Annotated in this window: 109 protein-coding genes, 3 tRNA genes, 1 other RNA gene, 1 pseudogene and 1 riboswitch (1 of these 115 only partly in view); of the genes and pseudogenes, 62 read left to right on the top strand and 52 right to left on the bottom strand. The window is 58.7% G+C overall.

Going from position 1 to position 113,808, the window contains the following annotated elements; all coding sequences use genetic code 11:
* The first annotated feature begins 361 nt into the window (after positions 1 to 361).
* Positions 362 to 541 (top strand): hypothetical protein, encoded by a 180-nt coding sequence (locus B2M20_RS12775; RefSeq protein ID WP_244553508.1) that lies wholly within the window; start codon positions 362 to 364, stop codon positions 539 to 541.
* 22 nt (positions 542 to 563) lie between these two features.
* On the opposite strand, the gene purU is transcribed toward B2M20_RS12775, so the two are convergent.
* On the bottom strand, positions 564 to 1,421 hold the full coding sequence (gene purU, locus B2M20_RS12780; RefSeq protein WP_079447435.1) for a formyltetrahydrofolate deformylase: 858 nt from the start codon (positions 1,419 to 1,421) through the stop codon (positions 564 to 566).
* 131 nt (positions 1,422 to 1,552) lie between these two features.
* On the opposite strand from purU, the gene B2M20_RS12785 reads away from it, so the two are divergent.
* Complete coding sequence (locus B2M20_RS12785; RefSeq protein WP_079447665.1) at positions 1,553 to 2,380, top strand: uroporphyrinogen-III synthase; 828 nt, start codon at positions 1,553 to 1,555, stop codon at positions 2,378 to 2,380.
* A 210-nt stretch (positions 2,381 to 2,590) separates the two neighbouring features.
* Positions 2,591 to 4,387, top strand: coding sequence for an acyltransferase family protein (locus B2M20_RS12790; protein ID WP_079447436.1), 1,797 nt, complete (start codon positions 2,591 to 2,593; stop codon positions 4,385 to 4,387).
* A 59-nt stretch (positions 4,388 to 4,446) separates the two neighbouring features.
* On the opposite strand, the gene B2M20_RS12795 is transcribed toward B2M20_RS12790, so the two are convergent.
* Complete coding sequence (locus tag B2M20_RS12795) at positions 4,447 to 5,799, bottom strand: O-antigen ligase family protein (protein ID WP_079447437.1); 1,353 nt, start codon at positions 5,797 to 5,799, stop codon at positions 4,447 to 4,449.
* 535 nt (positions 5,800 to 6,334) lie between these two features.
* On the opposite strand from B2M20_RS12795, the gene B2M20_RS12800 reads away from it, so the two are divergent.
* The gene (locus B2M20_RS12800) at positions 6,335 to 7,087 is read left to right on the top strand and encodes a glycosyltransferase (RefSeq protein WP_244553509.1); all 753 of its coding nucleotides are present in this window, start codon (positions 6,335 to 6,337) and stop codon (positions 7,085 to 7,087) included.
* Positions 7,088 to 7,186: 99 nt separating this feature from the next.
* Here the strand turns inward: B2M20_RS12800 and B2M20_RS12805 are convergent, their stop codons facing one another.
* Genes B2M20_RS12805 through B2M20_RS12830 form a run of 6 tightly spaced genes read right to left on the bottom strand, consistent with a single transcriptional unit; the run spans position 7,187 to position 12,506 of the window.
* Positions 7,187 to 7,933, bottom strand: a complete 747-nt coding sequence (locus B2M20_RS12805; protein WP_079447439.1) for a sugar transferase — start codon at positions 7,931 to 7,933, stop codon at positions 7,187 to 7,189.
* Positions 7,934 to 7,957: 24 nt separating this feature from the next.
* On the bottom strand, positions 7,958 to 8,875 hold the full coding sequence (locus B2M20_RS12810) for a transketolase family protein (RefSeq protein WP_079447440.1): 918 nt from the start codon (positions 8,873 to 8,875) through the stop codon (positions 7,958 to 7,960).
* Entirely contained in the window at positions 8,872 to 9,729 is an 858-nt protein-coding gene (locus B2M20_RS12815; protein WP_079447441.1) for a transketolase, read from the bottom strand. Before B2M20_RS12815 ends, B2M20_RS12810 begins: the two co-directional genes overlap by 4 nt.
* Positions 9,730 to 9,783: 54 nt before the next feature.
* Positions 9,784 to 10,545, bottom strand: a complete 762-nt coding sequence (locus B2M20_RS12820) for a TylF/MycF/NovP-related O-methyltransferase (protein WP_079447442.1) — start codon at positions 10,543 to 10,545, stop codon at positions 9,784 to 9,786.
* A 31-nt stretch (positions 10,546 to 10,576) separates the two neighbouring features.
* Positions 10,577 to 11,692 (bottom strand): DegT/DnrJ/EryC1/StrS family aminotransferase, encoded by a 1,116-nt coding sequence (locus B2M20_RS12825; RefSeq protein WP_079447443.1) that lies wholly within the window; start codon positions 11,690 to 11,692, stop codon positions 10,577 to 10,579.
* A gap of 34 nt (positions 11,693 to 11,726) precedes the next feature.
* Positions 11,727 to 12,506, bottom strand: coding sequence for a class I SAM-dependent methyltransferase (locus B2M20_RS12830; protein WP_079447444.1), 780 nt, complete (start codon positions 12,504 to 12,506; stop codon positions 11,727 to 11,729).
* A gap of 226 nt (positions 12,507 to 12,732) precedes the next feature.
* Between B2M20_RS12830 and B2M20_RS12835 the strand changes: the two genes are divergently transcribed.
* Entirely contained in the window at positions 12,733 to 13,878 is a 1,146-nt protein-coding gene (locus tag B2M20_RS12835; RefSeq protein WP_079447445.1) for a hypothetical protein, read from the top strand.
* A 314-nt stretch (positions 13,879 to 14,192) separates the two neighbouring features.
* A complete protein-coding gene (locus tag B2M20_RS12840; protein ID WP_079447446.1) occupies positions 14,193 to 15,638 on the top strand; it encodes an O-antigen ligase family protein in 1,446 nt (481 codons plus the stop codon).
* A 33-nt stretch (positions 15,639 to 15,671) separates the two neighbouring features.
* On the opposite strand, the gene B2M20_RS12845 is transcribed toward B2M20_RS12840, so the two are convergent.
* Positions 15,672 to 16,997 (bottom strand): nucleotide sugar dehydrogenase, encoded by a 1,326-nt coding sequence (locus B2M20_RS12845; protein ID WP_087881193.1) that lies wholly within the window; start codon positions 16,995 to 16,997, stop codon positions 15,672 to 15,674.
* A gap of 78 nt (positions 16,998 to 17,075) precedes the next feature.
* Positions 17,076 to 18,299: a glycosyltransferase gene (locus B2M20_RS12850; RefSeq protein ID WP_158081539.1), complete on the bottom strand. Its 1,224-nt coding sequence runs from the start codon at positions 18,297 to 18,299 to the stop codon at positions 17,076 to 17,078.
* A gap of 335 nt (positions 18,300 to 18,634) precedes the next feature.
* Here B2M20_RS12850 and B2M20_RS12855 point away from each other — a divergent pair, with 335 nt between their 5' ends.
* Positions 18,635 to 20,509 (top strand): hypothetical protein, encoded by a 1,875-nt coding sequence (locus tag B2M20_RS12855; protein ID WP_079447449.1) that lies wholly within the window; start codon positions 18,635 to 18,637, stop codon positions 20,507 to 20,509.
* A gap of 9 nt (positions 20,510 to 20,518) precedes the next feature.
* Here the strand turns inward: B2M20_RS12855 and B2M20_RS12860 are convergent, their stop codons facing one another.
* The 9 genes from B2M20_RS12860 to B2M20_RS12900 form a co-directional block, all read right to left on the bottom strand.
* Positions 20,519 to 22,462 (bottom strand): hypothetical protein, encoded by a 1,944-nt coding sequence (locus B2M20_RS12860; RefSeq protein ID WP_079447450.1) that lies wholly within the window; start codon positions 22,460 to 22,462, stop codon positions 20,519 to 20,521.
* Positions 22,463 to 22,616: 154 nt separating this feature from the next.
* The gene (locus B2M20_RS12865) at positions 22,617 to 23,612 is read right to left on the bottom strand and encodes a Gfo/Idh/MocA family protein (protein ID WP_079447451.1); all 996 of its coding nucleotides are present in this window, start codon (positions 23,610 to 23,612) and stop codon (positions 22,617 to 22,619) included.
* 23 nt (positions 23,613 to 23,635) lie between these two features.
* The gene (locus B2M20_RS12870; RefSeq protein WP_158081540.1) at positions 23,636 to 24,367 is read right to left on the bottom strand and encodes a class I SAM-dependent methyltransferase; all 732 of its coding nucleotides are present in this window, start codon (positions 24,365 to 24,367) and stop codon (positions 23,636 to 23,638) included.
* Entirely contained in the window at positions 24,367 to 24,855 is a 489-nt protein-coding gene (locus B2M20_RS12875; RefSeq protein ID WP_079447453.1) for a GtrA family protein, read from the bottom strand. Before B2M20_RS12875 ends, B2M20_RS12870 begins: the two co-directional genes overlap by 1 nt.
* A gap of 2 nt (positions 24,856 to 24,857) precedes the next feature.
* Positions 24,858 to 25,631, bottom strand: a complete 774-nt coding sequence (gene rfbF / locus B2M20_RS12880) for a glucose-1-phosphate cytidylyltransferase (protein ID WP_079447666.1) — start codon at positions 25,629 to 25,631, stop codon at positions 24,858 to 24,860.
* A 155-nt stretch (positions 25,632 to 25,786) separates the two neighbouring features.
* Entirely contained in the window at positions 25,787 to 26,866 is a 1,080-nt protein-coding gene (rfbG, locus tag B2M20_RS12885) for a CDP-glucose 4,6-dehydratase (protein ID WP_244553510.1), read from the bottom strand.
* Positions 26,845 to 27,891 (bottom strand): glycosyltransferase family 2 protein, encoded by a 1,047-nt coding sequence (locus B2M20_RS12890; protein ID WP_201789025.1) that lies wholly within the window; start codon positions 27,889 to 27,891, stop codon positions 26,845 to 26,847. Before B2M20_RS12890 ends, rfbG begins: the two co-directional genes overlap by 22 nt.
* A 26-nt stretch (positions 27,892 to 27,917) precedes the next feature.
* Positions 27,918 to 29,147, bottom strand: coding sequence for a class I SAM-dependent methyltransferase (locus B2M20_RS12895; protein ID WP_244553511.1), 1,230 nt, complete (start codon positions 29,145 to 29,147; stop codon positions 27,918 to 27,920).
* Positions 29,148 to 30,330: 1,183 nt separating this feature from the next.
* A complete protein-coding gene (locus B2M20_RS12900) occupies positions 30,331 to 30,570 on the bottom strand; it encodes a helix-turn-helix transcriptional regulator (protein WP_079447456.1) in 240 nt (79 codons plus the stop codon).
* Between the two features lie 94 nt (positions 30,571 to 30,664).
* On the opposite strand from B2M20_RS12900, the gene B2M20_RS12905 reads away from it, so the two are divergent.
* From B2M20_RS12905 to B2M20_RS12975, 13 genes are all read left to right on the top strand, one after another.
* Positions 30,665 to 31,498: a YqaJ viral recombinase family protein gene (locus B2M20_RS12905; protein ID WP_079447457.1), complete on the top strand. Its 834-nt coding sequence runs from the start codon at positions 30,665 to 30,667 to the stop codon at positions 31,496 to 31,498.
* Positions 31,482 to 32,687 carry an ERF family protein gene (locus B2M20_RS12910; protein ID WP_079447458.1) on the top strand — a complete coding sequence of 402 codons (1,206 nt, stop codon included), beginning with the start codon at positions 31,482 to 31,484 and terminating at the stop codon, positions 32,685 to 32,687. Before B2M20_RS12905 ends, B2M20_RS12910 begins: the two co-directional genes overlap by 17 nt.
* 224 nt (positions 32,688 to 32,911) lie before the next feature.
* On the top strand, positions 32,912 to 34,177 hold the full coding sequence (locus B2M20_RS12915; protein ID WP_079447668.1) for an MFS transporter: 1,266 nt from the start codon (positions 32,912 to 32,914) through the stop codon (positions 34,175 to 34,177).
* A 104-nt stretch (positions 34,178 to 34,281) separates the two neighbouring features.
* Positions 34,282 to 35,196, top strand: coding sequence for a formylglycine-generating enzyme family protein (locus B2M20_RS12920; protein ID WP_244553512.1), 915 nt, complete (start codon positions 34,282 to 34,284; stop codon positions 35,194 to 35,196).
* A gap of 303 nt (positions 35,197 to 35,499) precedes the next feature.
* Positions 35,500 to 36,198 carry a septum site-determining protein MinC gene (gene minC, locus B2M20_RS12930; protein WP_079447460.1) on the top strand — a complete coding sequence of 233 codons (699 nt, stop codon included), beginning with the start codon at positions 35,500 to 35,502 and terminating at the stop codon, positions 36,196 to 36,198.
* Between the two features lie 18 nt (positions 36,199 to 36,216).
* Positions 36,217 to 37,035 carry a septum site-determining protein MinD gene (minD, locus tag B2M20_RS12935; protein WP_079447670.1) on the top strand — a complete coding sequence of 273 codons (819 nt, stop codon included), beginning with the start codon at positions 36,217 to 36,219 and terminating at the stop codon, positions 37,033 to 37,035.
* Positions 37,032 to 37,313, top strand: coding sequence for a cell division topological specificity factor MinE (minE, locus tag B2M20_RS12940; protein WP_079447461.1), 282 nt, complete (start codon positions 37,032 to 37,034; stop codon positions 37,311 to 37,313). The genes minD and minE overlap by 4 nt, the downstream gene beginning before the upstream one ends.
* Before the next feature lie 751 nt (positions 37,314 to 38,064).
* Positions 38,065 to 38,220, top strand: a complete 156-nt coding sequence (locus B2M20_RS20305) for a hypothetical protein (RefSeq protein ID WP_244553513.1) — start codon at positions 38,065 to 38,067, stop codon at positions 38,218 to 38,220.
* Positions 38,221 to 39,024: 804 nt separating this feature from the next.
* The gene (locus B2M20_RS12955) at positions 39,025 to 39,225 is read left to right on the top strand and encodes a hypothetical protein (protein ID WP_139372911.1); all 201 of its coding nucleotides are present in this window, start codon (positions 39,025 to 39,027) and stop codon (positions 39,223 to 39,225) included.
* 141 nt (positions 39,226 to 39,366) lie between these two features.
* A complete protein-coding gene (locus B2M20_RS20680) occupies positions 39,367 to 39,690 on the top strand; it encodes a DUF2934 domain-containing protein (protein WP_338013169.1) in 324 nt (107 codons plus the stop codon).
* Positions 39,691 to 40,028: 338 nt separating this feature from the next.
* Positions 40,029 to 41,213 carry a 6-phosphofructokinase gene (locus B2M20_RS12965; protein ID WP_079447463.1) on the top strand — a complete coding sequence of 395 codons (1,185 nt, stop codon included), beginning with the start codon at positions 40,029 to 40,031 and terminating at the stop codon, positions 41,211 to 41,213.
* A 304-nt stretch (positions 41,214 to 41,517) separates the two neighbouring features.
* Positions 41,518 to 42,138 (top strand): hypothetical protein, encoded by a 621-nt coding sequence (locus B2M20_RS12970; RefSeq protein ID WP_079447464.1) that lies wholly within the window; start codon positions 41,518 to 41,520, stop codon positions 42,136 to 42,138.
* A 6-nt stretch (positions 42,139 to 42,144) separates the two neighbouring features.
* Positions 42,145 to 42,540 carry a hypothetical protein gene (locus B2M20_RS12975; protein ID WP_079447465.1) on the top strand — a complete coding sequence of 132 codons (396 nt, stop codon included), beginning with the start codon at positions 42,145 to 42,147 and terminating at the stop codon, positions 42,538 to 42,540.
* Between the two features lie 320 nt (positions 42,541 to 42,860).
* Here B2M20_RS12975 and B2M20_RS12980 read toward each other — a convergent pair whose 3' ends face one another.
* Positions 42,861 to 44,060, bottom strand: a complete 1,200-nt coding sequence (locus B2M20_RS12980) for a pyridoxal-phosphate-dependent aminotransferase family protein (RefSeq protein WP_079447466.1) — start codon at positions 44,058 to 44,060, stop codon at positions 42,861 to 42,863.
* A 319-nt stretch (positions 44,061 to 44,379) separates the two neighbouring features.
* On the opposite strand from B2M20_RS12980, the gene B2M20_RS12985 reads away from it, so the two are divergent.
* From B2M20_RS12985 to B2M20_RS13000, 4 genes are all read left to right on the top strand, one after another.
* Positions 44,380 to 44,652: a hypothetical protein gene (locus B2M20_RS12985; protein ID WP_079447467.1), complete on the top strand. Its 273-nt coding sequence runs from the start codon at positions 44,380 to 44,382 to the stop codon at positions 44,650 to 44,652.
* A gap of 100 nt (positions 44,653 to 44,752) precedes the next feature.
* Positions 44,753 to 44,944: a hypothetical protein gene (locus B2M20_RS12990; protein ID WP_079447468.1), complete on the top strand. Its 192-nt coding sequence runs from the start codon at positions 44,753 to 44,755 to the stop codon at positions 44,942 to 44,944.
* Between the two features lie 94 nt (positions 44,945 to 45,038).
* Positions 45,039 to 45,473 carry an HIT family protein gene (locus B2M20_RS12995; RefSeq protein ID WP_079447469.1) on the top strand — a complete coding sequence of 145 codons (435 nt, stop codon included), beginning with the start codon at positions 45,039 to 45,041 and terminating at the stop codon, positions 45,471 to 45,473.
* 340 nt (positions 45,474 to 45,813) lie between these two features.
* Positions 45,814 to 46,290 carry a hypothetical protein gene (locus B2M20_RS13000; RefSeq protein ID WP_079447470.1) on the top strand — a complete coding sequence of 159 codons (477 nt, stop codon included), beginning with the start codon at positions 45,814 to 45,816 and terminating at the stop codon, positions 46,288 to 46,290.
* Positions 46,291 to 46,456: 166 nt separating this feature from the next.
* Here the strand turns inward: B2M20_RS13000 and B2M20_RS13005 are convergent, their stop codons facing one another.
* The 4 genes from B2M20_RS13005 to B2M20_RS13020 are packed head-to-tail and all read right to left on the bottom strand — an operon-like array spanning position 46,457 to position 49,824.
* Positions 46,457 to 47,716: an adenosylmethionine--8-amino-7-oxononanoate transaminase gene (locus B2M20_RS13005; protein ID WP_079447471.1), complete on the bottom strand. Its 1,260-nt coding sequence runs from the start codon at positions 47,714 to 47,716 to the stop codon at positions 46,457 to 46,459.
* Positions 47,713 to 48,354, bottom strand: coding sequence for a dethiobiotin synthase (gene bioD, locus B2M20_RS13010; protein WP_079447472.1), 642 nt, complete (start codon positions 48,352 to 48,354; stop codon positions 47,713 to 47,715). The genes B2M20_RS13005 and bioD overlap by 4 nt, the downstream gene beginning before the upstream one ends.
* Positions 48,351 to 49,487, bottom strand: coding sequence for an 8-amino-7-oxononanoate synthase (locus tag B2M20_RS13015; RefSeq protein ID WP_173815998.1), 1,137 nt, complete (start codon positions 49,485 to 49,487; stop codon positions 48,351 to 48,353). The genes bioD and B2M20_RS13015 overlap by 4 nt, the downstream gene beginning before the upstream one ends.
* Before the next feature lie 43 nt (positions 49,488 to 49,530).
* The gene (locus B2M20_RS13020) at positions 49,531 to 49,824 is read right to left on the bottom strand and encodes a Dabb family protein (protein WP_079447473.1); all 294 of its coding nucleotides are present in this window, start codon (positions 49,822 to 49,824) and stop codon (positions 49,531 to 49,533) included.
* Positions 49,825 to 50,058: 234 nt separating this feature from the next.
* Between B2M20_RS13020 and B2M20_RS13025 the strand changes: the two genes are divergently transcribed.
* Genes B2M20_RS13025 through nadC form a run of 4 tightly spaced genes read left to right on the top strand, consistent with a single transcriptional unit; the run spans position 50,059 to position 54,483 of the window.
* Positions 50,059 to 51,036, top strand: coding sequence for an NUDIX hydrolase (locus tag B2M20_RS13025; RefSeq protein WP_079447474.1), 978 nt, complete (start codon positions 50,059 to 50,061; stop codon positions 51,034 to 51,036).
* A gap of 51 nt (positions 51,037 to 51,087) precedes the next feature.
* A complete protein-coding gene (gene nadA / locus B2M20_RS13030; RefSeq protein WP_079447475.1) occupies positions 51,088 to 52,071 on the top strand; it encodes a quinolinate synthase NadA in 984 nt (327 codons plus the stop codon).
* A complete protein-coding gene (locus B2M20_RS13035) occupies positions 52,068 to 53,597 on the top strand; it encodes an L-aspartate oxidase (RefSeq protein WP_079447476.1) in 1,530 nt (509 codons plus the stop codon). The genes nadA and B2M20_RS13035 overlap by 4 nt, the downstream gene beginning before the upstream one ends.
* Before the next feature lie 22 nt (positions 53,598 to 53,619).
* A complete protein-coding gene (gene nadC, locus B2M20_RS13040; protein WP_079447477.1) occupies positions 53,620 to 54,483 on the top strand; it encodes a carboxylating nicotinate-nucleotide diphosphorylase in 864 nt (287 codons plus the stop codon).
* Positions 54,484 to 54,610: 127 nt separating this feature from the next.
* Here nadC and B2M20_RS13045 read toward each other — a convergent pair whose 3' ends face one another.
* A complete protein-coding gene (locus tag B2M20_RS13045; RefSeq protein WP_079447478.1) occupies positions 54,611 to 54,871 on the bottom strand; it encodes a hypothetical protein in 261 nt (86 codons plus the stop codon).
* Positions 54,872 to 55,946: 1,075 nt separating this feature from the next.
* Here B2M20_RS13045 and B2M20_RS13050 point away from each other — a divergent pair.
* Complete coding sequence (locus B2M20_RS13050; protein WP_079447479.1) at positions 55,947 to 57,167, top strand: GGDEF domain-containing protein; 1,221 nt, start codon at positions 55,947 to 55,949, stop codon at positions 57,165 to 57,167.
* Positions 57,168 to 57,282: 115 nt separating this feature from the next.
* Here the strand turns inward: B2M20_RS13050 and rpoH are convergent, their stop codons facing one another.
* Positions 57,283 to 58,182: an RNA polymerase sigma factor RpoH gene (rpoH, locus tag B2M20_RS13055; RefSeq protein WP_079447673.1), complete on the bottom strand. Its 900-nt coding sequence runs from the start codon at positions 58,180 to 58,182 to the stop codon at positions 57,283 to 57,285.
* A 216-nt stretch (positions 58,183 to 58,398) separates the two neighbouring features.
* Complete coding sequence (locus B2M20_RS13060) at positions 58,399 to 59,460, bottom strand: RluA family pseudouridine synthase (RefSeq protein WP_087881182.1); 1,062 nt, start codon at positions 59,458 to 59,460, stop codon at positions 58,399 to 58,401.
* On the opposite strand from B2M20_RS13060, the gene B2M20_RS20315 reads away from it, so the two are divergent.
* From B2M20_RS20315 to B2M20_RS13090, 6 genes and pseudogenes are all read left to right on the top strand, one after another.
* Positions 59,459 to 59,791 (top strand): hypothetical protein, encoded by a 333-nt coding sequence (locus B2M20_RS20315; RefSeq protein WP_087881183.1) that lies wholly within the window; start codon positions 59,459 to 59,461, stop codon positions 59,789 to 59,791. The genes B2M20_RS13060 and B2M20_RS20315 overlap by 2 nt on opposite strands.
* A 52-nt stretch (positions 59,792 to 59,843) precedes the next feature.
* A tRNA-Glu gene (locus B2M20_RS13070) sits at positions 59,844 to 59,918 on the top strand.
* Positions 59,919 to 59,932: 14 nt separating this feature from the next.
* Positions 59,933 to 60,210, top strand: a pseudogene (locus B2M20_RS13075) (potassium-transporting ATPase subunit KdpA); the annotation flags it as partial.
* A gap of 105 nt (positions 60,211 to 60,315) precedes the next feature.
* Positions 60,316 to 60,624, top strand: a complete 309-nt coding sequence (locus B2M20_RS19145) for a hypothetical protein (protein ID WP_139372912.1) — start codon at positions 60,316 to 60,318, stop codon at positions 60,622 to 60,624.
* Between the two features lie 95 nt (positions 60,625 to 60,719).
* Entirely contained in the window at positions 60,720 to 61,121 is a 402-nt protein-coding gene (locus tag B2M20_RS19150) for a transporter (protein WP_338013170.1), read from the top strand.
* 405 nt (positions 61,122 to 61,526) lie between these two features.
* Entirely contained in the window at positions 61,527 to 62,468 is a 942-nt protein-coding gene (locus tag B2M20_RS13090; protein WP_079447483.1) for an OmpA family protein, read from the top strand.
* Between the two features lie 94 nt (positions 62,469 to 62,562).
* Here the strand turns inward: B2M20_RS13090 and B2M20_RS13095 are convergent, their stop codons facing one another.
* Together B2M20_RS13095 and B2M20_RS13100 are read right to left on the bottom strand one after the other, a co-directional pair.
* A complete protein-coding gene (locus tag B2M20_RS13095; RefSeq protein WP_079447484.1) occupies positions 62,563 to 63,381 on the bottom strand; it encodes a lytic murein transglycosylase in 819 nt (272 codons plus the stop codon).
* Between the two features lie 275 nt (positions 63,382 to 63,656).
* Complete coding sequence (locus B2M20_RS13100; RefSeq protein ID WP_079447485.1) at positions 63,657 to 63,878, bottom strand: hypothetical protein; 222 nt, start codon at positions 63,876 to 63,878, stop codon at positions 63,657 to 63,659.
* 198 nt (positions 63,879 to 64,076) lie between these two features.
* Here B2M20_RS13100 and B2M20_RS13105 point away from each other — a divergent pair, with 198 nt between their 5' ends.
* The 5 genes from B2M20_RS13105 (at position 64,077) to B2M20_RS13125 (ending at position 69,772) form a co-directional block, all read left to right on the top strand.
* The gene (locus B2M20_RS13105) at positions 64,077 to 65,018 is read left to right on the top strand and encodes an IS1595 family transposase (protein WP_079447486.1); all 942 of its coding nucleotides are present in this window, start codon (positions 64,077 to 64,079) and stop codon (positions 65,016 to 65,018) included.
* A gap of 585 nt (positions 65,019 to 65,603) precedes the next feature.
* Positions 65,604 to 66,173, top strand: a complete 570-nt coding sequence (locus B2M20_RS13110) for a hypothetical protein (protein ID WP_210189128.1) — start codon at positions 65,604 to 65,606, stop codon at positions 66,171 to 66,173.
* A 280-nt stretch (positions 66,174 to 66,453) separates the two neighbouring features.
* Positions 66,454 to 67,962 (top strand): AIPR family protein, encoded by a 1,509-nt coding sequence (locus tag B2M20_RS13115; protein ID WP_201789026.1) that lies wholly within the window; start codon positions 66,454 to 66,456, stop codon positions 67,960 to 67,962.
* A gap of 443 nt (positions 67,963 to 68,405) precedes the next feature.
* Positions 68,406 to 69,023, top strand: coding sequence for a hypothetical protein (locus B2M20_RS13120; RefSeq protein WP_201789027.1), 618 nt, complete (start codon positions 68,406 to 68,408; stop codon positions 69,021 to 69,023).
* A 137-nt stretch (positions 69,024 to 69,160) separates the two neighbouring features.
* Entirely contained in the window at positions 69,161 to 69,772 is a 612-nt protein-coding gene (locus tag B2M20_RS13125) for a hypothetical protein (protein WP_244553514.1), read from the top strand.
* A 53-nt stretch (positions 69,773 to 69,825) separates the two neighbouring features.
* Here B2M20_RS13125 and rpoD read toward each other — a convergent pair whose 3' ends face one another.
* Positions 69,826 to 71,982 carry an RNA polymerase sigma factor RpoD gene (gene rpoD / locus B2M20_RS13130; protein WP_079447488.1) on the bottom strand — a complete coding sequence of 719 codons (2,157 nt, stop codon included), beginning with the start codon at positions 71,980 to 71,982 and terminating at the stop codon, positions 69,826 to 69,828.
* 670 nt (positions 71,983 to 72,652) lie between these two features.
* Positions 72,653 to 74,557, bottom strand: coding sequence for a DNA primase (gene dnaG / locus B2M20_RS13135; protein ID WP_079447489.1), 1,905 nt, complete (start codon positions 74,555 to 74,557; stop codon positions 72,653 to 72,655).
* 144 nt (positions 74,558 to 74,701) lie between these two features.
* Here dnaG and B2M20_RS13140 point away from each other — a divergent pair, with 144 nt between their 5' ends.
* Positions 74,702 to 75,250, top strand: coding sequence for a chlorite dismutase family protein (locus tag B2M20_RS13140; protein WP_079447490.1), 549 nt, complete (start codon positions 74,702 to 74,704; stop codon positions 75,248 to 75,250).
* A gap of 220 nt (positions 75,251 to 75,470) precedes the next feature.
* Here the strand turns inward: B2M20_RS13140 and B2M20_RS13145 are convergent, their stop codons facing one another.
* Complete coding sequence (locus B2M20_RS13145; protein ID WP_009798696.1) at positions 75,471 to 75,635, bottom strand: DUF3309 family protein; 165 nt, start codon at positions 75,633 to 75,635, stop codon at positions 75,471 to 75,473.
* Between the two features lie 318 nt (positions 75,636 to 75,953).
* On the bottom strand, positions 75,954 to 76,406 hold the full coding sequence (locus B2M20_RS13150) for a GatB/YqeY domain-containing protein (protein ID WP_079447491.1): 453 nt from the start codon (positions 76,404 to 76,406) through the stop codon (positions 75,954 to 75,956).
* Between the two features lie 183 nt (positions 76,407 to 76,589).
* Here B2M20_RS13150 and carA point away from each other — a divergent pair, with 183 nt between their 5' ends.
* On the top strand, positions 76,590 to 77,780 hold the full coding sequence (gene carA / locus B2M20_RS13155; protein ID WP_079447492.1) for a glutamine-hydrolyzing carbamoyl-phosphate synthase small subunit: 1,191 nt from the start codon (positions 76,590 to 76,592) through the stop codon (positions 77,778 to 77,780).
* Positions 77,781 to 77,824: 44 nt separating this feature from the next.
* On the opposite strand, the gene B2M20_RS13160 is transcribed toward carA, so the two are convergent.
* Positions 77,825 to 78,361, bottom strand: a complete 537-nt coding sequence (locus B2M20_RS13160) for a Dps family protein (protein ID WP_079447493.1) — start codon at positions 78,359 to 78,361, stop codon at positions 77,825 to 77,827.
* A gap of 224 nt (positions 78,362 to 78,585) precedes the next feature.
* Between B2M20_RS13160 and B2M20_RS13165 the strand changes: the two genes are divergently transcribed.
* Positions 78,586 to 78,660: transfer RNA gene (locus tag B2M20_RS13165), tRNA-OTHER, on the top strand.
* Between the two features lie 293 nt (positions 78,661 to 78,953).
* Here B2M20_RS13165 and B2M20_RS13170 read toward each other — a convergent pair.
* Positions 78,954 to 79,023: transfer RNA gene (locus B2M20_RS13170), tRNA-OTHER, on the bottom strand.
* A 153-nt stretch (positions 79,024 to 79,176) separates the two neighbouring features.
* Positions 79,177 to 79,608, bottom strand: coding sequence for a DUF302 domain-containing protein (locus B2M20_RS13175; protein WP_079447494.1), 432 nt, complete (start codon positions 79,606 to 79,608; stop codon positions 79,177 to 79,179).
* A gap of 284 nt (positions 79,609 to 79,892) precedes the next feature.
* Between B2M20_RS13175 and carB the strand changes: the two genes are divergently transcribed.
* From carB to B2M20_RS13195, 3 genes are all read left to right on the top strand, one after another.
* On the top strand, positions 79,893 to 83,357 hold the full coding sequence (carB, locus tag B2M20_RS13180; protein WP_079447495.1) for a carbamoyl-phosphate synthase large subunit: 3,465 nt from the start codon (positions 79,893 to 79,895) through the stop codon (positions 83,355 to 83,357).
* Positions 83,358 to 83,705: 348 nt separating this feature from the next.
* Positions 83,706 to 84,182: a transcription elongation factor GreA gene (gene greA, locus B2M20_RS13185; protein ID WP_079447496.1), complete on the top strand. Its 477-nt coding sequence runs from the start codon at positions 83,706 to 83,708 to the stop codon at positions 84,180 to 84,182.
* 515 nt (positions 84,183 to 84,697) lie between these two features.
* Positions 84,698 to 85,096 (top strand): DoxX family protein, encoded by a 399-nt coding sequence (locus B2M20_RS13195; RefSeq protein ID WP_079447497.1) that lies wholly within the window; start codon positions 84,698 to 84,700, stop codon positions 85,094 to 85,096.
* A gap of 31 nt (positions 85,097 to 85,127) precedes the next feature.
* On the opposite strand, the gene B2M20_RS13200 is transcribed toward B2M20_RS13195, so the two are convergent.
* Positions 85,128 to 85,607 (bottom strand): Lrp/AsnC family transcriptional regulator, encoded by a 480-nt coding sequence (locus B2M20_RS13200; protein WP_173816000.1) that lies wholly within the window; start codon positions 85,605 to 85,607, stop codon positions 85,128 to 85,130.
* Between the two features lie 263 nt (positions 85,608 to 85,870).
* Here B2M20_RS13200 and trxB point away from each other — a divergent pair, with 263 nt between their 5' ends.
* A complete protein-coding gene (trxB, locus tag B2M20_RS13205) occupies positions 85,871 to 86,836 on the top strand; it encodes a thioredoxin-disulfide reductase (protein WP_079447499.1) in 966 nt (321 codons plus the stop codon).
* 17 nt (positions 86,837 to 86,853) lie between these two features.
* Positions 86,854 to 87,747 (top strand): LysR family transcriptional regulator, encoded by an 894-nt coding sequence (locus B2M20_RS13210; protein ID WP_079447500.1) that lies wholly within the window; start codon positions 86,854 to 86,856, stop codon positions 87,745 to 87,747.
* Positions 87,748 to 87,907: 160 nt separating this feature from the next.
* Here the strand turns inward: B2M20_RS13210 and B2M20_RS13215 are convergent, their stop codons facing one another.
* From B2M20_RS13215 to B2M20_RS19790, 3 genes are all read right to left on the bottom strand, one after another.
* Complete coding sequence (locus B2M20_RS13215; protein WP_079447676.1) at positions 87,908 to 88,588, bottom strand: ParA family protein; 681 nt, start codon at positions 88,586 to 88,588, stop codon at positions 87,908 to 87,910.
* Between the two features lie 191 nt (positions 88,589 to 88,779).
* A complete protein-coding gene (locus B2M20_RS13220) occupies positions 88,780 to 89,196 on the bottom strand; it encodes a hypothetical protein (protein ID WP_139372914.1) in 417 nt (138 codons plus the stop codon).
* A gap of 2 nt (positions 89,197 to 89,198) precedes the next feature.
* Positions 89,199 to 89,351 carry a hypothetical protein gene (locus B2M20_RS19790; RefSeq protein WP_173816001.1) on the bottom strand — a complete coding sequence of 51 codons (153 nt, stop codon included), beginning with the start codon at positions 89,349 to 89,351 and terminating at the stop codon, positions 89,199 to 89,201.
* A 128-nt stretch (positions 89,352 to 89,479) separates the two neighbouring features.
* Between B2M20_RS19790 and rnpB the strand changes: the two genes are divergently transcribed.
* An RNA gene (gene rnpB / locus B2M20_RS13225) (RNase P RNA component class A) lies at positions 89,480 to 89,931 on the top strand.
* Positions 89,932 to 90,115: 184 nt separating this feature from the next.
* On the opposite strand, the gene B2M20_RS13230 is transcribed toward rnpB, so the two are convergent.
* The gene (locus B2M20_RS13230; RefSeq protein WP_079447502.1) at positions 90,116 to 91,324 is read right to left on the bottom strand and encodes an extensin-like domain-containing protein; all 1,209 of its coding nucleotides are present in this window, start codon (positions 91,322 to 91,324) and stop codon (positions 90,116 to 90,118) included.
* 23 nt (positions 91,325 to 91,347) lie between these two features.
* A complete protein-coding gene (locus B2M20_RS19155; protein ID WP_139372915.1) occupies positions 91,348 to 91,578 on the bottom strand; it encodes a hypothetical protein in 231 nt (76 codons plus the stop codon).
* Positions 91,579 to 91,617: 39 nt separating this feature from the next.
* Here B2M20_RS19155 and B2M20_RS13235 point away from each other — a divergent pair, with 39 nt between their 5' ends.
* Positions 91,618 to 93,174 (top strand): DUF4403 family protein, encoded by a 1,557-nt coding sequence (locus tag B2M20_RS13235; protein WP_079447503.1) that lies wholly within the window; start codon positions 91,618 to 91,620, stop codon positions 93,172 to 93,174.
* 128 nt (positions 93,175 to 93,302) lie between these two features.
* Here B2M20_RS13235 and B2M20_RS13240 read toward each other — a convergent pair whose 3' ends face one another.
* Positions 93,303 to 93,812 carry a PRC-barrel domain-containing protein gene (locus B2M20_RS13240; protein ID WP_079447504.1) on the bottom strand — a complete coding sequence of 170 codons (510 nt, stop codon included), beginning with the start codon at positions 93,810 to 93,812 and terminating at the stop codon, positions 93,303 to 93,305.
* A 404-nt stretch (positions 93,813 to 94,216) separates the two neighbouring features.
* Complete coding sequence (locus B2M20_RS20580) at positions 94,217 to 94,348, bottom strand: hypothetical protein (RefSeq protein WP_274533966.1); 132 nt, start codon at positions 94,346 to 94,348, stop codon at positions 94,217 to 94,219.
* A 260-nt stretch (positions 94,349 to 94,608) separates the two neighbouring features.
* Here B2M20_RS20580 and B2M20_RS13250 point away from each other — a divergent pair, with 260 nt between their 5' ends.
* The 8 genes from B2M20_RS13250 (at position 94,609) to B2M20_RS13285 (ending at position 101,692) form a co-directional block, all read left to right on the top strand.
* A complete protein-coding gene (locus tag B2M20_RS13250; RefSeq protein ID WP_173816014.1) occupies positions 94,609 to 95,040 on the top strand; it encodes a transglycosylase SLT domain-containing protein in 432 nt (143 codons plus the stop codon).
* Positions 95,041 to 95,254: 214 nt separating this feature from the next.
* Positions 95,255 to 95,390, top strand: a riboswitch (TPP riboswitch).
* Positions 95,379 to 96,395: an FAD-dependent oxidoreductase gene (locus B2M20_RS13255; protein ID WP_079447506.1), complete on the top strand. Its 1,017-nt coding sequence runs from the start codon at positions 95,379 to 95,381 to the stop codon at positions 96,393 to 96,395. Its footprint overlaps the riboswitch before it by 12 nt.
* Positions 96,386 to 96,583, top strand: coding sequence for a sulfur carrier protein ThiS (gene thiS / locus B2M20_RS13260; RefSeq protein WP_079447507.1), 198 nt, complete (start codon positions 96,386 to 96,388; stop codon positions 96,581 to 96,583). Before B2M20_RS13255 ends, thiS begins: the two co-directional genes overlap by 10 nt.
* 160 nt (positions 96,584 to 96,743) lie before the next feature.
* Positions 96,744 to 97,532 carry a thiazole synthase gene (locus B2M20_RS13265; protein ID WP_079447508.1) on the top strand — a complete coding sequence of 263 codons (789 nt, stop codon included), beginning with the start codon at positions 96,744 to 96,746 and terminating at the stop codon, positions 97,530 to 97,532.
* A complete protein-coding gene (locus B2M20_RS13270) occupies positions 97,519 to 98,181 on the top strand; it encodes a thiamine phosphate synthase (protein ID WP_079447509.1) in 663 nt (220 codons plus the stop codon). Before B2M20_RS13265 ends, B2M20_RS13270 begins: the two co-directional genes overlap by 14 nt.
* A gap of 70 nt (positions 98,182 to 98,251) precedes the next feature.
* The gene (thiC, locus tag B2M20_RS13275; protein ID WP_079447510.1) at positions 98,252 to 100,147 is read left to right on the top strand and encodes a phosphomethylpyrimidine synthase ThiC; all 1,896 of its coding nucleotides are present in this window, start codon (positions 98,252 to 98,254) and stop codon (positions 100,145 to 100,147) included.
* Positions 100,148 to 100,163: 16 nt separating this feature from the next.
* Positions 100,164 to 100,685: a mismatch-specific DNA-glycosylase gene (locus B2M20_RS13280; RefSeq protein ID WP_079447511.1), complete on the top strand. Its 522-nt coding sequence runs from the start codon at positions 100,164 to 100,166 to the stop codon at positions 100,683 to 100,685.
* A 59-nt stretch (positions 100,686 to 100,744) separates the two neighbouring features.
* Complete coding sequence (locus tag B2M20_RS13285) at positions 100,745 to 101,692, top strand: YiiG family protein (protein ID WP_079447678.1); 948 nt, start codon at positions 100,745 to 100,747, stop codon at positions 101,690 to 101,692.
* Between the two features lie 26 nt (positions 101,693 to 101,718).
* Here B2M20_RS13285 and B2M20_RS13290 read toward each other — a convergent pair whose 3' ends face one another.
* On the bottom strand, positions 101,719 to 102,153 hold the full coding sequence (locus B2M20_RS13290; protein ID WP_079447512.1) for a hypothetical protein: 435 nt from the start codon (positions 102,151 to 102,153) through the stop codon (positions 101,719 to 101,721).
* Between the two features lie 399 nt (positions 102,154 to 102,552).
* Between B2M20_RS13290 and B2M20_RS13295 the strand changes: the two genes are divergently transcribed.
* Together B2M20_RS13295 and B2M20_RS13300 are read left to right on the top strand one after the other, a co-directional pair.
* Positions 102,553 to 102,807, top strand: coding sequence for a helix-turn-helix domain-containing protein (locus tag B2M20_RS13295; RefSeq protein WP_079447513.1), 255 nt, complete (start codon positions 102,553 to 102,555; stop codon positions 102,805 to 102,807).
* A gap of 160 nt (positions 102,808 to 102,967) precedes the next feature.
* Positions 102,968 to 105,061, top strand: a complete 2,094-nt coding sequence (locus B2M20_RS13300; protein ID WP_079447514.1) for a S9 family peptidase — start codon at positions 102,968 to 102,970, stop codon at positions 105,059 to 105,061.
* 167 nt (positions 105,062 to 105,228) lie between these two features.
* On the opposite strand, the gene bfr is transcribed toward B2M20_RS13300, so the two are convergent.
* Positions 105,229 to 105,711, bottom strand: a complete 483-nt coding sequence (gene bfr, locus B2M20_RS13305) for a bacterioferritin (RefSeq protein WP_079447515.1) — start codon at positions 105,709 to 105,711, stop codon at positions 105,229 to 105,231.
* Between the two features lie 146 nt (positions 105,712 to 105,857).
* On the bottom strand, positions 105,858 to 106,115 hold the full coding sequence (locus B2M20_RS13310) for a (2Fe-2S)-binding protein (protein WP_079447516.1): 258 nt from the start codon (positions 106,113 to 106,115) through the stop codon (positions 105,858 to 105,860).
* A gap of 288 nt (positions 106,116 to 106,403) precedes the next feature.
* On the opposite strand from B2M20_RS13310, the gene B2M20_RS13315 reads away from it, so the two are divergent.
* Entirely contained in the window at positions 106,404 to 106,718 is a 315-nt protein-coding gene (locus B2M20_RS13315; RefSeq protein WP_079447517.1) for a hypothetical protein, read from the top strand.
* Between the two features lie 200 nt (positions 106,719 to 106,918).
* A complete protein-coding gene (locus tag B2M20_RS13320; protein WP_079447518.1) occupies positions 106,919 to 107,221 on the top strand; it encodes a hypothetical protein in 303 nt (100 codons plus the stop codon).
* Positions 107,222 to 107,293: 72 nt separating this feature from the next.
* Here the strand turns inward: B2M20_RS13320 and B2M20_RS13325 are convergent, their stop codons facing one another.
* The 5 genes from B2M20_RS13325 to ettA all read right to left on the bottom strand — a co-directional run.
* On the bottom strand, positions 107,294 to 108,553 hold the full coding sequence (locus tag B2M20_RS13325) for a lytic murein transglycosylase (protein WP_079447519.1): 1,260 nt from the start codon (positions 108,551 to 108,553) through the stop codon (positions 107,294 to 107,296).
* A gap of 1 nt (position 108,554) precedes the next feature.
* Positions 108,555 to 109,142 (bottom strand): TIGR00645 family protein, encoded by a 588-nt coding sequence (locus B2M20_RS13330; protein WP_079447520.1) that lies wholly within the window; start codon positions 109,140 to 109,142, stop codon positions 108,555 to 108,557.
* A gap of 118 nt (positions 109,143 to 109,260) precedes the next feature.
* On the bottom strand, positions 109,261 to 110,031 hold the full coding sequence (tam, locus tag B2M20_RS13335) for a trans-aconitate 2-methyltransferase (RefSeq protein WP_079447521.1): 771 nt from the start codon (positions 110,029 to 110,031) through the stop codon (positions 109,261 to 109,263).
* Positions 110,032 to 110,074: 43 nt separating this feature from the next.
* Positions 110,075 to 112,117, bottom strand: a complete 2,043-nt coding sequence (locus tag B2M20_RS13340; protein ID WP_079447522.1) for an AI-2E family transporter — start codon at positions 112,115 to 112,117, stop codon at positions 110,075 to 110,077.
* Between the two features lie 437 nt (positions 112,118 to 112,554).
* Positions 112,555 to 113,808 carry the 3' portion of an energy-dependent translational throttle protein EttA gene (gene ettA, locus B2M20_RS13345; RefSeq protein ID WP_079447523.1) on the bottom strand. It continues 399 nt past the right edge of the window, so the window shows 1,254 of its 1,653 coding nt (coding positions 400-1,653); its start codon lies off the right edge, out of view; the stop codon is at positions 112,555 to 112,557.

Here is a 113,808-nt window from a genome sequence, read left to right on the forward strand (position 1 = left end):
TTAGCCAAAAGTAATCGCGACTCATGAGGGGCCTCCTGTCGGAGACCGTGAATCACAAACTCAGCGCAGAAGGAATCATTTTATGGGTCCAGACCCTAGTCAGGCAGCGAGGACGGTGGTACGAAAGTCCGCGCTAGCCAGTATCAGAATACCTGATCGTGCGCGAAGTTAAGCCGCAATTTTTTAGGAACGTAAGCCATTCAGTATCTGGAACGAACGGACGACGTCCCGCAATCTCCACTCCGGGATAGTAATTGTCATGACATATTCGACGCACCAAATCCCGATCCTGCTTTGCGCCCTGTTGACCCTATGCAACTTGGGTGGATGCGGCAGTATTAATTCGCATATGGCAGCCGGGATGGGGGACGCGATTCCGCACTGGGCGGGCGGCCTTCCCGCCGACGCGCCGCCGCGGCCGGGGACCGCGAAATACGGCGAGATGATGAAGCAGCGCGAACGCGAGCGTCTGGAACCGAAGGCAAAAGATTCCAGCACCACCCAATCAGCAGACGGTCATGCGATGGCCCCAGCCAAATGAACCTCGGCAACCGAGGAGCGACTCAATCCATGAATACCACGGTCTTGCGGCCGTTCAGAATCACGCGGTCGTCCAGGTGATGCCGGATTGCCCGCGCCAGCACTCGTCGCTCGATATCGCGACCCTTGCGGACCAGCGTATCGGGCGTATCGCGATGGCTAATGCGCTCGACGTCCTGATCGATGATCGGGCCCTCGTCGAGGTCGCTGGTGACATAATGCGCGGTTGCGCCGATCAGCTTGACGCCGCGCTCATGGGCCTGGTGATAGGCTTTCGCGCCCTTGAACCCGGGCAGAAATGAATGATGAATGTTGATGCATCGACCGGAGAGCTTGGCGCTCATGTCGTTCGACAGAATTTGCATGTAGCGCGCTAGCACCACCAGATCGGTGCCGGTTTCCGTCACCAGCTTCAGGACCTCGGCTTCTTGCGACGCCTTGTCTGTCACCGGAAAATAGTGAAACGGTATTTCGCCGAAATCGAGATGCGCATAGGTCTCGCGTCGATGATTGGAGACGATAGCGGTCGGAATCATCTGCAGTTCGCCCGTGCGCCAGCGATAGAGAATATCGACCAGACAATGATCGGACTTCGACACCAGCAGCATAACCTTGCGGAGTTCGGCACGATCGCGCAACTGCCAGGTCATGTGGAAGCGCTCGGCGATCGCATCGAACCCGGTTTGGAGCGCCGGGAGCCGCACAGCGAGATCGGCGGCATTAAACACCACCCGCATGAAGAAGCGGCAGGTCTCGGCATCGTCGAACTGCTGGGCATCAATGATGTTCTGGCCGTTGTGAGCCAGGAACGTGGACACTGCGGATACGATCCCGGGCCGGTCGGGACAAGAGAGCGTCAGCACGAATTGATGGTGGGGCATGGGACCGGACGATAGTGATAAAACTCGAACAGGCCCCCTGCTCTATCACCCACATTGGCCTTGCGCCACTCATCCTGCCAGAGAGACAATCAATACGGTAAAGCGATCAACACCTGACCTCCTGGGTGACCATGACTGACAGGCTATCTGGTTTCCGTATCTTGATCCTTGAAGCGCGCGAAGAAGCGCAATTTGCCCGCTTACTGGCAGAGCAAGGCGCCGAAGTGTTGCAATGCCCGATGTTCACCATTCGCGACGCGCCCGACTCCTCGCAGGTCGAGGACTGGATCAGACGCTGCATTCGGACCCCGCATGACGATCTGGTGCTGACGACCGGCGAAGGGTTGAGGCGCCTCGTCAAGGCTGCGCGGCAGATCGGCCTCGATCAGGAGTTTATCACGGCCGTTGGTCAAGCCCGCATGTTTGCGCGCGGCCCGAAGCCGAACAAGGCGTTGCGCGAGATTGGGCTGGAGGCCACGATCACCACCGAAAAGCCGACCTCCGAAGGCATCGCCGAGATGCTGGCGCGGTTCGACCTCGACGGCCATCGCGTCGGCGTGCAGCTTTATCCAGATCGCGACCACAGCGCACTGCTTGGAAAAATCAAAGCGCAGAATGCAAGTATCGATCCGGTGGTACCGTACATCTACGATGCGAGCGCGGCTGAGGCCAACATCGTCGAAGCGATCGGAGAAATGGCAGACGGCCGGGTTGATGCCGTTGCACTGACGAGTTCGGGACAGGTTCGCCGACTGGTGGAGGTCGCGCGAATCCATGGCTGCGAGGACCGCTTGCGCGCCGGGCTCGACCGCACCAAGATCGCGTCGGTCGGGCCCGTGGTCTCGGAGGAACTGAAAACCTACGGCCTGCGCACCGATATCACGCCCGCAAACGATGCGTTCTTCATGAAACCGCTGATCTCGGCGATGGCGGTAGAGTTCGACAGGACAAGTACTTAAGCCTTCAAGCACGAATAGTTCGATTCGTGTCGTACGCTGACGAGGCGCGATGACTTTGAACCGCGCCGGTGGTAGGTGGCGCAGCAATGCTATCGAATTCACCTTCCCAGCATCTGGCTAAGCGAACCTCACCATAGGCTTCAGCATGAGCATTGGATTGGACCGCTGGTTGGCTGTGCTGACGATTCGATCTGTGCTTTAAGCCAGATCATGCGAGTAGATATTCAAGCTCTCCGGGGCATAGCCGTCTCGATTGTGGTACTATTCCATGCCGAAATGGGCATCTCAGGCGGATACCTGGGAGTCGATGTGTTTTTTGTGATCTCCGGATATTTGATCACGGATCTAATTTGCAGGCAGCTTGACGCAAGGCAATTTTCTTTTGCCGAATTCTATTGGAGACGAGCTAAGCGCCTCCTCCCGGCGGCTTACGCGACTTTTGCCCTTACCACTCTGGCAATGGTCTATCTCGCAACCAGCACCGAACTCTTCTCGTATCTTCAACAACTGATCGGTGCCGTAACGTTCACGGCAAATTTCGTACTGGCTGGGCAGATCAATTACTTCGACACGAATGCTGCCCTAAAACCGCTTCTGCACGTATGGTCTCTAGCTGTTGAGGAGCAGTATTATTTTCTCGCGCCGATCATACTCTGGGGCACCCCAAAGAATCTGCGCGTCCGCGTTATTGCCGCGCTGTTGGTCATTAGCCTTGTTCTTTGCTTCGCTTTCGCAAGAAGCAAACCAAGCTTCGCGTTCTTTATGCTCCCAACGAGATCATGGGAAATATCTATAGGAGCACTGGCAGCTTTAATCTCGATCGTCCCCTCTAACATTCTTGTGCGCCGCATTCTGAGCCATTCGTCGGTTCTCATTCTCGCTCTTATCGCAGTTTGGAGCGTAGATAAAATTCACCCAAGGACAGACGCGCTGATTATCTGCATCGCGACTGCTATTATCATCCAGACAAGGCCAACCATCCTGAATAGTGGCCCGATCGCCTACACCTTCTCTAAGCTAGGAAACATCTCGTATTCTCTCTATTTAGTGCACTGGCCGATCTTCTCGCTAGCTCATCAAGTGTATTTTGGACCACTTCCCTTCTCACTTCGCATTTCTTGCGTCATCGCATCAATCGTGTTGGCTACACTTATCTACGTGTGCATCGAACGCCCAATACACCGGTCCAACCTTCAGCCAAATTGGCCGATCATAGGTACGGCCGCTGCCGGGATCGCGATTACGATCGCAATTTCGGCATCGTACCTTGATCGAGGCCAAACCAGTTGGGCTGTGCTTCGCAAGCCAAACGAAGGCTTCGGAAGACCATGCGACCAGAACGGAAAGCCTTTTGCAATCCGACGCGAGTGTCAGGACGCAGAAGAGCCAAAAATCGCCGTTTGGGGAGATAGCTTCGCGATGCACTTGGTAGATGGCCTTGCCGCGCATGACCAAGGATATGGCATTATTCAGTTGACGCGAAGCACTTGCGAGCCAACATTTGATTCATTGCCAGACGCTGATTGCTCTTCGTTTAACCAATCTGTGTTCGAATATCTCCGCAGAATAAGCAGCATCAAGTATGTCGTTTTATCGACCGCCTACGACCCGATAAAACTTGCGCAGACAGTTCAAAAACTTCGGACGACAGGTAAAAAGGTTATTTTTGTCGCTGCTCCGCCGTCAATAGGCGTGGATTTTTCGCGATGTGTTGAACGACTCAACACTGGTCTTCATACATTCAATCTCTCGGCTCAATGCAATTTCCGTTTGGATGCAGCAAACAAACACGGTTCGATATTAGCGAGCGGAGCACAAAAACTCTCGTCATTGGTGGACGTCTCTGTGATCTGGCCAAGTGACGTTCTGTGCGAGGGGGGCATCTGCCGAACCAGTGACGGGCATTTCCCTTTGTACGCCGATTCCGATCATCTCTCTAAATATGGATCAATCTATTTTGCAGAGAAAGCCAAGCTACTTGCAAAAGCGATTGCGATGGCGAGATGATTTAGACCTCCAGACACTGAACCACGATCTAACTTTCTGCAATTTTCCAACTCGTTAAACTAACCGCGCGGATCCAATACGGCGTTGCGCGACGTCATGCAGACTAGCATGATGAAAAATGTACAGACCACCGCCGCCGGCTTCACAAAGAGAATGCTCTCCGTCAAATTGGCGATCAATAGATAGGTTACCATCGCAAGCCCGATCGAAAAGTACGCCGCCGACAGGCGCCTGGAGCCGGCATCGACAACGTTGGTGCGAATAGCCCGGACCAAGATGACCGCGATCAACGTGAGGTTCAACAGCCCGCCGAGAATGCCGAAGCTGACAATGTCCTGAATATAGCCGTTGTGGAATTGAGTCAGCGGTTTGATCGACGGATTGACCGCGAAAATACCGATGAGCTGCGATACATCGGGGCCCCAGCCGAACCAGGGCCTCTGAGCGATCAGATTGATTCCTAGCAGGTCGAGCTCGAGCCTTTCACTGACCGAGCTGCCGCCAAGAAGAAAACCGGCAATAGCGCTGCCGGACTTGTCCGATGCCGCGATCGTCATCATCCGGCCTGCAACGGACGGCAGGTAATACATCGTGACCGCAGCCATGACGACGACCAGACCAACGGCAGCCCACGCCAGCTGTCCGGTCTTGTAACCCCTTGAAATTCTTGTTCGTGCGAATGAAGCAAGGAATACCAGAAGCGCTGCGGTAGTCGCGATAAACGCAGTGCGGCTGGGCAGGACGATAAGCGCCACCTCCAGCGCAACGAAAATCATCGCTAGAAGAACTAGACCGATAACGAGCTTGCATGAGCGTGGACGTTCCGCAGAGATGATATGACAAAACAACGCGACCGTTCCAAGAAGGGAAAGGCCGCAGGTCAGCGCCGCGTAATTGCGATTGAGCCTCCCGATGCTGCCCTGGCGATTGAAGGCATCGAGAAACTTTTCGACTTGATACATCTTTGGCGCGGTAATATCGAATGGCCCATTGCGCGCCAGAATGAGAAGGCCGCCGATGACGAGGCCACCTAGAAACAGGGTCACGAGCGTGTCCCTGTGCAGCCGCAGACGATCGCAGGCGGCGCTGAGCGGAATGGCTAGCAGCGGGCCCAATGCGATAGGGAGGTGTTTCCCCAGACTTCCGAGGTGATGTCCTGGCAGTCCCGCTGAGGTCGCATAAATGGCGGACGCAACGACGAAACCTATCCAGACAAATCCGAGAGCTAGCGGCCCATGTGCAAAACTTACCCGTCTGCGCGTCAGCAGAAACAGCGCCGCAACGGCAAGTGCGCCGAGAAGGATTTCACAGACCGAAGTCGCATTGAACGAAGTGATCGCGATTGCCGGAATGCACGCGATGGTGAGGTAGGCCTCATGAATAGAGCCTGAATTAGCCGAGTCGTCAGACAAGCTGGGCACGCTATCAGACACGGAACTCTTTCATGGAAGCTCGCCAATTTCCGAGAATCGGCCGGATCGCTACACTCACAACATTGCAACTATCCGATATATGATGGCTTATACGCTGGGAAGTGGGTACTCTCATGGCATTTGCGATGGGCAGCCGGCCGATTTAAAAGGAAGACGAAATTTGAAGATTGCGCTGGCCCTCTTTCAGCTCGATCGTCGCGGCGGCAAAGAACGCGACTGTTTGGCGGTTGCCAGATCGCTGGCGGAACGAGGTCACGATGTGACAATCGTAACTACGTCGCGACCTGCATCCGAAACCAGGCCATACAGGATCGCCACTGTGCCGAGACGGGGACTGACAAATCATGCGTTAGCCCGCAACTTTGCCCGCAAAGCAATGAACTACTGTTCCGAGGTGGGATCGGACGCGTGCCTGGCATTCGAACGGATCCCGGGCGCTGAGTTTTATTATGCGGCCGACAATCCAGCTGCCTCTAAGGTTCGCGGTGTTCGATCGCTGCTGCCGCGTGGTCGAATGAGGCTTGCGCTCGAGCGCGGTGTTTTCGAACGATCGCCATGCCCGTTCTTTTTTTTTCTCACCGAACAGCAGCGCTGCCAGTTTGGCGCCCTTTATCGCTTTGACGCATCACGCAGTGTGGTTTTGCCGCTCATTCTTCACGACGATCGCTACGACATGGTCGCAGCCGGTAGCGACCCGGCTCGCATACGCCAGCAACTCAAATTGCCAGCCACCGGCCCGGTAGCGATTTCGATCGCGGTCAGCTCCGCCTTCGACAATAAAGGCGTGGATCGCTCCCTCACAGCCCTTACGCATCTGCCGGATTTATACCTGGTCGTCGTCGGATCGAATGACCGCCGCTTAAAACGCCGGGTCAAGTCGTTGGGACTCGAGCGACGCGTGCGTATCGTTCCCCACGCGTCGAATATCATCGAGCTGATTGCAGCGGCTGACGTTCTTGTCCATCCCGCACGTTCTGAGGCGGCAGGCCAGGTAATCGGTGAAGCGCTGCTTGCTGCAACGCCTGCGATAATCTCGAGCGTATGCGGCTACGCGCCTTGCGTCGAGCGCTCCGGTGCCGGCGTCGTTCTGGAAGAGCCTTTTCGCCAGGACGCGTTTGAGCAAGCCATCTCTGGCACCCTCGCGCGACTGCCCGTCGCACGGGCGGCAGCGACGCGCGAATCGCAGCGTCTGCAGCATGAGCGTGGAAAGTGGCTCGCCGTTATTGGCGATGAAATCGAGCGACGAATCGGCAGCGGTAGTCGATGACGTCCCGAATTCGATCGAGTGCTACGGCATGCGGCGGCAAGCTCGGGAGAACAATGCCGAAGGGCTTGAAACCCTATTATTTCGATTTGTCTCGCACGCCTACGAGGCGTGGTGACTTTGAACAATGTCAACCATACCCGGCGGTGGAAACGCGAGAAGCGGTTTGTCCCGGCGCGCGACGTCAATCAGCTTTGGATCCGCATTGCTTTTCACGAGAATTCGATGGACGCCGTCAAGCGCAGCGGGCTTGTTCACAAGCGCAATGATCGTCATAAAGATCAAGCGGATGTTAAGTAATATGCTGCGATTTTCCACATAGAAAAGTCCCAAACGGCTTTTCCATGGACGAATGATCTGCTCGTAAAGCAAGTCGGGGTCTGAAGACCCACGCAGGATTTCGCCTTCATCGGAGAACACGATCGAGGCGAGATCGGTGATCCCAGGCCGCACGGTCAGTAGCTTTTTCTCTTCCGAACTGTAATTAGCAACGGCTTGGAGAACGTTCGGACGTGGGCCGACGAGACTCATGTCTCCTTTCAGCACGTTCCATAGCTGGGTGATTTCGTCGAGCTTGTAGCGGCGGATGAGATGCCCGACGCGCGTAATCCGCATGTCGGTATTCGATGTCGAAGCGACGCCAGTGCGGTCAGCGTTCTTGACCATGGAACGCAGCTTGACCATCTCGAACGGCCGCTCACCGCGTCCTGCACGCTTCGCGACGTAGAACGGCGAAAACCCATCCTGCCACCAAACCGCCACCATCGCCGCAACGATGAGCGGCGAAAATACGATGAGCCCGATCAGTGCCAACATGACATCGAGCACGCGAATAAAAAAGAAACGCATGATCCCCGGCGGCTGCAGCCGTCCCTAACCGATCAATTTACGTACGGCCGCACTGATTGCCGTTGCGCCGACCCCATAATAGTCACGCAGAAATTGCTGATTGCCGACGATAGCGGAATACACACCGGCCAAGCCGAGGCGCCTGAATTTCACGCCGAGGCCGATTTCCACGCAAACCTCGGCGACCGCCCCTCCGAGACCACCACTGACCTGGTTTTCCTCGACGGTGAGGATCGCCCTGGTGGCTGTCACGGCGTCGCGAATTTCGTCGACATCTACCGGCGTCAGGGTATGCATGCTGACCACCCTCGCGGAGATGTTCTGCTTCGATAGCTCTTCTGCTGCCGTCAAGGCATCAGTGACAACGCCGCCCGCGCCAATGATCGTTACGTCCCGGCCATCGCGAAGCCGCCGCGCCTTCCCGATTTGGTAAGGAATGCCTAAGCCGGAAGTATCGATCGGAACCTCCTTCTCGATCCGAAGGTAGCCGACGCCCGGCGTGGTGACGAGGGCACGCACTGCGTGGCGAGTTTCGAACCGATCGCAAGGCACAACCATGGTCAGGCCAGGAAGCGCACGCATGATCGAGATATCCTCGGTCGCATGATGCGACATACCCAGATTGCCGTAGGTGAAGCCGCCGCCGCTGCATACAACGTTGACATTGGCGCCGTGATAGCAGGCATCATTCCGGATCTGCTCAAGACAACGCAACGTCGAGAAGTTTCCGATAGAATAGGCGAAGATCTTCCAGCCATCCAGCGCAAGACCGGTGCTGATCCCGATCATGTTCTGCTCGGCAACCCCGACATTAAGAAATCGCTCTGGAAACCTTTCGACGTATTTGTTGAAAATGCCAAAGCCGAGATCGGCGGTCACGAGCATGACGCGCTCGTCCTCGTCGGCAAGCTCGATCAGAGTATCAACGAAACCGTCCCTCATGGCCGTGGCCGTGCCTTCTCCAACTCCGCCACTGCGGCCGCATACTCGTCACCCTGTGGGGTGCGATAGTGCCAGAGCACGGAATTTTCCATGAAGCTTACGCCGCGTCCCTTCGTGGTGTGCGCGATGAGAAGACTTGGTTTTCCGGCCTCGAACGGTACGCGAGACAGGCGCTGCGCCAACGCCGCGTGATCGTGCCCGTCGATCTCCTCCACCGCCCAGTTGCAGGCCATAAGCTTATCCCGCAACGGCTCCAGCCGTAGGGTATCGTTGACTGAGCGCAGGCTCTGGAGCTTGTTATAGTCGACGATCGCGATGAGATTATCGAGTCGGTGATGCGCGGCGAACAGGAAGGCCTCCCAGTTCGAGCCCTCGTCGCATTCGCCGTCGCTCATCAGCACAAAGGCACGATGCGCCGATTTACGCTTCTTCGCGCTGAGCGCCATTCCGGTCGCAACCGATAGACCATGACCCAGCGAACCTGTCGACAGTTCGATTCCCGGAATCCCCTTGTGGGAGATATGCCCCGACAATAGCGAACCATTGATGCAGTACTTCTTCAGCTCTTCGGTCGAGAAGAACTGCATTTCCGCCAGCGCGGCGTAGAGCGCGCAACCGGCATGCCCCTTGCTCAGGACAAAGCGGTCGCGTGCCGGATCGGAGGGATTGAGCGGATCGACCGACAGAATGGAATCGTAGAGCACGGCAACGATATCGGCGATCGAGAAGATCGAGCCGATATGAGAGGTCTTGGCACGATTGACCATATCAACGGCGTGGCGGCGAATGCGCCATGCCAGCTGTGTCGCATTCTCCCAGCGATTGGCTGTTTCGGAAGTGATGGTATCCGTCATGATCCGATAGATGCCTTACGTCTCTGGATCCCGCACTCCGCCAATGCGCGTCGTCTAGTCTAATACCGCGTAGGCGATGTACGGGTCGAAAGAAAATCGCTGCAACCGCAGCCTATGGCGCTGACAGAATTCGACCATGGCCAGCGTTTCGCCGGGCCACAGCGGATTGTCGAGCTCGTCGAATGCAATGATGGCGCCTTTGGGCATTCGGGGAACGAAATTCTCCAACGCGACCTTGGTACCTTCATAGAGATCAAAATCGAGGAACAGCAGCGACACCACGAGGTGCGGATGCTCGCTGACAAATTGCGGAATCGTCTTGGCGGCGTCGCCCTTGACCAACTTGACCTTGGGAATGTGCCCGATAAAGCGCGTGGAGTCATGGACCGCGCTAAGCTGCATGATCTCGTCGTAGCTGTCAGCGGCCAGGTCGCCAGCTTTCACATGCTTGCTGGCATCCGCGACATCCTTCACATCGAGATCGGGAAAACCGCCGAATGTGTCGAAGCCGTAGATTCTGCGCGTTAGGTTGACAGGCTCCATGATGGCCGAGAGCTTGGCCCAGGTCATGATTCCGAACCCCTGATGCACGCCACATTCGACAATCGAGCCCTTAACCTCGACGACCTGCTTGAAAATCTCGTAAAGGGCGAGGAAGCGGGTTAGGTTCTGCCGCCGGACATATTTCGGAAAGTTTTCGATTTTTTTTTCCCAAGGCAGCACGTTGGCGTCGAACAGTGCCTTGTTGCGCGCAGCCTCCTGTTGCTCGGCTTCAGTGCGAAAACCGCCGGCCACTGCGGGTTCCTTCTCACTCATGTCAAGCTCCCGAACAGACAGGGATTGGCGCTCAGGCGTTTTCGCGCCGATAGAACCTTGCGATGGTATCGCCGATGTAGGCGACTGCCTCGTCATCCACTGACACATTCATCGGTAAAAGCAAATACCGCTGCGTCATACGTTCTGTGTAAGGCACGTTGCCGCCCAGTCCGAGCTTCTCGAACTGGTGAATGGTGTAGCCGCCCCATTGGATGATTGTGCCGATGCCCCGGTCCTGAAGATGAGCCTTGAGCCCGTCGCGATCCTCCGCCTCGATCTCATAGTTCTGGAAAATATCAAAGTGATCCGGCTCTGAGTCGGGCGACGGCGGCAGCCTGAGTTCCGCAATGTCCTTGAGCCGCTCGTGATATTGCCGAGCGATCGACCGGCGCCGCGCAATCTCCTGATCGTAATATCGAAATTTGACGTTAAGAAGCGCGGCCTGGATGTTGTCAAGCCGCGAATTGTAGCCCCATGTTTCAACCTTGCCGGATTTGCCGCGACCGTGATCGCGCAGTGTCCGGGCGCTTTCGGCAATAACGTCGTCATCCGTAATGATGGCTCCACCGTCACCGAAGCAACCGAGCGTCTTGGACGGATAAAACGAGAAGGCTCCTGCCACACCAAACCGACCGGCATGTTTGCCGCGGAACTTCGCACCCAGTGCCTGACAACTGTCCTCGACGATCGTGAGGCCACGTTCCGCCGCAAGCGCGCAAATCGCATCCATGTTTGCGACGCGTCCGTTGAGCTGGACTGGCATGATGGCGCGAGTCCGGCTCGTGATCGACTTGGCGGCCGAAGCTACATCCATCAGATGATCTTCACCGCAATCGATAAGGACCGGTGTTGCACCCGCATGATGCACAGCAGCCGCGCTTGCCACAAAGGTATGCGACGGCACCATAACTTCATCGCCCGGTCCGATCCCGGCAGACCGTAGTCCGATCAACAGGGCCATCGTTCCATCCGCGACGCCGATCGCATGTCGCGCGCCAGTATAGCCCGCAAGCGTCGCCTCGAAGTCCTCGAGATCCTTTTGCATGATAAACGCGCCGCGCCCACTCGCGCTCTGGAAGGCCTCAACGAATTCCGTCTGATAAAGACGAAACAGCGCCGGATAGTCGAAAAACGGTATCTTCTTCATTCATGATCCGTGCCGTAGCACGCTCCTGGACGACTCAAAGACGCTGGGCAGCGCAGTAGACGACCCTGTGCCGCCGGTCGGGAACACCGGCCGGGACTGGGTCCGGCGGTGCATAATCAATCATCCCCTCGCCGATCTCGATCGGCATGCGCACAAGAGAGCCGAACACGATCCGCTTCAGGAACTTCTTCCCGTTCATCGTCTTAGGCATCAGATTCATTGCAACGACCGCTTTCTTCAGCGGCACCAGCGCGCGCTGCCAAAGCGGAGCCGCCTCATAGGTCCAATAGCCGAAAAAGGTCGTGGTGAACCCGGCCGGATCGAACAACCGGCCTAGTTCCACAACGCCATGATAGGTTCGTGAATAAGGGCTTGGGTTGAAGTCAGGCATGTCTTTGTTGGAATTCGTCACCAGGACGTACCCACCCGGACGAAGCACACGGCGGCATTCCGCAACGAACGCGGTCGGCTCCGGCAGATAGTACAGCGCTTCGAAAATAATGACCACGTCGAGCGAACCGTTGGCGAAAGGCAGTGCCTGCGCATCGATGGTTTGCGTCGGCACGCGGTCGCCGTAGTGAGCGCTGACACGTTCTACCAGCGCGGGATTGATGTCCCCGGCCTGGACAGAACGAGCGCGCTGCGCAAGGTAGCCCAACCCGAACCCGCTGCCGCAGGCGACCTCCAGCACGTCCTTTCCCTTGCAATAAGATGCAGCCCAATAATAGCGATGACAGGCGCTTGCCACCTGCTGTCGCGTCACCTCGTCGCCAGCAAGTTCGGTGATCGTGGTGAAATCCGTAGCCGTTTGCATACAACCATCAAATAAACTGTATTTTCAGTGTATTACAGGCTCGTGGAGCGCGCTCCGTCGACGCTTGCGCGTCTTAAAGCAAGCCCCCCCGATTTGCAACAAGCCCTATTTTGGCGATTTCAAATGCCTGCGGGCATGATAGGCACGGCCTGTCGAGACCACACATCGCGTTGGCGAATCGCATTTCGACAACGCGAGGGCCCGCGATGGAACCAGAACAGGCTCCATGACACCTCGCTCACTTGTCGGCTACCTGCATGGCGCCTTCTGGAAAGTCCTCGCGCTTCTGGCAAAGGCCGCCTTTGTCTTCCTGATCATTCCACGGCTCGCAGACGGCGTCTTCGGCGGCTACAGCCTTGTATCGACGGTGACGACCCTCATAGCGATCATGCTGTCGCTAGGCGCCCTTGATGCGCTTCCGATCGTTGCGCGCGGCCGCAAGGCCGTCGAACAGAGTCTCGCCCCGCTCTTTCATCTTATCCTCATCGCCGCGGGCCTTTGTCTTGCGGTCTATACGGTCATGGGCGGCGTCGCCCCGATCGCCGCAGCCGTGGCGGCCGCCAACCTCAGCTATCTGATCCTGTCGGGAATCCTGCGTTCAAGTCGGCCGCATTACTATGAACTGCTGACAAACCTGCCGACTCCCCTCTTCGTTGGACTTTGCGCAATTCTCAGATCTCCTGATCTCGAGCGCCTGCTGTTGCTGTTCGCCGTGGCGAATCTGGTAGTCGTGGTCGGCATCGCCGCGTGGGGTGGCCTTCTGTCCCCAAGCAGCCGCAGGCAACGCACCTACTCGGCGGCGATCACACGCCGCCTCTTGAAGACCGGCAATTTCAAAAGCCTTTCCACGATCCTGCTCCTCGTCGACTTCCGGGCCCTGATCCTCATACCCAGTGTGCTGTTTGCGACCGTGCCTGCGGATACGCTCGCCATGGCCCTCACGCTGGCAGAGGCCGTTTGGCAACTCGGCATGGTCGTCGTGAACCGAAGCTATTCGCGCTACTGTGCCGGGATCGGAACTCTCGCGGATTCCGTCAAGACTGCGAGCGTGCTCCTTGCAGGCTTCACCCTGTTAGGATGCGCCTTTATCTGGCTCCCGATACCCTTCACCATCCGCGGTTTTGACTGGCCATTGATCGGCTGGGCCCTGCTATTCTTCGCCGCCATGATCGCACTACTGGAACTGCGTTACTTTTTCTGGTCGCGTGGCCAGTACGACTATCAGATCATTCTGGCCCAGGTCGGTATCGTCGCCGTTCAGGCATTCGTCGTCGCGTTACTGCCCGAGCACGTTTGGCTACCGGCGTCAGCGATCGTGCTGCTGACAGCAACCATTTTGTTGTTAGCAATCCTCTCTAGAAGACGGAAATAATCCAGCTGCCAGAGCGCTCGTTCCAGGCACGGGGCTAGTGTCAACGCACCCATTTCGCATAGCTTCTGCAGCGCAGCCCTCAAATGTTCCGCAGATCTGCTCGGTCAAATCGCTGCATCTGGACGCTTTGGCGATCACGGAATGCCGCCCCAAGCATTCACCAAGGCGTGGACCGGATATCACCCGAACTGGTGATATCCATCGGAGCAAGGGGGAATGAATGGTGCCACATATGAAGCTCTCATTTCTTGACCGAGCCATCCGTTCTGTGCAAGTGACCATGCCAGCGGCCCGACCAGTGAAACAGGACCTTGATGCCTTTCACAGCATGGTTTTCCCAATTTCAAATACTTGTTGTTCGATGGGACCTCTTGGGAACAGCCTTTTTTGTGGCCGCTGCGATATCAGGAAAACTAGCGGCAACAAAACTTCTCGGCGACGTATTTCCGTCATGGCTTCTTGAGATAAGGCTATGGGCAACGGTTGCCGCAGCCGGCCTTCTCCTGCCGCTGGCTAACTCGATACGCTGGAACCGTTGGAACGCGTACACCTTCGGCAGCATTTTCGTCCTGGTTGCTTACCTCATCCTGCGCGCGCCGTTCGGTGCAACAGATCTCACCGCTCTGAAGGTTGTTGACCTGATCTATCTCGTTATTCTCTGCTACCTCATGCTGATCGTTGCGTCCGATGCAGTCAGACTTGCAATCTGTGGCACGACGATTCTCATCGCAAGCGGGGTCCTTTTTGTCCTTGCGCTCACGGGTATCGCAACAAACCCTGAACTGAATGGCATGGGATGGGCCGCGATCGGCGGCCCGTTGACGTTTTACCGTCTTGAGTTTCTGGGTTTCAGCTGCGCCTTGTGGATGATCTTGCGCAATAAATACTATCCGGCCGTCGGAATTATTCTTCTTGGCATTTTCCTCTTTGCGACTCTGGCCTCTCTGTCAAAGTCTGCCTATGGGGCGACTATAATTGTCCTTCTGGTACTCACCGCAGGACTGATCGCTCAGCGCAATTGGCGTCCCCTCGCAACGTTGGTCTTAACCTCCCTCTTTGTGTTCGCCGGTTGGCATACGTTTCTAGCGAGCAATTTTTACACACGAACCAATGCAGCCTTCACGTCCCAGCAGACCGCTCCCGCCGAGAAAGACTTCACAGAGATAGAGAAGCGCTACCAACTGATTCGTCCTTCGGAGCAGACGGGGTCGCAATCATTGAACAAAGATAACTTTCTCGCGCCGGGCTTCAGCTTCCTGACTAAACTTAAATGGTGCGTCCTGGACGATCCAAAGGGAACAGAGCAGGCAACTGTAACTTGTCACGAAAAAACAATGATCGACGGAACTCAGCGTCTTTTCTTCCTGTTCAAAGCGCTGGAAACTCCCTCCCTCTTCGGTCACGGCCTCGCCAACTTTCATGTGCTGGCCCTCAACCCGGGCGCCAGCTACAGGCTTGAGCAGTACAACTACCCACACAACGTCATTCTTGAACTATTTTACGACGCCGGCATTGTCGGCTTCAGTCTTCTTGTCGTTGCACTGGTAATCGCCGTCGCGAGCTTCTTTCTCATGATAAGGCACGAACCCGCGCTGCTTGCCGCTGGCGGGTTTGGGCTGTTCATATTTTTATCGAGCCTTGCCGCAGGTGACTTTTATGACTTCCGACTGTTCTGGTTTGCAGCACTAACGTGGAGCACCTACGCTGGCGCTTCCAAACTCGGTAATGCCATGCATACGCGGAAGGTCGGCTACGCCTGATATAAGTTCCTGGCGTCTAGTCAAACAATCGTTTCACGCCGATACGATGTGCCCCCCGGTCAGTCCCCGCCTGCCGCAGGCATTGCGCGTATCAACGATAAGAGGCGCCCATTTCACCAGCGCAGCATAATCGACATCGTCGTGGTCAGTCGCAATCAACACCGCATCGTATAAATTGATGTTCGGGCCGAATGCTACGGATTTCCTGTTAGCCAGTTTTGCGTGCTCGCGCGTCGGAGGAACAACCGGAACATGGGGGTCATAGAAATCCACAGTCGCCCCGCGCGCTTCAAGCAACTCGATCAGGACGAGCGATGGGCTCTCCCGGATATCATCGATATTTTTCTTATAGGCGAGCCCAAGCACCAGGATACGCGAACCATTCAGCCCCTTTCGCTGCTGACGATCAAGCGCAATCGCAAGCTCGCTAACGACGTAGCCTGGCATGTTGGAATTGATTTCGCCGGCCAGTTCGATAAACCGTGTGGCAATTCCGAACTCCCTAGCTTTCCATGTGAGATAAAACGGATCAATCGGGATGCAATGACCGCCGAGCCCGGGACCGGGATAGAACGGCATGAAGCCGAACGGCTTTGTCTTGGCCGCTTCGATCACTTCCCAAACATCAACCCCCATCTTCTTGTAAATGACCTTCAACTCGTTCACGAGGGCGATATTGACGGCGCGGAAAATGTTCTCGGTAATCTTCACCGCCTCAGCGGTCGCCGCTGACGACACCGGAACCGTCTTCGCAATAAAGCCGTCATAAAGGGCGACCGCCATTTCGCGTGCCAGTGGATCATCTGCGCCAATGACCTTCGGAATCCGGGTCGTGCTAAAATCCGGATTGCCGGGATCTTCCCGCTCGGGAGAGAAGGCGAGGAAAAAGTCCACGCCGGCGCGGAGTCCGCCTTTCTCAAGGATGGGCCGCAACACCTCATGGGTCGTTCCGGGGAACGTCGTCGATTCCAGAACAATCAACTGCCCCTTGCGCAAGTTCGCCGAAACCACCTCAGCGGTCGACTCCACGAACGACAGGTCAGGCTCGAGATGCGAAGTCAACGGAGTCGGAACGCAGATCAGGATGGCGTCCGCTTCCCGCAGTCGAGAGAAGTCCGATGTGGCTTGAAACCGACCGGTCTGGTTGGCGGAGACGATTTTTTTCGCTTCGATGTGCTTGATGTAGCTCTGTCCTTTCGCCAGCAGCGCCGGCTTTTCGGGATCAATATCAAAACCGATCACACGCGAACCTGATTCGGCGATCGCAAGACAAAGCGGAAGGCCGACGTAGCCAAGGCCTATTACACCGACAACGGCCTCCCGGCTCCGAAATCTGCCTACGGTATCCTCACCTGACATATTTAGCTTTCTTTGCGACTGGTAACGGTGGCTCAGCACCATAGGTCTCTGCAAAATCGCACTTATCCGGCGAATAGCCTATAAGGCCGCCGCACGATCAGACGCAATATTGTTGTTGCAAAGACCTTCTGAAGCTAAATGCTCCAGGAGCTCACAAAAGTTATCGTAAATCTGCTGTGGATCGAACAATTCCTTGTAAACCTCGCGCGCCATCCGTTGCTTCGTCTCGAACGACGAACGATCCGCAGAGATAAGCTGCAAACACCTGGCCGCAGAGGCTACATCACCCTCATTGTAGAAATACCCCAGACCACGCGCTTTCAATAGCGAACGGACCTGCCCGGTTAAGCCGGTCATGATCGGCAATCCGGCACCGAGGTATTCACCAACTTTGTTGGGATAGTGCACGACAAAATCAGATGTCGAGAAATAAGGCACCGCTCCGTAGTGGCACCGCCGCAGCAGAACGTGAATTTCTGCGGCAGTTCTCCAGCCGGCAAAAACGATATGCTTTTCCTTCCGTCCCAGTGCGCGCAGCTCGTCGTCCTGATCGCCCTTACCGCAAATGACGAGTTTCAACGTCTGCTTGTCGGTCTCCGGAAGCTGGACCGCTGCCTGTACCAGCGTCTTGATGTCCAGTCGGTGGCTCAATGTCCCCGCAAAACATCCAATGGTTTGTTCCCTCCCAGACACAATGCCCATCTCATCCCAGAACCGTTCCGCATCGTAAACGTCTGACTGCGCAGGTGGGGTTGGATTAATTGCGAGATGAAAGGCTCGGTCGAGCGGCCCACGCGGGCGACCACCTCGCCGCAGAGCCCAATCCACGAAGCCGTCGGTCACACCGAGAATTGCGGTCGCATTCCTGACGGTGTAGCGAAGTGACCTGCTCCAATAAGCAACTGCAGGCATCGCGGCGAAGCGGCCCAGGCCCGAGACATACTCTGCGATAATATCAGGCCACATGTCCCTAAAATCGACAGCGACCGGGACGCTGTTCGAGCGGGCAAAACGAACGGCGGCTTCAGCCAGTTCAATCGGCGGATATCCGCACAAGATAACGTCAGGACGAGGCAGGGTCGGCGCAATGCGAGCAAATTCCCGCGCATTCTGAACCTGACTAACGATGCGGCCGATCGAAACATTCTTTGCGTAAAGACGGCCGTGTAGCAGCACCAGCTTGTAGCCTTCAGGCCTGTCCGCGATCGTCGTCGTCGACGCGCGCTGTTCCTTTCTCTGATGGTTGACCGTGGAATTCCACCAAGTCACCTGATGGCCGCGGCGGGCCAGGCGCTCCGCCATGATACCCGTTCTCAGGAGACGCGGTCTGCCGGTGTCCGACGGGATCTCCTCTCCGGTATTGACCAGCCAAATTCTCATATCGGGCTCTGACTTTTGTCCGATGTCGGGCGGATTGCGCAAATGGTTTGGCGCCTGTACGCAGGGTATATCGCAAACCTGATCTCGCTGTCATCGCACATTCGACGGGTTTTGCCGCCATTCGCGAGGCGATAACCACCACAGACGTCCGCGCAACAGATTGAGCAGCGCTCCCGCGTCGAGACAGTCCCCTTGCCCCGTTTCGGCAGACATGCAAAACCTGTCGAAGTTATCACCTGCGCTCCTCAACCGGACAAATGCTCACGCTCGCACCTTCCCGATTCGGCCAACGTCTGACCGCGGCTTTAGAGAGGCTTGCGCTTATCATTTCCGCCGTCGCTGCGGTCGGCTTTGTTGTTACGCTCTTACAAAACTGTTCACTTGGCTATGATTTCTCCGACGAAGGATATTACCTGAACTGGATTTCAGGACCGTCGGACTTCACACCATCGATCAGCCGGTTCGGCTATGTTTACCATCCGCTGTATCTGATGCTCGACGGCAACATTTCCTCGCTGCGGCGGGCAAACGTCCTCATAACTTTTCTTCTGGCCGTCGCGGCCTGCATGTGCCTCCTCCGCCGGCTCGCCATGGAAACGGAAGGCTTTTCTTTCTGGCGTTCCGCGGACGGAATCGGATTGTCGATTGTCGCGGCCTGCTCTGCGACACTCATTCTCATTCTCGCAAGCTCACAATGGCTGCCAACTCCGAGCTATCTTAGCCTCACGTTCCAGGCATTGTTGATCTGCTGTATCGGTGTCGGCCTCGCGGAAAGTTCTGCTTCACTCGCGAGCATTGCCGGATGGATCGCAATCGGCATTGCCGGTTTTCTGGCGTTCTCCGCCAAACCGACGTCAGGCGTAGCGCTCCCGATCTTCGTGACAGGCCTTCTCGCCGTGACCGGGCGGCTGAAGTGGCGCATGTTAATGATTGCGGCGGGCGTGTCAGGCCTCGCTATGCTGATTCAGATCTTTACCATAGACGGATCAATCGGCGCGTTCATCCGGCACATGCGCAATGGCGCCGAGCTTGCGGACGAGCTAGCGGTCGGCCACACTCTTGTTGAATCTATGAGGGTGGGCACCTTCCATCTCGATCTCAAAGAAAAGATCGCTCTCGCGGCGACCACGGCGACCGTATTGCTGCTGGTCTGGCTGAATTATCTGGAAGGTTGCGCGGCCAACCTTATTGCCGCAACAGCTACGGCGGCTCTCGCCGTGCTAAGTGCGGCCTTGGTTTGGCAGATTATATCGTTTCCTTTTGATTACAGGATCTATCAGGGTGTTCAGTTTCTCGCGCTACTTTTTGCAGGGGTGCTCGGATGCGTCGCCCTACAGATTGGCGGATCGACGCTGAGGCTGACCCGGGAACGCGCGGCGCTCGCCGTGTTCTTTGCAGTGCTGCCCTATGCCTTCGCATTCGGCAGCAATCTGAATTACTGGCGGACAGGCGCCGCCGCCGCCTTCTTCTGGACACTGGCTGCGATCGCCCTGCTCGCGCCAGCCAAGCTGGTGCCCGGTCAAGGACGCTCGCTATTGCCGGTAGCTGTCGTTGCGTTTGTCATGGCCGTTGTGTTCATGCGTCACGGCATGACACATCCCTACCGGCAGACCGCCCCGCTTTCCGAAAGCACCTCCGCCGCCCACTTCGGAGGCAGCGGTTCAACATTGCTTTTAACGCAGGATTTTGCGGCGTATATCGGGACTCTCCGATCGATGGCAGGCATCGGCGGCTTCAGGGTCCGAGATCCCGTGATCGATCTCACCGGACACTATCCCGGCGCGCTGTTTGCGATTGGCGCCAAACCGGTGGGCGAAGCCTGGCTGGTTGGAGGGTATTCCGGCAGCGACCACGTGGGAGAAAGAATACTAGAATCCGTCTCGTGCGTTACACTGGCTACCGCATGGATTTTGTCGGAACCAGCGGGGCTGCGCCACCTTTCGCCAGATATTCTTGATAGGTCAGGAATCGACATCGCGCGTGACTACGAGACCGTAGGCACTCTCGAATCGCCGACCGGAACATATCCGGACACCTACAAACAACAATTTCTCAGACCCAATCGAGCACCGCTGGACGCCGTAGCGGCGTGTAAAGTTGCACGTGCGGCCACGCAACAGAAGGCTCAATAAAGAAGCTTGCTACCTATTCCGTTGCATATAGATCAGACGTCCGCCCGGTACGCTCTCCTCGTCATATACGGACCGAAGTCTGGCAAGATCGATCGGGATATCGGTATCGAGCAGCCCCCTTTGCGTCGCATTTTCGAGGCTGGTTCCGATGAACAACTTCTTGGGGCCGCTGTTCACTAGAAATTCCATCAGGCGTTCGAGATCGATACGGCGAACCAGTTCGACAACCCCCGGTCCCTGCAAGGCGGATCTCGTTGAAGTTTGTCCGTACAGTACACCCTGATCGAGAGCGATTATCCCCACCGGTTCACCCGGAAGCGTTTGCGACCGGATAAAGGAAATATCCTCGAGAATTTCGTTATTTGCCTGCGAAGGCGCGGATCGCGCCTGTGCAACGTTGTGCACGACGCCGGGAACGGCCGAGACAAAAAATGTGGCCGGAACAGTTATCGAAAGAAGCGCAAGTAGGGAAACAAATCTGACTCTTGTTGCCATCCCAGCGACAGTCCGATCAAGAAGGAAGAACAGCAATATGACGCTTGGCCACATAACAAGTCGAAGAACGAGGATGTGAGATCGCCCCACATAATAAACGGTCAACCCGACGCCAAGTAGAGCCAGATATGCGGCGAGTTCTAAGCTGCGATCATGCGTTCCATTGCCGATACAAACGGCGGCCATGAACAGAACCGCAAAAATGATTGTGGCATGAATGGTCCAATAGCTCGGGAATGCGGGAACAGCAATCATGCCGAAACCAGTCACCGCGAACACCTGCTGGAAAACAATGAGCCCCCGCAGATCTGCCGCGCCGTTCGATTTTACAAATAGAAATGCCACGAAGGGGACAACGAACAGCAGGCATCCGCAAAAATAAAACAACAGATTCTTTGCCGACTTCCGAAAAGCTGATTGGTCGCTCCAATTCCGATCCGAAAACGAGCCAAAACAGATGAAGCCCGCAAGAGATAGAAATACAGCCAGTCCGCTTTCCAGATTCCACGCTATGGCCGCACCGGAAAATATTCCGACCGCGAGATATTTGATTTTTTTCTGAGTTGATTGCAGCCAAACGGCCACCAGCAGACTCACTGCCGGAAAGAAAAAGCGCAGTGGGTAGTATTGCAGAACGGGATCCACATTGTCATACCGCAAGTTGAATGCGGCGGTCATCACCAGACAAAGGGAGCCCCCCAGCAAGACAATCTTGTTTCTGATGATCAGAGACGTAAACGCCAGAGCGGACCAGACCGCAACGACAAGAAAAACGGCAAACGTTGAACTCACGACGAGGATAGAGCTTCCAAAGATACGCAAGACCGGCGTCAAAAACTCCCCATAGCACCCATACTGCGGTAGTACGTCGGCCAGGCATGTTCCGCCGCTCGCGATCCTGATGAGCGATGAGGTGACGGCTTCGTAGTGCAGGCTTATCGGCCAACCGTAAAGCAGGCTTCCTTCGGTCCATACCCTTTGAGCAAGCACCAGACCGGTGGTTACGATATAGAGCGAGCCAACCGCTAGGACAGCAGTCTTGTTCTGAGCGACTCGAGGCGCGAAGAAAAACACTGTGACTGCCGCACCTATGCCGATCAGAACAATGACCATCATCCGCGTATCACTGAACGACCTTTCAATTATGAGAACGGCCAGTGCGATAAGAGCCACACACCAGAAAATAAAAGGCGAGCTATCGTTTTCCTTACCCGACCAGCGCGCTACTATGGCCACGCCCAACAACAAGAGACCGCCGACCAAGGTAAGGCCAACGAACATGAACGGGTCTTGTGGTTCAGGGAAAACACCCACCGCGTTCGGCAACAACAACGATCGCGAATGTTGTATAACCCCCGGATCGGCCACCGGGGCAAAAGCCAGAAGCAGATATCCTGCCAGGACCAGGATCGCGCAGGCCGCAACAAACAGCCAATTTGAGTTCGATGACTGCTGCATCCTCGTCCGCCGCAAGCATTTGACGGCGCTTCTTAGCGGCTTGGCTGTGTTACTGCAAATTCTGATCGTTGGTCCCACACGCTCCCGGAATGGTGATGATATCATTCACATCTGAGTGCCACCGCCCGCTTGTGCTAGCGCAGCCCGCAATACTTCACGCGTGGATTTTCCGCTCCAGTTGCCCCTGCAATGCCAACAAGACCGGCATTCCCGATATAATGAAGGTCGTATCGATCGAGTGGGTGACCGCAGCCAGGAAAGCACCCAGCTCCAGTCTCAGCGTGCTAGACATCGCGGCGAACTGAGGATCGACAGCGCATCTTCGCCCTTCGATCCGAATCGAAGGCGCAGCCTCACCGAAATCGAGCATTGCATTGAACGCATCACGCTCGATTTTAAGAATTCGTTTCCGGCCGCGGGCGGCGACATCGCAAAGAAATTCGTAACGGCCGCCGGCATCGTCTGCAAATTCGAGCCGCCCGCGGCTTCGATCTTCGCTTGCATCGACAATCCGCCAGTCTGCACGGGGTGCAAATGCCTGAAAGATGGAAAATGCATGGGGCAGCAAGTCCGACAGCAGGCCGACTTCCGCATGCCGCGCTTTGACTGCGCCGTGGCGAAATTCGCCCGCGACATCGTCCCATCGCAGGCAAAGCCTGAGCGGTCCGGCTCTCCGCTTCGCAATTTCCCCGGCCAGTTGGTGCAAGGCCGGCAGATAGGCGAACTCAGTACCGATCGCGAGAACGCGCCCCGTCTCCTGCGCGGCCTCCAATAGATATTGTCCGCCTTGCGCATCGACGCTGATCGGCTTTTCGACCAGCACATCCAGCCCCAACTGCAACGCCTCGCACACGTCACGAATGTGATCGCGCGGGCGACTGGCGACGATCGCGACTACCGGCCGCGCCCCCGATTCCATCGCCTCGCCAAGAGTTGCAGCTATACAGATCCCGGCTAACTCGCGCCGCTCAGCCGCCCAGGCGCGGACTGCATCGGGATCGGTACGAGCTGCAATCGTGATCCCGCGACCCGACCCGCGTGCAGCCGCAACTACCGATGCCCATGTCCGTCCCCAACGGCCGCCGCCAACGATAATCACCGGCAGATCGGTTGCCGCCATTTGCCAGAAAGCTGCAAGGTCGGAAGGCATATCAACCAGCAATTGCCTTTGAATCAGGACGGTTTCCGAGCGCTCAGATAATATTGCGCCCCGAACGGAAGGTGACCTAACAGGGAGTCGAGACCCGTCAAGAAGGGGCCGGCAGGAGGCACCGAAATGATCGTCCGCGTGTGAACGTCGTCGAATCCCGCTCGCGCAAAGAGCCGGCGCAACCTGCCTGGCCGCAACAATACCGCGTCCTTGTCGATCTCGCAGGTCTTCACGATATACTGCGTCGCAGGATTGTAGGGATTGTGTTCGAACACCAGCGCCAGCCCGCCCGGCTTGATGACGCGGCGCATCTCGGCGACGAACGCCGCCCATTGCGGAGGCGGCACATGGTGCATCACACATACGGTAAATGCGAGCGAGAACTCGCCGTCGGCATAGGGCAATCGTTCGCCGTCGAAAGTCGCATAGCGCACGAAGGGATGGCGCCTGGCCGCCAGTTCGACGCTGTAGGCAGATACGTCGATGCCGTGCAACTCGCCGAACTTTCCCTCAAGCCCGGCATGATACGCGCCGAGCCCGCAACCAAGATCAAGCACGTCAATGCTGCCGATATCGGTGAAATGATCGCGCGCTAACCGCAGGATATGCTCGCGCTTGACGTCGATATAGAACGCATGCTCGCGGCCGCCGAACGAGAGCGCCGCGTTGATTTTGTCTTCATAGTCGCCGGCGACATCGTCGAAATCCTTCGCCACCTGCGCCTGCGTTATCTGCCGTCGGTCACTTTCGCTCATCATGGGTCCCGGGCTGAAGGCGATGCGTCCTCGGTCTTGTGCGTCGCGAAGACCCAGCCACGAAATATGAAGAAATTCGCGACCGGAATAAGAACACAGATGGCAGCCGCGCCAATGAAATACGGCCAGGCCAGCACGTCGACCGTGATCGCCATGACGCACCAGGCAATCAAGAAACCGGCCAACGACGTGATGACGAAGCGCGTCATCTGATCGAGCGAATCCGTATTTGTTCGAAAAGTGAAACGACTCTGCAAGAGATAGGACACACCGAGCGACAGCAGATACGCGCAAACCGAAGCGGCCGTCGGCGGCAGTCCAACCGCTAGGACCAGCACGTTTGTGAGCAGGAAATAGACCAGCGTCGCCACAGCGCCGGACAGTCCGAAGCGGGCCACCCGGTGCAGCGACGGCGGCAACACTGAGCGCAGCAGCGAGGTAGCCATATCCACGCGATCTGTAGCGGGTTTGGTTGGTTGCACGGACATGGCTACCAGCACTTCCAGGGCGCCCTGCCCGAATTCCACAACGCCTCCAGTTCGCGCTGATCGCGCAGCGTATCCATCGGTCGCCAGAAGCCGCGATGCCGATAAGCGGCGAGCGCACCGTCCCGCGAAAGCCGCTCGAGCGGCTCCCTCTCCCATGTCGTGTCGTCATCGTCGATGTAATCAACCACGGATGGCTCGACGACGAAAAAGCCGCCGTTGATCCATCCCATCTCGCCGTCCGGCTTCTCATGAAAACGGGTCACGGTTTCGGAGGTCTCGTCGATATCAAGGATACCGAACCGGCCCGGCGACGGAACGGCGGTCACCGTCGCCAAACGACCATGCGAGCGGTGAAAATCCACCAGCGCGCGAATGTTTACATCGGAAACGCCGTCGCCATAGGTCAGGCAGTATGTCTCGTTGCCGACGAAGGGCGCAATGCGCTTGATGCGCCCGCCCGTCATGGTGGTCAGTCCGGTATTTACGAGCGTGACCGTCCAGCGCTCGCTGGCATCGCCGTGAAAATCGACGCGGTTTTCTCCAAGATGCACGGTGACGTCGTAGTTCTCGACAAAGTAATTGACGAAATAGGACTTGAGCATATGGCTCTTGTAGCCGCAGCAAACGACGAATTCATCAAAGCCGGCAGCCGCATACATTTTCATGATATGCCAGATGATCGGACGGTCACCAACTTCGACCAGCGGTTTTGGCAGGAGTTGTGTCGCTTCGGACAAGCGCGTCCCCAGTCCTCCTGCCAAGATGACGACTTTCATTCCATTCGCCCAATATTTGATGTGGCGGTCATTATGGTCCGCTTTTCCCGGCCGGGCAATAAACCCAGCACGCCGCGCCAGGCCGAGCAACCGGCAGGCCTCCCTATCTCCGAGCGCGACGCCAATTCTCCGCAACGCGCCCGAAGCGCCATCCGTTACACTTTAAAGAAATCGGATATATCGCGCTCGACAAGGACTGAGGCGTGCATACCCGCCGCGTGGTCCCGATACCATGCGGCCGTACGCCTGATCGCTTCATCCGATCTCCAGCGGGGATGCCATCCAAGTTCGCGACGCGCCAGCGACGAATCTATCGTGAGCTTTCCCGCCTCATGCTTTGCGTCGGCTGACTCCGGAGCCGCCGTCCATGCCGCTCCGCCTCCCCACGCGGCGACGAAGAGGTCGGCAACCTCCTGGACCGTCATGGCATCCTCCTGCGCCGGGCCGAAGTTCCAGGACGTGCGCGCAGTTCTTCTGCCGGCCAGGGACTCGGCGAGCATCAAATATCCAGCCAGGGGATCGAGAACGTGCTGCCACGGACGCATCGATCGCGGGTGGCGAGCGAACAGCGGCTGTCCGGCCGAGATTGCCCGCGCTGCGTCTGGAAGCAGACGGTACTCGGCCCAGTCGCCTCCGCCGATGACATTGCCGGCGCGCGCCGTTGCGGCCCGCGGAGCGCTGTCGCCAGCAAAGAACGAGCTGACCATGGCCTCCGTCGCTATCTCGGCCGCAGCCTTGGAGGCGCTGTACGGGTCGGCTCCGCCCAACGCATCATGCTCGCGGTAACCCCAGGCCCATTCGTTGTTGCGATACACCTTGTCGCTGGTCACCACGACGATGGCCTTGAGGTCCAGCGCTTGCCGCGCGGCTTCCAGCACCCGCACCGTTCCCATCACATTGGTTTCGAACGTACCCACCGGATCGACATATGACGCCAGAACGATGGGCTGAGCCGCGAGGTGAAAAACGATGTCGGCGCGGGAGCCCGACAACGCCGCCGTCAGAGCGGGCAAATCATTGACGTCACCGAGATGATGGGAATGGCCAGCGAGATTCAGCTCCCTATAAAGCAAGCGCTCACGTTCGTCTCGACCGAACCCGATGCTTTCAGCGCCCATGTGGGCCAGGAGCGAACAGAGCCACGCCCCCTTGAAGCCCATGTGCCCGGTCACGAACACGCGCTTACCCTTCCAGAATCCGCGATCGATCAGCCTCATGTTTGCTGGTCCGACCACCGCAGCAAATCCTTCTCGATCTTTTCGATCGGCCGGTCAAAATTCACAAGGTCGGCGATGATCGTCGGCGGGCGCATACGCACCTGGTCGTAAATGCGCCCCACATAAATGCCGAGCACCCCAAGGAAGAGGCTGTTCAGGCCGATGCCGAACAATATGAGGATCTGCGTCGTGGTGAAGCCTCGTGGAGTGGCCTCTGCGGAAACCAGATGCAGCACCAGATAAAAGGTCGCCAGCAAAACGGCGGCGAGCGCAATAAACATGCCGATGTAGAACGAGATGCGCAGAGGCAGACTCGAATGAGCCAGGATACCGTCCATCGCGAGCCGCAGCAGGCTGCGAAACTTGAACTTGCTTTCATTGTGAAGGCGCTCGGAGCGATCGAAAGGGATTCCGATCTGGCGCCGCGCCAGCGATGATATCAGCCCGCGCAGATACATGTGCGGTTCGTGTATCGGGCGAAGCCGCTCGATTACGGAGCGATCGATCAGCCGGAAATCGCCGGCGTCGAGAATCAGATGGGGGCCGTCAAGACGACGCAAGAGGCGATAGTAGGCGCGCCGGCCACGGCGCAGAAGCAGGCTCTCTTTCCGGTTCCGCCGAACGCCGACGACGACGTCGTAGCCATCCCTCCATTTCTTGAGAAACGGCCCGAACATCGACGGCGGGTCCTGAAGGTCCGCATCGATCTGGATTGCCGCAGCGCCGCGCGCCAGCCGGTATCCGGTCAGCACCGATTTCTGGAAACCGAAATTTCGCGCAAAACGCACCACGCGTACCTCGGGGTCGTGCGCGGCGATCTGAGACAGCTTTGCAAAAGTCAGATCAGTTGAATAGTTGTCGGTAAAGAGAAATTCGAACCGGTAGTCGTCGAGTCCCGCGGCAACACGCTTCAATTCGGCATAGGTCTTGTCGATATTATCCTGTTCATTGAACACCGGCACGACGATCGAAATGAGCGGCCTAGCGCAAGTCTCCGCTCTCGCGAAACCAGTCGCCTCGCTCAGTGTTACGGTATTGGTCAAGATCGCATGTCCAGTTATCGCGGCGGCTAAGTCGCGCGCTCGAATTCTTCCGCGGAGAAAATATCGATAATGGGTCCCTGATATCCCTGCTTGCGCATATAGCCTTCTATCTCCGCCGAGATGTGCCAGGCCAGATTCAACAGCGGGGCATCCGGATTACACCGCGCGGCGAAGTCGTCGTCGGACAGGATAGGAATGCGCGTCCCCGGAACGTAGTGCCCAATCTTCATGGAGCCGGGCTTTTCGTAGACCGCCGCGACCATCGTTTCGTCGAGCTCGAGCAACTTGACGAGGATCGCAGCCCGCCCGGGAAATGCCTTACCCACAAGCAGACCGTGCCGGGAGACCGCCGCGGCGATGCTCGCACGCTTCGCGCTCTGCCACGCCGGTATCCGGCGTCCCATGTCATACAAGCGCCGTTCAAATCTATCTTCCGTTGCATACAATCCGGCAAGTTCGGGCGCCTCGCGCTCGGCATCGAGTTGCTGTTGCATAATCACCCGGATATTGCCGCCATACCGCGCCGGAAATTCTGCCGCCACGATGCTGACTCCGAGCGTTTCTGCGATATACCGGAACGAAGTCAGGCTATAGGTACGCGGATGCTCGTGATAGAACGTATCGAACTGATAGCGATCCAGAACGGCGCCGAGATAGTGATTCTCGATAACAAGCAATGTCTTGGGCGACATTAAGCTGCGGACCGCCGCAAGCAGGCTCGACAGATCCTCGATATGTGCAAAAACATTGGTGAATGTGATGATGTCTGGCTGGCCGCGGGTCGCGACGATGGTCTTGGCGAGTTCTGGTGCAAAATAATCCTGATAGACTTCATGACCCGCCGCCCTTGCATCGGCGGCAGCATCGGTCGGCTCGACGCCGATGGTCTTCGCGCCATGCTGCTTGAAAATTGACAGTAGGCTGCCGTCGTTGCAGCCGACGTCGAGGACCAGCAGGTCGTTCAGCGAGATGATTTGTTGCTCGCAGCGTTCAACCAATTGGCGCATGCCGTTCAACACGTCGGCGGTATTTCGTGCGCGATAGTGGTAGGAGTCGGGAAACAGGAGTTGCTTCGGAACCTGAAACGACTGATGCGCGGTCTTGCAGATCGGGCAGAAAGCAATGTCGATGGGATGGTTGTCAGGAACGCGGAAATCGCCGACGGGAACGAGGTCATCGCAGAGAGGATGGCTTCCTAGGTCTAGCGCTTTCCGCAGGTTCGAGCCGCCGCAAACCTCGCACCTTCCAATCCTCATCATAAACCCTTCACTTCCACGCCTACAATGTTGAAATGTGCTTATATTCAAGACAATCACAAATACAAATCGATATGTATCTTGGAACGCTCGCCGCCATATTAGAGGGGTCATTTACCCCGCCCAGAACCTCCCTTCGACTCCTTAAGGCGTAACGGCTTCTTCGTGGCCGAGCAAGGCTCCCGCGGCGCTCGCGGTTATCATGTGGCAGAAACAGCGACCGTACACCTCCCCGAGACTCGTTTTCTTGGTGCCGCTTCTTTCTCAATATCGCACTCATGCTTCATCCCGGACACCTCTCGTCTCCCTGCCCGTTCTTTGCAGATTTCGACGTTGCGTTACATGGCATGTCGCCGTGCACTCATTCTTTATCTCGCTCTGGTCGTTATCGCTGCACTCGCCTGGTCCTTCGCTCCGAATCTGCGACCCCGTTTTGAGGGGCTCCAGCAAGAGTATTCACTCCGCAACAGCCAACCAACTTCCGTAGGCCTTCGCCTCGAATACTGGTCCAAAGCGCTCCAATCATCCGCAGCGCCCGCTGATCGGTCACGGCGGCTCGATACGAAATCTGTTCGAGCGTGAAGCCGTTGGCAGAACCGTGATCGACGAACAAATCGTCGCCAACCCGCACAACCAGACGCTCTATTCGCGATCGAGTGGGGCGTGAACGGGTTGATCCTGCTATATGCGATGTGGATCACCCATTTCCTGATGTTCACGGAAATGGGTGGATGTGCTGGCTCGGAATCATCGTGATCAGCCAGAACATCTCTTTGACTCCCTGCTCAATTCGCACCTCTCCGATTAGGTCGAAGGCTGGATTTACGTCGGCTCGGCCGCCGGAATGGTTTCGAATGGCCGCAAGCCGTCTTCAATGGTCGCCACCGCCGCGTGATTTCGTGCCACTAGCCCAAAGCACCGGCAGCTTTTGGACTGTGGGATGAAACGGTTGTGTGCCGGGATCATGGAAATCCGACGGCTGGCAAACGATCATCGCCCTTTCCCTACTGGCCTCGATTTGTTCCCAGGTCCGGACTGGCCAAGGGCGGAGCGATCGATTGCGCGGCTAAGGCGTGATGCAAAGCCTCGGGGGCCTCCGCGTCCCTCCTCCACAGCGCCGGTTTTCCGGAACCCACATCGGCTTTCCCGACACCGGCATTCCACAAAAGGACCGCTGTGGTGCTCACTTCAAAAGACGCACGCCAGGCCCAGCTCCATTCTTAGCAATAAACTTAACTCCAGCATCTTCGAGCGCTCGCTGAATTGCCACGGCCGCGTCCTGAGAAATGTCCCTGCGGGATTTTTCGAAATCCACAATCGTTGACAACCCTAGCCCCGCGAGATCGGCGAGTTGCGGCTGGGTGAGGTCAAGCAGCGCGCGCGCAGCCCGGCATTGCCCCGGCGTGATAGCATAAAACTTCATTCTTGACTAAACCAGTACAACATGATTCAACATAAAATGTTGAGTTATCTTGTGCTGAAGCTTATCTCAAATTTCGTGTTGGAGGACAACAGAGGTGAATATTACAAAGAAAAACCAATTGCTTAATCAAGATCGACGACACTTTCTTGGCGGCTCCGATGCCCGCATCATCATGGGCAAAGATGAGAAAGCCCTGCTGCAGCTTTGGAAGGAAAAGCGTGGCGAGACGGCCAGTCCCGACCTCTCGGGAGAGCTCATCGTTCAACTCGGGGTCGTCACCGAGGAATTGAACCGGCACTGGTACGAGCGTAACGCCGGGCAGCGGGTCGTTGGCGTTCAGAACCGCCTCTTCCACCGCTCCATCCCATGGATGGCAGCGACACTGGACGGCCTCGTCAAGGAAACCGGAGCCGTTTTCGAGGCCAAATTTATGCTGCCGTGGTCGTTTTCGGAGGAAGCTGCGGCTGCCAAGCACATGGCTCAGTTGCAACACAACATGCTGGTGGCCAACACGGAAAAGTCCGTGCTTTCCATCATCAGTGGCGGAGGAAAGTGGGTCGAGATTTCGGTCGAAGCCGATCCGATCTATCAGACCGTGCTCATCGCCGTGGAAAAGGTGTTTTGGCATGCCGTAAAAACCGGCCAGCCGCCCGTCCTATTCGAAGGGGAGCCCCCGAAACCTCGGATTGAGGCCATTCGAATCGTGGACATGAATGTGTCCAATGCCTGGGCCGAGTTCGCCGCGCTCTACCGTCAAACCCGCAGCGCCCATCTCGATCACGAGCGGGCAAAAACTGAGCTGAAGACACTCATGCCGATGGATTCCAAAGAAGCCATGGGCCATGGCATCCGAGCCAAACGTTCAAAATCCGGAGCTGTCACCTTTGACCTCCTTGACCAGGAGGCGTCGTATGCGCAGGTCCAGTGAAACCGTCGCAGCGATCGCGACAGCGTTGGCAAAAGCGCAGATCGAACTCTCGAACCCGGCAAAATCAATGCTGGGCTCGGTTTATCCCGCCAATAGTCACGAAAGCCCGAAGAATTTCCGCTACGCACCTTTGTCCGGGGGTCTGGAAATTATCCGGAAAGCGCTAGGCGGACAGCAGATTGCCGTCACCCAAACCACAGAGATCGACGCGACCAACGGTCTCGTCAATCTCACCACCTTATTGATCCACACCTCCGGTGAATGGATATCCTCGAACTGGCCGATTTGCCGGCTCTCGGAGATTTCGGCACCACGGCGCATGGGAGCTGCACTCACATACGCACGGCGCTACGCCTTATTCACGTTGGTCGGCATTGCCGGTGACGATGATCTCGATGGTCCGGAGTTCAACCCCCAGGCAAACGCGACGGATGTCCAGCAATCCCCGGCCGGTGCAGCAAATGAACCTTCCCCCGGAAGCCGACCTTCCGAATCTCCGGTGAACAGCACCGCAGACGTCGAAGCAACCCGAACGGACCTTCTCGCTGAAATCGAGGCGCTTTCAACCCTGGAACAACTGGAAGCGCGAGCGGCCAGCATTCTCAAAACTAAAAATCTTCTTCCGCCGGAGGATGCCAAACAAATCGAGGCGGCGTTCAGCATGAGAATGGCAGCCTTCGACTTGGTCCAGACGCGCTCCAATTCTGCCCCCAATGCAGGCGACAAAACCGTCATTGCCCCTGTCGTCGCACCCAAGCGTCGCCGCCGACGGGCCAAAACCGCTGTCCTTTCCAGCGAGCTGGACTTGCGGCCACAAGCTGCCTCAAACGCGCCAACGATGGGAACACCCGCAAAAATCGACAAGAGCGTATTGACCTTTGGCGAGCCTCGTCGCAAGCGCGACAAGCAGCACCTCCGGTTCGTTGCGTCCCAGCCGTGCCTGATTTGCGGTCGGGCGCCGTCCGACGCGCATCATCTCCGCTTCGCGCAATCACGCGCCATGGGGCGCAAATCGAGCGACGAATTTGTCGTCCCCTTATGCCGCACCCACCATCGCGAAAATCACCAAACCGGCCGCGAGGAATCGTGGTGGGCATCGATGTCGATTGATCCGCTGGAAATCGCCACAAAGCTTTGGACTGACAGTCATGGAAGGGGCGCGGACTCGATCGTGCATCGCTGTGGTTGATATAGGCGTGGATCCAGCGGGACGGCGGATCCGCTTTGGCCCGCAGCAGCCGATCGATCGTTGCCCTTCGGAAATCGATAGACGCGAAAGTCGCCCGGGGATACTCTGCAGGATAGTTCAAGACCGCTTGTCACTTGCAGGGAGCGTTACTTGATGGTCACAGTGTGTGGCCGGACGTGGAGCTGGATGCTCCTGCAAGCGCTGTCTCTTTGTTGGGAGATGTCGTGAAAAATCCGGTCATCGCAGCTGATGTGACGCTCCAGCCCTCGGGCAACTCCAGGGTTTTGTGGATTTCGTCCCTGGCATTTGCGCTCGGTTTCGCGGTTTGGGGAATGTTTGCCGCGCTCGCCCCATTCTTAATCAAGTGGTACGATTTCAGCGCGACCCAGGTGCTTGTCCTGACAGCAATGGAGCCTTTCTTCGCGGCGGCGGTCAGCATTCCGCTCGGTATCTTGAGTGACAAGTTCGGCGGTCGGAGCGTTTTCACGCTTCTGCTTCTCACTCTCACCCTTCCTCTTCTTTTCGGATACTTTGCCCAGGGCTATTACACTTTTCTGATTGTGGGCACGCTGCTCGGACTGGGGGGCGCGAGCTTCGTCGTCGGCAACGCTCATGTTTCATCTTGGTACCCCAAATCGAAGCAGGGGACAGCCCTTGGTCTCTTTGGTATGGGCAATGTCGGCATTACCGTCGGCATGGTGACCGTTACTTTTCTGATTACCCGTGTTCTGACCGGCCCCGATGGCTGGCGCCTGATATTCCCAATCTTCGCTAGTGCTACATTCTTGATGGCCTTGGTCTATTGGTTCTTTACGTCCGATCCGCCGAACAGGAAGCTCAAGAAAACGTCGCTGCGTGACATCTTCGCCGTATACCGTTCAGGCGCGGTGGTGTGGCTGGTGACGTACCTTTACTGGGTCTCGTTTGGCACCCTCACCTTCTTCGCGTCGGCCATGTCGGTCTATTTGCTTGACCAATGGCATGTGGATGCCATCCGGGCCTCCATGGTTTATACTCCGCCATTGGTGGTCTGTGTCGCAGCTACCCGGCCTCTGGGTGGCTGGCTGGCCGATCGGTCGGATCCGTTTCGAATCCTGAGCTGGTTGTTCGGTATTATGGTCGTTCTGGCCGTGCTGATGGCCTTGCAGATCTCGCTGCCGATCCAGCTGTTTGCCATGTATGGGCTTGCGCTACTGTCCGGTGCCGCCGCCGCGGCCGTCATCAAGCTAATCCCAATGTACTTTGTGCATGTCGGTGCGGTCAGCGGGCTCGCCAAGGCCGCCGGCGCCGCCTGTGGCTTCGCCATGACGATGATGCTGGCCACTAGCAAGCAACTTCTGGGCGAATACACCCTGGGCTTTGCGATCTGGGCATTCATGAACGTCGCCGCATTCTACATCGTGTTTTCGAGGGTTGGCTTCAGGGACACAAAACCGTCCTTGGAACAACCGAGTGCGGCTCAAAAGATTCAAACAGCAAGCGGCGCGTAACCGACCGAAGCTCGCCTCAATGATGCTTAGTGGGACATTTTGGAGCTCGTGACCTTTTCTCTGTCTTCGCTCCGCCTCCTGCCATCGCCGACGGATGTATTGTCATGTTTTTCATCACTGAGCTCCAGGAACTCATCGGCTCTTGGTGGCGCGCTGCGCCAGGTCTGACATCGTTAGTGAGGCTATGCGCGCTTAGCGCCGCAATCATCGCCCAGATGACGCCGGCGTCCGCTCAGGAGATGGCGCAACCATCGACACAGGAGCAGTCGCTGAAGGCCAAGGACGTGTTTAAGGATTGTGCGAATTGCCCCGAGATGGTGGTGGTGCCGGCCGGAAGCTTCGAGATGGGGTCGCCCACAAGCGAGCCGGGGCACTCCGCCGAGGAAGGCCCGCAACACCTGGTCACCATTGCTCGACCGTTTGCAGTTGGCCAGTCTGAGGTGACCTTCGACGAATGGGATGCCTGTGTCGCCGAGGGCGGCTGCAATGGCTACAAGCCCTCCGATGAAGGCTGGGGCCGTGGCCGCCGCCCGGTTGTCAACGTTTCCTGGGACGATGCCCAGTCTTACGTCACATGGTTATCGAAGAAAACCGGCAAGTCGTATCGGCTGCTCTCGGGGTCCGAATATGAGTATGCGATGCGCGCTGGGACACAGACGGTCTATCCTTGGGGCGACACCGTGGGCACGAACAACGCCAACTGCCACTCCTGTGGCAGTCAATGGGATGCCAAGCAAACCGCGCCGGTAGGATCGTTTCCGCCGAACGGGTTCGGTCTCTATGACATGGTAGGAAATGTCCGGGAGTGGACGGAGGATTGCTACCACGACACATACAACGGTTCGCCGACAGATGGCTCGGCTTGGATCAAGGGCGGCGATTGCTATCATCGTGTCGTGCGCGGCGGGTCCTTTCTCCTCGCTCCTGCCTTCCTCCGCTCGGCGAGCCGTTATTGGTTCACCTCCGACTATCGGCTTAGGTATCTTGGTTTTCGGGTCGCTCGGACGCTTGCACCCTAGATTTCGTTCATCGCTAGGGGCGCCCAGCCTCTGATTTTGCCGAGCCCCCATAACGCTCGGCGGCCTCGCCCAGCCATTTCCTTGACCTTGTCTACTGCAGAAGCGGCCGCACCTGTGTGAGCGCGCCATGGACTTCGAATTCGCGGTAGGTCCTGCGCAACGGAATCACCGTTCCAGCGCATCAATACGAGTTTCTTAACATTGTGCCACCAAAACATGGCTCGTTAACTGGTCATTAACCAACCGTGCTCAATCTAAAAATTAAGCAATGGTAAACCATTCACGCACGGAAAGCCGTCATTCATGGACTCAAAAGTCGAGCCACAACGCCAGGTGATGCGGCTCCGTGGCCGGTCTTACATCGCGTTTGTCTTCTCGCCGTTCATGCCGATCGTGGACTGGCTTGGGGAGATCGACGCGACCCTGGCCCGTTCATCCGGCTTCTTCGCCGGACGTCCGATAGTACTCGATCTTTCCGCAGTCGATCTGAGCTCGCACGGTATCGCGCACTTGGTTTCAAACCTTGAAAGCCGCGGCATCCGCGTTCTTGGTCTCGAAGGCGTGGAGCCCACAGGGTTGGATGCAGGCTTGCCGCCCGTATTGAGCGGCGGACGTGGTTGTGTGGTCGAGCAGCAGGTCGAGCCCAAGAAAGTGGATGACCAGCCGCCGCCGACCCCGTCGCTGCTGCTCCAGTGTCCTGTTCGATCAGGGCAGCGCATCGTGTTTACCGAAGGCGACATCACTGTGCTGGGCTCTGTTGGCTCCGGCGCCGAGATCGTCGCCGGAGGCTCCATCCACGTTTACGGGACGCTCCGAGGACGGGCGATGGCCGGCATTAACGGAAATTCGGCCGCCCGGATCTTCTGCCAGAAGATCGAGGCAGAACTTGTTGCCATCGACGGCTACTACCAGACAGCAGAAGATATCGGTGAAACGATGCGTCGTCGAGCCGCGCAAGCGTGGCTGGACGGCGACATCATAAGAATAACGCCGCTCAATTAACATACAAAGGAGGCCATGATGGCCAAAGTCTTGGTCGTGACATCAGGCAAGGGGGGCGTTGGCAAAACCACGTCCACGGCCGCGCTTGGTGCAGCGCTTGCGCGGGAGGGACAGAAAGTCGTCGTCGTCGATTTCGACGTCGGTCTCCGTAACCTGGATCTTATCATGGGAGCGGAGCGCCGTGTTGTCTTCGACCTCGTCAATGTGGCGCAGGGTGTTGCAAAGCTCTCGCAAGCCCTCATCCGCGACAAGCGACTCGAAAGCCTCTGGTTACTTCCTGCGTCGCAGACGAGGGATAAGGATGCCCTGACGGACGACGGCGTTCGCGACATTATCGCCGATTTGCGAACGAAGTTCGATTGGGTGATTTGCGACAGTCCCGCCGGCATCGAACGTGGTGCAACGCTGGCGATGCGCTACGCAGATGAAGCCATTGTCGTTACCAACCCTGAAGTCTCGTCTGTTCGCGATGCCGACCGCATCATCGGCATGCTTGATTCCAAGACTGTCAAAGCGGAGGCGGGCGAACAGATGAAGAAGCACGTCTTGATCACCCGCTATGACATGGGGCGAGCGGCACGCGGCGAAATGCTCAGCATCGACGACATTCTTGAGATCCTCGCGATTCCGCTTCTTGGGATTATTCCTGAAAGCCAGGATGTCCTGCGAGCGTCGAACGTCGGCTCTCCAGTCACGTTGAATGACGCTGCGAGCATGCCCGCGCGAGCCTACACAGACGCAGCCCGGCGCCTCAACGGCGAGACGATCGCTATGATGGTGCCGACTGAGCAACGCAGACGCTTTATGGACCGGCTACTTGGACGGAGGGCAGCATGAGTCTGAACCTTCTCCAATTTATTCGCCGCCGCTCTGGTTCTGCACCGGTTGCTAAGGAAAGATTGCAAATTCTCCTGGCCCACGAGCGCGAGCTACGCAGCCAGCCCGATGTACTTGAAGTTTTGCGCGATGAGATTCTCGCTGTGGTGTCGCGACACGTCGCGCTGGATCCGAAAAAGGTAGTTGTCCGAATGGACAGAGGGGAAACCGTGTCTACCCTCGAAGTTGACATTGAACTTCCGAATGGCTTCGACAAGCGGATCGCGGTCGCCAGCTGACCAGGTTCGGTCCTCGAAAGAATTCCTTGGAGGCGTCCGTTTGCGCAGCCCCGTGAAGTGGGCAGAACAATCTCAGTTGTCTACATCAGGAACCATTCTCATACGTGGAGATACGACATGAACCTTCTCATTCCGCCTCGCCATAGGGAGTTATTCCCGTCGTTGAAAAATCAGATCGCGAGCGAACACACTAAATACGGTCCAATAACTTGGAACGGATATCTTCGCGTTCAGACCGACGATCAAGAATTGATCGATGAACTCAAACAGAAGCTGGACGCTCAACCAACGTAACCGACACCAACAGCCCGGCTGCTCTTCGTTTTAGGCATCACGGCGGACGTTCGTCTCAAGTTCCAGCTCCTGCAGCCGATAATTGACTACGTCACCGATGTTGACGATACCGGCTAGCTTATTGCCGAGTAACCGGCAAGTGTCACGTGCGTCGTAAGGTCCATCACGTGAGTGATGCTTTCGTCCGGAAAAACCGTAGGCTTCCGCGTCCCCCATTCGGCTTTTGAATAAGACAAGCAAAGGTCCGCGCATTGAGAGATGGGCGGACTCTCCCGAATTGCAGGTGCCGAAATAATCGGAACAGAGAGGCAGCCTGAGCGTTGTCCGCCCCGGCGATTAGACGTGACCTTGCCCGCCCGCGCTAATGGCCGCGGCGGGCTTTTTCTTTGAGTAGCGCGTGTGGCCCAAGCGTGCGACGCCTCCCGGCATCCCGGCCGAAAGCGCGAAGCCTGCGTGAATGCCAGGATTCATCAAGCCGCAGCTCGCCACGCTTAAGTCGAAGGCGTCCCCGGGCGGTCAGTGGCTCAATGAGATAAAGTACGACGGCTACCGGGTGCAGCTGCAGGCGAGCAGCGGCCGCAGGACCGTCTTTACCCGCGACGGCGTCGACTAGACCAAGCGCTTCTCGGGGATTGCGCGCGCTCTCGATATTCCCGGCCCAACCATCATTGACGGCGAGGCGGTCGTCATCGAGGACGGCCGCGCAAACTTCTCTGAGCTTCGGGCAGAATTGGCGGGCAGTAAACAGGCCGCATCGAGTACTACGCATGCGACCTGCTCCACCTCGACGGCTACGACCTGTGCTATTCCTCAGATTGAGCGCAAGCGGCATCTCAAGGAGCTGTTCGGGCGACTGGGCTAAACCGCCGAGCTCTACAGTGAGCACCTGACGGGCAACGGCGAGGAGATGTACGCACACGCCGCGAAGCTCAACTCGGAGGGCACTGTCTCGAAAAGCCTTACCGCGGCCTACGATTACCGCAACGAGGGCTGGCTCAAGATACCGCGAAGCGCGGCGCGTTCCCAGTCGTCGGTTTCGTCAAGGACCCCACGGGGCGTCGCCGCGCTCTACCACGGCAAGGTAGGAAGGCGGCGAGCTCGCCTACAGGATACGCTAGCAGCTCGATACGGTCGTCAGCCCGAAGTCACGACTCACGAAGCCTTTTAGGAAGCCGAAGGCGACGTGGGTAGAGCCGTCCTTCATGGCCGAAGTTTGCGACATCACATCTGAGGGATTGCAGCGGCAAAGCTCGTTGAAGGGGCTTACAAAGATGGATCGGGCGTACATATTACGCACGGGGCCCTCTCCCCCAAGGACCCCGCACGGCCCCTGCGCCTCTTGCCCCCGGGAGCACCGCGGGGCCGTGCCCTATTCGGAATGCGCACCAGCGAAGCCTTCGAAGATCAGGTGGTGATGATGACGGATCATAGACTTCGAGCCGGAGCATTCTATTTGGTCATACGCACCTTCGACCCCAACGCCGAACTTTGGGAAAACGAAAGGGTGCCGGCCCGCTTCGCCGGCTATGTCGGCGGCGAGCGCACTTGGAGTTTCCTGGGCAAGGATGGCGTCTCCGATTGGCCGGTGGGCTGGGTCGGGCCTGAGATTGTTCCGTGAACCGAGACCGCTTTCTGCTGCTTCGGAGCGGGGTGCTTTTCAGGAACTAAGCCCTCTCGCTCGGTCTTTATAAAAGACCTGCCCGGCCACGATAAAAGACCTGCCCGGCCACGCCGGGCCATCGAAAGGCGGGCCACTACCATGCGAAAAGAGATCGAAGAAGTCATGAAGGATACCGCAGCAGTCGGCCTATCGGCCGCCGTACTCGGGTTGGAAATAGGGACGGAGCTCGCGCGCAAGACCTTAGCCGAGGTGTCGCGCACAGACCACGTTACCCCGCCCGCTCCCGCAGCTCCCGAACCACCCACCGAAAAGGAGATCAGTATCCGCGCCTACCAACTATGGGAACAGGCCGGCTGCCCTGAAGGCCGCGATAAGGAGTTCTATTTACAGGCCGAGAAGGAATTGAGTGAGAAGGAAACGCTAAGTTCGATGCGGACGCGACCCGCGCTCAATCCCGAATGAAAGATAGTTGCTTGGCAGGGCAGCAGCCAAGATTGTCCCTAATAGGTCAACCGACCCCGGAGCATGTTAGCGGCCGGTTCAGGATGGCCGGATCAGCACCATCGAGGTAGTTAAAAAACTCAACGTCACTGCGAGATCGCCAATACCGAGGCATGGCAGCGTGGTATGGCGCGACACCGCCATCGGTTAGCGCTCCCGCCAACAAGGAATGCCCCTGGCTCAGAAAGAGCCTTTTCATGTAGGCTTGAAGCCAGACAGCGCGTCCCTTCAAAGCGTTTTCACGAGATAAGCGCCCAAGTAATGCGCGATGGGCTGTGCATATTTAATCGGAGGCGGACTTGGGGAAAAAACGCATTGGCATTCTCACAGGCGGCGGCGACGTCCCCGGTTTAAACACAGTCATCAAGACCGTCGCCTATCGCGGCAGTGAGAACGACGTCGAGGTCGTGGGTCTCCGCCGTGGCTGGGAGGCCTTGACGCATCTGAACCTCGAGGACCCGACAAGCAGGTCTCACTATCTCATACCGTTGAGCCGCGACAACACACGCACCATCGACCGGCGCGGCGGCACCGTGCTGCACTCGAGTCGCACCAATCCGTCCAAAATGAAAAAGTTGCCCGACCATCTGGCTGGCACTGACCTTCCGTTTTCCATCAACAACGGCGACAGCGAAACCAAGACCTGGGACCTGACCGGCCAAGTGCTCGCTAACTTGTCAGGACTTGGCATCGAGCACCTGATTGCCATTGGCGGAGACGACACGCTCAGTTATGCGGCCAGGCTCGACAAGCTCGGCGTCAAGATCATCGCCATCCCAAAGACCATGGATAACGACGTCCGCAACACCGAATATTGCATTGGCTTCTCGACCGCGATCACCCGAGCGAGCGATGCCATTCAGCGCCAGCGCACCACGATCGGTTCGCATGAGCGCATTGGCATTTTCCGGGTGTTCGGCCGAGATGCCGGGTTTTCGGCGCTCTTTACCGCGTACGCGACCTCAATCCGGTGCGTCGTACCGGAGTACAAGGTCAATCTGGACAGGCTGATCCAGTTGCTCCTCGAGGAGAAGCGAGCCAACCCAAGCAACTATGCGTTGGTCGTGCTCAGCGAGGGTGCCGAGTGGGAGGGCTATAGAATGCAGGAGTACGGCGAGCCTGACCCCTACGGTCATCGCAAAAAGGCGAGCGTCGCCGAAACCCTTGCCGACGAGATCAAGCGGCGCGCCGGCGAGGAGACGATCGTATCCGACCTGACCTATGATCTGCGATCTGGGGATCCGGATTTCATCGACAAACTTGTCGCCCTGACTTTCGGAAACATGGCCTACGATGCCGTTCTGGAAGGTAGGACCGGCCTGATGTCCGCTTTAGTCGAGGGCCGCTACGACCTCGTGCCGATCCCAGACCCCAAGCTGGGACCGCGCAAATTGGACATCGCCACCACATACAACATTGAACGCTATCGTCCCATCTACTCCGGTAAGCGAGGGCTACCGATCTTTCTCAACCGCGCGTCTTAGGGTGACAGAGACCTCCAAGAGCACGCCCCATAGGCGAGGTTGGGCAAAGTAGTGCCGGCCAGATGAGGCTGCTCGTTAACGCCTTCTGTTGAGATCATGAAGGAGGTCAGGCTTCAGTGTCTGCACAGGACCTCTGGTCGATAACCTGAGCCAACTCGGCGACCAAATGGAGCGACCTAACATTCTCTGTGGAGAACAATAGAAATGCCGACTTCGATCAAGTCAGACAAGTTTTTCAAGTGGAGGGAGGGGAATAAGCTTGTTCTGATTCGTGGATGTCGCGTCACGAAGGTTGGGAAACGGGATGCCCAAACCGATTGTCAAATCGTCACAGTTTCGTTCAGACCTTGACCGCTTTCTGGGTGATGCCCCGCTGGTCGGTGACGAGAGGCAGGAAGACTACGACGCGTTCTATGAGAACATCGTCAGCTCGATGTCCCAGCCTGATGTTATCAACAAACTCTATCTGAAGGATTTCGTGGATTTGTCTTGGCAAATCCGTCGCGAGCGTTTGATTTTGGCTGACATCATCAGACTTTTCCAAAAGGAGGTCGTTCTAGACCTGTTGAAAACGGCATACAAAAAGCTCAGCGGGCCAATTGAAAGCCTGACAACAGTGGACCGGTTTCTCGGCGCTGACCGTGAGGCTCAGCGCTGGTTAGGTGATCCGGCCGCCCGTAAGGAAATCGACGCGGATTTGCTGGCGCGAGGATATTCGCCTTCGACGGTGTTGGCTCTCGCCTACCGCAAAGGCGCGGCAGAGATCGACATGGTGGAGCAGCGTATTGCGTCGTACGAAATCCGAAGGTTGATGGCGCTTCGGGAAATCGAACGTCGTAACGAGCTAGCTGCACGACAGTTAAAAAAATCAACAACCCGTCTCATTGAGGGTGAATTGGGCGCATTCAAAGAGGCAGCGGAGTAACTCACCATGGCCTCGGCCCGACAGATCGCCGCGAATCGAAAAAATGCCCAAAGAAGCACCGGACCAATTTCTCAAGCTGGCAAAACACGGGCAGCGAAGAATGCACTTCAGCACGGATTGGCACGCACCGGCTCACCATTCAGGCAGGAGATCGAGGGATTTGCGCGCCTTCTTTCGAAGGATACGAACCAGGACGATCCCACGTTCGCCAGCGTTGAAGCTGCCTACGCGCAATTGACCCTTCTGCAAGTGAGGAAAGTTAAAGCTACAATATTCAATCGCTTTTTCAAAAGCGATCGAACGCTTGACGACAGCATTCGGCTGAACGAGGAATTGAGGAAGATCGAACGATACGAAAAGCGTGCCTTTTCAAGGCGCAAACGAGCAGTGCAAAATCTCTAATCCGGCAGAACGAAGCCAATTTTCATGAGTGAAATCAAAACTGGTTTGTGGATTTGCCGACAGGATGGTTTGTGCGGCCGCCTAAAAAAGACCATGCATTCCTCCGCCAAATGTCAGCCTTGGACATCTCGGCTTCACTCAGGAGGAGGATGCGGAGGGGTGAACGGTCGTGGGAGCGATACCGCCTTTGAGAACGTAGAGAGTATCTCCGTTGACGGCCGTGAGGGCGACTACGTGCCCGCTCTTCGTTTATGCTACTTCCTTCAAAGATCGTCGGAGCGCCGCGTTGTCGCGAGCCCCGACGATCGAAGTGATTCTAATCAGGCCACGACAGCTTTCAACATCGGCGAAGCCTCGCGCCCTTTGAGCACCTCCATCGCCGCAGCGACGCCGCCCGCGCGATGCGGCACCTTGGCGATGTCTAGGCTCATCTCGATGCCTGCCAGGGCTCCCATCAACATCAGGTCGTTCTGATGGCCGAGATGACCAATGCGGAAAGCCTTGCCCTTGATCTTGTTGAGGCCAGCACCGAGCGACATGTCGAAATTGTCGAGCACCACCTTGCGGAACGCGTCGGCGTCGTGTCCGTCAGGCATCATGACGGCTGTCAGCGCCGGCGAATAGGCATGCGGATCCTGACAGACGAGGTCCAGCCCCCACGCCTTCACGGCAGCACGCGTCGCAGCGCCGTGACGCTTGTGGCGAGCCCATACATTCTCCAGACCCTCCTCCTCCATCATGGCGATCGCGACCTTCAGACCGTAAAGCAGATTGGTGGCCGGCGTGTAGGGAAACGAGCCCTCCACATTGTTGGCTATCACCGGATGCCAGTCCCAATAAGCGCGCGGCAACGTGTTGGACTTTGAGGCCGCCAGAGCCTTTTCAGACACCGCGTTGAAACCGAGACCGGGCGGCAACATCATGCCCTTTTGGGAACCTGCGATCGACACGTCGATACCCCAGGCATCGTGCTCATATTCCAGCGCGCCGAGGCCGGAGATAGTGTCGACCAGCAGCAGCGCCGGATGTTTGGCGCGGTCGAGGGTTTTGCGAACCTCGAGGGGATGGGTGACGCAGCTCGTGGACGTCTCGTTGTGCACGATCATCACGGCCTTGATCTTGTGCTCCCGATCGGCCTTGAGCCGCTCCTCGATCAAGTCCAGGGGGGCGCCGCGCCTCCAGTCGGTCGGCAACACATCGACATCGAGCTTGAACTTGTTGGCCATGGTAAGCCATAGCGTCGCGAACTGGCCGGTCTCCGCCATCAGCACTTTATCGCCCGGCGACAACGTGTTGACGATCGCGGCTTCCCAGGCGCCGGTGCCCGACGACGGATAGATGATGACCGGCTGCTTGGTGCGGAAAATCCGCTTGGCGTCGGCCAGCACCTCATGGCCCAACACTGCGAACTCCGGACCGCGATGATCCAGGACGGGCATATCGATGGCGCGCAGCACCCGGTCAGGCACATTGGTGGGGCCTGGGATCTGAAGGGTATGTCGTCCTGTGTGCAGCGTCATCGGGGAGCGTCCTTTCCGGGAATTTGTCGTATTGCAGGTCGAATACCACTATCCAGCGGCGTTGTCCCGCGCTCGCACGCCCCCTGCCGGACCGCCCTCGGGAGATCCAGTTCGAGCCGCCCCGTCCGTCGCGCGCGATGAGTCATCCCAGTCCGCCCAGAGTTCCTCTGCCCTCAACCCCTGGGGCATTGACAGCGGCTGAGGCCGGCCCGAACATGGAACCAGCCCACAACAATTTCTCTTTTCTGCTTTTACAGATATCTCCAATAAGCTGTACGCAGGATTCGACGCTCTATCCGCAGCACAGGAGATAGGTCCGATGATTCTCTTCAATATTCTGCCGGCGAGGATTTTGGCTGCCGTCGTGGTTTCGATGGCCATCTCAACGTCCGCAGGGGCGGGGCATCGTCACCACAAGCACCACCATCACACCCATCCTTCGGCCGAGACCGATATCTACCTCCACAACTACGGGCCTGCCGTCACGCCGGATCAACCCTTCGCCTATTACGACGGACCGATCAGCGTGCATTGCAACCAGGGCGCCGCCACATACCGAGGGCAGGATGGCCGCCCGCATCCCTGCAATTGACTGCTTGGTGCAAGGGAACGCTCACCGCGTGCAAGCGCGTCGATCGCAAGATTCCGCGTAGGTATGGGCTCACGGGCAAGAGGAGACGACAAGGCCTCCCATGGATGAATCGGACGATGGATACGACTACAAGCGCTATCGAGACCTTCTCGCCGAGGCGACGGATGAATCAAAGCGGCTGGAGTTGATCGACTTGCTGATCAAGGAAGGCGCACGAGATCAACTTACGCGCGAGCGGATCAGGCGGCTTGGCCTGACAAAGCTGATGGATCGGCCGCGCAATCGGGACTAGGGCCAGTGCGGCAAAATCCGAGGGTAGCGGTTGCGCCGGCATTTACCGAGCAGAATGCGGCTAAACGCAGCTTGAACAAGCCGGGATAGACTTAATGAGACTAGTGCCAGCCTACGACGACCAGAATATTTTCGCGAAGATTCTTCGCGGCGAGCTGCCGTGCTTCAAGGTTTACGAGAATGCGCATACATTCGCGTTCCTTGACATCATGCCGCGCACGCCGGGCCACACGCTGGTGATCCCGAAGGCCCCTGCCCGCGGAATCTTCGACATTTCAGCGGATGATCTGGCGGAAGTCGCGCGAAGCAGCAAGACGATCGCGGTAGCGGCCATGAAGGCCTTCGACGCCGAAGGCACCATCATCCAGCAGTTCAGCGAAGCCGTCAGCGGACAGGTGGTGTTTCACCTGCATATGCACGTCATACCGATGAAATCGGGAGTGCCGCTTCTGCCGCCCCAGAGCCAGCAGGAGGACGTCAAGGTGCTCCAGGATCACGCAGCCCGGCTGATCGCCGCGATCGGCGCGTAGCGAGCCAGGCTCAAGCCTGCGACCGTGGCGGTTGACCGGAAACGGCCGTCGCCTCGATCTCCTTTCCGTTCTCGTCCTCCGCGATGCGCATCAGTTACGGGCAAACGAGCGCAGAGTAGCAGATGCAAGAACGTCATTCAGCGCTGTCGTCGGCAAGCCTCGAAAGAGTTCGAAGTTTGAAAGGGGCCTGGCGAGACAGCGGCGGAATTTTATTCATTCGCGAACAGTAATGCGCCCCTGCGCAGAATGACAGTAAATTGCGTTTGCGCAATTCCTGCCGAACTGCCTTATCTTACAGTTTGAACCCGGCGGCTCGAAGCTGCCAGACTACGGGTACTTCATGGATGATATCATCGTTGCGCGTGCGCTACATGTCCTTGCCGTGGTCGTCTGGATCGGCGGCGTTTCGATGGCGACAACGGTGGCTTTGCCAGCGCTCCGGCGCGGCGATCTCGGGCCGGACCGGCTGAAAGCGTTCGAAGCGATCGAGCGGCGTTTCATCTGGCAGGCGCGCGCGTCCGTCATCATCGTCGGCTTGAGCGGCCTCTACATGACGTGGCAGCTCGACCTTTGGGATCGGTTCCGGATGCCGGCCTTCTGGTGGATGGACGCCATGGTGGGGCTTTGGCTGCTGTTCACTTTCGTGCTGTTCGTTGGCGAGCCTTTGATCCTGCATCGCACCTTTCATCGGCTGGCGACCGAACAGCCGGACATGGCCTTTGCATGGCTGCACCGGGCACACTGGATTCTGCTCGGGCTCAGTCTGACGACCGTCTTCGCAGCGGTCGCAGGAAGCCACGGCTGGTCGATCTTCTGATGGTGACCGCCGTCAGCCGCCGCAACGATGTCGCCTGGAGCATTTTCGTTTCTGATTGAATCAGAAGCGAAGCTCTGGATTTTTGTTTTAACGCGTTTTCTTCACGCGAGCAGGTCACCATCCCCGGGGGAAGCCCGAGGATATGCCTCGCTCGAAAACGCTATAGTCAACCGATCCCGTCGGCAATCTCGTCGATCGCGTCAAAAACGCTGTCGAGTTCGTGCGGCGTGCTGCAGTAAGGCGGCATGAGATAGATCGTGTTGCCCAGCGGCCGGACCAGCAACCCGCGGCTCAAGAAGCCGTCGTAAAGCCGCGGCCCGATGCCGGCCAGATAGCCGGCGTCATCCGCGACGACATCCAACGCGGCGATGGTTCCGATCTGACGAACGTTGATAAAACGCCGATCCTCGCGAAAGCGGTCAAGACCACTGGTTTGCGCGCGCGTGACGGCGGCGATGCGCTCCATCACCGGTTCGCTTTGCCAAATCTCCAGATTCGCGCAGGCGGCCGCGCAGGCGATCGGATTCGCGGTGTAGGAACTGGAGTGAAAAAAGGTCTTGCTGCGATCCGTTGAATAGTGGGCATCGAAGATATCCGCGCGGCACAGCGTTACCGCCAGCGGCAGCGAGCCGCCGGTCAGGCCCTTGGAGTAACAGGCGATGTCGGGCGTCACGTCGGCCTGCTCGCAGGCGAAGAGCGTTCCGGTGCGACCCCACCCCGTCATGACTTCGTCGGCAATGAACAGAACGCCGTGAGCCTCACAGATCCGCTTCATCTCCGCCAGAATCCAGGCCGGATAGATCAGCATGCCACCGGCACCAAGGATCAGGGGCTCCACGATCAGCGCCGCGACGCCGGTGTTCCGGCACGCCATCGTGATCGTATCCAGCGTGGCCTGCTCACGACCTTCGGAGGGAAAGGGAATCCGCTCCACATCGAACAACAGCGGATCGTACGGCGCGTTGAAAACGCCTCGTTCACCCACCGACATCCCGCCGATGGTGTCGCCGTGATAAGCTCCTTCCAGCGCGAGGATCCGGCTGCGCCGCTCACCCCGGTTCCGCCAGAAGCCGAGCGCCATTTTCAGCGCGACTTCGACCGAGGTCGAGCCGCTGTCGGAAAAGAAGACGTAGTCGAGTCCTCGCGGCGTTATCGCAACAAGCTGTCGCGCGAGCCTTTCGGCCGGTTCGTGGGTGAATCCGGCAAAGATCACCTGATCGAGACGGTCGGTCTGATCCTTGATCGCCCGCACGATATGCGGATGACGATGACCGTGCGTCACCACCCACCACGAGGAAATCGCATCGAAGATGCGGCGGCCGTCGACGGTTTCAAGCCAGGCGCCCTCGCCCCTGGCGATTGATATCGCCTCCGGCTGCAGCGCGTGTTGGGTAAACGGATGCCATACTGGGGATGCCGGCTTCATCGGGCCGGTGCCTTCAGAAAATCGCCGATATCAAAACCGTCGGCAAAAGCCTTACGCAAGGTAGCGGGGGCCAATGGCATGACATAACCCAACCGGCCCAGACGTTTCACCTTTCCCATATCGACGATGATCCGTTCGGTTTCGACGTTCTCTTCTCCGATGAAGCTGACGCCGAGTATCGTAACGTCGCGCGCCCGCAGCGCCTCGATGGACAACAGGCTGTGGTTGATGGTGCCGAGAGCCGTTCGGGCGCAGAGCACCACCGGCAGGCGCCACCTCGCCATGAGATCAAGATAGGTAACGCTGCGCGTCAGCGGCACCAACAAACCACCTGCGCCTTCAATCACCAGGGGGCGATCCGCGCTCGGCACCTCCAGCGTCCGATGCTCGATAGTTACGCCGTCTAGCTCGGCGGCGAAATGCGGAGACGCCGGCGTCCGCAACCGATAGGCCTCCGGCAATACGCGCTCGGGCGCGAGTCCCGACAGACGCAACACGGTTTGCGAGTCGGTTTCCTCGTCCAGTCCCGATTGGATCGGCTTCCAGTAATACCCGTCGAGAGCCCCGGCAAGCGCAGCCGAGAAAACCGTCTTGCCGACGTCGGTATCGGTCCCGCTGACGACGATCCGCGCGCTCACGCAGCCAACCGCATGTCTTCTGCCAAAGCCGCGAACAAGTCCGCGACGATTGTCTCGTTGACATGGAGCGTCAACGCGATGCGCAATCGCGCCGTGCCTTCAGGAACCGTCGGCGGGCGGATCGCCCGTATATCGAAGCCTCTGCGCTGCAACGAGGCCGCCAGCTCCACCGCCACCTGATCGGCACCGACAATCACCGGAATAATCTGCGAGCCGGATGGCTCGATATTGCAGCACCGACGCAGTTCGTTGCCGGCAAATTGCACCAGATGCGCCAAGCGCTCACGCCGCACGGAATTGGTGTGAGAAAGTTCGAGCGCTGAACGCGTTACCGCGGCGGTGAGAGGCGAAGGCGCGGTGGCATAGATGAACGGCCGCGCGCGATTGATCAGGAAGTCGCGGATGATCTTCGGCGCAAGAATGAAGCCGCCCGACGTTCCGAGCGCCTTGCCGCACGTGTGCAGCGTGATGACGTTGTCGCGTCCTTCGAACGGCGCGGCAAGCCCCCGCCCCTGCGGCCCGAGCACGCCGGTCGCGTGGGCTTCGTCGATCACGACCATTGCCTCGTGCCGGTCCGCGACAGCCAACAGGTCAGCGAGGTTCGGATTGTCACCGTCCATGCTGTAAAGGCTTTCGACCGACAACCAGGGCCGCCCCTTGCCGCCGGCCTTGCGCCATTTCACGATCGCCGCATCAAACGCATCGGCATCGTTATGCCGGGCGCCGACGGATTCAGCGCGGCCAAGACGAACGCCGTCATGGACGCTGGCGTGGATCAGCTCGTCATGCACGACGAGATCACCGCGTTGCGGCAGGGTCGAGAAGATGGCGAAGTTGGCGACGTAGCCACCGCCAAAATAGAGCGCCGATTCAGCGCCGAAGAAGGCTGCGGCTTCGCGTTCCAGCGCTTCATGTTCAGGATGATTGCCGCGCAACAGACGCGATCCACCCGACCCGACCGGCACTCCTCGGGCCAGCGCATCCGCAGCAGCTTGTCGCAATTCCGCGGATTCAGCCAATCCGAGATAGTCGTTCGATGCGAGATCGATGCCCGCGCGCCCACGCAACGTCCGGAGACGCCCCCTGTCCGCGAGCGACTGTAAATCTTTCGTATAAATTCCGTGCATCGTCATGTGTTGCGCTTAACCTCGCCAGCGGCGGCAGTCCCGCTACAAGCTAATCGGCCGGCACATCGTAATCGGCTGCAAATCGCATGTCCCGAAGCGGCTGCACCCGCTTCGTCGATGCCTGGTAGAGATCATGCGCCTTGTAAGCTGCAAGTTCCGCCTCGCTGTCGAACTCGCCATAAACCACGACGTCGATGTCGTTGCCGAGCTGATCGGTCTTTCGGTTGCGCGCCACCTCGAGCCGGCGCGCGTGCGGGATTGTGGCAAGCGGCGACAGGCCGTCGATTATTTTGTCGATATCGCCTTTGTCTTTCGCAGTGAATAAAACGATGTGACGAATCATGGCTGGCCGTAGGGCAGAGAGAGGGTGATCCAGGCCGCATGACTATCTTGCGATCAGGTCTAACGCAACGCTCACGACGCGGGGCACGATATCCGATGCAGGGAGCAGCATTTCATGAGCCGGGACATCCTGTTGAATGTTCCGCGAAATACTGCCCATATGAGCATTCTTTAATGTCCGCACCGGACGCACCCGATCTCAGTGCATGAGCACGTTCGATGATGACCGCTTGCGATGAGTGATCCGCTTGTCAAATCCAAGGTGCCCGTGCACTCGGCGTCTCCTGCCTCCCCACAGGCAATTGCGGCGGACCTCATTGCGCTCCTAGTGGCGGTGACTGCCGGAGACCCCCGTGTTCTGACAATCCAGGATCAGAATGCGTTGCCATCGGGTCCGTTCGAACTGGCTCATCGCTCTCTGCAATCGGGATTGCGGGCTTGGGTCGAACGCCAGACAGGGCTGCCGCTAGGCTATGTCGAGCAGCTTTACACCTTCGCGGATCGGGATCGCACCAGCGCCGCCGACCAGCGCGTCATCTCGATCAGTTATCTCGGCCTCACCCGCGAGCAGGCCGGGTCCAACCAATATGAAACGAGTTGGCGCAGTTGGTATGATTATTTCCCTTGGGAGGACCATCGCCTCGGTACGCCAATGATGGAGAAAACGCTGCGGTCCGGCCTCGCGGCGTGGATCGCAGAAGCACCGGACCGGACAGCGCGAAGCAATCGCCGGCAGCGAGCGGCGAGGCTGTTTGGGTTGGACGACCACATCTGGAACGAGGAACTCGTCCTGCAAAGGTACGAGCTTATGTACGAGGCACGACTGATCCCGGAAGCCCTCCGTGGCGATGGCCCGCCCGCTTCGACGGCCGCGTCCGTGCCGGGTGATCCCATGATCCTCGACCATCGACGGATTCTGGCGACCGGCATCGCCAGACTTCGCGCCAAGATCAAATACCGCCCCGTCGTATTCGAACTAATGCCCGAGACGTTCACATTGCTGCAATTGCAACGGTGCGTTGAAGCTCTGGCGGGAAAACTTGTGCATAAACCGAACTTTCGTCGTTTGATCGAGCAGCAGGAGTTGGTGGAGGATACCGGCGAGACCAGCCAGGAGACCGGGGGACGGCCAGCAAAACTCTTCCGTTTCCGCCGCGCCGTGTTGGCTGAGCGTGCGATTGCCGGGACCAAATTACCCGTCTTGGGGACTTGACAACACTTATACTCAACATCAGTATAATAGGCGTCCGAGTGGAGTATAGTCATGTCGTCCGTTTTGGAACTGCGGCCATCGGCCCGAATCTATCCCAAAGTGCGGCACGCGATCCCCCGGATCGAATGGCCCGCTTTCGCCGAGGACGTTGATGCGATCATCGAGCTGAAGAAGCGCCGCAACGCAGTCGTGCTTGCGCATAACTATCAGACGCCGGAGATCTTCCACGGCGTGGCCGATATCGTTGGCGACAGCCTCGCGCTGGCCCGCAAGGCAACGGAGGTGGAAGCCGACGTGATTGTGCTCGCCGGGGTGCACTTCATGGCCGAAACAGCCAAACTGCTGAATCCGTCAAAAACGGTCCTGATTCCTGACACTGGCGCCGGCTGCTCACTCGCCGACTCGATTACGCCCGAAGATGTGCGACTTCTACGAAAAACCTATCCCGGTACTCCGATCGTCACTTACGTGAACACCTCGGCCGCGGTGAAGGCCGAGTCGGACATCTGCTGCACGTCGGGCAATGCAAAGGCCGTTGTCGAGTCCCTCGGCGTCGAACGTGTCATCATGCTGCCCGACGAATTTCTGGCGAAGAACATCGCTGCCGAAACCCACGTCAAGATTATCGCCTGGACCGGGCATTGCGAAGTGCACGAGCGCTTCAGCGCCGACGAGGTGCGGCAGTTGCGCGACGATTACCCCGGCGTGGTCGTGCTGGCACATCCGGAATGCCCGCCGGAGGTTGTCGCGGAAGCCGATTTCGCCGGATCGACCGCCGCCATGGCTTCCTATGTCGCTACCCGACGGCCGCCTCGGGTCGTTCTCCTGACGGAATGCTCGATGAGCGACAATGTCGCCGCTGATCATCCTGGCCTGGAATTCATTCGTCCCTGCAATCTGTGCCCGCACATGAAGAGGATCACGCTCGGTAATATTCGCCACGCGCTGGAGACGATGCAGCACGAGGTCACGATCGACCCGGGCATCGCTGCGCGCGCACGCCTCTCTGTCGAGCGAATGCTAGCTGTCGGATGACCGCGCTGCATGACACCAACGGCGCCGCGGTCGTTATCGGCGGCGGCCTTGCTGGCCTGATGACAGCGCTCGCACTGGCGCCGCGACCGGTGCTGCTTTTGAGCAGCGCGCCGTTGGGTCTCGAGACATCGAGTATCCTCGCACAAGGCGGCATTGCCGCAAGCATCGGACCGGACGACAACGCAGCGCTGCATCTGGCCGACACCCTCGCCGCCGGTGACGGGCTTTGCGACCAGCGCGTTGCTGCGGCAATCCTCGCCGGTGCGCCGGCTGCGATCGAGCGGCTTATGCAGCTCGGCGTAGTTTTTGATCGCGATACCGACGGCAACCTCGCGCTTGGCCTTGAGGCAGCCCACTCGCGCCGCCGGATTGTCCATGCCGGAGGTGATGCGAGCGGCCACGACATCATTCGTACCCTGGTCCGCAAGGTCTATGAGACGCCTTCGATCACTGTATGCGAGGCCACCAGCGCACAGCGTTTGATCGTCGAGGACAATACGGTGAGAGGGGTCGTCTGCCAGACCGAGCGTGATCTGGTTGCTTACGCCACCGGTCACATCGTCATCGCGACCGGAGGCATCGGCGGATTATTTCTGCACGGAACCAATCCGGCGGGATCGTGCGGGCAAGGACTAGCGCTCGCGGCGCGCGCCGGCGCCACCATGGCCGATCTTGAATTTATCCAGTTTCATCCGACGGCGCTCGATACCGGCTCCTTCCCGCTGAAACTGATCAGCGAAGCGGTGCGCGGCGAAGGTGCGACTCTCATCGACGAAAACGGCGATCGTTTCATGGCGGATACGCCCGGCGCGGAGCTTGCGCCGCGCGATGTCGTCGCGCGCGCCGTCTGGCGACATATGGCCGCAGAACATCGGGTATTTCTCGATGCGCGGAACCTCCGAGGGATCGACTTCACCCGACGCTTCCCGGCGATCACCTCGTTTTGTCGCAATGCAGGGATCGATCCCCTGACACAGCCGATCCCGGTTCGTCCCGCCGCGCATTATCACATGGGTGGAATCTCCGTCGATAAACACGGAAGAACATCCGTTGAAGGTCTCTGGGCCTGCGGTGAGGCCGCTTGCACCGGCCTTCATGGGGCAAACCGGCTCGCGAGCAACTCGCTTCTGGAGGCAGTCGTGTGCGCCGGTCTGGTCGCTCAGGATATTGCCGCCACGGCGCCTGCGAAACGACGCCCCCCCAGAATGACGGATGCAGGCGCCGGCTGCGATCCGACCTTGATCCGGCCGATTCTGTCCCACGCCGCCGGAGTTTTGCGAGATGGCGACAAGCTGCGTGCAGCCGCGCGCGCGCTCTTACCGCTCGCCGCCTCCCAACAGGCAGCAGGCGACCCAGCTATTGTCGCCCTGATGATCGTGATCTCGGCGCTTCGCCGTGAAGAAACCCGCGGCGCCCATGCGCGCACTGACTGTCCCGAGCGAGCAATCCGAGCGATGCGAACAACATTGCGTCTTTGCGATGCGTTCGACGCCGCACAAGACTGCGTTCCCGATTTGGTTAGTTAGTTAGCTCGTACGCAAGGACACAATGTCGCTCCCTGCCCTCCCGCGCATCATGATCGAACCACTGGTTCGTATGGCCTTGCTTGAAGACATCGGCCGCGCGGGCGATCTCACGACCGACGCGATCGTACCAGTTGGCCACCGGGCCACGACCCATATTGTCGCTCGCCAGCGAGGCACCGTTGCCGGGCTCGATCTTGCTCGGCTCGCCTTCGAACTCATCGACCCGGCAATCCAGATGCGTATCGAGCACGACGACGGTGCGGTCGTCGAGCCCGGTGCGGTGATCGCGACCTTGTCGGGTCCGGCGCGGGGGATTTTGACAGCGGAACGGGTCGCACTGAATTACCTGTGCCGTTTGAGCGGAATCGCCACGGCGACAGCGTCCGTTGTCACCGCGATTCAAGACCACAAGACGAAAGTGGTCTGCACGCGCAAGACGACGCCGGGATTACGCGCGATCGAAAAATACGCGGTCCGCGTCGGCGGAGGCAGCAACCACCGGTTCGGTCTCGACGATGCGGTTCTCATCAAAGACAATCACGTTGCCATCGCCGGCAGCGTCACCGAAGCGCTGAAGCGCGCAAAGAACAGCGTCGGCCATCTCGTCAAAATCGAGCTAGAAGTGGATACGCTCGATCAATTGCGTGAAGCACTCGATCAGGGCGTCGATGCCGTGCTGCTCGATAACATGACCGCCGAGATGCTCCGGGAAGCCGTTGTGATGGTCGGAGGTTGCGCCGTGACCGAAGCTTCCGGCCGCATTACGCCGGCAACGGCGTCAGCGATCGCTTCAACGGGCGTCGATCTCATTTCGATCGGCTGGCTCACGCACAGCGTCGGCATTCTCGACCTCGGCCTTGATTTTCAGGACCAAGCGAGCGCTTGATCCAACGTCGAGTTGCGAACGGGGATGTCGGCGGCTGATAAAGCCCCCGCAGGTGATCAATACTGGTTAGCCAAACCAGACAGTATCACTCAGGTCGCCAAGACACGAACTCGTCCATGCGCTCGGTTTAATTCGAAGGCGGTCGTTTCCGAAAAGGATCCGCTGCTTCATCGTGCCCGTTGCGGCTACTAATGAACATCAGGGCCATCAATCCACATCCGATGACGATCGAAAAGAACGTGCCAAGACCAAGCGCGATCCAGCCATGTTTTCCTATCTCGACTTCGGAGGTCTGATTCAAGATCAAGATCATCCACACGCCTGTAGCTATCAGTATGCCTGTCAGCGCAACTAAAATAACGAGTCTTCCTTTGCCCATACTTTCCATCGTCGTGCCTTTCCTTTTGTGTCTGACCGCTCAAGCCAACTCCGCCGAAGTCTGTCAAATCCCACGCTACCGGCCATCATAATGGACGCCGTCGCTTATCTCATTTTCGCTCGTTGTCGCGTTTTCTGCGCAAGTCCAATGCTAGCCCCAGAGAAGGTTTTCTGCATGTCGTTCTAGCAGATTTAAAAGTGGAACGCTTCCTCAAATGATACATAAAAAATATATCTTTACATGCGCCCTCAAAAAAGGGAACCCCGCCGAAACCAAATCTTGCAAAAACCTCTTTTTGCCGGTTGCGAACCTGTTTCGGTCGACGCTTACCATGGGCAGCTTACAGGGTGTGAGTGCGGCTGACGCATCACTCACAGCAGGTGTGCGGCTTTGCCCTGACAGCGAACCCGCGCGATTCCGCCTCGCAGCTTTATTTCGCCCTCGAGGGCTCCTCGGGTGACCAACATAGTGGCAATATATTTCGTCTGAGATCAAAACAACTCCAAAACCGGCAGGGCTGTTCTTGGCCCCTTCGCTGGCCCGTTTTTGTTGGCTGTAACGTGTGCGCTTGTCACTGGACGGCTTGAACCAGGAACCCTGCTACATTGCATGAGTTAACTGGCTGGACGGGCTAATTGCCTCTATCCCTCGTCCGCTCCTGGCCCGTCGGTGTACCCCCTTCACCGGCGGGCTTTTTGAATCGGGAACGCCTTCCCCGGGTCGGAACTCCGGACAAATTCAGGCTGATTTACCCCCGACGCAAGTCGGTTGGGTGTCCGGTGATTTCGCGAAAGGCAAACTTAATAAGGAGGGAAGTTTAAGTAGATGCCCAGCGTCCGTCCCATGATCGGACTCTACCAGACTTGGAGGAAATTCAGAGGAGCAAGTTACTCAGCGTGCGAGCGAATTGCGTGAAAATCGAACCGGGGACAGGCCACCCGGCGTTCATTATTTCAAAACCATGGATAGGAGTCTTCTCGTCACGGTGAGCTTCCATTAATCGCTACAGTTGCACGATGTCGAAAAGACGGAAAGTCGCAAAGAATACCGGGGAAGGCGGAGCGGCGCGGGCTCCGGAATTGCTATGCTGAGCGTGCCGACACTGTGGGTGGTGTTTATCGTGAACTTCCTGGCGTTGGGCCTGGTCTGGACCTACGTCATGCGGAGCTATCCGACGTTAGCGGCTGCGCCATATTGGGCAGCGGCGTCCTTCGTCGCCGCTTTTTTTACCGCAATACCCATACTGCGCGATCACGTCGATTCAATGCTGCCCCTGGTTATCGGTGGCGGCGGGGTGATCTTCGCGGTCTGCCTCTGCACGATGGGAATCCGACGCTTCTACGAACGACCTGTCTCCTGGCAAATGACTTTTGTCACGGTCGGTGTGAGCGTCGCCGGACTCTCCTTTTTCGTATATGTGCGCGACGACATGCCGATGCGTATCTTCATCTACTCAGCGGCTCAGGCGATACCGATCGCCCTGACGTTGAAAATGGTGCTGTCGCGCAGGGAGGGCCGCATCAATTCGGGAGCCCAGCTCGCGGGAATTGTTGGCGCACTTATCATCTGCATCACCGTGATTAGGTCAGTCTGCGCATTTTTCCAGATTGGCGGCGGAAAGTCCTTCGTCGACTTCAACGGTTTTCAGGCTGCCTTGACGTTAGGCCTCATGTTCCTGTCGATGGTCTGGAACTTCGGGTTCCTTTTGATGGCGATTGAGCGACTACGCAACGAGGTTGTCGACCTTGCGCTTGTGGATGATCTCACCGGTGTCGCGAACCGGCGGCAATTGCTCGGGCGGCTGGAGGAAACATGTGCACTGTCGCAGCGCAGCGGCGAACCTTTCGTGATCCTCGTGGTCGACCTCGACGGCTTCAAGCAGATCAACGATACCCACGGTCATGCAGCCGGCGACGCCTGCCTGCGGCACTTCACGCTGATGACGCAGATGCAGCTGCGGCCCGGAGATCTGCTGGCGCGTACCGGCGGTGACGAATTCTGTATCTTGTTACCCGCCACAACGCTGGGAGAAGGTGCGGAGATTGCGCGGCGCGTGCTGAATGCCTGTCGCGAAGACGCCGCCGGATGCGCCGGCGCCGATGTTCCCATCGCGGCTTCCATCGGGCTTGCTCAATGGACACAGGAGATTGGAGCCTGTTCGGAGCGTCTGCTCGCCGCAGCCGATCAGGCGCTCTATGCAGCCAAGAACGAGGGGAAAAACCGGTATGCGTCATGCGGAGACATTGCACCGCCGATTGCCCCGGATTTGCTGTCGCAACAGATTCTGTGGAATCAAAAAGCATAAGCAGCGTTGAAGACTGGAGCGCTGGCTTCCGGGCTACGAACAAACAGGCCGCGAACAAACAAAAAAGGGCCGGCGTCGCCACCGGCCCCTCATCTCAAAACGGAAGCTTCCAGCTTTAGCGGGCGGCTTCCATGGCAGCTTGTTCCTGCCGCGCGATCGAGGTCTTCACCGCTGACTGGACCTTCTCGAAGGCGCGAACCTCGATCTGCCTCACGCGCTCACGCGACACATTGAACTCGGCAGCGAGATCTTCCAGCGTCATCGGCTCATCTGCGAGGCGTCGGGCCTCGAAGATGCGGCGCTCTCGCGGATTAAGCACGCCCATTGCGCCGGTCAATGCGCGACGACGATGATCGAACTCCTCATGTTCAGCCAGGATGGCTTCCTGAGTAGGCGAATGGTCGACTAGCCAGTCCTGCCATTCGCCGGCCTCGCCATCATCACGAATCGGAGCGTTGAGCGATGCATCGCCACCAAGGCGGCGGTTCATGTCGACGACGTCCTGTTCCGTGACACCAAGACGCTTGGCGATGAGCTTGACCTGATCCGGACGCATATCGCCTTCATCAAGTGCGGAGATCTTGCTCTTCGCCTTCCGCAAGTTGAAGAACAGTTTCTTCTGGTTCGCGGTTGTGCCCATCTTCACGAGCGACCACGAACGCAGGATATACTCTTGTATTGACGCTTTGATCCACCACATCGCATATGTGGCGAGGCGAAAGCCCTTTTCGGGCTCGAATCGCTTCACCGCCTGCATCAGGCCGACGTTGCCTTCCGAAACGACTTCCGATATCGGCAGGCCGTAGCCTCGATAGCCCATGGCAATCTTAGCCACGAGCCGCAGGTGGCTGGTCACGAGATGATGCGCCGCGTCGCGGTCGTCATGTTCGCGCAAACGCTTCGCGAACATATACTCCTCGTGCGGTTCCAGCATCGGAAACTTGCGGATTTCCGCAAGGTAACGAGAAAGTCCCGATTCTCCGTTGAGAACCGGCAGGGTAGCAGTACGGGCCATGGTTGCGCCCTCCACTTGGTTCAGGCCCCCGATAGCGGCGAGCCTGGCAGGCAGTCTCTTGTGTTAAAGCTGACTACGCTGCGATGTTCCACGTTGGATGTTCAACGCAGGTGCAGCATATACTAGGCGGGTCAAAAAAAGAAGAACAAAAAGTGATTACGTTTTCGTGATAATGAATCAACTGTTTGGTATGATTGTGTTTTTTTGAAATATGCGTCATTCCGCCGCCGTCAAAGCCGATCGAAGTAAAAACAGGTCCTCCGGCAACCCTGCTTCCCAGCGCAGAATTTCTCCGGTCCGTGGATGTTCGATGACCAGAAGGTACGCGTGAAGTGCCTGCCGCCCGAGAGTGGTTAGGGCAGCCGAGGCCCGTGGCCCCAGATGATTGGCCTTGGTCTTGAAATGCGATCCATAGACGCCATCACACATCAGAGGGTGGCCGGCGTCGGCGAGATGTACCCGAATCTGATGTGTGCGGCCGGTGGCGAGTTGGCAGGCGAGAAGAGCGGCCACCGGTTTTCCGTCCCGGCCGTTGAAAGCCTGCAGTACCTCCCAGTGGGTAATCGCTTCCCGCCCGCCTGCACGTACGGCCATCTTTTCGCGTGCGTAAGGGTGCCGGTCTATCGGAGCGTCAACCGTGCCGTGGGGACGGTTCGGCAGTCCCCAGACAAAAGCCAGGTAACCGCGTCGCATCGCTCCCGTACGCCCGTGATCCGCAAATTGCGCGCTCAGCGACTTATGTGCGGCGTCATTCTTGGCGGCTACCATGAGGCCGGTGGTGTCCTTGTCGAGTCGATGTACGATGCCGGGTCGGCAGACGCCGCCGATGCCGGACAGACTCTCCCCGCAATGCGCGATGAGGGCGTTGACGAGCGTCCCGGCCTGGTGGCCTGCTCCGGGATGAACCACCAGACCTTTCTGCTTGTTAATGACGATGAGATCGTTGTCCTCGTAGATGATATCCAGCGCGATGGCCTCGCCTTTCGGTTTGGCCGATATTGCCGGGGGCACGAGGATTGTGATCGTATCTCCCGAAGCGACATGATAAGCCGGGTCGCAAACACGAGCCGGGCCGATCGCACTCTCGGCAGCAGAAACTTTTTTCACAACACTGACGCAGCCGGCGAGAATCAGGGATTTCAGGCGTGATCGCGACAAATCGGGACTGTGGACGGCAAGGACGCGGTCAAGGCGCACCGACCCCTCGTCGCCGGTGACAATGATGTCCAGCCTTTGATTGTGATCCGATGATGAGCCTTCAAGAGCTGAGCCTTGCATGACTGAGACTTTAAACTCTGAACCGACGCCGGAACAGGCCGCGCTGTTCGCGAGGGTTCGGCGGATGATGTTGATCGCTGGGCTGACCACGGCCCTCGCCGTTGGAGCCGTCCTGGTCGCCATCGGCTATCGTTTTTTTCGCGTTGAGGGAAGCAGGCCGGCGGTCGACGTCACCGCCACCCTGCCGAAGGACGCAAAGATCATCGCAACTGCGGTTACAGGTGACCGACTCGTGGTGACCCTCGATCTCGGCGGTTCCGTCCAGATACGGACGTTCGATCCGCGTACGCTGCGGTCGACCGGAACACTGAGTTTCGCACGCGAGCCCTGATATCCTGAGGTACCTTGCAGCGTATCGATTTCGGGGTTATTGCCTCCAATACGCTCCCTTCGTCTAGCGGTTAGGACGCGGCCCTCTCAAGGCTGAAACAGGGGTTCAATTCCCCTAGGGAGCGCCAATGAAATCAGTATCTTGATGAAGCTCGGCGAGATCCTGCCCGGTAGCATCGGCTCGGGCCTCGCTACCATGGTCCTCATGGCGTTGCTCGCGTGTTCGTCGCCGGTCTGATGGTTGGCCGCACATCCGAGTATCGCGGCAAGAAGATCGAAGCGCGGGAGATCAAACTGGCGCTGCTCGCGCTCCTTGTCTTTCCGGCATCGTTGTTTGGCTTCGCGGCTATGGCGGCGGTATTGCCGCCCGCGCTTGAGGGGCTTCTCAACAAGGGGCTGCACGGACTGTCTGATATCCTCCCTTCCCGTTTACGGCCTCGGCGGCCCCGTCGCGCCCTTCGTCGGCATCAAGCTGATCGACATGGCCATCGCCGCCCTCGGTCTTGCCTGAGAGGAAGGTATGCGATGAGCACGCTCGTGCTATCGGCTGCGCTCTTCGCGGCTCCTGCCATGGCACAGGATGTTGTGCCCACCGGGTCCACGCCTGATGCGCCGATCTGCACCGACCGGCCCACCAAGTCCAACTTCACCTGCACCGTGCCAAAGGGGATGGTGCAAATCGAGGCTGACACCTTCAACTGGCTGAGAACCACCGCTGCCGGTATTCGCGCCGACCAGCTGCTGTTCACCAACCCGACGTTCAAATACGGCCTGTCAGACAGCAGCGACATCCAGCTGAACGGGGGTGCCCTTCACCCAAGTGCGGACGCGTGATGCCGGCGGCAATGTCGCCTCCGTCTCGGGTTTGGGCGACATGACCGTTCGCTTCAAGCAGCGCCTGCCCCCTCGAGAGCGCCTTCCAGCTTGCCATCCTGCCGTTCATGAAACTACCCACCGCGCGCACCGGCATCGGCAACGGCAAGGTCGAAGGCGGTGTTGCCGCCCCGATCAACTATAGCGTACCGGACGGCTGGACCGTCACGCTAGGTCCACAGCTCGATGTGCTGGCCGATTTCGACGGCCGGGGCCGGCACCTTGGCGTGACAGGACTGGTGAACATCGCCAAGCAGTTCGGGCAATTCACTCTGTACAATGAGATCTGGACCAACCAGAATTTCGATCCTACCGGCACGGTACGGCAATATAGCTACGATATTGCCCTGGCCTGGCTGCCGCACCCGACGCTGCAGATCGATGTCGGGCTTAACATCGGTCTCAATCGCAACACGCCCGACGTTGTCAGCTACATCGGAATCTCCACCCGCTTCTAAGGAGATTGCCAAGCAACCTTGTGGATAACGGGATGACGGCACCTTGGTGACGCGACGACAGACTCATCCGAATCTGCTCGGATCGATGTCCGAGGCTGTTGTGCGGTTGTCCCCTTGAACACGCCTCGAAGTCGCGTTCAACCATTTAACCCTTAGAGGACATTATGGCCAAGAAAGCGAAGAAAGCGGCGAAGAAAACCGCAAAGAAAACCGCAAAGAAAAAGAAGAAGTAGTCTCAGAGGCTCGGGCGGACTTTGCTCGCCCGAGCCTTCGATGACGGCGCATGACCCGCTACGATTGCGGACGAACATGTTTTCTCCAGTCGGAACGGCGAGGATCGAAGCGAATCCCTCGCCTTCCACTTCGTATGACGTTTTCATGTGACGCTATCAAAAGGTTTGATTCATGCCGCGCCTGGCCCTCGCTGTTGCCGCTGCCATCGTCATTCACTTGATGCCGAGCCTGACCGCACCGGCCGCAGCCGCGGCGGGCGATGTTGCCAAATCGCACGATTATCCCGGTATCGGCCGCTTCAAAGGCAGCATCATCACCGGCTATGACGTGAAGGATTTCGACGCCGCAACCCTGCAGGCCGCTCCGTTCAAGGACGGCAAGGCCACCGACCCGCGCAGAGTGGAAGGCCGCATCTCCCGTATCGCTTACCGCACGGGGCCTGGTCCCTCGATTCTTGAAGTATCCCGCAATTTCGAGAGCCAACTGGCGAATGCCGGGTTCGAGACGCTGCTCGCTTGCGATGTCGAGGCCTGCGGTGGAATTCCATTCAGCGAGACAATCGGCGCGCTGCCGATACCGCAAATGTGGGTCGACGGCTTCGACTACCGCTACTATGCCGGCAGGAAGGTCGAGAATGGGCGCGAGACCTATGTCAGCGTGCTGGTCAGCAAGAACAACGACGACATCTTCGCGCAGCTCACCGTCGCCGAACGCGACGCGATGCAGAACAAGATGGTCGATGCGGCTGCGATGGCCAAGGGGCTCGGCGAGAGCGGGCACATCGCGCTCTACGGCATTTACTTCGACACCGACAAGGCCACACTCAAGCCGGAGAGCCGGCCGACCCTCGACCAGATCGCGAAGCTGCTGAGCGGTCAGCCCGGGCTCAACGTCTATATCGTCGGCCATACCGACAGCCAGGGCACACCGGCCCACAACCTCGACCTGTCGCGCCGCCGCGCCGAGGCCGTCGCCGAGGACCTCGTGCGCAATTACAAGATCGCCAAGCCCCGGCTCAACACCGCCGGCGTCGGCTTCCTCGCCCCGGTCGGCTCCAACGGCACCGACAGCGGCCGCGCGCTAAACCGCCGGGTCGAACTGGTGCAGCCATAGAGCCAGTCCGGCTTTGATGAAATCAAAGCCGGACTTTGTTTGACGCGTTTTCTTGACGCGAACCGGTGTCCACTTCGCTCGAAAAAAGCTGTCCTTACTGCCCGGCCAGCTTGTCGGCGAAAAGGCCGATGGTCTTGCGATAAACCTCGGAGCGATTCCATTCGCGCATCGCCTCGAAATTGGCTGAGCCCTCGTGATAGTCGCCACCGGCCTTCCAGCCGTTGACCCTCAACAGGTTCGCCGTCGAAGCCAGCACGTCCGGCACCGAATGCCGGAGATCGACATGGCCGTTGCCGTCGAAATCGACGCCGTACTTGATATAGGACGAAGGCAGAAACTGGGTCTGCCCGATCTCGCCCGCATAGGCGCCGACCATATCGCCGAGACGCAGGTCGCCGCGCTGCAGGATCTTGAGAGCCGCCAGCAGCTCGTGCTGAAACAGTTCGGTGCGCCGGCAATCATGCGCCATGGTCGCGAGCACCCGGAACACCGGCAGCTTGCCCATGTCGCCACGGCCGAAATCGGTTTCCAGTCCCCAGATCGCGACGACGATCTCCGGCGGCACGCCGAATTGCTTCTCGATCCGCGACAGCAGCGAGCCATTACGCGCCAGCATCGCCTTGCCGCCCTTGATGCGGCCGCCGGTGACGCGGGTCGCGGCATATTGCTCAAAACTCTTGCGGAAGGTGCCGCGCTGGCGGCGATCGAAATTCAGGACCGCCTGATCCTGCTGCACGCCGCCAAGCGCCTGCGAGATCACGTTCTGCGAGATACCATCCGCCGCGGCTTCCCGCGACATCGACGCCACGAACGTATTGAAGTCGCCGCCGCATTGCGCGGCGGAAACGGCGGTCGATGCGAGGGGGGCGGCGAGAAAGGCGGCGGCGAAGGCGATGGCGAAACGGGTTTTCATTGCAATCCCTTTTGCTGAATCGTCGCGCGTTATAGCATGACTATGGCAACGCGATGATTAACGACCGCGCGCGCGGCGCTTGCGCCGTTCGCGCCGGAAAAAATTCGCGCCGGCCTTCGGGCGTGCAAAAATACCCCTATTGTTTAGCGGCGCGGGGACGCCGTCGTGGTGATTCCGTTCTGCGCTCTCGTGAGAGGGCGCGCGGAACGCCGGGTGCTCGATGCACCCATGGCCCCGTGTGCAAAAGTAAAAGCACACGAGTATCATCGCCACGGTCACACCGGAATCATCCGGCGTTCCGCGCGCGATGGTGTTAACGGCTTGCTGCGCGAAAACCCCTGACCGCCGGCCCTGAGGTGACGATCACTCCAGGGGTCTTGCACCTCGCCGCCGCTCCCGTTGAGGGAGACGGCCGCAAGGCTGCCCCATGGCGCAAGGCGATGCGCCGGGATATCGCGCGCTGGGCCGTTCGCGCACGACGTGGCCGTCAGCCTCATCTCACTCGCGAGGTTACCCCCGCGCGATCCGAGACATCGAACGCCGCGCGCGCCCACCGCATCCCGCCCCGCCGACCGTGACGATCGCGAGCCGCCCCTCTCAGTGGGACGGGACGAATAGGAATATATACCCAATTATATACTTGACACCACACGTGCTAGGTATATGGTCCGGCTATCGAAACCGGACGCCCCGCCATGAGCCAGTTCAACGCAGCCCATTTCCAGACCGTAGAAGCGGCCCGCGAGTACCTAGAGGCTCTGCGCTGGGGTGGTGAGCGCGTCTGCCCGCATTGTGGATCACTCAATTCGTTCGCTACCAAGAAGGCCGGTATCTACCGTTGCCGTGAGAAAGAATGCCGGAAGGACTTCAGCGTCACGACCAAAAGCGTGATGGAAAGCAGCCATATCAAGCTGCACATCTGGCTTCAGGCTTTCTATCTGATGGCGTCTTCAAAGAAGGGCGTTAGCTCCCATCAACTACACCGTGCCATTGGCGTGACCTATAAGACCGCTTGGTTCCTGTCCCATCGTATCCGCGAAGCAATGCGCGCTGGTGGCCTTGTCGCCCCTATGGGCGGCGAAGGCTCGATAGTCGAAGCCGACGAAACCTATTTTGGCAACGTTCCCGAGTCCAAGCGCCGCACTAAAACTACGAGTGGCCGCCCTTTTACAAAATCGGGCCGCACAGGCCCGTCAAATAAGCGAGCAATCGTCTCACTTGTCGAGCGCGGCGGAAACGTCCGTTCCTTCCATGTCGCCGTGGCAGACGCTTCGACCGTTGCCGGTATCGTTACTGCGAACATCCATCACGAGACGCGCTTGCACACCGATGAAAGCCGCCTCTACACAAAAGTTGGCGCTCACTTCGCAACGCACGAAACGATCAATCACAGCCACAAGGAATATGCTCGCGGCGATGTGACAACCAATTCTGTCGAAGGCTATTTCTCAATCTTCAAGCGCGGCATGAAAGGCGTCTATCAGCATTGCGCTGAGAAGCACCTGCACCGCTACCTTTCAGAATACGACTTCCGCTACAACCACCGGGTTAAGCTCGGCTACAACGATGGGGAACGTGCAGACCTTGCGATCAAAGGTGCGGCTGGCAAGCGTCTGACGTACCGGCAATCTCATTAAGCCCGACTACAGCAAAGCTGCTGGCCGCTTCCTGCGCTGGCGCTCTAAGCTCCCAAAAGCAAAGCCGAAATTCGTCAAATATTGGCGGACAAAATAGCGTAGGTGGGTCTGAAACGGGACTCACTAGTGCGAAAGCCGTATAGTTCCATTCGCCTATACTGATTCGGAAACGCCTCTATCCCGGGCAGCCAATTTCGGACTGTCCGGAACAGAGGAGTAACCGCAGTGAGTAAAGGCAGTAAGATCGGTAGAAGTGCCCAAAGCGGGCGTTTCACCACCGTCAAAACGGCGCAGTCAAAGCCATCGACGCACGTCGTAGAGACGATCAAGAAGGGAAAGTAATTCCCTCTAAGTGACCAACGAGGGCGACAGTTCGGACCCGCATCCGTTTCTGTCGCCCTTTTTTGTATGCCGATTCTGAAGTCTTGGGAATCCCTCTTATGCCCCTTTGGCGGCCTTTGTTTGGTAGGTGTTGCAGTTTTGCTCTTGGTTGGTTTCAAAGGTTTATGAGGCGTTTTAAGCGCGCCCTTTAGCGCGGCCTCAAAGCGTTTTTGAACTTCCTCGGCTGTTAGCGGCTTTTCTTTTTTGGCATCCGGCATGACGCATGAACCTGACGACGAATTAATCTTCGTATCCAATAGAGCCGATACACCTTGTCACGCCGCTGTCGGACACGCAGCAAGCGCATGGTCCTGGTTCGAGCATATGGTAGACCTAACTATTGCTAAGCTTGCCGATGAAAAGATCGAAGTCGCTCTTGCTCTTATTGCGCAGATTGGCTCGATACACGCCAAATTTGACGCACTCATCGCAATTCTTCAACGGGCAGAATACTCCGGCGTCTCGCCACGAACCATCAAAAAACTCATCAGATTTTCCAATGAAGTTCGCCCCCTAACGATAAGACGAAACAGGATTATACATGACCCAGTTGTCCTTGAGCACGGAGAACCAAAAACAGTTCGCCTGACAACGAAGGGCGCAAACGGCAAATTAGTCTACACCCTCGAAAAATTCGATATGGCCGAAGTCGGAGACTTTATCGCAAAAGTCCACGACAGAACGGTTGAGTTTAAAAAACTCAGAAATGAAATTAGAGAGGCTTTAGCGGCCAAACCTCACGGAATGCAGACCGCAGAGCGTCCCGCAGAATAGCCGGATCGCAGTCCGCGATAGGATACTCAAGGAGAGTATTCACCCCCCTATTGAGGGCTTCATCGTTGATCTCGGGCGCGCCAGCTTCCGGCGCTTCGCCTTCCGCACTGGAACCGTACATTTTGTACCCTGTGGTGTAAAGTATATAATTGGGAATATATACCTAACTCTTTCGGGCGGCAAGCCTTGATGACACTAAGTTGTGGATAGAATCTTGCTCACCTAATACGAGAATGCGACGATACCTACGGCTGATCGAAGTCCAGGAAAATAGGTAGCTATGAATCCAGTTATCCAAGCTCAGGTGAGAGAATTTGCGATTGCTCACTCCTTAACCCACCGAACTGAGCCAAATCAGTTTGAGGTCTATTCGATCTTCGCAATTCTGAATGGCCTGCAAGGCGAATCGATTGATCCCAACGAAGTTCATCTAGATGGAGAAGAGTTTGGACTCGATGGCATAGCGATCTTGATTCAGGGCGAGCTAGTTAGAGATAGCCACGAGGCATCAGAAAAGCTTGCAGCTATAAATAATCCTTCGATCGAGTTCATCTTCTTCCAATCGAAGACGAGCACGACCTACGACTATGGGAATATATCCAAATTCTATGATGCTATCTCTGAGTTCTTCGATGGAGGACTTGGGAATGAGAGCGATGCGCTTTCTAATCTAACCGGGGCCATGAAGGAGGTCTATTCGAAAGGAGTAGGGAGAAAAAATCCAAAGCTATCTTGCTACTACATAACAACTGGAAACTACGATGAGCCTTCAAGGATCGAAAAGCTTCGAGCAAACTTCCGAGTCGAACTAGAACAGAAGAATATCTTCCACACGAAGGCAATGGCCATCCAATTCGTCGGCGCCAAGCAGCTTCAGCAAGCATATCGTGCCGCTACCAGCTCAATCGAAGTCGAAATCGAATTTCCACGTAACGTCGTTATGCCAACAAACGAGCATGTCGAAGATGCATACTTGGGGTTTGTAGACGCCAAGAATCTCCTGAAACTTTATACAATTAACAACGTCGAAGATGATGCGCTTGCAATCAATCGAACTGTCTTCTTCGATAACATCAGGGACTACGATGCAACCTCCAAAATTAACCTTCGAATAAAGGAAATAGTTCGGAAAGACGGAGGCAAGGAGTTCGTTTTTCGAAACAACGGCATCACCGTTGTTTCGAAAAATATTGATCGGACCGGCGACAAATTTCGCCTTGAGGATTTCCAGATAGTCAACGGCTGTCAGACCTGCAATGTAATCTTTGATTTGGTCTACGGCGACAATAATCAAAAAGGTGGAGCAGCCAATCCAACGCTTGCCGAATCCATACAAGTACCATTCCGACTTATCGGATCTAAGGACGATCAGTTCGTCTCTTCAATTATTGTTGGAACGAACAGTCAAAATTCAGTTCGCGAAGAACAATTCTGGGCGCTACGTCCATTTATGAAAAACCTCGAAGAATATTGCAGAAGTCTCGACGGCGATCAAAAGATATTCATCGAAAGACGTGACAATCAATACAGATCATCTCCAAAAATCGAACGCACTCGTATCATGCAACCTTCCGTTCTAATGAAGGCCGTTGCAGCATGTTTACTATTCCAACCTCAACGCGCCGCTCGGGACTACCGTGGTATTGTTTCAGAGTACGAAAATCGATGTTTTTGGACGATCATGACGTGCGCATCTACCACGCCGTCGCCTACCTCAACTATCGACTCGAATTTCTTTGGAGAAATCGCATCGAAAGCACATCTAAAACTTTCAGATACTATATCTTAGCCGCGATCGGTCTTCGACTAACAAAGGGAAAAGACGCGTTTGCGATAAAAAAGAAAGAACGAAAGTCGGTAGAGGAAGCACTCATTGATCTTTCAAAGGATGAGGCCGCTTTAAAGAAGGAAGTTTCAAACATCGTCAAAATCATTGAAGATCAACTAAAGAAACAAGGCATTTCCTCCCAAGAAAAAATTCGCGATACGATCCGATCTGAAAGCTTCTATTCAACCTTCAAAGACCAAATCATTAAAGAGCAAATCATTGCATAATGGTATTACGCCATTGAGAATGACGACTGGGCCAATCCGTTGATGACGCGACAGCAAATCGCGCTTACAATCTGCCCCTGCTCCAACCCTCCCCCGCAAGCGGGAGAGTGAGCGCGCTTCGAAAAGTTGAGATCCACCTCTCAAAGCGCCTCTTTCAATATCCGCTAATCTCCCCGCATGACCACATCCGCCCCCACCTCTGCCTCGACAGCTTATGACCTCTACTACCTGCAGAACGGCAAGCGTTTCTTCTGGCGCAATCCGAACCATGGCGTGACGCTGATCGACGATCGGCGCGACTCCGCGATTGTCTGGCAACCCGAAAAGGGCGAAGCGGGACGGCAGCTCTGGACCGACATCGTCTCGGTGAACATGACGTCCATGACCAGCGGCAAGGACATCGTCAACAATTGCCGCATCAATTTCCGCGATGGCCGCTTTCTCGTCGTCACCGACGGCGGCCCCTCCGGCGAGGTCGATCACGACCGCACGCCGGTCTATCGCGATTTCGTGCGCGCCTTACATCTGCGACTGGCGCAAGCGCCCGCGGGCACCATCGCCTTCAATGCCGGCGCATCCGCAGGACGCCACCGGCTCATGGTGGCGACGGGCGTCTTCGCCGCGCTGTTCTTCGTCGGCACGCCGCTGGTGCTGGTGTTCATCGTGCGGGATTGGCGCGTGTTGCTCACGCTCGCAGCCGGCGCTGCCTTCATCTGGCCGTTCTGGAAAGTGATCGAGGCCAATCGCCCGCGCAGCTACGACCCGCGCCAGCCGCCGGGCGAATTGATGGACTAATAGCGTTTTCGAGCGACGTGGAATCCTGTTCGCTCGAAAACGCTATTGAAGCAGGCCCTGGGTTTCGATTCAGGAACCCGACGCCGCTGCGTGAAAACCAGCCTCGACGTCGCGCGAGAATCCGCTATGCTCCGCACATGATCGAGCCTGCACCTGTCATGGCCTCGATGGCCTATGACCTATATTACCTGGTGAACGGCGAACGCTTGTTCTGGCGCAGCGCGGGCCATGGCGTGTCGCTGATCGACGCGGGGTACAACTCCGCCATCGCCTGGCGCAATCAGACCGGCGAGGCAGGCCGTCAGCTCTGGACTAATATCGTCTCCGTCAATATGCCAGACACCGACAGCAAGGATGCCGTCGACAAATGCCGCATCGATTTTCGCGGCGGCCGGTTTCTCGTCGTCACCGACGCGGGCATTAACGGCAAGGCTGACCGCGTCCGCGCGCCGGTCTATCGCGATTTCATCCGCACGCTGCACGAGCGCCTTGCAGACGCGCCGGAAGGCGACATCCGTTTCACCGTCGGCGTCTCGCAGACGTATCGCAACGCGATGCTGGCGCTCGGCGTCATCGCGCTGCTGCTGTTCGTGGTGACGCCCGCGGTGCTGGTGGTGGACTTTCACGAATGGCGCGCGATCGGTCCGCTGACGGCCGGCGCCACGTTCATCTGGCCGTTCTGGAAGAAGATCGGCACCAACCGGCCGCATGCCTACGACCCGCACCATCCACCGGGCGAGCCGGACTAAAGCGTCGCGCGAGCGCAACGCTTCGTGTTGCACGCGCCCGGGACAAGCGAAAGTTAGTTGTCGAGGAAGCTCCGCAGCTTGCGCGAGCGCGACGGGTGCTTGAGTTTGCGCAGCGCCTTCGCCTCGATCTGGCGGATGCGTTCGCGCGTCACCGAGAACTGCTGGCCCACTTCTTCCAGCGTGTGGTCGGTGTTCATGCCGATGCCGAAGCGCATGCGCAGCACTCGCTCTTCGCGCGGGGTCAACGACGCCAGAACGCGCGTCGTGGTTTCGCGAAGATTGCTCTGGATCGCAGCATCAATGGGGAGCACCGCGTTCTTGTCCTCGATGAAATCGCCGAGGTGTGAGTCTTCTTCATCACCGACCGGTGTTTCCAGTGACAGCGGCTCTTTCGCGATCTTGAGAACTTTCCGCACCTTCTCCAGCGGCATGCCTAGCTTTTCGGCAAGCTCCTCCGGTGTCGGCTCGCGGCCGATCTCGTTCAGCATCTGGCGCGAGGTCCGCACGATCTTGTTGATGGTCTCGATCATGTGCACGGGAATGCGGATGGTGCGGGCCTGGTCCGCGATCGAGCGCGTGATCGCCTGCCGAATCCACCAGGTCGCGTAGGTCGAGAACTTATAACCGCGGCGATACTCGAATTTGTCGACCGCCTTCATCAGGCCGATATTGCCTTCCTGAATGAGATCAAGGAACTGCAGGCCGCGGTTGGTGTATTTCTTGGCGATGGAGATGACGAGGCGCAGGTTCGCCTCCACCATTTCCTTCTTGGCCTGGCGCGCCTCGCGTTCGCCCTTCTGCACGCCCTGCACGATCTTGCGAAACTCGCCGATCTCAAGCCCGGTCAGCGCCGCGAGTTGCTGGATTTCGCCGCGCAATTCCTTGATGCGGTCCTTTTCGTGATGAACGAAATTTTTCCAACCTTTCGCGGAGAGTTTCGATACGCGGTTGAGCCAGCGGGGATCGAGCTCGGAACCCTGGTAGTTCCTTAGGAAATCCTCGCGCGCCACGCCATGGCTGTCTCCCAGCCGCAACAGGCGACCTTCGAACGAGACCAGTCTTTTGTTGATGTCGTAAAGCTGCTCGACCAGAGAATCGATACGCGCCTGGTTCAGGCGCAGCGACTTCACCTCGACGATGATCTCATCCTTCAGCTTCTTGTAGCGGCGCTCCTGGTTCGGCGAGAGCGACTCGTTCTGAAGCTGGTTGGAGATGTCGGCTTCCTGCAGACGGCGCAGTTTCTTGTAGTTGTCGGCGATCTTGTCGAATGTTTCGACCACCTTCGGCTTCAACTCGGCTTCAATGGCTGCAAGCGACATCTGGTTGTCGAAGTCGTCCTCCTCCATATCGCCTTCCGCCGCGGCCGCACCCGGATCCTTCTCGTCCAGGTCAGAGCCCCCGGCCGGCGCAGCGCGGGCGGCACGGAATGGGGTCGGTGACGGCGGTGCCGATGGGGGGGCGGTCACCGTGGATCCAACGCCCTCCTCGCCCGAGGCGGCATCGGAGGCGTCAGCCGACAACGGCTGGCCGTCGGGACCGGTCGGCGGCCCGAGCAATGCCGGGTTCATGCCGCTCTTGGCCTCGGGGCCGGCATAGGTCGCCTCGAGGTCAATGATGTCGCGCAGGAAAATCTTTCCTTCGTTGAGTTCGTCACGCCAGATGATGATGGCCTGAAAGGTCAGCGGACTTTCGCACAGCCCTGCGATCATCGCCTCGCGGCCGGCCTCGATGCGCTTGGCGATGGCGATCTCGCCCTCGCGTGACAAGAGCTCGACGGTGCCCATCTCCCGCAGATACATCCGCACGGGATCGTCGGTACGTTCGCCGGGCTCCGACTTCTTGACCTCGGTGACGGCCTTCTGAGTGACTTCGACCAACTCGTTGTCGGTCTCCTCGTCAGCCTCTTCCTTGTTTTCCTCCTCGCTGTCGGCATCCTCGGATTCCGACACGTTGATACCCATGTCGGAAAGCATCGACATGATATCCTCGATCTGCTCCGGCGAGGTGGTGTCGGACGGCAGCACCTCATTGAGCTGGTCGAAGGTGACGAAGCCGCGTTTTTTCGCCTGCTTGATCATCTTCTTGACGGCGGCGTCACTAAGGTCGAGCAACGGCGACGGCGCGTCCGCGACATCCTTTTCGGGAGCGTCGGCGGCCTTGTCGTCCTTTTCCTTTTCCCTGACCTGCAGCGTCTTTGCCTTGCTCGCCATTCACAGCTCCTGAAACGCACTCATGCGGAAACGCGCCCGCTTCCCCGTGACATCCGCGCCGCGCCCGGCGCTCTTGATCTGCGCCGCTCACGACGCACAAAGGGCGGCGCAACCTCTCGCCACCCCGTCAACCCTCTCTCGAATGATCGTACCCGCGTTGGACTACGTGTCGGATGACTTAGCCTGCCAGCCCTTGACTTTTAATTAACCCTGTTTGCCGCCAAACCTCGGATTTGGCGAGTCTTTATCATGGTTCCGAGTGCCATCGTCCCAACATCATTTGTTTCAGACGATCCAAGCCCGGCGACGGATCCCATCCGCGCACAGGCGCATTCCCCTCCCGCAGGTTCAGCGGCGTTCCAGCGCCATAGGGTCTTTCACCGCTTCACGTAAATCGGTGAAGAGACCCTAACTTTTTGATTTTACGCGTTTTTTCACGCGAACCGAATTCCACTTCGCTCGAAAACGCTATAAGAGTATTCCCTAAGTAAGAAGCGCTGCTGATGATACAAGCCGATCCGCTTGGTATCTGCGACCAAAATGGGCGGAGGTGACCGCGTTTTGTTCCCGACGGGCCGCAAACCCGCAGCAACCTGCTGTATTCCCTCATTATCTCTGTCCTTTTCGGCGTCTCTTTTCGTGCAGGATTCGCCGATTGGCGCCGGACAGCTCACGCGGCGAGATGCATCGTTCCGCCCTGGGGCGCCCAAATGCGGATGATGTCTTCCGCCCACTCCGACAACGCCACTCCCTCGGCGCTAATGCTTTCCTGTTCGGCGTGACCTTCCCGAACCAGATTTAGCAGGCGCGCGACGGCAGATTCGTCTCCTTCTCCGGCATCGAGCCTGGCCCGCTGGATGTCGTCCTCCAGCTCATGCCAATGCAGGATTTTAATGAAGTGATCCAGGCACCCAGACACAAAATCGAGCGGCGGATCGCGACTTAAAATTGGAAAGCGCTCAACCAGCCGATGTCCGCGCGGTTTTCCGTTGCCCGCTTCGCCATGCACAGCTTGCAGCGTGTCATAAAAAACGGGTTTAAGTTTCGTCCAAATATCCGCGACAGATAGCTTTGCGTCGGTAACCAGCAGCTGAAAGAGACTCGTCAAAAAACCATCGAACTCCTCGGGAAAGTGCAAGCGCAGGACGGAATCTTGCTTGTCCTCGAGCAAATCAGGATACTGGACGAGCATCCCGAGAACGACCTTTTGCAGTCCCGACCGCTGCCCCTCGCCACGAAACTTGAGTTCGCTCCGAACGAATTTGGAGCTTGCTTCCTTGTGATTGCGGGTCGGCCCCCGATTGACTTGCCAGAACAGGTTGGCGAGCTGTGTCCGTGACGTTCTGAAAAACGCCGTGTTGACGGCCGGGTCCTGGATCGTCCGGACCAGCGTATAGAGCTTCTGTTCCAGCGCAGCCTGTTTGTCGGGCGTTCGAACGTCCTGACCGTCCGTCTCGCGCTGCCAGAGCACGTCCCACAGCGGCAAGGAGCCTGATAAAACGCTTCTGAATGCCTCGACGCCCTTTTCCCGGATCAGGTCGTCGGGATCTTTTTGTTCGTCCATGAACACGAAGCGGAAGGTCTTGCCGACGCGAAGCAATGGCAGGATGCGGTCAACGGAGCGATAAGCGGCCGCGACACCCGCGCGATCGGAATCGAAGCACACGACAGGCTCGGGAGACAGTCTCCACAGCGTAGCGATCTGCTCTTCCGTGAACGCGGTCCCCATGGTGGCGACCACGGCCTTGATCCCCGCCTGATAGACCGCGATGGCATCCATGTATCCTTCGACGGCAACGACCGAATTGGCCTCGTGCGCCGGCTGGCGCGCGCGATGAAAGTTAAAAACGATCGAGCCCTTGTGAAAGATCGAGGTTTCCGGCGAGTTCAGATATTTGGGCTGTACGTCCTTCTTGAGAGCGCGGCCGCCGAATCCCACGACGCGACCCCGCTGGTCGTGAATCGGAATGATGATCCGGTCACGAAAACGATCGTAAGGAACGGGGATATCATCTCCGGCAACCAACAAGCCGGCTTCGATCATGTCCGCGACCGGGACGCCTTGCGATCCCAGATATTCCTTCAATGCGAAGCGATCGGCGGTCGCGTAACCGATCCGGAATTCGACGGTGCTTGAGGAGATGATGGCGCGATCCGACAGGTAGCCGCGCGCCTGCGCGCCGATACGCGACGCGAGATTTTGCTCAAAAAACTTGGTCGCAAGCTCCATCACCTCGAACAGGGATTTCTGCCGCTGCTCCCGCTGCTCGTCTTCCCGTGAATTGCGCGGCAGCGGAAGCCCCGCCATCGACGCCAGCCGCTCGACCGCTTCGGGAAAAGAAACGCCTTCGGTCTCCATCACGAAGTCGAAGATGTTGCCGTGCTTGCCGGTGGAGAAGTCGTGGTAGAACTGCTTCTGGTCGTTCACCGTGAACGACGGCGTCTTTTCCTGCTGGAACGGCGACAGCCCCTTGAATTCGCGGCCCGCTCGCTTCAGTTTTACGCGCCGGCCCACGACTTCCGAAACCGGAAGGCGCGCCTTGACCTCATCAATAAAGCTGGGCGGGAAACGCATGCGCCGTCTCACTCAATCTCGGCGGCGGGTATAACTGCCTGCCGCCGCCCAGGCGAATCAGCTAGGCCCTTTTTAATATTGTACTACATATGTTCTCATACATATCCCCTGCTTCCCCACCTGTCCACAGACACCGGAAGTGAAATGACGTTCACAGTCTTCACCGCCGGCAACACCGGCGCCTGGAATATTCTGTCAATTGCTCCCGTCACCGGCGAAAGCCTCGGACCAGCGTCTCATCTGGAGATCGCGCCGAGCGCCTCGCTGGGCGGCGCCTCCCCGGCGCCGTGGCAGTTCCGCGGCTTCACCAGCCACGTGCGCTACGTCGAGCGCGCCGAGAAAACTGCGCTGACCTCGGTACAGGCTGGACTGGGACGTGCCGAGGCAACCCGAGCGGCGCTCATTCCCATCAGAAAGTCGGCCGCGTGGTGGGATCTGACCCAGGAAGAACGGCGGAAAATCTTCGAGGATAAGTCGCACCATATCGCCGCCAGCCTCAAATACCTGCCCGCCATCGCGCGACAGCTCTATCACTGTCGCGATTTGGGCGAGCCATTCGATTTCCTGACCTGGTTCGAATACGCCCCTGAACATGCAACGATGTTCGAAGACCTCGTCGGCGTCCTGCGCGCGACCGACGAATGGACCTATGTGGAGCGCGAGGTGGATATTCGATTGACGCGCGCAATATGACAGCACTTGAGGCGCGGACAATGGGCCAGGCGCTTGACGGGCTGCTCCGCGATGTCGAAATGGCGCTGATAACAGCGCTATCGTCCTAAGCGTAGATTTCTTGGGCTCATCCTCTTCGATTCGATGCTGTCACCAGCGTCCGCGACGAAGCGACCCGATTTTCGGCGCACCGGACGGATTGCTTCGTTCGCATGACGGATTCAGCCTGTTGACGCATTAACTAGATGCGTCCCATCAGAATCAGAATCAGCAGGATGACGATTACCAGGCCGAGGCCACCGCCGCCGTAATAGCCGGTGCCGTAAAATGGACCGCCGCCAATTCCGCTGAAGCCACCTAGCAGCGCAATAATAAGAATGATCAGAATGATTGTGCCAATGCTCATGTCGTCCCTCGCTCAGGCTCAGTTATGCATAAGAAACGCGATGAGGATGATCAGCGGGATCGGAATCCCGATTAGCCAGAGAAGAAGTCCGCGTCCGATTCCCATGTTCGCCTCCGTTTTAGTGAGGCGACAACGCGGCGAGCGGAAGGTCGTTCCCGAACAGGAACCGAACTAATATTGCCGCTGACATGGAACCAATTCAGCAAGGGCGCCTCGAAGCGTCGAGGCCAGCGATCGCTCGTGAAGCGAAAGATCGGTTGGGAGTGAAAGATCGGCTTGAGCTGTCCGGTCGAGAAGATAATGAATGCGATCTCGCTGTTACGTCAATGCGGCCTTCACGACGCCGCTGGCCTTGCCGAAATCCATCTGACCGGCGTATTTGGCTTTCAGTGTGCCAATCACCTTGCCCATGTCCTTGATGCCGCTCGCGCCGGTCTCCGCAATCACCGCGGCGACAGCTGCTTTTACATCGTCGTCGGACATCTGCTTCGGCAGGTAGGCCGAGATGACAGCGATCTCGGCGCGCTCCTGCGCAGCCAGTTCCTCGCGGTTGCCCTTTTCGTAGAGTTCGACCGACTCCTGGCGCTGCTTGATCATCTTTTGCAGGACGCCAAGCAAATCGCCATCCGCCAGCGGCGGCTTGCCCTGCCCGCGCGCCTCGATATCGGCGTTCTTGATGGTGGAGTTGACCATGCGCAGCGTGGAGAGCTTGCGCTCGTCCTTGGCCTTCATCGCCTCCTTGACGGCATTGTTGATGTCATCGCGCAGCATCGAAGTCTCCCCTAGTGGTCCAATTCTAACATTTGCATCCCGTTGCGGCCGGGTTCTCGCAAATGTTCAGAATCAAAGGACCACTAGCAGCTATTAGGATCCCAGTGGAGTTCTGAATTTGGCATTCGCTTGCCCGGAACCGGAGTTTGACGCGGTGCAGTAGCCGGGCTATGTCATGCGCTCATGACCCCATCGGAAAATGCTTCAGCTTGGCCGGACCTTGAGCCGACCGCGCTTCTCGTGCTGGCCGACGGGACCGTGCTCAAAGGCTTCGGCCTCGGCGCGGAAGGCCAGGCGGTCGGAGAAGTCTGCTTCAACACCGCGATGACCGGTTACGAGGAAATTCTCACCGACCCCTCCTACGCCGGGCAACTCATCACCTTCACTTTTCCGCATATCGGCAACGTCGGCACCAACGACGAGGACATCGAAACCGTGAACATGGCGGCGACGCCCGGCGCGCGCGGCGTCATCCTGCGCAGCGCCATCACCTCGCCGTCGAACTACCGCGCCGCCAAACACCTCGACGCCTGGCTGAGGGCGCGCGGCATCATCGGTATCTCGGGCATCGACACCCGCGCGCTGACCGCTTTGATCCGCATCCGCGGCATGCCCAACGCGGTGGTCGCCCATACGAAGAACGGACGGTTCGATCTGCATGGATTGAAAAAGGAGGCGCGCGAGTGGCCCGGCCTCGAGGGCATGGACCTCGTGCCGATGGTGACATCGAGCCAGCGCTACACCTGGGACGAAATGCCGTGGGAGTGGAGTAAGGGCTTCAGCCGGCAGGATAGCCCAGAATTCAACGTTGTCGCCGTCGACTACGGCATCAAGAGAAACATCCTGCGCCTGCTCGCCGGTGAAGGCTGCAAGGTTACGGTGGTGCCGGCAACCACCTCGGCGGAAGACATCCTGGCGATGAAGCCAGACGGAGTCTTCCTGTCGAACGGCCCCGGCGACCCGGCCGCGACCGGCAAGTACGCCGTACCAATGATTCGAAAAGTGATCGAGTCGGGCACGCCGACCTTCGGTATCTGCCTCGGTCACCAGATGCTCGGCCTTGCGGTGGGCGCGAAAACCAAGAAGATGCATCAGGGTCATCACGGCGCCAACCACCCGGTCAGGGAGGAGACAACCGGCAGGGTGGAGATCACTTCCATGAACCACGGTTTCACCGTCGACGAGGCGACGCTGCCCAAAGGCGCGAAGCAGACTCACGTCTCGCTTTTCGACGGCTCCAACTGCGGCATCGAACTCGAAGGTAAGCCGGTGTTCTCGGTCCAGTATCACCCGGAAGCTTCGCCGGGACCGCGGGACTCGCACTATTTATTCAAGCGCTTTGCCAGTCTGATGCGCGAGAACAAGTCGGCGTAGATTTACGCCGACTTTGCGTAGCCCAGCAGCGAATACCTGCTCGATCAGGCTTCGTTGCTGCCCTCCTGACGGCTCGCCTCGAACAGGAACCAGGTCCTTCGTTCGGCCGCGTCAATGAAATTTTCGAGCAGGCTTGCGGTCGCAACGTCCTCATACTTGTCGCAAATATCATGGGCCTTGCGCATGGCCGCGGCGACCTTCTTGTTGTCGTTCATCAGCTCGCGCAACATCTCCCGCGGCGGGACATAGCTCTCGTCGTTATCTTCGAGCGTCTGCAGTTTGGCGACTTGCCCGATCGAGCGCAGCGTGGTGCCGCCGATCTTGCGAACCCGCTCCGCTATTTCGTCGGTCGTGCCGAATATCTGCTCCGACTGCTCGTCGAGCAGCAGATGGTAGTCACGAAAATGCCGGCCGCTGACATGCCAATGGAAATTCTTGGTCTTGAGATAGAGCGCAAAGGTATCGGCGAGGATAGTATTCATGGCGGCCGATATCTTACTGACGCCTTCCTGTGAGAGATCGGTCGGCGTGTCGAGTACGGGGTTTACTTTCCGCAAAGCGGAACTTTTGGCTTGGGACACGATGCACCCTCCTAATTGTAATTGGAAAATTCGGCGCGAGGCCGGACAGTCGCTGCAGACCGTCAGACACTATTCAGCGACAAGTGCGCTAACTCGCGAGCCGGCAGAGTGTTCCGGAGGCTGGCCGCAGCCCGGTTGGAGCGGATAGACAGATGCTATGTCGGCATTAACGTTAAGTAGCGGTAAGACTCGCCACCCGACGATTGTTGCGGAATATTGTGGTCGGCCCGGTGGCGGAAGTTCGACGCGGGAGCTGTGCAAAGCTTTTTATCCTGGTTCAAGTCCAGGCTGGGCCTCCAAACTTCTTTACGTGCATAAGCCTCCGACGTGCTGCTGCGGCGCAGCTTCCGGACGTGCATACCCATCCTCACCAAGAAAGAGTTCGCGAGCGCGAGCTTGCCGGTTTTCTAAACCGCTATGCGAGCGACGATGATGCCAGTGACGGTGAAGTGCCCGTGAAAACGCGGCGGAGCAATAACCCCGAACCGTTATAGAATCGTCTGTTGGGAAAAACTGTCCGCTCCCGCGCTAAGCGAGATCGAAAGGCAATTCGCGCGTCATAACACGCGAGGACGAACCCTGATGGTGACGGAGCGGATTCGATGAATCGAACATCGGTCTGCGACCTGGAAGCCGCTGCTTTGCCACTAAGCTAAATCCGCGCAACTACGAACATAGCATATCGCCGACACTCTTGCGCCGGAAGCTAGAATTAACGTTACATTGCAAACCGCTCGACCCGCAGGCGGCAAAAGTTCGACGCCGGAGCGACGCTTTTTATTCTGGTTCAGTCCAGCGGGACCTCATTCTTGAGACTACCCGATTGCGGCATCGGTTGCCGCGGCCAGTTTGCTCTCAAGCCCCTTCGCGGCCGCATAGAGCTTGTCGCTATTCGCATCGAAACCGTGGCGGGCGAAAACAGCCGAAATGTAAGTCGCGTCGTTATAGCTGACGTAGACCTTGCCGGCCTGGTCCTGCCAGACCAGCATTTTTAGCGGTAAATCGATGGCCAACATGGGATGCTGAAGAAACAGCGGCGTTCCGCCTTGTGGGCTGCCCACCACCAGAACCGTCGCCGGAGGCATCTCAAGACCGACAGTCTTGGCCGCGGCGGCGTGATCGAGGCGCGTAAAGACCTTCAGACCGTTCTCCTTCACCGCCGTTTCGAGATGATCCAGCGTGATCTCGAAATGGTGCGCGCTTTGCTTTGTCACCAGATCGGTCGCAGCTTGTGCAAAACCTGCCATAAAAAGACTCCGAAAATTCGACTATGCGTCGCTCGCATGGGGCGTAACATCGCGGATATTCGTCGGCGGCGGCTGAGTTTTCGTACCCTGCCCGACCTGGGCATAGGCGCAAAAGGATTTTTGCGCCTCCAAACCGGGAATTGCCGGTTGATGAAGCCCTTATAATCCTTCCCCACCCGGGAAATCTGGTCTAAAAACAGCCCGCGCGCGAAGATCGCGCTCTTGCTTAAGGGACGCGCGGCTCGCGCGCCCTTTTTTTGTGCCCGATTTCATCCTGGGACTTGATGCCTAAACGCACCGACATCTCGACCATTCTCATCATCGGTGCCGGTCCGATCGTCATCGGACAGGCCTGTGAATTCGACTATTCCGGCACCCAGGCGGTGAAGGCGCTGAAGGAGGAGGGTTACCGGGTCGTCCTGGTCAACTCCAACCCGGCGACGATCATGACCGATCCCGAACTGGCGGACGCGACCTACATCGAACCGATCACTCCCGAAATCGTCGGTAAGATCATCGAAAAGGAACGCCACGTCATTCCCGGCGGCTTCGCGCTGCTGCCGACCATGGGGGGGCAGACCGCGCTGAACTGCGCATTGTCGCTGCGAAGGCAGGGCACGCTGGATGATTTCGACGTTGAGATGATTGGCGCGACAGCGGATGCCATCGACAAGGCTGAGGACCGGCAACTGTTCCGCGAGGCCATGACCAAGATTGGTCTGGAGACGCCGAAATCCCGCCTCGCCAATGCCTCGGCGCTGAAAAAGCAATACCGCGACGAATATCTGGCCAGAAAGGAAACCCTCTCCGGCGATGCACTGGCGGAGCATGAGCGGCAATGGACGCTCGGCGAGAACGAGCGACGCAAGCGCTATCAACAACAGGCGATGGCGGAAGCACTGATGGCGCTGTCCGAGATCGGCCTGCCGGCGATCGTCCGCCCCTCCTTCACCATGGGGGGCAAGGGCGGCGGCATTGCCTACACGCGCGACGAATTCCTCGACATCATCGAACGCGGCCTTGATGCCTCGCCGACCAACGAAGTGCTGATCGAAGAAAGCGTACTCGGCTGGAAAGAGTACGAGATGGAGGTCGTTCGCGACAAGAAAGACAATTGCATCATCATCTGCTCGATCGAGAACCTCGATCCGATGGGCGTTCACACCGGCGACTCCATCACGGTGGCGCCAGCACTGACGCTGACCGACAAGGAATACCAGATCATGCGCGACGCCTCGCTGGCGGTGTTGCGAGAGATCGGCGTCGAAACCGGCGGCTCCAACGTGCAGTTCGGCGTCGATCCTGCCGACGGACGCATGGTCGTCATCGAGATGAATCCGCGGGTGTCGCGCTCCTCGGCGCTGGCATCGAAAGCGACCGGCTTCCCCATCGCCAAGGTCGCGGCGAAACTCGCGATCGGCTACACGCTCGACGAAATCGCCAACGACATCACCGGCGGCGCGACACCGGCATCATTCGAGCCCAGCATCGACTACGTCGTCACCAAAATTCCGCGCTTCGCGTTCGAGAAATTTCCGGGCGCTTCAACCACGTTGACGACCTCGATGAAATCGGTCGGCGAAGTGATGGCGATCGGCCGCACCTTTCAGGAAAGCCTTCAGAAGGCGCTGCGTGGCCTGGAGACTGGCCTTACCGGCCTCGACGAAATCGATATCGAGGGCATGGGCAGGGGCGACGACAAGAACGCGATCCGCGCGGCGCTCGGCACGCCGACTCCTGATCGCCTGTTGCAAGTCGCACAAGCGATGCGGCTCGGCTGGACTGACGAGGAAATCTTCAATTCCTGCAAGATCGACTCCTGGTTCCTCGCTGAGTTGCGAGGCATCGTCGAGATAGAGAACAGGGTCCGCGCCCACGGCCTGCCGGGCAACGCCTTCGGGATGCGCACGGTCAAGGCGATGGGTTTCTCGGATGCGAGACTCGCGGTGCTCTCAGGCAGAACGGAAGCGGAGGTCAAAGCGCTCAGGCGCACCCTCGGCGTGCGTCCCGTCTACAAACGCATCGACACCTGCGCCGCGGAATTCGCCTCACCGACCGCTTACATGTACTCGACCTATGAGTCGCCGTTCGCAGGCGCGGTCGCCGACGAAAGCGCACCGTCGGACAAGACCAAGGTCGTTATCCTCGGCGGCGGTCCCAACCGCATCGGCCAGGGAATCGAGTTCGACTATTGTTGCTGCCATGCCTGCTTCGCGCTGTCGGATGCTGGCTATGAGACCATCATGGTCAACTGCAACCCGGAAACGGTCTCAACCGACTACGATACCGCTGACCGGCTTTACTTCGAGCCGCTGACGGCCGAGGACGTGCTGGAGATCATCGACACCGAACGGCAGAACGGAACGCTGCATGGCGTGATCGTGCAGTTCGGCGGCCAGACGCCGCTGAAACTTGCACGCGCGCTGGAGGCGGCCGATGTGCCGATCCTCGGCACCTCGCCCGAAGCCATTGATCTTGCCGAGGACCGCGACCGATTCAAGCGGATCCTCGACCGGCTGAAACTGAAGCAACCAAAGAACGGCATCGCCTATTCGGTGGAGCAGGCGCGGCTGGTGGCCGCCGATCTCGGCCTGCCGCTGGTGGTGCGCCCGTCCTATGTGTTGGGCGGCCGTGCCATGCAGATCATCCGCGAGGAAAGTCAGCTCGGCGACTATCTGCTCGGAACCCTGCCCGAACTCGTGCCGGTCGACGTCAAGGCCCGTTATCCGAACGACAAGACCGGCCAGATCAACACTGTGCTCGGCACCAACCCGCTGCTGTTCGATCGTTATCTCTCCGATGCCACGGAAATCGATGTCGATTGTCTCGGCGACGGCAAGGACACTTATGTCGTCGGTATCATGGAGCATATTGAGGAGGCCGGCATCCATTCCGGCGACTCGGCCTGCTCGTTGCCTCCGCGTTCGCTTGATGCAGCCACGATCGCCGAGCTGGAGCGGCAGACCCGCGAACTCGCGCTCGGTCTCGATGTCATCGGTCTGATGAACGTGCAATACGCCATCAAGGACGGCGAGATCTACGTACTGGAAGTGAACCCCCGCGCCTCACGCACGGTGCCGTTCGTCGCCAAGGTAGTCGGCCTTCCGGTCGCCAAGATTGCGGCGCGGATCATGGCCGGCGAGAAACTCGCCGACTTCAAACTCGGGGCACAAAAGCTCGGCCATGTCGGCGTCAAGGAATCGGTCTTCCCCTTTGCGCGCTTCCCCGGCGTCGACACCGTGCTCGGTCCGGAAATGAAATCGACCGGCGAGGTGATGGGCATCGACCGCTCGTTCGAGATCGCCTTCGCCAAGAGCCAGCTCGGTAGCGGCACGCATCTGCCGCGCAAGGGCACGGTGTTCGTCTCGGTCCGCGAGAGCGACAAAATGCGTATCCTCGCGGCCGTGAAGCTGTTGGCATCTCTCGGCTTCAGGGTGATGGCCACGTCGGGAACGCAACGCTACCTGACCGATAGCGGCGTTCCGGCTGAAAAGATTAACAAGGTTCTGGAGGGACGGCCGCATATCGTGGACGCCATCACCAACGGCGAGGTACAATTGGTGTTCAACACCACTGACGGGCCGCAGGCACTGGCTGACAGCCGCTCGTTGCGGCGCGCCGCCCTCTTGCATAAAGTGCCATATTACACCACTCTTTCGGGAGCCGTGGCTGCCGCGCAGGGTATCCGCGCCTATCTGGGCGGAGATCTTGAGGTTCGCACCTTGCAGAGCTATTTTCCCAAGACTTAGGCCTCAATCGGACTTGATCGGCCCGATAATCGGTCTGCAAGAGCCCTAAAGGAGTGGAACCTGCAGGCTGCGGGAAGGTTTTTGTCGCGGCAGCAGCCAGTCGGCTACTGTCGCGGTCAAGACGGTGCTCCATTGCTTCGACGGGTCCAAAGCGAGCTTCTGAACCCAATTGCATTGGAATCATAGAGTTTCGAATTCCCTTAAGAGTTTGCACTAAAGGGGCCGCAAAGACATGCGAGCGTCGGAGCCGAAACAATAGGCGAATGCGGACTTTACGGCCGGAGGCCCGGACGGAAGCCGCTTCGCACAACGCGGCAATGCCGCCGATGAAGCGAAGGACGAAGTGAGATGATCGATAAGGTTCCGATGACCCGAGGGGGACATGCCGCCCTCGAAGTCGAACTGAAAAAGCGCCAGTCGGTGGACCGGCCGCGGATCATCGAGCAGATCGCCGAGGCGCGGGCGCATGGCGACCTATCGGAGAATGCGGAGTATCACGCCGCAAAAGAAGAGCAATCGCACAACGAGGGCCGTATCGCCGAGCTCGAAGACAAGCTGGCACGCGCCGACATCATCGACGTCAGCAAGCTGTCCGGCGATACCATCAAGTTCGGCGCCACCGTGACGCTGATCGACGAGGACACCGACAAGAAGGCGGTGTGGCAGATCGTCGGCGAAGCCGAAGCTGACGCCAAGCAAGGCCGCATTTCAATCACCTCGCCGCTCGCGCGCGCCCTGATCGGCAAGAAGAAGGGCTCTTCCGTTGAAGTCGTCGCGCCCGGCGGCGCCAAGGCCTACGAGATCGCAAAGGTCGAGTGGCGATAGTCGAAACGATCTTAATGCTGCCCGTATGTCGCGAATAATCCTCGCAGAGTATCGTTTCCTTGATTTACTTTCGCAGAGCAGGACGCGGTATGCGGCTTTTCCGTTTACGTCTCGCAGCCGCGATGGCCTTGGCGATCCTCGCCGGAGCCGCTCTCGCCGCCGATATGGATATCCCGCGACCTCCGCCGACGACGGATATCCCGGTGCAGAAAGGGCCACCGAATTGCAGTCGATGGACCGACGACTGCGTGAATTGCGCACGCGGCTCCGATGGCTCGCCGCCACTTTGCTCGAATGCCGGTTTTTCCTGCCAACCCAAACCCGTGCGGTGCCTGCGGCCTTGACGTTTCCCTGTCCGGTCGCGGCCAGGACGCCAAGACCAAAGTTACGGAAATCAACTTGTTCCAGTTCTGGAACCGGTCGGGGGTCCGGGGTGTTAGAATTCTGCGTCGGCCTGTGACGACAGGGTGACGAGCGGGTATGTTCGGACGTCGTAACCGGGGGAAACCTGACACATGGACCAGATGTTCGCCAAATGGCAGCCGACTGTTCTCAGTTTGCTTCGCTTCATGAGCGGGCTCCTGCTCATGCAGCACGGCACCGCCAAGCTGCTCGGCTTCCCGTCCCTGCCGATGTTCGCCGATCTGCAAATCGCGTCGATGGTGGGGGCTGCCGGGGTCATCGAACTGGTCGGCGGCGGGCTTCTGGTCGTCGGGTTGTTCACGCGGGCCGCGGCCTTCATCACGTCGGGCATGACGGCGGTCGCCTACTTCATGGTGCATGCGCCGCAGAACTTCATGCCGATCGTCAATCATGGCGAACTGGCCGCGCTCTACTGTTTTGTTTTCTTCTACCTGGTGTTCGCTGGCGGCGGTCCCATCAGCCTCGATAAGATGCTTTTCAACAAGAGTTGAAACCAATCAGGCTTTGGCTCACCTTGCGGCCTTAGCCCGGCACCTTCAGCTCCAACGGCACTGCCGGGGAGTATTTGGAATTGTGAAGCACCAGCGAGGTCCGCACGTTGCGCACATGCGGCGCAGCGGTGAGATGCGCGACGAAATCCTGAAATGTGGCCATGTCAGGCGCAACGCATTTCAAGATGAAGTCGACCTCGCCTGACAGCATCCAGCATTCGCGCACGAGCGGCTCGCGACGTACGAACTCCTCAAACGCGCGAAGGTCGGCGTCCGCCTGACTCGACAGATGCACCGACGCAAACACCGTAACCTCGAAACCGAGCCGCTGGGGATCGAGCAGTCCGCGATATCCCTGAATATAACCATCTTCCTCCAGCGTCCGAACCCGGCGCAAGCACGGCGGCGGCGAAATGCCGACCCGTTTCGCCAGTTCGACGTTGGTGATCCGGCCGTCGGCCTGAATTTCGTTCAAAATCTTAAGATCGATCTGGTCCAGACTTTTCGACACACGCATCCAATCCCGAAAGCCGGGGCAAAGGTCGAATCCCGGCAGGTCTTACTTAACGCAAATGGGGACGCTTGCGTAATTTTATTGCGCCAGGTTCACTTTGGTGCTTAGAGGAATTGTTGCAGTGACGGGTTGCATTTTTCGCATAGCTAGCCAGATATCGGAGGCGTCGATCCCGACGCTTCTCACGCCTCTACGAGCCTTCGCGGGCCATTTTGTGCCTTGCGCGCAAGCCATTGTCTTACGATAGGGATTCCAATTCCATGTCCGCCCCCACCCAAGCCAAGGTCGTCATCATCGGCTCCGGGCCGGCGGGCTACACGGCGGCGATCTATGCGGCGCGCGCCATGCTGGAGCCGGTGCTAATCCAGGGCATCCAGCCGGGTGGCCAGCTCACCATTACGACCGACGTTGAAAATTACCCCGGCTTCGCCGACGTGATCCAGGGGCCATGGCTGATGGAGCAGATGGAGAAGCAGGCGACGCATGTCGGTACCCGGATCGTAACCGATACGGTGAATTCCCTCGATGTGTCACAGCGGCCGTTCCGGCTAACCTGCGACAGCGGCGAGGTCTATCTCGCCGAAACCGTAATCCTCGCAACAGGCGCGCAGGCGCGCTGGCTCGGGCTGTCATCCGAGGACAAGTTCAAGGGATTCGGTGTATCCGCATGCGCTACCTGCGATGGCTTTTTCTATCGTGGTAAAAACGTGATCGTAGTCGGCGGCGGCAACACAGCGGTCGAGGAAGCGCTCTTCCTTACCAATTTCGCCTCGCAGGTCACCCTTGTGCATCGCCGCGATCACTTCCGCGCTGAACGCATCCTGCAGGATCGCGCATTCAAGCATCCGAAGATCAAGGTCGTCTGGGACAGCGCCATCGACGAAATCTGTGGCAGCGAGGATCCTCCCAAGGTTACCCATGTGCGGCTCAGGGACGTCAAGACCGGCGCACTCACCGAAGTCGCAGCCGATGGCGTGTTCATCGCGATCGGCCACGCACCTGCGACCGAACTGGTTACGGGCAAGGTCAAGCTGAAGCCGTCGGGCTACGTCGAAGTTGCGCCGAATTCGACAGCAACGTCTGTGCCGGGCCTGTTCGCCGCCGGCGACGTCGCGGACGAGGTTTATCGCCAAGCCGTGACGGCCGCAGGCCTGGGCTGCATGGCCGCGCTGGAAGCCGAACGGTTTCTCGCTGCGCACGCGGGCGACCGCGCTGCGGCAGAATAACCGCGCAGTGTGCCGACATGGATTGGGACAAGCTAAAAGTGTTTCACGCCGCGGCAGAGGCTGGGAGCTTCACACACGCCGGTGAGCAGCTCGGGCTGTCACAATCTGCCGTATCGCGACAGGTCGGCGCGCTGGAGCAGGAACTCTCGGTCCCGCTGTTTCATCGTCACGCGCGGGGGCTGATCCTGACCGAACAGGGTGATCTGCTGTTCCGCACCGCGCATGATGTCTTCATGCAATTACAGGCGGCGCGCGCCCAGCTCGCCGACAGCCGGGAAAGACCAAGCGGCGACCTCAAGGTGACGACCACGCCGGGAGTCGGCATCAACTGGTTGATACCGCGCCTAGGCGAATTCACCTCGCTGTATCCGGAGATCAGGATCTCACTGCTTTTGACGGACGAAGAGCTCGATCTGTCGATGCGGGAAGCCGATATCGCGATCCGCACATACAAGCCGACCCAGCCCGACCTGATTCAGCGCAAGCTGTTTGCAATATGTTTCCATGCCTATTGTTCGACCGAATACGTCAAGCGTTTCGGCACCCCGCGAACGCTTGAGGAACTCAGTGGGCACCGTATCATCCTGCTCAACGAGACGCAGGCATCGCCCCATCTCCAGAACCGCAATTGGCTGATCGATGCCGCTCGCAACGGCTCAGGACCGCACGAACCCTACTTCACCGTCAACAGCATACTGGGCCTGTTCAGCGCCTGTCAGCAAGGTCTCGGCATAGCGGCGCTGCCGGATTATCTGGTCGGAGGGAACAACCTGCTGGTTCAGTTGTTTCGCGAATCCGATTCGATTCAGCTAGATACTTATTTCGTGTATCCGGAAGAGCTGAAATCCGTGGCGCGGGTTCAGGCTTTCCGAGATTTCGTCGTCAGCAAGGCGCAACGCTGGCCGTCGTGATCGGATCAAACTCTGTTTGATTTGATCTGACGCGTTTTCTTCACGCGAACCGTATCCATCCTCGGGTCAAGGCCGAGGACATGCTTCGCTCGAAACGCTCTGGCGCAAAAAGACAAAACGCGCGAAACCCGCGCGCTTTGTCACCAGCATCGAGCGACGGTCAGGCGGCCTGCTTATGCATGGCTCCGCCCGAGGACACAGACCCTCGGATCGCCTTGACGGACCTTTCAATCGCTGCCCACAACCGTCCAATCTCCGAGGCAGCGCGGCCCTGGGAATCGTATTCGCGTGCCCCTTCGCCGTGTGCAAGCGCCAGCAGCAGATCGGCGCGATTTGTAATCTGGCCACTCCAAACCGGAGCGCGGAATTTTGCCAGAGCCTCGCGCGCAATGGTAACGATCGGACTTTCGGAGCCATCGCGCATTGCCGGCGCACCATTGATGACAACCGCGTAAGGCTTCCGTGCAGACCGGCAGCTCTGGATGGTGCCCTGAACGGCGTTGACGTCGAACACGCCGGGTCGCGCGGGAATCACAACCATGGTTGCATTCCGGATGGCGTCATCGACGACGGCCGTCAGATTCGGAGGCGTGTCGATAAAGACCCACTCGAAGCCGTCACGCTTCGCGGCGTTGATGATTTCGGTGACGGAGCGATTGGCTGTCCGGATCGGAGGCTCGTTGGTGCCGCGCAACTTGTGCCAAAGCGTCAGTGATCCCTGCGGATCGGCATCGACCAGCAGGCAGGGCCTCGAAGCCTTATGAACTTGTGCGGCAAGATGAGCGGCCAGGGTGCTTTTGCCTGAGCCGCCTTTACGCGATGCGAAAACAATAACGTTCATACCTTGGTCTCCCGATTGACCCAGGAGAATAAAATGAATCAGCATACTGATTCGTTAAAGACAATTTTTACCGTCTTTTGCCGCCATGGGCCTGTTTTTCATGCTTTTTGGGGCATTTGAGCCGCGTCGCTGTCCGATATCGAGACGGTCTTGGCCCCAGAGAGCCCGAAATGGAATAGTCGTGCGAAGCCTTACGACATGCGTTTCGCGACTTTTCGCTCCAACCATTTGCGCTCGATCCACCCCAGCATCCGGGCCATCGGTCCCTGCAAGAACGGCAGATCTTGCGCGATCAAAATAAGACCGAGAGGCAACATCCACAGCCCGAGAACCGGTAGAAAACTGAAAATGCCGCCGATGATCAACGCCATCGCAAACGGAACGCGGACCAGCCGCGAGGAGGGCTTACGCACCCAACCCATAAATTTCGCAAATCGTAGCGGCATTTTACCTTCCAACCAGGCAAGATGCCGATCCAGTTCCGCGCGGTGATCACTGCTCACGTCTCGCTCCATGACAAAAAGATGTTGATTTGTCACGGCGCCACAAGGGGGCGGGATGTCGCGCAGACGTCTCGCAAAAAAATGCCCCCAGATCGGCTTCATCAAACTCAGAATCCGAACGTCCAAACGACGCTTACCACCGTCAGCGTCAGGAAAGCGCTGAGCGTCCAGCCGATGGCGTAGTTTTTCTCCTCCGGCACGATCCCGCGCATGTCCTCGACCCCTCCGTGGGTAGGACGCCAAAGGTGCAAATCGGTCATTACAACCTCCCATGCAGACATTGCCGCAATACTCCAATGGCGGGAGGGCAATACAAGTTCCCTTGCAAGTATCCGAATTATTACGGCTCGACTTGACGGCGCGGTGCACAGCGGTCATGCGTACCGCGTCAGTCAGCTGGACGGCCGCTCCCGCTCGGGCCGAAAGGCTTGCGGGGGAGGAAAGTCCGGGCTCCATCGACATACGGTGCCGGATAACATCCGGCGGGGGTGACCCTAGGGACAGTGCCACAGAGAACGAACCGCCGCTTCCACCCTCTCCTTTCGCTTGCCGAAAGAGGGAGGGGTGAGAGCGGTAAGGGTGAAAAGGTGCGGTAAGAGCGCACCGCGTTTCCGGCAACGGAGACGGCATGGCAAACCCCACCGGGAGCAAAACCGAATAGGGACGGCGTCGCGAGAGGTTCGCCTTGGGCGATAACATCGCAGGGCTATGTCGGGCTCGCTGTCCGGGTAGGTTGCATGAGGCAACGTGCAAACGTTGTCCCAGAGGAATGGCCGTCACGTATCGTATGCGTAAGTGTGCGGTGCCCTACAGAACCCGGCTTACAGGCTGGCTGATATCCGCAAAGCGTTTTGAATCGAAGTGAACTTGCGGTTCACTTGAGGAAAGCGTGTTTCACTGTGAATGAGGGGTTCGGCGCGCCGGACCCCTCGCCAACGAAACTCCGCGGCAGGAGGAAGACGATCATGACTGACTCCGCCGAAAATCAAACAGCAGCGAATAAGACAGCCAGCGCTCGACGCCACTATTCGTCATAATCCGCCTCGCTGGCGTAACTGTGCGAATGGTTCTTGCGACCGCCAAATGATCCCGTGACAGCCGGCTCGCGGCTGGCATACGAACCGCGCGCAGCGGCGCGTGCGGCAATGTCCTCGCCCGATACCGCAGCAGGGTTGCAGACCATTCGGCGACTTGCGCGGCGCATCAGATCGACATGGATATGATTGTAGTGATGGACGTTGGAGCCGGGCGCCAGCACAGTGGCGAAGCGCTGACAGGCCGACGCTTCCACATCGCGGAGGAAACCCTGCTCTTCCGGCAGACCCTTCCAGCCGTGCTGCACTGAAACGTATCGTCCATCCGCCAGCGTGAAACCAGCGATATCCAACGCATTCCCGAAGGCGTGCTCGGAAATATGCGCGCGCGGATTACCGTTCATGCCACGGCAGGAATAAGCCGAGATCTGCTTGATTTCGACCACGCGCGCGCCGAACCAACGCATCGACGCCGGCTGTACCGCATCCGCTAACCAGCGATCGAGCGCCGAGACGATCGGGCATGCAAGCGTCGCGGAAGGCTTCACCACGACGGGACCGACCGCGCTGGTGACGGTCCCGCGCGCAGGTCCGAGACGCAGCGAGTTCTGTGACGAATCCAGCGCAGGCGCTGCCGGATACGCGGAGGACCGTGTGCCGCTATAGGACTGAGGCTGCGGCCGCGGATACGACTGTCCGTAATGGTCGTTCGGCGATGCGTGATTATCCTGCGGTCCGTCCGGCGGCAACTCGATCCGACCCTCGGCAGGATAGACACCGGGCGCGGTCAGCGAGACCGGCCCGTTCGATCCGTCGCCGGAGGCGGGCTGAGGAGTTGGTGTTTCAGGGTAGGATGGCGGCGGGGGCGTCCGGTAGGCGGGCTGCGCGATCGGCCAGCGCGGCTGGCGGCCGATTGACGCGGGGGGCCTGAGATCCTCGTCGGCAAAGCCGTACGCCGGGTTTTCACCGAGCGCCGAGACCTTCAGGGGAAATTCCGCGCCGCAAATGCCGGGGCCATTGATCGGACGGATGCGAACGAGATCGGCACTCTCCCTGACTTCGCCGGATTTCAGACATGCAGCTTCAGCCTCGGCCCGCCACGGTTCGCGCTCCGCAGTCTGAAAAAAACCGCGCCCGCAACCGGCCAACGATACGAGGACGAGGGAGCCGACAAAATACAAGGCAACTCTGCGCGTCATCCGCGCACGTTCAACGAATTTATTTAAAGCTTCTTCAATGTGTTGTTTTCAGTCATTTTTAACCACGCCGTTGCGGTGCGCCATAGAAGATGGGTGGCGAGACTGGAACCGATTGCAGGACGCTGCGTTACGACGAACAAATGGCGTGAGGTCGCATGACTTTCGCGGGCCACATGAGCATCCTGATCGCCTACATCGCACTCGCCTTCGTGGGCGCAATCGTGCTGGGCGTTTTTTAGCCAAATTTCCCGCATCTGGTCCCCGCATCGGTAGGTGATTAAGTCGGGGAGCCAATGCGGCCTGGGTTTAACCTCAAGACCATCCTGCTCGGCATCGTGATCCTTGCGGTCTCGTTTCTTTCCGGTCTCAAGGCCGTGGATTGGTTGTCGCCGCGCGACATCGACAAGCCTGCCCTAGCGACATTGCCATCGCTCCCCCCCGTCAACCGCAATTCGAGCATCGTCGCGCCGATCAAGATACCCCTCACGCTCATTCGCGACGCCGCCGAGCGCGCGGCTCCGCATAACTTCGCTGGCAAGGCCGACAATCCGGCGGCGCAGATTCTCCAGAACGCGGACATCGGTTGGACCGCATCCCGCGGCGCGATCAGCGCCACGGGCGTCAACGGCGTGCTGTCGCTGTCGACGCCGTTGACCGGCGCCGTCAAGGTTACTGGATCGCTATCCGCCAACGCCCAGGATGCGGTCGGTAACGCGCTCGCGGGCGTACTCGGCGGCGACATCGCCAAACGGATCGGCCGCGTGAACATCAAGAATCTGAATGCCAATGCCGAGATCAAGGGCAATGTCGTGATGACGGCACGGCCGGCGCTGGCCGAAAACTGGCGTATCGATCCCGGCATAACCGCGCAGGTCAATCTTGGAGACACCAACCTCTCGGTCGCGGGCGCGCGCCTCAATGTGCCGTCACAGGTCAAGCCCGTCATCGACAGGGCAGTCAACGAACAGATCGCAAACCTGCAGCAGCGCATCCGCAACGATCCCGCTCTGGAACGCAACGCGCGACGGCAGTGGACGCAGATGTGCCGCTCGATTCCATTACAGGGTGCAGCCGGGTTTCAGGATCTTTACCTCGAGCTGAAGCCGGTGCGCGCCATCGCGGCTCAACCGCGCATTGACACCAGCAACGTCACGTTGACACTTGGTGTCGAAGCCGAGACGCGGATCACGACCGCGGCGACCAAACCCGACTGTCCGTTTCCCCAGACGCTCGCCATCGTTCCGGCCACGACGGGAAAACTGAATATCGGCGTTCCGATCGACATGTCCTTCACCGACATTACCAAGATCATTGAGGTACAACTCGTCGGCAAGACATTCCCCGAAGATGGAAGCGGCGCGGCTGAGGTCACTGTCAAACAGGTCAGCGTCGCGGCCGCGGGCGACCACCTTCTGATCTCGCTTCTCGTTCATGCGAAAGAAAAGAAGAGCTGGTTCGGTTTCAACGGCGAGGCCACAATCCACATCAGCGGTAGACCCGCTCTCGACCAGGCCGAGCAGATCGTACGCCTGACAGACATCCAACTTGCCGTCGAATCCGAAGCCGCGTTCGGCCTGCTCGGCACCGCCGCGCAAACGGCATTGCCCTATCTGCAACACGCCTTGGCCGAGAAGACAGTGCTTGACCTCAAACCGTTCGCATCGAATGCGCGAGAGAAGATCGCCGCGATGATCGCGGATCTTCAGAGAAGTGAGAACGGCGCCAAGGTCACGGCAGAGATCAGCAGTCTGAAGCTTGCGGGCATCGCCTTCGATTCAAAGACGCTGCGCGTAATCGCCGAAGCGGCAGGCACCGTGAACGTCGAGCTCAAGACATTGCCGGCGCTGTGAGGGTCAAAGTTCCCGATGCTGCCCGGCATCGTCGCGTCCCTCCTCCTCCGTCCAAACGAAGCTATGCACGAATAAACACGCCCGGTAAAAACCGGGCGCGTTGGTCGTTCTGCCGTCTATCTGGCGGCTCAGGTCGAGTATTTGAATTCAGGCATCGCCTCCAGCTGTTGCTTGGTCGCGCTGAAGACTGCGTGATCCGGATACCATGAACTCTTGTCCGCCTTCGTTGTATTGACCGTGGCCGGCCCGGATGTCGCAGATCCCGTGGTGGTCCCCGTACCTGCGCCGCTTCCCGAGGCCGATGCCTGCGCAGGTGTGTCGACAAACTTCAGCTTTTCGAACGGTACCGCAACCAGACGCTCGCCAACGCCTAGGAAGCCGCCTACCCCGATCACCGCAGCTTTAATCGCTCCATTCTTGTCCAACAGAAGATCGCTGATCGAGCCGAGCTTGTCGTTGGTATCGTTATAAACGTTAAGACCGACCAACTTCGACGAGCGCCAGGTGCCATGATAGCCTGACACTGATGTGGTAGCGGCCGGAGCATTCATCGTCATGGTGTTCGGCGTCTGAGCAACCGCCGCCGTTGCCAACAGCGCGGAGCCAATCAACGCGACCGTCATATGTTTTGAGATCATCAGTGTGTTCTCCTTCAGTTTAAATGGAGTAGCGAGAACCCATGACGCCAAGAGTGGTTCCACGGAACACCTTCGATAAATCCCGTTCCAATCGGACAAAACAACACAAAGATGTGCGTAGATTTCGAACGACGCACGCAAGCTACGCCGACACGCAGCAGCGCGACCAATGACCGAGAGCGATGTGCCATCGCAAACAGCGACACCGTCGTTTCTCAAGATTTGCGTTTCTCAAGATTTACAGTGCAGCCGGTCGAAACGACGTCGCTAAGCAGCGTGTGCACGCAGCTCGTCGTTCGCCTCGCGAAAGAACGCGACGGTTTCGAACTGATAGCCACAGTGAACGCATTGCCAGAGATACGCTGTTCGGCGCGGTCCGTTTTCAAACCATACTGGCGCGGCAATCAGACGACCGCACTGCGCACAAGGATTTTGGTGGGGTAAATCATCAGATATGGCAGCGACCATGACGCTTCTCCCATCTGCTCTTTTTTGTCTGCGAATTGTAGCGAGCGCAACTCACCGAGAGTTCGCATTGCTCGATCCTGACTCCCTCTCGCGACAAATTTGCGACATTCCGCAAGCGCCCCTCGTGTAGCTAGACGCCGCAACACGACGCCACACGATCTCAAAGAGTTCCTTGGCATTACGCCCTCGGCAGGCTGAATTCATGAGCTTCCTATTTCGTCCATTTTGCCATAGGAAAGGCAAGATTGAGGCGGTAAAAAAGGCGGATCGTGAAGGGGTGCCCGTGACAAATTTACGCAAATTCGGTCCGCTTCTTGTTTTTGTCACGATGGCATGGCCGCAGCCATCGACCGCGCAACACGTGGACTACGCACAGATGGTGGCGGCACATGCGCAAGCCAACGGCGTTCCTGTCGAGCTGGTTCACCGCGTCATCATGCGTGAAAGTCGCTACAATCCACGCGTGGTTCATCGCGGAAACTATGGCATGATGCAGATCAAGCTCGAAACCGCTCGCGGCCTCGGCTACACCGGCACCGCTGAAGGCCTGCTCGATCCTGAAACCAACCTCACCTATGCAGTCAAATATCTCGCGGGCGCATACCAGGCAGCTCACGGCAACCATGACCGCGCGGTGGCTTATTACGCCGGCGGTTACTACTACGCGGCGAAGCGGCAACGGCTTCAGCGCGCCACGCACGAGACCCTGAGCGCTGACGCGCGAATTCCCGGTGCGCCGCTGTCGATCGTGCCGCACTGAACTGCCGGCGATACGGGGTCGAGTAGCGTCGCGTCGATGCGGTAGCTGTCGAGCGGCGGTAGACGTGCGATTGTTCCGTTGCGGAGCGCCGCGAACCGCGCCGAGCGCTGCGACCGCAAAAACGTCCCGCAAAGCACCAAGCATGGAACCGCGTCTATTATCGACGATTGCGTCTGCCGCGCGTTGACACCCCTGCCTTTCGGTCTAGATTAAGGGTTGTTCCGAGGGGTGCTCCGTCAGGGAGCTGAGATACCGCAAGCTCGTAATCCGAAGACGGATTGCAGGGACCGCGGTGACCCTTTGAACCTGATCCGGGTCATGCCGGCGAAGGGACAGGGATGCTTCAGAAGACGCGGGAGAAACGGGGGGCGCCCCCGATCGCGGTGATCGGTGCAGGTATTGCCGGCGCATGGCAGGCGTTGCTGTTCGCGAAGGCTGGACACGCGGTCATGCTCCACGAACGCGGCGACGACGCGATGGCGCATGCCACCAGCCACTGGGCCGGCGGCATGCTCGCGCCATGGTGCGAATCCGAGGTGTCCGAACCTCTCGTCTCGCGTCTCGGCCTTCGCTCGCTCGCGCTATGGCACGAACATGCTCCCGATACGTCTTTCAACGGCTCTCTTGTGGTGGCGCATCCGCGCGACCGCTCCGATTTCGAGCGTTTCGCGCGGATGACATCAGGACACCGACACCTTCAGCGCGACGACGTGAGCAAGCTCGAACCATCGCTTGATGGACGATTTCGTGAAGCATTGTTCTTTCCGGACGAAGCCCATGTCGAGCCGCGCCGCGTACTGCCTGAACTGCACGCGCGCATCCGCGCGGCTGGCGGCCAGATCGAATTTGGCAGCGCGCCAAAGCCAGCCGACATTGAGGGTCTGGCGATCGATTGCCGCGGCCTCGCCGCGCGCGACACGTTTCCAGACCTGCGGGGCGTCAAGGGCGAGGAGATTATCGTCGAAACTGACGAGATCATGCTGTCGCGCCCGGTGCGACTCCTGCATCCGCGATGGCCGCTCTACATCATTCCACGTGAACACCACCGCTTCATGATCGGCGCCACCTCGATCGAATGCGAGGACGACGGCGTCAGCGTGCGTTCCGCGCTGGAACTGCTGAGCGCCGCTTACGCGGTACATCCGGCGTTCGGCGAGGCGCGGATCGTGGAGATCGGCGCAGGCCTGCGGCCCGCCTTTCCCGACAACCTGCCGCGCATCGCGATCGACAAGAATCGGATCGCGGTCAACGGGCTTTACCGTCACGGCTTCCTGCTGGCTCCGGCGCTCGCGGAACTGACGCTCGGCTATGTCGCGCGCGGGGAGATCGACAACGAGGTGATGCAATGCAAGTGATCGTCAACGGCGAACGGCGCGAGATCGCAGCGCAGACCGTGGACGCCCTGCTGAGCGAGCTCGACTATGAAGGCACGCACGTCGCAATCGCTCTGAATTTTGACGTGCTGCCGAAAAGCCGATGGGCGGATACGACGCTAAAGAGCGGCGATGAGATCGAGATCATCACGCCGCGGCAAGGAGGGTGAGGGTAATGACCGATAGTCATCCTCTCCCGTCATTGCGAGCGAAGCGAAGCAATCCAGTTCTACCGCGCAGCAAGCATAGACCGGAGTGCTTCGTCACTAACGCTCCTCGCAATGACGGAACGAATGTGTCCGTCGTGAAGACGAGAATTGGGACTTCGCCATGAGCACAGTCAAATTCTACAATCGCGAGTTCTCCTCCCGGCTGCTGATCGGAACGGCGCTGTATCCATCGCCCAGGATCATGCAAGGCGCCATTCGCGCCGCGGGCAGCCAGATCGTCACTGTGTCACTGCGGCGGGAGACAGCAGGCGGCAAAACCGGCGACGCCTTCTGGTCGCTGATCCGCGAACTCGATGTCACGGTGCTGCCGAACACCGCCGGGTGCAAAAGCGTGCGCGAAGCCGTCACGACGGCGAAACTTGCTCGCGAACTATTCGACACGTCCTGGATCAAGCTTGAAGTCATCGCCGACGACGACACGCTGCAGCCTGATGTGGTTGGACTCGTCGAAGCCGCCGCCGTCCTCATCAAGGACGGCTTTGACGTGTTTCCCTATTGCACCGAAGATCTCGGCGTCGCGATGCGGCTTGTTGAGGCGGGCTGCAAAGTGGTGATGCCATGGGCTGCGCCGATCGGCAGCGCGAAAGGTATCATCAACACCAACGCCTTGAAGCTTTTGCGCGAACGCTTGCCCGATATCACGCTCGTCGTCGATGCCGGACTCGGCGCGCCTTCGCACGCGGCGCAAGCCCTCGAACTGGGCTACGACGCCGTGCTCCTCAACACAGCCGTCGCCAAGGCCGCCGATCCAGTTGTCATGGCTGGCGCTTTCAAGCTCGCGGTGGAAGCCGGCCGCAGCGCTCATGAGGCGGGCCTGATGGAGGCCCGCGACTTCGCCTCGCCATCCACCCCCGTTGTAGGGACACCGTTCTGGCATGCCGTATCCTGATCGCCACGCGTATCCTGATCGCCACGCGTATCCTGATCGCCACGCGTATCCTGATCGCTTTTATCCTGTCGTCGACACGCTGGACTGGCTGCGCCGCCTGATTGGACTCGGCGTCGGCACGGTGCAGTTGCGCGCAAAAGACCTCAACGATGGCGAAGCACTGCAGCTCGTCAGCGATGCGCTGGAGATCGTTAAGGGCACGCCGGTGCGGCTGGTTGTCAACGACTACTGGCGCGCCGCCATCGTCGCCGGTGCAAAGCACCTTCATCTCGGCCAGGAGGATCTGGCGACGGCCGACGTCCACGAGATTCGCAAAGCCGGGCTGACGCTCGGCCTTTCCACCCATGACGACGCCGAACTCGAAGCCGCGCTCGCCGCCGAACCGGACTATATCGCGCTTGGTCCGATCTTTCCGACCACGCTGAAGGCGATGCGCTTTGCGCCGCAAGGAATTCCGAAAATCACCGAATGGAAGAAGCGCGTCGACAATATCCCGCTGGTCGCGATCGGCGGCATCAAGCTGGAGCAAGCGTCAGAGATTTATGCCGCCGGCGCGGACTCGATCGCCGTGGTCAGCGACATCACGCAGAACCCCGACCCCGATGCGCGGGTAAAAGCCTGGCTCGAACAGATGATTGAAACCGCATGAGGCGCCATCTTCTGCCTTCTCGTCTATTCGCATTGACCCACAACGACTGGTCTCGAACCGGAGAAACGCCATGAACATCCGCCCCAATCCGGACACCACTCGCCCCGCCGTCACCACCGGTGCCCTGCCCTCGTCCCGCAAGATTTTCTCCGCGCCCGATGCCGCGCCGGACCTGCGGGTGCCGCTGCGCGAGATCATTCTCTCTGAGGGCGCAAGCGAGCCGAACCTGCCGGTCTACGACACCTCCGGACCTTACACCGACCCGAACGTCGTCATCGACGTTAACGCCGGCCTGCCGCGCACGCGTCTCGCCTGGGTGAAAGAACGCGGCGGCGTCGAGGAATATGACGGCCGCGTCATCAAGCCCGAAGACAACGGCAATGTCGGAGCAAAGCACGCCGCAGCCGCGTTCACAGCACACCACAAGCCGCTACGGGGTGTTGGCGATGCGCCGATCACCCAGTTCGAATTCGCTCGCGCTGGTATCATCACCAAGGAGATGATTTACGTCGCCGAGCGCGAGAACCTCGGGCGCAAACAACAACTCGAACGCGCCGAAGCCGCGCTGGCCGACGGCGAGTCCTTCGGCGCCTCCGTCCCCGCGTTTATTACGCCGGAATTCGTGCGCGAGGAGATCGCGCGCGGCCGCGCCATCATTCCGTCGAACATCAACCATGCCGAACTCGAGCCGATGATCATCGGCCGCAACTTTCTGGTGAAGATCAACGCCAACATCGGAAACTCGGCCGTGACCTCCTCGGTTGAAGAGGAAGTAGACAAGATGGTGTGGGCGATCCGCTGGGGCGCCGACACGGTGATGGATCTTTCGACGGGCCGAAACATCCACACCACGCGCGAATGGATATTGCGCAACTCGCCCGTCCCCATCGGAACGGTGCCGATCTATCAGGCGCTGGAGAAGTGCGACGGCGATCCGGTCAAGCTGACATGGGAGCTTTATCGCGACACGCTGGTGGAGCAGTGCGAACAGGGCGTGGATTATTTCACCATCCACGCCGGCGTGCGCCTGCCCTACATCCACCTCACCGCCGACCGCGTCACCGGCATCGTCTCTCGCGGCGGCTCGATCATGGCGAAGTGGTGCCTCGGACATCACAAGGAGAGTTTCCTCTATACGCATTTCGAGGAAATCTGCGACCTCATGCGCAAGTATGATGTTTCCTTCTCATTGGGCGACGGTCTGCGCCCCGGCTCGATCGCCGACGCCAACGACCGCGCGCAGTTCGCCGAACTGGAAACGCTCGGCGAACTCACGCAAATCGCTTGGAAGAAAGGCTGCCAGGTGATGATCGAAGGCCCCGGCCACGTGCCGATGCACAAGATCAAAATCAACATGGACAAGCAGCTGAAAGAGTGCGGCGAAGCGCCGTTCTATACGTTGGGACCGCTGACCACCGACATCGCGCCGGGCTACGACCACATCACCTCGGGCATCGGCGCCGCGATGATCGGCTGGTTCGGCTGCGCGATGCTCTGCTACGTGACTCCGAAGGAGCACTTGGGGCTACCGAACCGCGACGACGTGAAGGTCGGCGTGATTACGTACAAAATCGCGGCGCACGCCGCCGACCTCGCCAAGGGCCACCCGGCCGCGCAACTGCGCGATGACGCATTGAGCCGCGCGCGTTTCGACTTCCGCTGGCAGGACCAGTTCAACCTCGGTCTCGATCCCGAGACGGCGGTGGCCTTCCACGACGAGACGCTACCGAAGGACGCGCACAAGGTGGCGCACTTCTGCTCGATGTGCGGCCCGAAATTCTGCTCGATGAAAATCACGCAGGACGTACGCGACTACGCGGCAACGCTCGGAGATAACGAGAAGGCGGCGCTCTATCCGGAGACTGCACAAGCGGGCATGGACGAGATGAGCGCGAAGTTCAAGGAGATGGGGTCAAGCGTGTATCTCGACGCGGAGAAGGTGAAGGAGAGTAATCGGGTGTTGTGAGAGGCAAATTAAAACTATGTCTTTACTTCCCGACCAACTAGCGAATGATCTTCGAGTTGTCTTCGTGGGAACCGCAGCGAGTCGCCGGTCAGCGACCGTCGGCGCCTACTATGCTCACCCTGGAAATCGTTTCTGGGGCGCTTTGCACGAAGCGGGCATTACTTCCCGCCGGTATAATCCCGAAGAATTTCCGAAGTTACTAGAACTCGGAATTGGGTTTACGGATATATGCAAAAACGCTGCGGGGATGGATCATCAAATCGCAAAAGAGAGATTTGATGTTTCATCGTTTCGAGCCAAGATCGAGAAATACCAACCGAAGACCATTGCGTTTACAAGTAAACGTGCTGCGAGTTTATTCTTCGAGCAGCCAACCAAAAACATCCCACTAGGGCGTCAATCACCTTCAGTGAACGATCCAGATATTTTCGTTTTATCTTCAACATCCGGACTTGCATCGAGCCATTGGAATCTTCAGCCTTGGCAGGAGCTAGCTGTCTGGATCGAAGGCGTTCCTGGCGCTCGAAACACCGCGTGAACCTCCTCGCGATTCATGCGACAAATGCGGGGATTGTCAGCATCGCGAGGAAGAGAATCATGACGCCGTTTCGGGCGATTGCCCTGTTGTCCGCCGCAGTCTTCGGCATGTCCCTCGCGTCCGCCGCCGCACAAGACAAAACGTCTCCCTCTTCGTCCCCCTCGCCGCTCGTCGAAAAGCTCAACGCCTATGTCGGCTGCATCAACCGCCTCTCGGAGCGGTCGTATGAGTCGCGCAACCGTTACTTCTCATGGGCGAAGAAGACCGGGCCGACCGGCAAGGAACGTATCATCTACGGCACCTACACCATCTACGACACGACCGACTGCAAGAAGAACGTCGAGAAGGCTAACGCGGCGGAGCCGCACGATGCCGAACTCGAATCTGCTGCTTCCGCTTACGCCGAAGCCGTCGGCAAGCTCGAGCCGCTGCTGAAGGAGGCCGACGAGTATTACGAGCAGGAGAACTACAAGGACGACAAGATGGCCAAGGGCAAGGAGATGCATCCGCGCCTTGTCGCGGCGTGGGACGCATTCGCGAGCGCCGACAAAAAGCTGCGCGCCGGTGTCGAAGCCATCAAAGACAAGCAGGCGGCGGAACAGCTCGCCGCGATCGAAGCGAAGGAAGGCCGCAAAACGCACTATTACGTCGAGGCGCTGAGGATTCAGGCCAAGCGCCTGTTACGCGCGGAAAACACCGACAAGCCCGACATCGCGGCGATCACGCAGGCGCTGACCGAGTATGAGACCACGGTGAAGGCGGCCGAAGAGGCATCGGGCAAGGACGGCGATGCGAAACTCGGCTCGTTCTTCGTCAGCAGCGCCAAATCATATCTGACCTCGGCGAAGCAACTGATGCGCCGCATCCGTGACAAGGTACCCTACAGTCAGGGCGACCGCATGATGCTCGGCGGCGGTGGCGGCTGGATGGTCGAGGGCTCGCCGCCGCGGCTGCTCCGCGACTACAACCAGTTGATCGAGGGTTATAACCGCGGCGCTCATATCTAGCGCGGGCTCGCTGCGCGAGGGGACCACTACTTCATAGAGATCGCAAGGCCGGAGAGATCGGCGTTGGCCATCAGGCCGACCTGACGGCCGGAAAGCTCCAGCACCGCGCCCTTCTGGTTGCTCAACACGATGGCGCGGGCGCCGCCGCCGATCGCCAGCCCCGCGCCGGCCGCGCCGTAAACGCCGGCGACATCGGACGGCCGGCTGATGCGGCTGACCTGGCCGCGCAGCACGGTCTTCGATCCGCCGAACACTAGGCCATAATCCAATCCGCCGACCGAAAGCGGATATCGCCGTCCGTGGAAGGTGAGCGTACCGCCGCCGGCGGAGGCGCCGATGATCCAGCCGCCCTTGTAGATGGTCAGCGTCACCGTGCCGCTGTCAGCGCTGGCAGAAGAGGACAGGCCGAAGCACACGGCCAGCGCGAGCAAGGCGGCGCGAAACAGCGACGATGACGACATGCGGAACTCTCCTGAGCGCGAGAAGGGCGGAAGGCGATTCGGGACTGTCGCAAGCGTAAGAGGCAGTCGAGGCGGGTGCAATCCTGCACGTCGCTCGCAGCAGGAACTGATCCGTTCGCGGGCCAACCGAGCGAATCGGCTCCGTCCCTGGCGGGGGCACGTCGCAATCGGCAATTGCGACGGCAGGAAACACACTTCGCGTTAGCATCGCTTTAGACTTAACATTCAACTGTTACGCGCATTTTGGCGCAGGATCGGTAGTTTTCCCGTTGTTTTATGAGGAATTCCGACGAATGCAGGATTGTTAATGTTCTGGTAACCATATCATAACAGCCTTGTCGCCGGGATGGGGGTCTCAATCCGCCGGCTGGACGCCAGCCGCACTTCGGGGAGGCACCGATGAACCAGGAATTCCAGATCAAAGACCAGTGTTCGGTACAGGATCAGGCTGCGCTCACGCCGGACGCAGTGGTTCCGCTGCTGGTCGGCTCCACGGTCGACGAAATCGAACGGGAGCTCGTGCTACAAACGCTGGCACGTTGCGACGGCAACCGCACCCGCGCAGCAAGAGTACTGGGCGTATCGGTACGTACGCTGCGCAACAAGATTCGGCAGTACACGACCATGGGACTCGACGTGCCCGATCACGGCTAACCTTGGCGGAATGATAGACGCGTCCGGTTACGAACTCCGCATCAAATCGGACTTTCGAGACACACCGGCTTGCCGTTGCGCGCGCGCCCTCCTATGAACGAAACATCACGTTCAGTTCTCGCGCACGCTCAACCTGCGCTTCGACCAGGCGCCTTTTTTCATGACATCGACACCGACACCGCCGAAAGCCGACCGCTGCTCACATAACTATACGCATCACGGCATCACCCTGACGGATGATTACGCCTGGCTGAAAGATACGAACTGGCAGCAGGTGCTTCGCGAGCCATCACTGCTTGCGCCGGAAATCCGCGCCCACCTTGAGGCTGAGAATGCCTATTCGAACGCCGTGCTGGCGCAGACCGAGCCGTTGCAAAAGCAGCTCGTCGCCGAAATGCGCGGCCGCATCAAAGAGGACGATTCCACTGTCCCCTCCCCCGACGGGCCATTTGCCTATTTCACAAAATACCGGGAGGGCGGCCAGCACCGGATGATCGGCCGGCAGCCGCGCCACGGCGGCGACGCCCGTTTTCTTATCGATGGCGATGCGCTTGCAGAAAACAAAAAATTTTTTCAGCTTGGCGAAGCCCGTCATTCTCCGGATCATCACCTGGAAGCGTGGAGCGCCGACGATCGCGGCTCGGAATATTTTACGATCCGTATCCGCGACTGGGACAGCGGCGCCGATCTTGCCGATGTCATCGAGGAAACCGACGGCGGCGTGGTATGGAGCGCGGACTCACGCGCGTTCTATTACGTCAAGCTCGACGACAACCATCGTCCGATGCAGGTCTACCGCCACCGGCTCGGGACACCGCAATCCGATGACGTGCTGATTTACGAAGAACAGGATATCGGCTGGTTCACGCATATTCATGAGAGCGCGAGCGGCCGCTTCTGCGTGATTGCCGGCGGCGATCATGAAACGTCCGAACAGCGGTTGATCGATCTCGCCGCGCCCGAGGCCGCACTGCGCGTGATCGCAGTGCGCGAGGTCGGCGTGCAGTATTCCGTCGCCGATCGCAACGACGAACTGTTCATCCTCACAAACGCCGATGGCGCGATTGACTTCAAGATCATGACCGCGCCGCTCTCAGAGCCGGACCGCGCGAACTGGCGCGACCTGATCCCGTATCGGCCCGGCACCTATGTGATCGACTTTGAGCTTTATTCCGGTCACATGGTCCGGCTCGAGCGCGCCAACGCGTTGCCGTCGATCGTCGTCCGCGATCTCGCGACCGGAAATGAGCACGCAATCGCCTTCGACGAGGCTGCCTATTCGCTCGATACCCATGGCGGCTACGAGTTCGACACCACAACCTTGCGCTTCAGCTATTCGTCGATGACGACGCCTTCCGAGGTGTTCGATTACGACATGGCGAGCCGCTCGCGAACCTTACGCAAGCGCCAGGAGATTCCGTCAGGGCACGATCCAGCGGACTATGTCACCACCCGCATCATGGCCAAGGCGAACGATGGCGCCGAAGTGCCGGTCTCGATCCTGCATCGCAAGGATTTCGCGCAGGATGGCCGCGCGCCGCTACTGCTCTACGGCTACGGCTCCTATGGTCACGCCATGCCCGCTTCGTTCTCGGCCAACCGGCTGTCGCTGGTTGACCGCGGTTTCGTCTATGCCATCGCGCACATCCGCGGCGGCGCGGACAAGGGCTGGGGCTGGTATCTCGACGGCAAGCGCGAGAAGAAAACCAACAGCTTCGACGATTTCGCCGCCTGTGCTCGCGCGGTGATCGCGGCGAACTATACGTCAGCCAAAAACATCGTCGGCCACGGCGGCAGCGCCGGGGGCATGCTGATGGGCGCGGTCGCCAACCGCGCAGGCGAGTTGTTCGCCGGCCTCGTCGCGGAAGTGCCGTTCGTCGACGTGCTCAACACCATGCTCGACGACACGCTGCCGCTGACCCCGCCGGAATGGCCGGAATGGGGCAACCCCATCGTGAGCGAGAAAGATTTCCGCACGATCCTGTCCTATTCGCCTTACGAGAACGTCGCGGCGAAGGACTATCCGGCGATTCTCGCTATGGGCGGGCTGACCGATCCGCGCGTCACCTATTGGGAGCCGGCGAAATGGATCGCAAGGTTACGCGCCACCATGACCTCAGGCGGGCCTGTTCTGTTGCGAACTAACATGGGCGCGGGACATGGCGGCGCATCCGGCCGCTTTAACCGGCTCGACGAGATCGCCCTCGCCTACGCCTTCGCTCTGTGGGCGGTGAAGCACGATCCGGCTGGCTAGCTAACGAGAGCTATTGTCTAGGAACCTCTTCGCGTGAGGAACGCCTCGATCAGAATTAAAGGTCCGCTTCAAGATCCCTCAAGCGGAAAAGCTCTTGCGCATCCATAGAAACGCAAAAAGCCGGCGCGCAACGACGCCGACTTTTGCGATGGAGAACCGAATGAGGATCAGTCGTGATCCATTTCGCCGATGTGCTTCTGCGAATAGAGCTCGACGCCGATCTTCTTGATGAGATCGATCTGGGTTTCGAGGAAGTCGATATGGCTTTCCTCGTCCTTCATCAGCTTCTCGAAGATGTCGCGGGTGACGTAGTCCTTCACCGCGTGGCAATGCGTCGCCGCCTCTTCGTAGAGAGCACGGGCCGAATACTCCGCCTTGAGATCGCAATCCATCACCTCGCCGACGTTCTGGCCGATGTGCAGGGGATCAAGCACCTGCATGTTCGGGAAGCCGTCGAGGAAGATGATGCGGTCGATCAACTTGTCGGCATGCTCCATTTCCTCGATGGACTCCGCGCGCCATTTTTTCGCGAGATCCTTGATGCCCCAGTTATCCAGCAGCCGGTAATGCAACCAATACTGGTTGACCGCCGTTAGTTCGTGGCGGAGCGCTTTGTTCAGGTAGTCGATAACCTTCGGGTCGCCCTTCATGAAGCAGCTCCTGTTGTCTGTGCCTTAAGGCCGGCGGCCGACTATCGCCGGCTTTCACCTAATTTAGAATAGTTCTAAATGAGATTCGGCCGCGCGACAACCCCCAAAAATGCTGGGCTGCTATCCAAATGCCGCTATCCAGAAGGTCAAAGAGTGATTTCGGTGTGAGTTTGTTTGGCTTCTGCTTCCATCGCAGAGTGGGGACACCCGTCGCAACATCGCCGGGCGCAGGCGCCGAGCGCTTCCTTGATGATGGTCCTGATCGTCCGGGCACACCGTCCGCATTCCGCGCTGCATCCGAGACATCCGTAAACCTGCTTCGGCGAGCGCCGCAGGTCGTCTGTTCCCGTCACGGCTGAGCGGACGTCTTGATCGGTTAGTACGTTACAAGAACACACAATCATGAAACGGTACCCAATTGCCACATGCGAACGGGCCGATATTGTTGGACCGCCTCGCGAAACGCAAAGGGAAAACCCGCTATTTCAAACTATTCCAAGTTGCCCGAAAAGCCGCCGCGGGCGGCAGCTCCGGAATTACCATAACATATTGATATTCATCATTTAATCGTCACACTTGGGTCCGTATCGTGGCGGGATTCAGTTACTTCGTTCATTGATCGTTCAAACCGGCTGTGGGAATCTTCGTTCGACAGACGCACTGCGGTATCGATTGATGAGAAAGGTGAAGCCATGAAAAGAACATTGGTGGCATTGGCGACGATTGCCATGGTCGCAGCGGTGGCCGCACCTCAAGCAGCCAAGGCCGGCGGCGGCGGCATCGCGGCAGGGGTCGCCGGCGGACTGATCGGCGGCGCGATCGTGGGCGGAGCACTGGCCGGTCCGGGATATTATGGCCCCGGTTATTATGGCGGCCCGGGATACTATGGACCCGGCTACGGCTATTACGGTCCGGGATATGTCGCAACCCCCGGCTGCTATTGGCAAAGGCAGCGTTTTTGGGATGGCTACGGTTGGCGGCTCCGGAATGTTCGGGTGTGCGGCTGATCCCATCTGATGAACGGCTCCGGTTCATATTGTTGGTGTTTTTCCGGAATGCCGCGCGCGATAACCTGAAAAAGCCGCTTTTTCCAGCGACCGACCTGCGAAGGTTGACCGGGTGAAACAGCCGGCTTGAACCACGGCATTGCGAGTAACCTTGAACCCTGCGCCGACCGCGGCGCGACCCCTCAGGAGAGATTCGAAAGATGAAGAAAACAGTTTTTGCCATTCTCGCGGCTGTCACGGTTGCGGCCGGTTCAGTAGCGACGGCTCCGCAGGCAGAGGCTCGCGATGGGGGAGCGGTGGCAGCCGGCGTTCTCGGCGGTCTGGCGGCCGGTGCCATTATCGGCGGCGCAATCGCGAACAGCCCCCCGGCCTACGCCGCACCGGCTCCAGTCTACGCCGCGCCTCCACCGGCCTATGTGGACGGGCCGCCGTGCCAAATGGTGCGGGAGAGGTTCTGGGACGGATATGGCTGGCGTTTCCGTCGCGTCCAGGTGTGCGACTGATCCGATTGTTCGGATAATCCGATCTGAGAAACCCGGCGGTGCGGCCGGGTTTCCGTTGGTGACGCGATGATTTCAGCGCGCCGCATTCATCGCGCGCAGCACCCCGTCACTGGGCCAGCAGTCCACCTTGAGGCCAGCGGACTTCTGATAGGCGCCGAGCGCCGCTCGCGTCAGCATCCCGGCCTTGCCGTCGATCTTGTCCTTGTACAAACCGAGCCGCGTCAAATGGCGCTGCATCGCCTCGACGTCGCGGCTGCGTAGTTGCGTCGAGGCCGACCACGGTGTCGCAAAAGGCAACGGACTGGTCATGCGGTCGGCGAGATGGCCGACGAACAGGACATAGAGATCGGAGAAATTGTATTCCTTGATGACGAAGTAGTTCGCCGTGGTCAGGAACGACGGGCCATGACTGCCCTCGGGTTGCAGCAACGACGCCGACTGTTCCCGCTCAACTGCGGTCAGCTTTTGTCCGCGCACTGGTAAGAACCCCTCGCGCAGCCATTTATCGATCGGCTTCCTCACCTCGGGCACGCCTTCCGTGCAATCGGCGTTCTCCGGTGCACGTACCTCGTAGGCCCAGCGCAGTCCCGGCTGCCAGCCCTTGTTGACAAGTTGCTGCGCGGCCGAGGCCAGCGCATCGGGCACCGAGGACCAGATGTCGATGCGGCCGTCGCCATCAAAATCGACGCCATGCTTAGCAAGTTCGGACGGCAGGAACTGAGTCAGCCCGGTGGCCCCGCCCCACGACGCGCGGAAATTCTTGCGCGAGACAGCACCGCGCTGCAGCAACAGCAGTCCTTCGATGAATTCGTTACGATACTGATCCTTGCGGCGGCCGACATAAGCCTGGGTCGCCAGCACGCGCATCGCATCGTAAGGCAGTGTGTAGCGACCGTAATCGGTTTCCCGGCCCCAGATCGCAAGGATGATGGTGGCGGGTACGCCGAAACGCTTTTCGATCGCGTCCAACGTCGATTCGTTTTTCCGCATCAGCCGCCGCCCTTCAGCCGCCAGCCCCGCGATGCTGCTCTCCTTGAGATAATCCGCCGGCACCTGAACGAATTCCGCCTGCGACGGCGCACCGGTCGCGGGCCGACCGGGCAGGATGAGGTCAGGCAGCTTATAGTCAGGCTCGAGTCCGGCTGTGACGGAATCGAACGTCGCGCGCGAAACGCCTGCCTGCTGCGCCTCCGGCCAGACCGCGGCGAGGAAACGCGTGAAGCCGTCGTCCGCCGCGTGCACCGGCGACACGACAGATCCAAGAGTGAGCGCCAACAGGATCAAGATCCCGAGCGACGACCATCGCGAAATGCCTGCGGCGGTCACCGCCATGCTAATGCCTCGCCTCGCCGTTCGATACATTCCCCTCATTCGCGATACGATCCGCAAGCGCAATGCCGATTGCCGAAAAAATGAACACGACGTGGATGATAGTCTGCCACATCACGCCGGTTTGGGTATAGTTCACGGCGCGCTCGGTTCCAAGGTTTCCGGCCTCGATGAAGGTCCGCAAGAGATGGATCGACGAGATGCCGATGATCGCCATCGCGAGCTTGATCTTGAGAACGCTCGCGTTGACATGGCCGAGCCACTCCGGCTCGTCGGGATGGCCTTCGAGATTGAGCCGCGACACGAAGGTCTCGTAGCCGCCGACGATGACCATCACCAGAAGATTCGAGATCATCACCACGTCGATGAGGCCAAGCACCACCAGCATGATCTGCTGTTCGGAAAAGTCGAACGAGTGCCCGATGAGATGCCACAGTTCTTTCAGAAACAGGACGACATAAACCCCTTGGGCAATGATCAGGCCAATATAAAGCGGAAGCTGAAGCCAGCGCGAGGAAAAGATCAACATCGGCAGCGGGCGAAGGGCAGTGAAAGCAGCCTTCGGGGCCGGAGATTCAGGCATCGGGGACATTATGGGTCTCGTTGTGACGGGAGAGCGTTTTATTCGATTCCCTGTGACGGAATCGAGACGTCCGGCCGCGACAAAATGCAACGCGAGCACTCCGGCCTGACTTGCTCAAAACCACGACTTATCTGATCGCGACCACGAAAATGCGCGGGAATCGCAGCAGCACCTTGCCGTCCGCCTGCAGCGGATAAGCGGCAGCGATCCGCGCGGAATATTCACGCAGGAACTCCTTCCTTTCCATCGGCTCCAGCGGACCGAGGAACGGCCGTAATCCCGTACCCTTGACCCATTCGACGATTGCCGTGGTGTCTTCAAGGATATGATTATAAATCGTGTGCCAGATCTCGATGCGTTCGCACAACGGCTGCAATGCGTCGTAATAAGCTCCGGGCCGCGCCAGCAGGTCTTTCGCCCGCGCGGCGTCCGCAAGTCTTTCTCGCCAAGGTCCCGAATGAGCCACCTCGCGCATCATCACATGACTTGGCTCATCGAGATTGTCGGGCATTTGCAGAGCTAACACGGCGCCTGCCGGAAGTACGCTCAACAGTCGCTGCAACTGAGACAGATGATCCGGCACCCACTGGAAGATCGCATTGGCAAACAGTAGGTCGGTGTTCGCCGGCGGGACCCAATGCGCGACGTTGGCTTCTATAAATGTGTGGCCTGGCAGCCGGTTGCGCGCCTGCCGCAGCATGTCGGCGGATGTATCGATCCCGATGATCTCGGTCTGCGGCCAGCGCTCGACCAGCAATTCGGTAGAATTACCGGGACCGCAGCCGATATCGACGGCCTTACGCGGCGCGTTAAGGGGAACCTGAGCTAACAGATCGCGGGATGGCCGCGTTCGCTCATCCTCGAATTTCAGATATTGCTGGGCGCTCCAATCGTCCATCGCGTCTACAGGTCCTCCTTTCGACATCAACCAAGATCGGCGATCAACGCCGATCACGGAGGGAAGATGTGCGTAGCGGAGAGTCCCGGCGATCGGCACTCCCCTCGGTCTGCTTTGACGGGATCTGTGGTCCAGACTCCAGCGAGCATGCAGCATCCTTGTGTATAATATCGTGTGCGGCCGTTTGGTCGACCAGCGACAGACAATAAGCGGCGGCTTCCCCCAGATTGTCTGCGACCGCGTCGGCCTTGAGGTGGTCTTTCGTCATTCCGCTGTTGGTGCATCCCCAGCAACAAACGAGGATGCGCACCCGCGGCATCTTGCGGCGAAGCTTGCGCAGCAGATGACGCGTTTGCGCCGTGCCGCCGTCATCGAGCGTCGAGATGCACACGAGCATCACGCCCGAGGCGTCAAGCTGGAAGATCCCGCTCGGCGACGTCTCCTCTTTCCTGGCGGCTCGCGCCCCAAGACCGTGTTTCGACAAGATCTCAGCCAGAAACATCGCAGCCGCTTCGTCGAGATCGCTGCGCTGCGCGACGCAGAGCACCGGATGTTCGGCCTGCCATTCGGCCGGCAGTCCTTCGCGGATGATGAACGGCAGCTCCGGCATCGGTGTACCCGCCGCCACGTCCGCTGCATCAGTGGGGGCTCCGTTCTTCGGTTGACGGCCCTCCATCACGTCATCGAATTCCGAAGCCAGTCCGTCGATGACCTCGGCGACGCTATCCCTGATTGCGGCAAGGCGGTCTGGCGACAAGCGGTCGCGTTTAAGATCGGCCTGCGCCAGCATCAGGCCATTCAACGCGACGTTTTCATAATATTCGGCGAGCGAGCGCTCCTTCAAGAACTTCTCGGCCATCTCAACGGCCTCCGGCGGATCGTTGGCCAGCATGCGCTGATAGAATAGCTCCTGCGGCGACAGGGCCGGACGATCCCCCAGCAGAATGTCCAGAAACCTGAGTTGCTCGACATGGCGGCCAAGCACGACGAGGCAGATCGTCAGAGGGGTCGCGAGAACAAGTCCGATCGGTCCCCACAGCGCGGTCCAGAACGTCGCCGCGACCACGACGGCCACCGGCGACAATCCGCTGCTGTGTCCCACGAGCAAAGGCTCGACAGCCTGTCCGACCAGAAGCTCCGTCAGGAGAATGAGCGACCCGCTCCACAGCAACATCGACCAACCGGGATCGACCGCGATAGCCAGGGTCAGGGGAAAAAACGCCGCGATGAAAGGCCCGACATAGGGCACGAACCGCATGATCGCGGCCAGAATTCCCCAGAGGATGGCGCTGGGAACGCCGATCAACAGCAGTCCGGCGGCCACGATCACGCCGAATCCGGCGTTAAGCAGGACCTGCGTCAGGAAAAGACGGCTGAGGCGGCTGGCCGCGTCGTCGATCGCCGCGGTCGCGGACTGCAGATCATTCGATCCTGCGAGCTTGATGAAGCGGTTGCGTAGATCCTCTCGCTGGAACAGGATGAAGATCACGAATACGATTACGATGCCCACGGTTGCCAGCGGATGCAGCAACGGGCTGATGAGCGCCGATATATTCTCAAGGGCGGACTGCGGGGGCGAACGCACCTCGACCGGTATAGGCTCAACGTGATCGACCGCTTTGGACGACAGCGAACCCGCCGCTGACGGCACCGGCTGTGGTCCGCTGATTTCCTTGCCCAGACTCTGAAGAAGGTCCGCCGCGCGATCCAGCGGCCCTGTGGCCGTCAGCGCCCGCAGCGATTTGATCTTTTGCTGCATGGTTTGCTGGTACCGCGGCAGGCTCTCTGCGAGGCCTCTAACCTCTCTCACGATCAGGCCGCCGAGGGCGAAGATTGCGATAAAAGCAAGCAGCACCACCACGGGCACGCTGGCAGGGCGCGGGAAATGCCATCGCTCGAGAATGTCCACCAGCGGGGCGAGCACGAAGCTCAAGAGAACGGCCAGCACGATCGGAACGAAAATCTCGCGCCCCACATAGAGGCCGCAGATGACGAGCGCCGCGACGATGACCGCTGTGAGCGCCCGATCACCGAAGCCTCCCCTCGCCACCAGCGGCGCTACCCTCGCGTCCAGATCCAGACTCACCGCCGATGACCCCGATATTCCTGCCATCAATGATCGGCGGGCCGATTTGGTTCCATATTGACGCCTGGGGGATCGGTCCGATAGATCGTCCGTCCCTACCACTTACGCCGCTGGCGCATCGGGGCTATTTTGACGCCCTCCTCTAAAAACCCGGAGAGTCGGCGGTGTCTGGGGTTGAGGCTGCAGGTGGAAAGCAGACGGTCACACAGCTTCGCCTTCGGTCATGCCAGAAGCTCGTCGTCGTGGCGTAGCCGCCATATTGAACAGCGTGCTATTCAGAAGGCATCGACGAAATTGCTTTGGACACTTGGACAGCCAATATCGACGCGCAGAAATTCTTCAGCTCGCAAGGCTATGTCCCGTTCAACGTCATCCATCGCAAGAAGCTTGTCGGAGTGAGCTAAGGAGTCCAGGCCGCCAATGCGTTACCACTCTTCTCACCGCGTCAGCTTCTTATATTTCACGCGGTGCGGGATGATGCTGTCCTGACCGAGCCGCCGCATCTTGTCCTTCTCGTAGTCCTGGAAGTTGCCCTCGAACCATTCGACATGGCTGTCGCCTTCGAAGGCAAGGATATGCGTGGCGATGCGATCGAGAAACCAGCGGTCGTGGCTGATGATGACGGCGCAGCCAGCGAAATCCTCGAGCGCCTCTTCCAGCGCGCGCAGCGTATCGACGTCGAGATCGTTGGTCGGCTCGTCGAGTAGCAGCACGTTGGCGCCGGACTTCAGCATCTTGGCCAGATGCACGCGGTTACGCTCGCCGCCCGACAAACTGCCTACCTTCTTCTGCTGATCCGCGCCCTTGAAATTGAATGACGAGCAGTAGCCGCGCGAGTTCACCTCGCGCTTGCCGAGCAGGATCTGTTCGTTCCCTCCGGATATCTCCTCCCAGACGTTCTTCTTCGCGTCGAGGCTATCGCGCGACTGGTCGACGTAACCAAGATGCACGCTCTCGCCGATGGTGATGGTACCCTTGTCCGGCGTCTCCTGCTTGGTGATCATCCGGAACAGCGTGGTTTTGCCGGCGCCGTTGGCGCCGATCACGCCGACAATGCCTCCGGGCGGCAGCTTGAAGGTCAGATCGTCGATCAGTTCGCGGTCGCCAAACCCTTTGCTCAGGCCCTCGAAATCGACCACGTTCTGGCCGAGACGCTCGGCGACGGGAATGGTGATCTGCGCCGTCTGGCTCTGCTTCTCGCTGGCCTGCTTGAGCAGATCCTCGTAGCGCTGGTAGCGCGCCTTGGATTTCGCCTGCCGCGCCTTGGGCGAGGCGGCGATCCATTCCTGCTCGCGCGCCAGCGTCTTCTGATGCGCGGCGTCTTCGCGGCCTTCCTGTTCGAGGCGCTTCTGCTTCTGCTTCAGCCACGCCGAATAGTTACCCTCGTAGGGAATACCCTTGCCGCGATCGAGTTCGAGGATCCATCCCGTCACGTTGTCGAGGAAGTAGCGGTCGTGGGTGACGATCAGGATCGCGCCCGGATAATTGCGCAAATGACTTTCGAGCCACGACACCGACTCAGCATCGAGATGGTTGGTCGGTTCGTCCAGCAGCAAGAGGTCCGGCTGGTCAAGCAGCAGCTTGCATAGCGCGACGCGGCGGCGCTCGCCGCCGGAGAGTTTCGTCACGTCGGCATCATCGGGAGGGCAGCGCAGTGCGTCCATCGCCTGATCGACCTTGCTGTCGAGATC

The sequence above is a fragment of the Nitrobacter vulgaris genome, from assembly GCF_002028545.1.
Lineage (GTDB): Bacteria > Pseudomonadota > Alphaproteobacteria > Rhizobiales > Xanthobacteraceae > Nitrobacter > Nitrobacter vulgaris.

What these genes read in the sequence shown, in the direction of transcription:
- B2M20_RS12845 (WP_087881193.1), bottom strand. Translation starts at nt 16,997, where the DNA reads ATGTCAGGTGAGGATACCGTAGGCAGATTTCGGAGCCGGGAGGCCGTT.
- B2M20_RS12865 (WP_079447451.1), bottom strand. Translation starts at nt 23,612, where the DNA reads ATGCCTTCCGACCTTGCAGCTTTCTGGCAAATGGCGGCAACCGATCTG.
- B2M20_RS13100 (WP_079447485.1), bottom strand. Translation starts at nt 63,878, where the DNA reads ATGAGGCTGACGGCCACGTCGTGCGCGAACGGCCCAGCGCGCGATATC.
- rpoD (WP_079447488.1), bottom strand. Translation starts at nt 71,982, where the DNA reads ATGGCGAGCAAGGCAAAGACGCTGCAGGTCAGGGAAAAGGAAAAGGAC.
- B2M20_RS13210 (WP_079447500.1), top strand. Translation starts at nt 86,854, where the DNA reads ATGGATTGGGACAAGCTAAAAGTGTTTCACGCCGCGGCAGAGGCTGGG.
- B2M20_RS12910 (WP_079447458.1), top strand. Translation starts at nt 31,482, where the DNA reads ATGCGCAGGTCCAGTGAAACCGTCGCAGCGATCGCGACAGCGTTGGCA.
- B2M20_RS20315 (WP_087881183.1), top strand. Translation starts at nt 59,459, where the DNA reads ATGACTGAGACTTTAAACTCTGAACCGACGCCGGAACAGGCCGCGCTG.
- B2M20_RS12840 (WP_079447446.1), top strand. Translation starts at nt 14,193, where the DNA reads ATGCCTTTCACAGCATGGTTTTCCCAATTTCAAATACTTGTTGTTCGA.
- B2M20_RS12810 (WP_079447440.1), bottom strand. Translation starts at nt 8,875, where the DNA reads ATGAGGGACGGTTTCGTTGATACTCTGATCGAGCTTGCCGACGAGGAC.
- B2M20_RS13300 (WP_079447514.1), top strand. Translation starts at nt 102,968, where the DNA reads ATGACATCGACACCGACACCGCCGAAAGCCGACCGCTGCTCACATAAC.
- B2M20_RS12955 (WP_139372911.1), top strand. Translation starts at nt 39,025, where the DNA reads ATGACGGATCATAGACTTCGAGCCGGAGCATTCTATTTGGTCATACGC.
- B2M20_RS13060 (WP_087881182.1), bottom strand. Translation starts at nt 59,460, where the DNA reads ATGCAAGGCTCAGCTCTTGAAGGCTCATCATCGGATCACAATCAAAGG.
- B2M20_RS12835 (WP_079447445.1), top strand. Translation starts at nt 12,733, where the DNA reads ATGACACCTCGCTCACTTGTCGGCTACCTGCATGGCGCCTTCTGGAAA.
- trxB (WP_079447499.1), top strand. Translation starts at nt 85,871, where the DNA reads ATGTCCGCCCCCACCCAAGCCAAGGTCGTCATCATCGGCTCCGGGCCG.
- B2M20_RS12830 (WP_079447444.1), bottom strand. Translation starts at nt 12,506, where the DNA reads ATGCAAACGGCTACGGATTTCACCACGATCACCGAACTTGCTGGCGAC.
- B2M20_RS13050 (WP_079447479.1), top strand. Translation starts at nt 55,947, where the DNA reads ATGCTGAGCGTGCCGACACTGTGGGTGGTGTTTATCGTGAACTTCCTG.
- B2M20_RS19790 (WP_173816001.1), bottom strand. Translation starts at nt 89,351, where the DNA reads ATGACCGATTTGCACCTTTGGCGTCCTACCCACGGAGGGGTCGAGGAC.
- B2M20_RS13035 (WP_079447476.1), top strand. Translation starts at nt 52,068, where the DNA reads ATGACCGCGCTGCATGACACCAACGGCGCCGCGGTCGTTATCGGCGGC.
- B2M20_RS13270 (WP_079447509.1), top strand. Translation starts at nt 97,519, where the DNA reads ATGCCGTATCCTGATCGCCACGCGTATCCTGATCGCCACGCGTATCCT.
- B2M20_RS12825 (WP_079447443.1), bottom strand. Translation starts at nt 11,692, where the DNA reads ATGAAGAAGATACCGTTTTTCGACTATCCGGCGCTGTTTCGTCTTTAT.
- B2M20_RS13000 (WP_079447470.1), top strand. Translation starts at nt 45,814, where the DNA reads ATGGATGATATCATCGTTGCGCGTGCGCTACATGTCCTTGCCGTGGTC.
- greA (WP_079447496.1), top strand. Translation starts at nt 83,706, where the DNA reads ATGATCGATAAGGTTCCGATGACCCGAGGGGGACATGCCGCCCTCGAA.
- B2M20_RS13240 (WP_079447504.1), bottom strand. Translation starts at nt 93,812, where the DNA reads ATGATCTCAAAACATATGACGGTCGCGTTGATTGGCTCCGCGCTGTTG.
- B2M20_RS13290 (WP_079447512.1), bottom strand. Translation starts at nt 102,153, where the DNA reads ATGTCGTCATCGTCGCTGTTTCGCGCCGCCTTGCTCGCGCTGGCCGTG.
- B2M20_RS13250 (WP_173816014.1), top strand. Translation starts at nt 94,609, where the DNA reads ATGGCATGGCCGCAGCCATCGACCGCGCAACACGTGGACTACGCACAG.
- B2M20_RS13195 (WP_079447497.1), top strand. Translation starts at nt 84,698, where the DNA reads ATGGACCAGATGTTCGCCAAATGGCAGCCGACTGTTCTCAGTTTGCTT.
- nadA (WP_079447475.1), top strand. Translation starts at nt 51,088, where the DNA reads ATGTCGTCCGTTTTGGAACTGCGGCCATCGGCCCGAATCTATCCCAAA.
- B2M20_RS12820 (WP_079447442.1), bottom strand. Translation starts at nt 10,545, where the DNA reads ATGAGTGAGAAGGAACCCGCAGTGGCCGGCGGTTTTCGCACTGAAGCC.
- B2M20_RS12895 (WP_244553511.1), bottom strand. Translation starts at nt 29,147, where the DNA reads ATGAGGATTGGAAGGTGCGAGGTTTGCGGCGGCTCGAACCTGCGGAAA.
- minC (WP_079447460.1), top strand. Translation starts at nt 35,500, where the DNA reads ATGGACTCAAAAGTCGAGCCACAACGCCAGGTGATGCGGCTCCGTGGC.
- B2M20_RS13140 (WP_079447490.1), top strand. Translation starts at nt 74,702, where the DNA reads ATGACGTTCACAGTCTTCACCGCCGGCAACACCGGCGCCTGGAATATT.
- B2M20_RS12975 (WP_079447465.1), top strand. Translation starts at nt 42,145, where the DNA reads ATGGCCTCGGCCCGACAGATCGCCGCGAATCGAAAAAATGCCCAAAGA.
- B2M20_RS13125 (WP_244553514.1), top strand. Translation starts at nt 69,161, where the DNA reads ATGATCGAGCCTGCACCTGTCATGGCCTCGATGGCCTATGACCTATAT.
- minD (WP_079447670.1), top strand. Translation starts at nt 36,217, where the DNA reads ATGGCCAAAGTCTTGGTCGTGACATCAGGCAAGGGGGGCGTTGGCAAA.
- B2M20_RS19145 (WP_139372912.1), top strand. Translation starts at nt 60,316, where the DNA reads ATGAGCACGCTCGTGCTATCGGCTGCGCTCTTCGCGGCTCCTGCCATG.
- B2M20_RS13255 (WP_079447506.1), top strand. Translation starts at nt 95,379, where the DNA reads ATGCTTCAGAAGACGCGGGAGAAACGGGGGGCGCCCCCGATCGCGGTG.
- B2M20_RS13325 (WP_079447519.1), bottom strand. Translation starts at nt 108,553, where the DNA reads ATGGCGGTGACCGCCGCAGGCATTTCGCGATGGTCGTCGCTCGGGATC.
- dnaG (WP_079447489.1), bottom strand. Translation starts at nt 74,557, where the DNA reads ATGCGTTTCCCGCCCAGCTTTATTGATGAGGTCAAGGCGCGCCTTCCG.
- B2M20_RS13005 (WP_079447471.1), bottom strand. Translation starts at nt 47,716, where the DNA reads ATGAAGCCGGCATCCCCAGTATGGCATCCGTTTACCCAACACGCGCTG.
- B2M20_RS12815 (WP_079447441.1), bottom strand. Translation starts at nt 9,729, where the DNA reads ATGACGGATACCATCACTTCCGAAACAGCCAATCGCTGGGAGAATGCG.
- B2M20_RS12850 (WP_158081539.1), bottom strand. Translation starts at nt 18,299, where the DNA reads ATGGCGGAGCGCCTGGCCCGCCGCGGCCATCAGGTGACTTGGTGGAAT.
- thiS (WP_079447507.1), top strand. Translation starts at nt 96,386, where the DNA reads ATGCAAGTGATCGTCAACGGCGAACGGCGCGAGATCGCAGCGCAGACC.
- B2M20_RS12870 (WP_158081540.1), bottom strand. Translation starts at nt 24,367, where the DNA reads ATGAGCGAAAGTGACCGACGGCAGATAACGCAGGCGCAGGTGGCGAAG.
- B2M20_RS12805 (WP_079447439.1), bottom strand. Translation starts at nt 7,933, where the DNA reads ATGCGTTTCTTTTTTATTCGCGTGCTCGATGTCATGTTGGCACTGATC.
- tam (WP_079447521.1), bottom strand. Translation starts at nt 110,031, where the DNA reads ATGGACGATTGGAGCGCCCAGCAATATCTGAAATTCGAGGATGAGCGA.
- B2M20_RS12990 (WP_079447468.1), top strand. Translation starts at nt 44,753, where the DNA reads ATGGATGAATCGGACGATGGATACGACTACAAGCGCTATCGAGACCTT.
- B2M20_RS13320 (WP_079447518.1), top strand. Translation starts at nt 106,919, where the DNA reads ATGAAGAAAACAGTTTTTGCCATTCTCGCGGCTGTCACGGTTGCGGCC.
- carA (WP_079447492.1), top strand. Translation starts at nt 76,590, where the DNA reads ATGACCCCATCGGAAAATGCTTCAGCTTGGCCGGACCTTGAGCCGACC.
- B2M20_RS12900 (WP_079447456.1), bottom strand. Translation starts at nt 30,570, where the DNA reads ATGAAGTTTTATGCTATCACGCCGGGGCAATGCCGGGCTGCGCGCGCG.
- B2M20_RS13020 (WP_079447473.1), bottom strand. Translation starts at nt 49,824, where the DNA reads ATGATTCGTCACATCGTTTTATTCACTGCGAAAGACAAAGGCGATATC.
- B2M20_RS13015 (WP_173815998.1), bottom strand. Translation starts at nt 49,487, where the DNA reads ATGACGATGCACGGAATTTATACGAAAGATTTACAGTCGCTCGCGGAC.
- B2M20_RS12775 (WP_244553508.1), top strand. Translation starts at nt 362, where the DNA reads ATGGGGGACGCGATTCCGCACTGGGCGGGCGGCCTTCCCGCCGACGCG.
- B2M20_RS13330 (WP_079447520.1), bottom strand. Translation starts at nt 109,142, where the DNA reads ATGTCCCCGATGCCTGAATCTCCGGCCCCGAAGGCTGCTTTCACTGCC.
- B2M20_RS13265 (WP_079447508.1), top strand. Translation starts at nt 96,744, where the DNA reads ATGAGCACAGTCAAATTCTACAATCGCGAGTTCTCCTCCCGGCTGCTG.
- B2M20_RS12995 (WP_079447469.1), top strand. Translation starts at nt 45,039, where the DNA reads ATGAGACTAGTGCCAGCCTACGACGACCAGAATATTTTCGCGAAGATT.
- B2M20_RS19155 (WP_139372915.1), bottom strand. Translation starts at nt 91,578, where the DNA reads ATGCGGGAAATTTGGCTAAAAAACGCCCAGCACGATTGCGCCCACGAA.
- B2M20_RS13230 (WP_079447502.1), bottom strand. Translation starts at nt 91,324, where the DNA reads ATGACGCGCAGAGTTGCCTTGTATTTTGTCGGCTCCCTCGTCCTCGTA.
- B2M20_RS13235 (WP_079447503.1), top strand. Translation starts at nt 91,618, where the DNA reads ATGCGGCCTGGGTTTAACCTCAAGACCATCCTGCTCGGCATCGTGATC.
- B2M20_RS20580 (WP_274533966.1), bottom strand. Translation starts at nt 94,348, where the DNA reads ATGCGAACTCTCGGTGAGTTGCGCTCGCTACAATTCGCAGACAAAAAA.
- B2M20_RS12790 (WP_079447436.1), top strand. Translation starts at nt 2,591, where the DNA reads ATGCGAGTAGATATTCAAGCTCTCCGGGGCATAGCCGTCTCGATTGTG.
- B2M20_RS12785 (WP_079447665.1), top strand. Translation starts at nt 1,553, where the DNA reads ATGACTGACAGGCTATCTGGTTTCCGTATCTTGATCCTTGAAGCGCGC.
- B2M20_RS12855 (WP_079447449.1), top strand. Translation starts at nt 18,635, where the DNA reads ATGCTCACGCTCGCACCTTCCCGATTCGGCCAACGTCTGACCGCGGCT.
- rpoH (WP_079447673.1), bottom strand. Translation starts at nt 58,182, where the DNA reads ATGGCCCGTACTGCTACCCTGCCGGTTCTCAACGGAGAATCGGGACTT.
- B2M20_RS13215 (WP_079447676.1), bottom strand. Translation starts at nt 88,588, where the DNA reads ATGAACGTTATTGTTTTCGCATCGCGTAAAGGCGGCTCAGGCAAAAGC.
- B2M20_RS13145 (WP_009798696.1), bottom strand. Translation starts at nt 75,635, where the DNA reads ATGAGCATTGGCACAATCATTCTGATCATTCTTATTATTGCGCTGCTA.
- B2M20_RS12860 (WP_079447450.1), bottom strand. Translation starts at nt 22,462, where the DNA reads ATGCAGCAGTCATCGAACTCAAATTGGCTGTTTGTTGCGGCCTGCGCG.
- minE (WP_079447461.1), top strand. Translation starts at nt 37,032, where the DNA reads ATGAGTCTGAACCTTCTCCAATTTATTCGCCGCCGCTCTGGTTCTGCA.
- B2M20_RS13280 (WP_079447511.1), top strand. Translation starts at nt 100,164, where the DNA reads ATGTCTTTACTTCCCGACCAACTAGCGAATGATCTTCGAGTTGTCTTC.
- B2M20_RS12920 (WP_244553512.1), top strand. Translation starts at nt 34,282, where the DNA reads ATGTTTTTCATCACTGAGCTCCAGGAACTCATCGGCTCTTGGTGGCGC.
- B2M20_RS13120 (WP_201789027.1), top strand. Translation starts at nt 68,406, where the DNA reads ATGACCACATCCGCCCCCACCTCTGCCTCGACAGCTTATGACCTCTAC.
- B2M20_RS13045 (WP_079447478.1), bottom strand. Translation starts at nt 54,871, where the DNA reads ATGGAAAGTATGGGCAAAGGAAGACTCGTTATTTTAGTTGCGCTGACA.
- B2M20_RS13310 (WP_079447516.1), bottom strand. Translation starts at nt 106,115, where the DNA reads ATGATTGTGTGTTCTTGTAACGTACTAACCGATCAAGACGTCCGCTCA.
- B2M20_RS20305 (WP_244553513.1), top strand. Translation starts at nt 38,065, where the DNA reads ATGCCAGGATTCATCAAGCCGCAGCTCGCCACGCTTAAGTCGAAGGCG.
- B2M20_RS13025 (WP_079447474.1), top strand. Translation starts at nt 50,059, where the DNA reads ATGAGTGATCCGCTTGTCAAATCCAAGGTGCCCGTGCACTCGGCGTCT.
- B2M20_RS12980 (WP_079447466.1), bottom strand. Translation starts at nt 44,060, where the DNA reads ATGACGCTGCACACAGGACGACATACCCTTCAGATCCCAGGCCCCACC.
- B2M20_RS13175 (WP_079447494.1), bottom strand. Translation starts at nt 79,608, where the DNA reads ATGGCAGGTTTTGCACAAGCTGCGACCGATCTGGTGACAAAGCAAAGC.
- B2M20_RS13105 (WP_079447486.1), top strand. Translation starts at nt 64,077, where the DNA reads ATGAGCCAGTTCAACGCAGCCCATTTCCAGACCGTAGAAGCGGCCCGC.
- thiC (WP_079447510.1), top strand. Translation starts at nt 98,252, where the DNA reads ATGAACATCCGCCCCAATCCGGACACCACTCGCCCCGCCGTCACCACC.
- B2M20_RS12985 (WP_079447467.1), top strand. Translation starts at nt 44,380, where the DNA reads ATGATTCTCTTCAATATTCTGCCGGCGAGGATTTTGGCTGCCGTCGTG.
- B2M20_RS12800 (WP_244553509.1), top strand. Translation starts at nt 6,335, where the DNA reads ATGAGGCTTGCGCTCGAGCGCGGTGTTTTCGAACGATCGCCATGCCCG.
- nadC (WP_079447477.1), top strand. Translation starts at nt 53,620, where the DNA reads ATGTCGCTCCCTGCCCTCCCGCGCATCATGATCGAACCACTGGTTCGT.
- B2M20_RS20680 (WP_338013169.1), top strand. Translation starts at nt 39,367, where the DNA reads ATGCGAAAAGAGATCGAAGAAGTCATGAAGGATACCGCAGCAGTCGGC.
- B2M20_RS13090 (WP_079447483.1), top strand. Translation starts at nt 61,527, where the DNA reads ATGCCGCGCCTGGCCCTCGCTGTTGCCGCTGCCATCGTCATTCACTTG.
- B2M20_RS13315 (WP_079447517.1), top strand. Translation starts at nt 106,404, where the DNA reads ATGAAAAGAACATTGGTGGCATTGGCGACGATTGCCATGGTCGCAGCG.
- rfbF (WP_079447666.1), bottom strand. Translation starts at nt 25,631, where the DNA reads ATGAAAGTCGTCATCTTGGCAGGAGGACTGGGGACGCGCTTGTCCGAA.
- B2M20_RS13285 (WP_079447678.1), top strand. Translation starts at nt 100,745, where the DNA reads ATGACGCCGTTTCGGGCGATTGCCCTGTTGTCCGCCGCAGTCTTCGGC.
- purU (WP_079447435.1), bottom strand. Translation starts at nt 1,421, where the DNA reads ATGCCCCACCATCAATTCGTGCTGACGCTCTCTTGTCCCGACCGGCCC.
- bfr (WP_079447515.1), bottom strand. Translation starts at nt 105,711, where the DNA reads ATGAAGGGCGACCCGAAGGTTATCGACTACCTGAACAAAGCGCTCCGC.
- B2M20_RS13115 (WP_201789026.1), top strand. Translation starts at nt 66,454, where the DNA reads ATGAATCCAGTTATCCAAGCTCAGGTGAGAGAATTTGCGATTGCTCAC.
- B2M20_RS12875 (WP_079447453.1), bottom strand. Translation starts at nt 24,855, where the DNA reads ATGTCCGTGCAACCAACCAAACCCGCTACAGATCGCGTGGATATGGCT.
- carB (WP_079447495.1), top strand. Translation starts at nt 79,893, where the DNA reads ATGCCTAAACGCACCGACATCTCGACCATTCTCATCATCGGTGCCGGT.
- B2M20_RS13150 (WP_079447491.1), bottom strand. Translation starts at nt 76,406, where the DNA reads ATGCTGCGCGATGACATCAACAATGCCGTCAAGGAGGCGATGAAGGCC.
- B2M20_RS13095 (WP_079447484.1), bottom strand. Translation starts at nt 63,381, where the DNA reads ATGAAAACCCGTTTCGCCATCGCCTTCGCCGCCGCCTTTCTCGCCGCC.
- B2M20_RS12970 (WP_079447464.1), top strand. Translation starts at nt 41,518, where the DNA reads ATGCCCAAACCGATTGTCAAATCGTCACAGTTTCGTTCAGACCTTGAC.
- B2M20_RS13295 (WP_079447513.1), top strand. Translation starts at nt 102,553, where the DNA reads ATGAACCAGGAATTCCAGATCAAAGACCAGTGTTCGGTACAGGATCAG.